The organism is Mesorhizobium sophorae, assembly GCF_002270415.1.
Lineage (GTDB): Bacteria > Pseudomonadota > Alphaproteobacteria > Rhizobiales > Rhizobiaceae > Mesorhizobium > Mesorhizobium sophorae.
Genome location: NZ_NNRI01000007.1, coordinates 1,187,294 through 1,302,636 on the forward strand (window position 1 = coordinate 1,187,294; position 115,343 = coordinate 1,302,636).

92 protein-coding genes, 1 tRNA gene and 11 pseudogenes (1 of these 104 cut by a window edge) are annotated in these 115,343 nt (G+C 63.1%); 57 read left to right on the forward strand and 47 right to left on the reverse strand.

Annotated features, from left to right (window positions below):
• Positions 1-136 precede the first annotated feature (136 nt).
• On the reverse strand, positions 137-394 hold the full coding sequence (locus tag CGZ66_RS10175) for a hypothetical protein (protein WP_095083906.1): 258 nt from the start codon (positions 392-394) through the stop codon (positions 137-139).
• Between the two features lie 270 nt (positions 395-664).
• Here CGZ66_RS10175 and CGZ66_RS10180 point away from each other — a divergent pair, with 270 nt between their 5' ends.
• Positions 665-1,300, forward strand: a complete 636-nt coding sequence (locus tag CGZ66_RS10180) for a methyltransferase family protein (protein WP_095083907.1) — start codon at positions 665-667, stop codon at positions 1,298-1,300.
• A 28-nt stretch (positions 1,301-1,328) separates the two neighbouring features.
• On the opposite strand, the gene CGZ66_RS10185 is transcribed toward CGZ66_RS10180, so the two are convergent.
• On the reverse strand, positions 1,329-1,817 hold the full coding sequence (locus CGZ66_RS10185; protein WP_095083908.1) for a hypothetical protein: 489 nt from the start codon (positions 1,815-1,817) through the stop codon (positions 1,329-1,331).
• 185 nt (positions 1,818-2,002) lie between these two features.
• Between CGZ66_RS10185 and CGZ66_RS10190 the strand changes: the two genes are divergently transcribed.
• Entirely contained in the window at positions 2,003-2,404 is a 402-nt protein-coding gene (locus tag CGZ66_RS10190) for a RidA family protein (RefSeq protein ID WP_206073695.1), read from the forward strand.
• A gap of 40 nt (positions 2,405-2,444) precedes the next feature.
• Positions 2,445-3,680, forward strand: a complete 1,236-nt coding sequence (locus CGZ66_RS10195) for an amidohydrolase/deacetylase family metallohydrolase (RefSeq protein WP_095083910.1) — start codon at positions 2,445-2,447, stop codon at positions 3,678-3,680.
• A 37-nt stretch (positions 3,681-3,717) separates the two neighbouring features.
• Here CGZ66_RS10195 and CGZ66_RS10200 read toward each other — a convergent pair whose 3' ends face one another.
• The 3 genes from CGZ66_RS10200 to CGZ66_RS10210 all read right to left on the reverse strand — a co-directional run bounded on the left by CGZ66_RS10200 (position 3,718) and on the right by CGZ66_RS10210 (position 7,527).
• Positions 3,718-5,508, reverse strand: a complete 1,791-nt coding sequence (locus CGZ66_RS10200) for a flavin-containing monooxygenase (RefSeq protein ID WP_095083911.1) — start codon at positions 5,506-5,508, stop codon at positions 3,718-3,720.
• Positions 5,509-5,630: 122 nt separating this feature from the next.
• Positions 5,631-6,875 (reverse strand): M24 family metallopeptidase, encoded by a 1,245-nt coding sequence (locus CGZ66_RS10205; RefSeq protein WP_095083912.1) that lies wholly within the window; start codon positions 6,873-6,875, stop codon positions 5,631-5,633.
• A gap of 118 nt (positions 6,876-6,993) precedes the next feature.
• Positions 6,994-7,527, reverse strand: a complete 534-nt coding sequence (locus tag CGZ66_RS10210; RefSeq protein ID WP_245331051.1) for an invasion associated locus B family protein — start codon at positions 7,525-7,527, stop codon at positions 6,994-6,996.
• Positions 7,528-7,845: 318 nt separating this feature from the next.
• On the opposite strand from CGZ66_RS10210, the gene CGZ66_RS10215 reads away from it, so the two are divergent.
• From CGZ66_RS10215 to CGZ66_RS10235, 5 genes are all read left to right on the forward strand, one after another.
• Positions 7,846-22,728 (forward strand): beta strand repeat-containing protein, encoded by a 14,883-nt coding sequence (locus CGZ66_RS10215; RefSeq protein WP_095083914.1) that lies wholly within the window; start codon positions 7,846-7,848, stop codon positions 22,726-22,728.
• Between the two features lie 135 nt (positions 22,729-22,863).
• Entirely contained in the window at positions 22,864-23,367 is a 504-nt protein-coding gene (locus CGZ66_RS10220; RefSeq protein ID WP_095083915.1) for a phage tail protein, read from the forward strand.
• A gap of 12 nt (positions 23,368-23,379) precedes the next feature.
• Positions 23,380-23,883: a phage tail protein gene (locus tag CGZ66_RS10225; RefSeq protein ID WP_095083916.1), complete on the forward strand. Its 504-nt coding sequence runs from the start codon at positions 23,380-23,382 to the stop codon at positions 23,881-23,883.
• A gap of 11 nt (positions 23,884-23,894) precedes the next feature.
• A complete protein-coding gene (locus tag CGZ66_RS10230; RefSeq protein WP_095083917.1) occupies positions 23,895-24,419 on the forward strand; it encodes a phage tail protein in 525 nt (174 codons plus the stop codon).
• Between the two features lie 7 nt (positions 24,420-24,426).
• On the forward strand, positions 24,427-24,942 hold the full coding sequence (locus CGZ66_RS10235; protein WP_095083918.1) for a GNAT family N-acetyltransferase: 516 nt from the start codon (positions 24,427-24,429) through the stop codon (positions 24,940-24,942).
• A gap of 402 nt (positions 24,943-25,344) precedes the next feature.
• Here CGZ66_RS10235 and CGZ66_RS10245 read toward each other — a convergent pair whose 3' ends face one another.
• Together CGZ66_RS10245 and CGZ66_RS10250 are read right to left on the reverse strand one after the other, a co-directional pair.
• A complete protein-coding gene (locus tag CGZ66_RS10245) occupies positions 25,345-25,923 on the reverse strand; it encodes a 2OG-Fe(II) oxygenase (protein ID WP_095083919.1) in 579 nt (192 codons plus the stop codon).
• A 71-nt stretch (positions 25,924-25,994) separates the two neighbouring features.
• Entirely contained in the window at positions 25,995-26,270 is a 276-nt protein-coding gene (locus CGZ66_RS10250; RefSeq protein WP_095084381.1) for a DUF6916 family protein, read from the reverse strand.
• A 280-nt stretch (positions 26,271-26,550) separates the two neighbouring features.
• Here CGZ66_RS10250 and CGZ66_RS10255 point away from each other — a divergent pair, with 280 nt between their 5' ends.
• Positions 26,551-27,339, forward strand: a complete 789-nt coding sequence (locus tag CGZ66_RS10255; RefSeq protein ID WP_095084382.1) for a SapC family protein — start codon at positions 26,551-26,553, stop codon at positions 27,337-27,339.
• Positions 27,340-27,592: 253 nt separating this feature from the next.
• Here the strand turns inward: CGZ66_RS10255 and CGZ66_RS10260 are convergent, their stop codons facing one another.
• The 4 genes from CGZ66_RS10260 to CGZ66_RS10280 form a co-directional block, all read right to left on the reverse strand.
• Positions 27,593-27,937, reverse strand: a complete 345-nt coding sequence (locus CGZ66_RS10260) for a hypothetical protein (protein WP_143748704.1) — start codon at positions 27,935-27,937, stop codon at positions 27,593-27,595.
• Between the two features lie 145 nt (positions 27,938-28,082).
• On the reverse strand, positions 28,083-28,679 hold the full coding sequence (locus tag CGZ66_RS10270; protein ID WP_095083921.1) for a hypothetical protein: 597 nt from the start codon (positions 28,677-28,679) through the stop codon (positions 28,083-28,085).
• A gap of 26 nt (positions 28,680-28,705) precedes the next feature.
• Positions 28,706-30,037 (reverse strand): gluzincin family metallopeptidase, encoded by a 1,332-nt coding sequence (locus CGZ66_RS10275; RefSeq protein WP_095083922.1) that lies wholly within the window; start codon positions 30,035-30,037, stop codon positions 28,706-28,708.
• A gap of 137 nt (positions 30,038-30,174) precedes the next feature.
• Complete coding sequence (locus CGZ66_RS10280; RefSeq protein WP_095083923.1) at positions 30,175-32,052, reverse strand: adenylate/guanylate cyclase domain-containing protein; 1,878 nt, start codon at positions 32,050-32,052, stop codon at positions 30,175-30,177.
• Positions 32,053-32,301: 249 nt separating this feature from the next.
• Between CGZ66_RS10280 and CGZ66_RS10285 the strand changes: the two genes are divergently transcribed.
• From CGZ66_RS10285 to CGZ66_RS10300, 4 genes are all read left to right on the forward strand, one after another.
• The gene (locus CGZ66_RS10285) at positions 32,302-33,924 is read left to right on the forward strand and encodes a DUF1963 domain-containing protein (protein ID WP_095083924.1); all 1,623 of its coding nucleotides are present in this window, start codon (positions 32,302-32,304) and stop codon (positions 33,922-33,924) included.
• Positions 33,925-34,459: 535 nt separating this feature from the next.
• Positions 34,460-35,674, forward strand: coding sequence for a glycosyltransferase family protein (locus CGZ66_RS10290; RefSeq protein WP_095083925.1), 1,215 nt, complete (start codon positions 34,460-34,462; stop codon positions 35,672-35,674).
• Position 35,675: 1 nt separating this feature from the next.
• Entirely contained in the window at positions 35,676-36,920 is a 1,245-nt protein-coding gene (locus tag CGZ66_RS10295) for a glycosyltransferase family 4 protein (RefSeq protein WP_095083926.1), read from the forward strand.
• A complete protein-coding gene (locus CGZ66_RS10300) occupies positions 36,917-38,113 on the forward strand; it encodes a glycosyltransferase family protein (protein ID WP_095084383.1) in 1,197 nt (398 codons plus the stop codon). The genes CGZ66_RS10295 and CGZ66_RS10300 overlap by 4 nt, the downstream gene beginning before the upstream one ends.
• A gap of 90 nt (positions 38,114-38,203) precedes the next feature.
• Here CGZ66_RS10300 and CGZ66_RS10305 read toward each other — a convergent pair whose 3' ends face one another.
• The gene (locus CGZ66_RS10305; protein ID WP_425352273.1) at positions 38,204-38,878 is read right to left on the reverse strand and encodes a class I SAM-dependent methyltransferase; all 675 of its coding nucleotides are present in this window, start codon (positions 38,876-38,878) and stop codon (positions 38,204-38,206) included.
• Positions 38,879-38,958: 80 nt separating this feature from the next.
• Between CGZ66_RS10305 and CGZ66_RS10310 the strand changes: the two genes are divergently transcribed.
• The 4 genes from CGZ66_RS10310 to CGZ66_RS10325 all read left to right on the forward strand — a co-directional run bounded on the left by CGZ66_RS10310 (position 38,959) and on the right by CGZ66_RS10325 (position 43,562).
• Entirely contained in the window at positions 38,959-39,216 is a 258-nt protein-coding gene (locus tag CGZ66_RS10310) for a hypothetical protein (protein WP_095083927.1), read from the forward strand.
• A 16-nt stretch (positions 39,217-39,232) separates the two neighbouring features.
• The gene (locus CGZ66_RS10315; RefSeq protein WP_095083928.1) at positions 39,233-41,947 is read left to right on the forward strand and encodes an ABC transporter transmembrane domain-containing protein; all 2,715 of its coding nucleotides are present in this window, start codon (positions 39,233-39,235) and stop codon (positions 41,945-41,947) included.
• A gap of 182 nt (positions 41,948-42,129) precedes the next feature.
• The gene (locus CGZ66_RS10320; RefSeq protein ID WP_095083929.1) at positions 42,130-42,579 is read left to right on the forward strand and encodes a cyclic nucleotide-binding domain-containing protein; all 450 of its coding nucleotides are present in this window, start codon (positions 42,130-42,132) and stop codon (positions 42,577-42,579) included.
• Between the two features lie 128 nt (positions 42,580-42,707).
• Entirely contained in the window at positions 42,708-43,562 is an 855-nt protein-coding gene (locus CGZ66_RS10325) for an MBL fold metallo-hydrolase (RefSeq protein WP_095083930.1), read from the forward strand.
• Position 43,563: 1 nt separating this feature from the next.
• Here CGZ66_RS10325 and CGZ66_RS10330 read toward each other — a convergent pair whose 3' ends face one another.
• Positions 43,564-44,328, reverse strand: coding sequence for a polysaccharide deacetylase family protein (locus tag CGZ66_RS10330; RefSeq protein WP_095083931.1), 765 nt, complete (start codon positions 44,326-44,328; stop codon positions 43,564-43,566).
• Positions 44,325-45,413: a glycosyltransferase family 4 protein gene (locus tag CGZ66_RS10335; RefSeq protein WP_095083932.1), complete on the reverse strand. Its 1,089-nt coding sequence runs from the start codon at positions 45,411-45,413 to the stop codon at positions 44,325-44,327. Before CGZ66_RS10335 ends, CGZ66_RS10330 begins: the two co-directional genes overlap by 4 nt.
• Positions 45,414-45,487: 74 nt before the next feature.
• Between CGZ66_RS10335 and CGZ66_RS10340 the strand changes: the two genes are divergently transcribed.
• The 8 genes from CGZ66_RS10340 to CGZ66_RS10375 all read left to right on the forward strand — a co-directional run bounded on the left by CGZ66_RS10340 (position 45,488) and on the right by CGZ66_RS10375 (position 56,512).
• Positions 45,488-46,666 (forward strand): DUF3095 domain-containing protein, encoded by a 1,179-nt coding sequence (locus tag CGZ66_RS10340; protein WP_095083933.1) that lies wholly within the window; start codon positions 45,488-45,490, stop codon positions 46,664-46,666.
• An 85-nt stretch (positions 46,667-46,751) separates the two neighbouring features.
• A complete protein-coding gene (locus CGZ66_RS10345) occupies positions 46,752-48,095 on the forward strand; it encodes a nucleotide sugar dehydrogenase (protein ID WP_095083934.1) in 1,344 nt (447 codons plus the stop codon).
• Positions 48,096-48,358: 263 nt separating this feature from the next.
• Complete coding sequence (locus CGZ66_RS10350; RefSeq protein ID WP_095083935.1) at positions 48,359-49,687, forward strand: adenylate/guanylate cyclase domain-containing protein; 1,329 nt, start codon at positions 48,359-48,361, stop codon at positions 49,685-49,687.
• Between the two features lie 164 nt (positions 49,688-49,851).
• Positions 49,852-51,747 (forward strand): ABC transporter ATP-binding protein, encoded by a 1,896-nt coding sequence (locus CGZ66_RS10355; protein ID WP_095083936.1) that lies wholly within the window; start codon positions 49,852-49,854, stop codon positions 51,745-51,747.
• Positions 51,744-53,642: an ABC transporter substrate-binding protein gene (locus tag CGZ66_RS10360; protein ID WP_095083937.1), complete on the forward strand. Its 1,899-nt coding sequence runs from the start codon at positions 51,744-51,746 to the stop codon at positions 53,640-53,642. The genes CGZ66_RS10355 and CGZ66_RS10360 overlap by 4 nt, the downstream gene beginning before the upstream one ends.
• Positions 53,643-53,644: 2 nt before the next feature.
• Positions 53,645-54,643 carry an ABC transporter permease gene (locus CGZ66_RS10365; RefSeq protein ID WP_095083938.1) on the forward strand — a complete coding sequence of 333 codons (999 nt, stop codon included), beginning with the start codon at positions 53,645-53,647 and terminating at the stop codon, positions 54,641-54,643.
• A complete protein-coding gene (locus CGZ66_RS10370) occupies positions 54,640-55,821 on the forward strand; it encodes an ABC transporter permease (RefSeq protein WP_095083939.1) in 1,182 nt (393 codons plus the stop codon). The genes CGZ66_RS10365 and CGZ66_RS10370 overlap by 4 nt, the downstream gene beginning before the upstream one ends.
• A 211-nt stretch (positions 55,822-56,032) precedes the next feature.
• Entirely contained in the window at positions 56,033-56,512 is a 480-nt protein-coding gene (locus CGZ66_RS10375) for a class I SAM-dependent methyltransferase (RefSeq protein ID WP_095083940.1), read from the forward strand.
• A 246-nt stretch (positions 56,513-56,758) separates the two neighbouring features.
• On the opposite strand, the gene CGZ66_RS10385 is transcribed toward CGZ66_RS10375, so the two are convergent.
• A complete protein-coding gene (locus CGZ66_RS10385; protein WP_095083941.1) occupies positions 56,759-58,174 on the reverse strand; it encodes an adenylate/guanylate cyclase domain-containing protein in 1,416 nt (471 codons plus the stop codon).
• 204 nt (positions 58,175-58,378) lie between these two features.
• Between CGZ66_RS10385 and CGZ66_RS10390 the strand changes: the two genes are divergently transcribed.
• The 3 genes from CGZ66_RS10390 to CGZ66_RS10400 all read left to right on the forward strand — a co-directional run bounded on the left by CGZ66_RS10390 (position 58,379) and on the right by CGZ66_RS10400 (position 61,307).
• Positions 58,379-59,203 carry a hypothetical protein gene (locus CGZ66_RS10390; protein WP_095083942.1) on the forward strand — a complete coding sequence of 275 codons (825 nt, stop codon included), beginning with the start codon at positions 58,379-58,381 and terminating at the stop codon, positions 59,201-59,203.
• A 74-nt stretch (positions 59,204-59,277) separates the two neighbouring features.
• On the forward strand, positions 59,278-59,802 hold the full coding sequence (locus CGZ66_RS10395) for a GNAT family N-acetyltransferase (protein ID WP_095084386.1): 525 nt from the start codon (positions 59,278-59,280) through the stop codon (positions 59,800-59,802).
• A 119-nt stretch (positions 59,803-59,921) separates the two neighbouring features.
• Entirely contained in the window at positions 59,922-61,307 is a 1,386-nt protein-coding gene (locus tag CGZ66_RS10400; RefSeq protein ID WP_095083943.1) for a hypothetical protein, read from the forward strand.
• Positions 61,308-61,321: 14 nt separating this feature from the next.
• On the opposite strand, the gene CGZ66_RS10405 is transcribed toward CGZ66_RS10400, so the two are convergent.
• Complete coding sequence (locus CGZ66_RS10405; protein ID WP_095083944.1) at positions 61,322-63,091, reverse strand: adenylate/guanylate cyclase domain-containing protein; 1,770 nt, start codon at positions 63,089-63,091, stop codon at positions 61,322-61,324.
• Positions 63,092-63,395: 304 nt separating this feature from the next.
• Here CGZ66_RS10405 and CGZ66_RS10415 point away from each other — a divergent pair, with 304 nt between their 5' ends.
• Complete coding sequence (locus CGZ66_RS10415; protein ID WP_143748715.1) at positions 63,396-66,695, forward strand: ATP-binding protein; 3,300 nt, start codon at positions 63,396-63,398, stop codon at positions 66,693-66,695.
• Positions 66,696-66,712: 17 nt separating this feature from the next.
• Complete coding sequence (locus CGZ66_RS10420; protein WP_095083946.1) at positions 66,713-67,393, forward strand: redoxin domain-containing protein; 681 nt, start codon at positions 66,713-66,715, stop codon at positions 67,391-67,393.
• A 91-nt stretch (positions 67,394-67,484) separates the two neighbouring features.
• Here CGZ66_RS10420 and CGZ66_RS10425 read toward each other — a convergent pair.
• Positions 67,485-67,559, reverse strand: a tRNA-Gly gene (locus tag CGZ66_RS10425).
• Between the two features lie 184 nt (positions 67,560-67,743).
• On the opposite strand from CGZ66_RS10425, the gene CGZ66_RS10430 reads away from it, so the two are divergent.
• The 4 genes from CGZ66_RS10430 (at position 67,744) to CGZ66_RS10445 (ending at position 70,512) form a co-directional block, all read left to right on the forward strand.
• Positions 67,744-68,241: a prolyl-tRNA synthetase associated domain-containing protein gene (locus CGZ66_RS10430; RefSeq protein ID WP_095083947.1), complete on the forward strand. Its 498-nt coding sequence runs from the start codon at positions 67,744-67,746 to the stop codon at positions 68,239-68,241.
• 77 nt (positions 68,242-68,318) lie between these two features.
• Complete coding sequence (gene trxA, locus CGZ66_RS10435; protein WP_095083948.1) at positions 68,319-69,320, forward strand: thioredoxin; 1,002 nt, start codon at positions 68,319-68,321, stop codon at positions 69,318-69,320.
• Positions 69,321-69,482: 162 nt separating this feature from the next.
• Positions 69,483-70,154: an LON peptidase substrate-binding domain-containing protein gene (locus CGZ66_RS10440; protein ID WP_095083949.1), complete on the forward strand. Its 672-nt coding sequence runs from the start codon at positions 69,483-69,485 to the stop codon at positions 70,152-70,154.
• Between the two features lie 115 nt (positions 70,155-70,269).
• Positions 70,270-70,512: a Trm112 family protein gene (locus CGZ66_RS10445; protein WP_095083950.1), complete on the forward strand. Its 243-nt coding sequence runs from the start codon at positions 70,270-70,272 to the stop codon at positions 70,510-70,512.
• A gap of 40 nt (positions 70,513-70,552) precedes the next feature.
• On the opposite strand, the gene CGZ66_RS41710 is transcribed toward CGZ66_RS10445, so the two are convergent.
• The 6 genes and pseudogenes from CGZ66_RS41710 to CGZ66_RS40695 all read right to left on the reverse strand — a co-directional run bounded on the left by CGZ66_RS41710 (position 70,553) and on the right by CGZ66_RS40695 (position 76,316).
• The gene (locus CGZ66_RS41710; protein ID WP_425352283.1) at positions 70,553-72,367 is read right to left on the reverse strand and encodes a helix-hairpin-helix domain-containing protein; all 1,815 of its coding nucleotides are present in this window, start codon (positions 72,365-72,367) and stop codon (positions 70,553-70,555) included.
• A pseudogene (locus CGZ66_RS41715) lies at positions 72,350-72,927 on the reverse strand (error-prone DNA polymerase); the annotation flags it as partial. The pseudogene CGZ66_RS41715 and the gene CGZ66_RS41710, both read right to left, overlap by 18 nt.
• A 58-nt stretch (positions 72,928-72,985) precedes the next feature.
• A complete protein-coding gene (locus CGZ66_RS41720; protein WP_425352274.1) occupies positions 72,986-73,192 on the reverse strand; it encodes a hypothetical protein in 207 nt (68 codons plus the stop codon).
• 79 nt (positions 73,193-73,271) lie between these two features.
• Complete coding sequence (locus CGZ66_RS41725; RefSeq protein ID WP_425352275.1) at positions 73,272-73,889, reverse strand: PHP domain-containing protein; 618 nt, start codon at positions 73,887-73,889, stop codon at positions 73,272-73,274.
• Positions 73,886-75,355, reverse strand: a pseudogene (locus CGZ66_RS10455) (DUF6504 family protein). The gene CGZ66_RS41725 and the pseudogene CGZ66_RS10455 overlap by 4 nt, the downstream one beginning before the upstream one ends.
• Positions 75,297-76,316, reverse strand: coding sequence for an ImuA family protein (locus CGZ66_RS40695; RefSeq protein WP_095083951.1), 1,020 nt, complete (start codon positions 76,314-76,316; stop codon positions 75,297-75,299). The pseudogene CGZ66_RS10455 and the gene CGZ66_RS40695 overlap by 59 nt, the downstream one beginning before the upstream one ends.
• A gap of 184 nt (positions 76,317-76,500) precedes the next feature.
• Between CGZ66_RS40695 and CGZ66_RS10465 the strand changes: the two genes are divergently transcribed.
• Positions 76,501-76,923, forward strand: coding sequence for a metallopeptidase family protein (locus CGZ66_RS10465; RefSeq protein WP_095084388.1), 423 nt, complete (start codon positions 76,501-76,503; stop codon positions 76,921-76,923).
• A 146-nt stretch (positions 76,924-77,069) separates the two neighbouring features.
• On the opposite strand, the gene CGZ66_RS10470 is transcribed toward CGZ66_RS10465, so the two are convergent.
• Positions 77,070-77,276, reverse strand: coding sequence for a DUF1737 domain-containing protein (locus CGZ66_RS10470; protein WP_095083952.1), 207 nt, complete (start codon positions 77,274-77,276; stop codon positions 77,070-77,072).
• 50 nt (positions 77,277-77,326) lie between these two features.
• The gene (locus CGZ66_RS10475; protein WP_095083953.1) at positions 77,327-78,217 is read right to left on the reverse strand and encodes an HpcH/HpaI aldolase/citrate lyase family protein; all 891 of its coding nucleotides are present in this window, start codon (positions 78,215-78,217) and stop codon (positions 77,327-77,329) included.
• Between the two features lie 294 nt (positions 78,218-78,511).
• Between CGZ66_RS10475 and CGZ66_RS10480 the strand changes: the two genes are divergently transcribed.
• Genes CGZ66_RS10480 through CGZ66_RS10495 form a run of 4 tightly spaced genes read left to right on the forward strand, consistent with a single transcriptional unit; the run spans position 78,512 to position 83,541 of the window.
• Positions 78,512-80,050 (forward strand): DUF4153 domain-containing protein, encoded by a 1,539-nt coding sequence (locus CGZ66_RS10480; RefSeq protein ID WP_095083954.1) that lies wholly within the window; start codon positions 78,512-78,514, stop codon positions 80,048-80,050.
• Between the two features lie 3 nt (positions 80,051-80,053).
• Positions 80,054-80,746, forward strand: coding sequence for a response regulator transcription factor (locus CGZ66_RS10485; RefSeq protein ID WP_095083955.1), 693 nt, complete (start codon positions 80,054-80,056; stop codon positions 80,744-80,746).
• Positions 80,737-82,335, forward strand: a complete 1,599-nt coding sequence (locus CGZ66_RS10490) for an ATP-binding protein (RefSeq protein ID WP_095083956.1) — start codon at positions 80,737-80,739, stop codon at positions 82,333-82,335. The genes CGZ66_RS10485 and CGZ66_RS10490 overlap by 10 nt, the downstream gene beginning before the upstream one ends.
• 39 nt (positions 82,336-82,374) lie before the next feature.
• Positions 82,375-83,541, forward strand: coding sequence for an NAD(P)/FAD-dependent oxidoreductase (locus CGZ66_RS10495; RefSeq protein WP_095083957.1), 1,167 nt, complete (start codon positions 82,375-82,377; stop codon positions 83,539-83,541).
• A 237-nt stretch (positions 83,542-83,778) separates the two neighbouring features.
• On the opposite strand, the gene CGZ66_RS10500 is transcribed toward CGZ66_RS10495, so the two are convergent.
• The 4 genes from CGZ66_RS10500 to CGZ66_RS10515 all read right to left on the reverse strand — a co-directional run bounded on the left by CGZ66_RS10500 (position 83,779) and on the right by CGZ66_RS10515 (position 85,587).
• Positions 83,779-84,270 (reverse strand): SRPBCC family protein, encoded by a 492-nt coding sequence (locus CGZ66_RS10500; protein ID WP_095083958.1) that lies wholly within the window; start codon positions 84,268-84,270, stop codon positions 83,779-83,781.
• Between the two features lie 40 nt (positions 84,271-84,310).
• Positions 84,311-84,757 (reverse strand): SRPBCC family protein, encoded by a 447-nt coding sequence (locus CGZ66_RS10505; protein WP_095083959.1) that lies wholly within the window; start codon positions 84,755-84,757, stop codon positions 84,311-84,313.
• A complete protein-coding gene (locus CGZ66_RS10510; RefSeq protein WP_064987727.1) occupies positions 84,757-85,068 on the reverse strand; it encodes an ArsR/SmtB family transcription factor in 312 nt (103 codons plus the stop codon). The genes CGZ66_RS10505 and CGZ66_RS10510 overlap by 1 nt, the downstream gene beginning before the upstream one ends.
• Positions 85,069-85,161: 93 nt before the next feature.
• Positions 85,162-85,587 carry a GNAT family N-acetyltransferase gene (locus CGZ66_RS10515; RefSeq protein ID WP_095083960.1) on the reverse strand — a complete coding sequence of 142 codons (426 nt, stop codon included), beginning with the start codon at positions 85,585-85,587 and terminating at the stop codon, positions 85,162-85,164.
• 148 nt (positions 85,588-85,735) lie between these two features.
• Between CGZ66_RS10515 and leuD the strand changes: the two genes are divergently transcribed.
• The 7 genes from leuD to CGZ66_RS10550 all read left to right on the forward strand — a co-directional run bounded on the left by leuD (position 85,736) and on the right by CGZ66_RS10550 (position 91,164).
• Positions 85,736-86,341: a 3-isopropylmalate dehydratase small subunit gene (gene leuD, locus CGZ66_RS10520; RefSeq protein WP_095083961.1), complete on the forward strand. Its 606-nt coding sequence runs from the start codon at positions 85,736-85,738 to the stop codon at positions 86,339-86,341.
• Positions 86,342-86,404: 63 nt separating this feature from the next.
• Complete coding sequence (locus tag CGZ66_RS10525) at positions 86,405-87,265, forward strand: hypothetical protein (RefSeq protein WP_095083962.1); 861 nt, start codon at positions 86,405-86,407, stop codon at positions 87,263-87,265.
• A 310-nt stretch (positions 87,266-87,575) separates the two neighbouring features.
• On the forward strand, positions 87,576-88,505 hold the full coding sequence (locus CGZ66_RS10530) for a hypothetical protein (protein ID WP_095083963.1): 930 nt from the start codon (positions 87,576-87,578) through the stop codon (positions 88,503-88,505).
• Positions 88,506-88,740: 235 nt separating this feature from the next.
• Positions 88,741-89,124, forward strand: a complete 384-nt coding sequence (locus tag CGZ66_RS10535; RefSeq protein WP_095083964.1) for a RidA family protein — start codon at positions 88,741-88,743, stop codon at positions 89,122-89,124.
• Between the two features lie 14 nt (positions 89,125-89,138).
• Positions 89,139-89,489, forward strand: coding sequence for a VOC family protein (locus CGZ66_RS10540; RefSeq protein ID WP_095084389.1), 351 nt, complete (start codon positions 89,139-89,141; stop codon positions 89,487-89,489).
• Between the two features lie 84 nt (positions 89,490-89,573).
• The gene (gene leuB / locus CGZ66_RS10545; protein WP_095083965.1) at positions 89,574-90,677 is read left to right on the forward strand and encodes a 3-isopropylmalate dehydrogenase; all 1,104 of its coding nucleotides are present in this window, start codon (positions 89,574-89,576) and stop codon (positions 90,675-90,677) included.
• A 4-nt stretch (positions 90,678-90,681) separates the two neighbouring features.
• Positions 90,682-91,164 carry a GNAT family N-acetyltransferase gene (locus CGZ66_RS10550; RefSeq protein WP_095083966.1) on the forward strand — a complete coding sequence of 161 codons (483 nt, stop codon included), beginning with the start codon at positions 90,682-90,684 and terminating at the stop codon, positions 91,162-91,164.
• Here the strand turns inward: CGZ66_RS10550 and CGZ66_RS40700 are convergent.
• The 4 genes and pseudogenes from CGZ66_RS40700 to CGZ66_RS10565 form a co-directional block, all read right to left on the reverse strand.
• A complete protein-coding gene (locus tag CGZ66_RS40700; protein ID WP_245331052.1) occupies positions 91,154-91,540 on the reverse strand; it encodes a DUF805 domain-containing protein in 387 nt (128 codons plus the stop codon). The two genes, CGZ66_RS10550 and CGZ66_RS40700, sit on opposite strands and share 11 nt — an antisense overlap.
• Complete coding sequence (locus CGZ66_RS40705; protein ID WP_245331053.1) at positions 91,530-91,823, reverse strand: hypothetical protein; 294 nt, start codon at positions 91,821-91,823, stop codon at positions 91,530-91,532. Before CGZ66_RS40705 ends, CGZ66_RS40700 begins: the two co-directional genes overlap by 11 nt.
• Positions 91,824-91,896: 73 nt before the next feature.
• Positions 91,897-92,607: a DUF805 domain-containing protein gene (locus tag CGZ66_RS10560; protein WP_095083967.1), complete on the reverse strand. Its 711-nt coding sequence runs from the start codon at positions 92,605-92,607 to the stop codon at positions 91,897-91,899.
• A gap of 117 nt (positions 92,608-92,724) precedes the next feature.
• Positions 92,725-94,599 (reverse strand): annotated as a pseudogene (locus CGZ66_RS10565) (DEAD/DEAH box helicase).
• A gap of 444 nt (positions 94,600-95,043) precedes the next feature.
• Between CGZ66_RS10565 and CGZ66_RS10570 the strand changes: the two are divergent.
• Entirely contained in the window at positions 95,044-96,078 is a 1,035-nt protein-coding gene (locus CGZ66_RS10570) for an aspartate-semialdehyde dehydrogenase (protein WP_095083968.1), read from the forward strand.
• Between the two features lie 198 nt (positions 96,079-96,276).
• Positions 96,277-96,735 carry a GNAT family N-acetyltransferase gene (locus CGZ66_RS10575; RefSeq protein WP_095083969.1) on the forward strand — a complete coding sequence of 153 codons (459 nt, stop codon included), beginning with the start codon at positions 96,277-96,279 and terminating at the stop codon, positions 96,733-96,735.
• 1 nt (position 96,736) lies between these two features.
• Here the strand turns inward: CGZ66_RS10575 and CGZ66_RS10580 are convergent, their stop codons facing one another.
• Positions 96,737-97,144, reverse strand: coding sequence for an ACT domain-containing protein (locus CGZ66_RS10580; protein ID WP_095083970.1), 408 nt, complete (start codon positions 97,142-97,144; stop codon positions 96,737-96,739).
• A 222-nt stretch (positions 97,145-97,366) separates the two neighbouring features.
• Between CGZ66_RS10580 and CGZ66_RS10585 the strand changes: the two are divergent.
• The 5 genes and pseudogenes from CGZ66_RS10585 to CGZ66_RS10605 all read left to right on the forward strand — a co-directional run bounded on the left by CGZ66_RS10585 (position 97,367) and on the right by CGZ66_RS10605 (position 100,345).
• Positions 97,367-98,226: pseudogene (locus CGZ66_RS10585) on the forward strand (bestrophin family protein).
• Positions 98,227-98,366: 140 nt separating this feature from the next.
• Positions 98,367-98,714 carry an ArsR/SmtB family transcription factor gene (locus CGZ66_RS10590; protein WP_095083971.1) on the forward strand — a complete coding sequence of 116 codons (348 nt, stop codon included), beginning with the start codon at positions 98,367-98,369 and terminating at the stop codon, positions 98,712-98,714.
• A 32-nt stretch (positions 98,715-98,746) separates the two neighbouring features.
• On the forward strand, positions 98,747-99,202 hold the full coding sequence (locus tag CGZ66_RS10595) for an SRPBCC domain-containing protein (protein WP_143748706.1): 456 nt from the start codon (positions 98,747-98,749) through the stop codon (positions 99,200-99,202).
• 187 nt (positions 99,203-99,389) lie between these two features.
• A complete protein-coding gene (locus CGZ66_RS10600) occupies positions 99,390-99,800 on the forward strand; it encodes a DoxX family protein (RefSeq protein WP_095083973.1) in 411 nt (136 codons plus the stop codon).
• 17 nt (positions 99,801-99,817) lie between these two features.
• A complete protein-coding gene (locus CGZ66_RS10605) occupies positions 99,818-100,345 on the forward strand; it encodes an SRPBCC family protein (protein WP_095083974.1) in 528 nt (175 codons plus the stop codon).
• A gap of 64 nt (positions 100,346-100,409) precedes the next feature.
• Here the strand turns inward: CGZ66_RS10605 and rpsP are convergent, their stop codons facing one another.
• From rpsP to CGZ66_RS10645, 8 genes and pseudogenes are all read right to left on the reverse strand, one after another.
• A complete protein-coding gene (gene rpsP / locus CGZ66_RS10610; protein ID WP_095083975.1) occupies positions 100,410-100,808 on the reverse strand; it encodes a 30S ribosomal protein S16 in 399 nt (132 codons plus the stop codon).
• A 97-nt stretch (positions 100,809-100,905) separates the two neighbouring features.
• Complete coding sequence (locus CGZ66_RS10615) at positions 100,906-101,232, reverse strand: chorismate mutase (RefSeq protein ID WP_095083976.1); 327 nt, start codon at positions 101,230-101,232, stop codon at positions 100,906-100,908.
• 7 nt (positions 101,233-101,239) lie between these two features.
• A pseudogene (gene ffh / locus CGZ66_RS10620) lies at positions 101,240-102,837 on the reverse strand (signal recognition particle protein).
• A gap of 262 nt (positions 102,838-103,099) precedes the next feature.
• Positions 103,100-103,360: a hypothetical protein gene (locus tag CGZ66_RS10625; protein ID WP_095083977.1), complete on the reverse strand. Its 261-nt coding sequence runs from the start codon at positions 103,358-103,360 to the stop codon at positions 103,100-103,102.
• A 48-nt stretch (positions 103,361-103,408) separates the two neighbouring features.
• The gene (locus CGZ66_RS10630) at positions 103,409-104,344 is read right to left on the reverse strand and encodes a CPBP family glutamic-type intramembrane protease (protein WP_245331054.1); all 936 of its coding nucleotides are present in this window, start codon (positions 104,342-104,344) and stop codon (positions 103,409-103,411) included.
• 178 nt (positions 104,345-104,522) lie between these two features.
• Positions 104,523-105,119 (reverse strand): DUF1236 domain-containing protein, encoded by a 597-nt coding sequence (locus tag CGZ66_RS10635; RefSeq protein WP_095083978.1) that lies wholly within the window; start codon positions 105,117-105,119, stop codon positions 104,523-104,525.
• Between the two features lie 64 nt (positions 105,120-105,183).
• Positions 105,184-106,281: a zinc-binding metallopeptidase family protein gene (locus CGZ66_RS10640; RefSeq protein WP_095083979.1), complete on the reverse strand. Its 1,098-nt coding sequence runs from the start codon at positions 106,279-106,281 to the stop codon at positions 105,184-105,186.
• An 85-nt stretch (positions 106,282-106,366) separates the two neighbouring features.
• The gene (locus CGZ66_RS10645) at positions 106,367-107,614 is read right to left on the reverse strand and encodes a flavin monoamine oxidase family protein (protein WP_095083980.1); all 1,248 of its coding nucleotides are present in this window, start codon (positions 107,612-107,614) and stop codon (positions 106,367-106,369) included.
• 147 nt (positions 107,615-107,761) lie between these two features.
• On the opposite strand from CGZ66_RS10645, the pseudogene CGZ66_RS10650 reads away from it, so the two are divergent.
• Positions 107,762-108,558, forward strand: a pseudogene (locus CGZ66_RS10650) (lytic murein transglycosylase).
• A 57-nt stretch (positions 108,559-108,615) separates the two neighbouring features.
• On the opposite strand, the gene CGZ66_RS10655 reads toward CGZ66_RS10650, so the two are convergent.
• Both CGZ66_RS10655 and CGZ66_RS10660 read right to left on the reverse strand, forming a co-directional pair.
• Entirely contained in the window at positions 108,616-109,155 is a 540-nt protein-coding gene (locus tag CGZ66_RS10655) for a hypothetical protein (RefSeq protein ID WP_245331056.1), read from the reverse strand.
• A 47-nt stretch (positions 109,156-109,202) separates the two neighbouring features.
• Positions 109,203-110,424, reverse strand: a pseudogene (locus tag CGZ66_RS10660) (argininosuccinate synthase).
• 201 nt (positions 110,425-110,625) lie between these two features.
• On the opposite strand from CGZ66_RS10660, the pseudogene CGZ66_RS10665 reads away from it, so the two are divergent.
• A pseudogene (locus tag CGZ66_RS10665) lies at positions 110,626-111,264 on the forward strand (LysE family translocator).
• On the opposite strand, the pseudogene CGZ66_RS10670 reads toward CGZ66_RS10665, so the two are convergent.
• The 3 genes and pseudogenes from CGZ66_RS10670 to rlmN all read right to left on the reverse strand — a co-directional run bounded on the left by CGZ66_RS10670 (position 111,236) and on the right by rlmN (position 113,394).
• Positions 111,236-111,717 (reverse strand): annotated as a pseudogene (locus CGZ66_RS10670) (hypothetical protein). The pseudogenes CGZ66_RS10665 and CGZ66_RS10670 overlap by 29 nt on opposite strands.
• Positions 111,714-112,163: a hypothetical protein gene (locus CGZ66_RS10675; RefSeq protein WP_095083981.1), complete on the reverse strand. Its 450-nt coding sequence runs from the start codon at positions 112,161-112,163 to the stop codon at positions 111,714-111,716. Before CGZ66_RS10675 ends, CGZ66_RS10670 begins: the two are co-directional and overlap by 4 nt.
• A pseudogene (gene rlmN, locus CGZ66_RS10680) lies at positions 112,160-113,394 on the reverse strand (dual-specificity RNA methyltransferase RlmN). Before rlmN ends, CGZ66_RS10675 begins: the two are co-directional and overlap by 4 nt.
• An 89-nt stretch (positions 113,395-113,483) precedes the next feature.
• Here rlmN and CGZ66_RS40710 point away from each other — a divergent pair.
• Both CGZ66_RS40710 and CGZ66_RS10690 read left to right on the forward strand, forming a co-directional pair.
• A complete protein-coding gene (locus tag CGZ66_RS40710) occupies positions 113,484-113,903 on the forward strand; it encodes a hypothetical protein (protein ID WP_245331057.1) in 420 nt (139 codons plus the stop codon).
• A gap of 471 nt (positions 113,904-114,374) precedes the next feature.
• Positions 114,375-115,343, forward strand: a pseudogene (locus CGZ66_RS10690) (chloride channel protein) (it continues 215 nt past the right edge of the window).

Here is a 115,343-nt window from a genome sequence, read left to right on the forward strand (position 1 = left end):
TGAAGTCCTGAGGTTGATGATTATGGCGGAATGAAGCGCATCGCGAGGGGGTTCATGCGATCCGCTGGTGCATGTCATGTCCCAGTCGGTGCACAGCCTCGAATCAGGCCCGAGGCCATGCCTTGGGCGACACGGATTATTTGCCCATGACCTTCATGGCCTGAGCGAAGAACTCGTCGGCGCGCTTGTCGTCATCGGCGTTGCAGCGTTCGATGCCCTTGGTTTCCAGTTCCGAGATCTTCGCCTTGTCCGCTGCGCTGAGCGTGGCCGCGGCCTCCGCCGCACGAAGGGTCTTCAACGTATCCTCGCAGGGCGCGGTTGCCGCCAGGACAGAGGAAACCGTACTGGACACGGCAAGGGTGCCCAATGCGATGGCTAGCGCAAATCGTCTCATGAGATGTTTCCCTGTTTGATGCCGGTTGCGGCTATTGAATCCGGCCCGGTGGTGGCCGATCCGGCACCAGCACAGTAGGGAAGCGAGTTCACGCTCGCCTGTCCGGCGGCTTACAAATTCGTAAGAATGGGCTGGGGCCGCGCGAAAAGCCTTTACGAACGCCTCGCGGTGCGCTGATAGAAGGCCGGGCGCCTTGCATCCGCCATCCATGGGGTGGCCCAGTGCCCCCAGGTTGCCGGACGCCCGGTTGCCAGCGCTCCAGGAAACACGATGACCTACGCTACCCTAAAGCCGGTTTCTCGGGCCTTCAACCAACGCAAGCGGCTGATCTTCGTGCGGGTGGCGGCGGTACTGGCTGTGCTGCTTCTGTTTCTCACCAAACCGGCGCTCAGCGAGGGCTCGAACGGGCACGAGACGCTCGAACTGTTCGGCTTCTGCCTGGTACTGGTCTGCGTCGTAGGACGGCTGTGGAGCATCCTCTATGTCGGCGGCAAGAAGAACGAGGAACTGGTCTCGACCGGACCATTTTCGATGACTCAGAACCCGCTTTACTTCTTCTCGACGGTCGGGGCGGTCGGCATCGGATTGCTCTACGGCTCGTTGCTGGCGGCCGTCGCGCTTGGCCTTGCCAGCTTTTTCATCTTTCGCGTCACGGCGCGCAAGGAAGCCGGATTTTTGCTCGGCAAGTTCGGCCCGACCTACCTTGCCTATGTCAAGAACACGCCCCGGTTCTGGCCAAATCCGCTTCTGTATCATGACCATGACCAAATGCAGTTCTCGACGCTGGCGCTGAAGCGCACGTTCTATGACGGGCTCTATTTCCTCGCCATCTTCCCGGCCATCGAACTGGTCGAGCATTTCCGGGCGACCGGCCTGCTGTTCCCGGCCCTCGTCACGATCTATTGATCAGCGGCGCAGCGCCGCTCAACCAGCGCTACGAGCTGCCAAGCGGATACGGCATGTAGCCGACGAAGCCGGCGATCTTCCAGCTGCCGGCGACCTTGGTGCAGAAATACAGCGTCTGCCATTTCAGCCTGTCGACGCTGCCGTCCACCTTGGCGACGGAGCCGTCGAATTTCTTGTGCAGCACGGCGCGGTCGCCGTCGACATCGATGTCACGCATGTTGGTGACGCGAAACAGCGCCTCGCGAAGCGGCTCGGCGAATTTCGTAGCCGCGGTCTCCTTCGCTTGGCGCAGCCACTCGTCGCGGTAGACCTCCAGCCGCGGGAACTGCAGCCTCCAGGCGTCGGCATTGCTGAGGAAATGCGCATGCATGCCGAAGAAGCTCGAGGCCACGAAATCATCCTCGACCATCGACCAGTCCTGGCCGATGAAGGCGTCGATGTCGCGCCGCACCAACATTTCCCAGAGCGCGTGGCGATCGGCATCGCCGGCCGGAAACGGATTCTTGTCGTAGGGCATTTTCTCACTCTCTCCGGGTCACAAATGCGTCTATCGTCGCGGCTTCAAAGCAGCCTGACGGCGCGCACGATGCAAGCGCTTCTGTAATAAAGCAACATGGACTCTGTGAAAATGTTGCTTTCCAACAGAACCCCTATGAGGATCGCCCCGATCGCTGTAGATGTCGATCGAGGCGGGGAGCCGCCATGGCATCCCGTCACGTCATCAGAGGAGGTGATCCCTTGCCGAAGCAGTGTTTTGGAACGTCGCATGTGCCGCTGTCGCCGGCAGTGCGCGCCGGCGATTTCGTCTATGTCTCGGGCCAGGTTCCCGTCGGCAGCGACGGCATCGTGGCCAAGGGCGGCATAACGGAACAGACCGAACAGGTGCTCGCCAATGTGAAGGCCGCGCTGGCGCTGGCCGGCTGCACCCTGGACGATGTTGTCAAGACCACGGTCTGGCTTGAGGACGCGCGCGATTTCGGCGCCTTCAACGCGGTCTATGCCAGGCATTTCCCGAAGAACCCGCCGGCCCGCACCACAGTCGAGTCGCGGCTGATGATCGACATCAAGATCGAAGTCGAGGCGGTGGCCTACCGGCCGGTCTAAGTCTCCGAGGCGGCAAAACAACGAAACGGAGGTTACCTCAATGCAATTCGACCTCCTGCTGAAGGGCGGACGGCTGATCGACCCGGCATCCAGGCTCGATGCGCCGCGCGATGTCGCCATCGCCAATGGCCGCATTGCCGCGGTCGATGTCGATATCCCGGCCGACCGCGCCGCGCAGATCGTCGATGCCGCCGGCTGCATCGTCACTCCCGGCCTCGTCGACCTGCACAGCCACGTCTATTGGGGCGGCACGTCGCTCGGCGTCGATGCCGACCGACTGGCCGCCAAAAGCGGAACCACCACCTTCATCGATGCGGGCAGTGCGGGCGCGGGCAATTTCCTCGGCTTCCGCCGCCATGTCATGGAGCGCTCGAAGATTCGCATCCTGGCCTATGTCAACATTTCCTTTGCCGGCATCTTCGGCTTCTCGCAGACGGTGTCGGTCGGCGAGTGCAGCGATCTCAGGCTGTGCGAACCGCGCGAAGTCGTGGCCGCGGCGCGCGAACACCGCGATGTCGTGGTCGGCGTCAAAGTTCGGTCCGGCCGCCATGCCGGCGGCACCAGCGGCATCGCCCCGGTCGATCTGGCGCTGGAAGCCGCCGACCAGGCCGGCCTGCCGCTGATGGCGCATATCGACGAGCCGCCGCCCGGCCGCTCGGAAGTGCTGCCGCGCCTGCGCAAGGGCGACATCCTCACCCACTGCTTCCGGCCGTTCCCCAACGCGCCGGTGTTCGCCTCCGGCGCGGTGCGGCCGGACATGCGGCTGGCGCGCGAGCGCGGTGTCATCTTCGACCTCGGCCATGGCATGGGTTCGTTCGATTTCGCGGTGGCGCGGGCCATGCTCGAGGAGGGGCTGGCGCCCGACGTGATCAGCAGCGACGTCCATCTCTACTGCGTCGACGGGCCGGCCTTCGACATCCTGGTCTGCATGTCGAAGCTTTTGGCGCTCGGTATGCCGCTGGTCGAGGTTCTACGCGCGGCGACACAAGCCCCGGCGCAGGCGATTGCCAGGCCCGACCTCGGCACGCTGGCGGTCGGCACCGTCGGCGACGTCGCCGTGCTGCGGCAGCGCCCAGGTCGCTTTACCTTTGTCGACGCGGTCGGCGCCTCGCTGGTCGCCGACCAGCGGCTGGTCTGCGAAGGCATCGCCATCGGCGGCACCTGGTGGCCGAACGAGGCGGTCAACGATGCCAGCGAGACCGAGCGTTTCGAGGCGCATCCCACGCATACGCATGTCGAGGTGGCGTCGCGGCACTTTGGGCATCGGCACGAGTGATGAGAGCCAATCTCCCCCACGTGGGGGAGATCGGGCGTCACCGTCCGGCGTTGCTGAAAGCCCCATAGACGGTCGTCTCAATCCCCTCCATGCGCGCCTTGATCTGCAGCGCCACATATTTCGAATAGAAGCGAGACAGTGCCAGATTGCCGCCGTGGAACCACAGCGCTTGCTGAGCAGTCGGCTTCCACATGTTGCGCAACTCGCCTTGCCAGGGTCCGGGATCGCCCTTCACGCCGGAGCCAAGCCCCCAGCACGGGCCGACCTTGTCGGCGACCTCGCGCGAGACGATCGCGGCCACCGTCTCGTTCATCGACTGAAAACCGGTGCAGGCGACGATCGCGTCGGCGGCAAGCTCGCTGCCGTCCTCGAAAAGGATGCCGGTCGGCGTCAGCGATTTGATGGCGACGCCGCTGCGCACGCCGATCTCGCCGTCGATGATCAGGTCGGAGGCACCGACATCGATGTAATAGCCGGAGCCGGTGCGGTAGGCCTTCATCAGCAGGCCGGTCTCGTCATCGCCGAAATCGATGGCGAAGCCGGCGGCGCGCAGGCGGTCGTAGAAGGCCGCGTCGCGTTCCTTGATCACCTCGTAGAGCGCCTGCTGGCCCTTCGGCACCAGCGCGAAGGGCGTCGAGGCGACGATCATGTCGGCCTTCTCGGTGGTGATGCCGCGCGCCAGCGCGTTCTCCGAAAAGATCTCGAAGCCAACTTCCATCAGCGTGTCCGACTTGACCACTGTGGTCGGCGAGCGCTGGATCATGGTGACCTCCGCGCCGCTCTCCCAGAGGTCGACACTGACATCATGCCCGGAGCTTGCCGCGCCGATGACGGCAACCTTCCTGCCGCGGAATTTCTCGCCGCTGGAGTACTGGCTGGAGTGCAGCAACTCGCCTTTGAATTGATCGGCGCCTGGCAGGTCGATCCGCCGCGGCGGACCATAGGCACCGGTGGCGAAAACAATATGCTTCGGCTTCAGCGTGATGTGGCGGCCGACGCGATCCACCACGACGGTCCAGACCTTTTCGGCCTCGTCATAGGACGCGCTGAGGCACTTCGTGGCGACCCAGTAGTTGAGCTCCATGACGCGCGTGTACATTTCCAGCCAGTCGCCCATCTTGTCCTTGGGCGTGAACACCGGCCAGTTTTCCGGGAACGGAATGTAGGGCAGATGATCGTACCAGACCGGATCGTGCAGCACGAGTGTGCGGTAGCGGTTGCGCCAGGAATCGCCGGGGCGCGCGTTCTTCTCGATGACGATGGTGGGCACGCCGAGCTGCCTGAGCCGCGCGCCCAGCATGATGCCGCCCTGGCCGCCGCCTATGACCAGGCAGTAGGGTTGTTCGCCGGCGCCGAGGTCGCGCGTCTCGCGCGCCCGCGCCTCAGCCCAGGTCTCGCGGTCGGGGTCGGCCTTGTGGCGCACACCCAGCGGCCGCGCCGGTCCCTTGCGCTCCTCGAACCCCTTGAGGTCGGTCATCCCGGTGAACAGCGTCCGGCAGCGGCCATCGCGCAGGCGCATGACGCCCTGGCCTGAAGCATCGGCGGTTTCGAAGCTGAACCAGGCCTCGACAGTGCCCTCGTCCGAGGTCGCCTCGCCGGTCAACTGCCATGCGGCCGGCTTCGTCGCCGCCAGCGTCGAGGCGAGCATGTCGGCGATCGCCTCGCGGCCTTCCAGGGTCGTGATGTTCCAGGTGAAGGTCAGGAGATCGCGCCAGTAGCAGTCGTCGACGAACAGGTTGCTTGCCGCCGCCACGTCACCCGCTGCGAGCGCCTTGCCAAAGGAGCCGAGCCATGCGGCCGCCTGTTTCGATGGTGCCATGTCGAGCATTTCTTCCCTCTTGCCGCAAAGGCGCCGAACACGGCGCGAAAACTCAATTGTCGACCTTGGCGCATCGCGCTGTGGAGCGCTACTCCCGAAGTGAGCAACGGCCAGGACCAAACCCGCCCCCGCTACCCGATCGCCTCCAGCCGCCTTGGCAGGCGGTTCATGGCAACCGGCCCGTCCGGCGTGATCAGGAATTGGTCCTCGAGATTGAAGCTGGCGAGGCCATCGATGTAGAGCGGGATCTCGAAGGCCAGCACCATGCCGGCTTCGATCACGACATCGCTGTCGGCCGCAATGAACGGCCATTGTTCGGAAAAGACCGACTGGCCGACGCCATGGCCGAAATGACCGCGGCGGTAGGAGCGCAGCCCTTGCCGCGCCAGGCTGTCGCTGGCGACGCGGTGCACATGGCCCAGCGAGGCTCCCGGAACAAGGGCTGCCAGCCCATCCTCGAAGGCCTGCTCGGCGACGGCATGCAGCTCGGCCTGTTCGGCGGATGGCGACCCGAAAATGAAGTTGCGCGACATGTCGGAGGCGTAGCCGCCGACGGTGCAGACCATGTCGCACTTCAGCGGGTCGCCGGGCATTGCCCTGGCATCGGCGCCTTTGGCCCGGGCGCCCAGCGTCATGTATTCGGCGGTAGCAACCGGAAGCGACAGGCCGGCCGCGGCCGAGGCAACGCCGTCCCGGTAGAGCGCGACGAGATCGGCCTGGCGCATGCCGGCCATTGCATCCACCTGCAGCCGGTCCAGCCCGGCTTCCGACAGGATGATGCCTTGCTGGAGAAGCTCGATCTCGCGTTGCGACTTCACTGCCCGCAACCGATCGAGAACCTCCGAACCGTCGACCATCGAACAGTACGGTAGCATCGCCTGCAGGACCGAGAAATCTGCGACGGCAATGAAATCGAGGTCAACGCCGATGGTCGCGCGGTCAAGCCCGAAGCCTGTCAAGACCTGCTTCAGCTCGCGGGCGGAACTGGCCAGGTCGAATGTTGCTGGCCGGGAAAAGTCGGGCGACCGGCCAGAGGATGCGAGGCCGGCCTCGACGCGTTGCGCCAGCGTATCGCCAGTGGTCGAGACGTTGAGCGTGGCGGTTTCGATCCAGATCGGGTGGCTGCGGACCACGGCGTCCGGCAATGCCGCCTGCAGCTGAGCCGCGTTGAAATCCGCCACCACGACACCGATCGGCAGGTCTTGCCGGGCCGGGATGATAACGAAGCCGGCGCCGGCTCGCCGGAACAGTCCCGCCGGGCCGATCCAGGCACCGGTCGCATAGTGGAATGCCTCGGGCGCGCAGAGCACCAGCGCCTGCAGGCCGGCGCGTTCCATCAGTTGCGTCGCGCGCAGGCGGTCGACAAACCCCGTCATGAATTCTTCTCCGGATGTCCGAAGCGGCAACGGAGCATTCCGGGTAGAGACAATCAAGCCCGGTTTCATGGGGCAGAGGTGTGCGGACTTGCGCGATGTTGGCGCGACAGCACCCCCGCTACTTGATGGATTCCAGCTTGGCGACGGCAGCCGTGAAGCCAGCCAGTGACACCGGAATGGTGACCGGCTTGCGGGTGACCGATTCCATGCCGATGTTCAGGTTGGTTCCCGACTTCATGGCCTTGATGATATCCGCTGACAGCGGCGTGGCGGCATAGGCGCCGTTCTGGTCGCTGGTCTGGATGGCGAGCACTGTCTTCTGGCCCTGGTCGATCTGGAACGAGGCGCCGGACGGCAGGAACAGCCCATGTGGCAGCGCGAGCAGCATGGCCAGGCCGCCATTGCCGTTGTCGCGGCGCACGGTCACGGTCAGCACGCGCTGTCCGGACTTGGCTTCGGTGAGGTTCTGCGACACCTGGCACTGAAGCTCGGCGGTTGCCGAGCCGCTCGAGCAGTTCACCGCCCACGGATTGGCATCGGCAGGTTTTGCATTGGAATCAATCGGTTTGGGCTGGGCCGGCTTGACGTCTTCGGCAAGGGCTGGTTCCGCCGCCGACAGGACCAGCCACAGGGCGGCTAAACTTGCGATCATTAGATTAGCACGAGCTAAAATTGATGACATTTTCTTTGGGCCCTGCATTCTTTCTTTCCCTGCCAGGTATTTTCATCGGTGGCGTTTGATACAACACTCGCGACTGTTTCGGAAGCTAGGCCGGCGCCAAGAAAGCCGGCAAAAGTACTGTGGCCTTTCGGACACACGAAAGAAAATTGGAGGAAACCCCTAGAAATCGAAGGAGCCGAGACTCGCTATACAATACAATCTGCGTAAAACTTAAACACGCGGGACGTGCAGTCCCAGAAGGACTCGCCTGGGATGGGAACTACCGAGAAATCTCGGCAAGTTGGTGAGATGGCGGCGCGTGGGGAGGACTTCCGCGTGCGCGCCGGCTATCGCCGTTCGCAAATTGCCAGGCATCTGTGGAAGACGACGGCGCTTACGACGCTGGCGCTTGGCCTTTCGGGCATGTCGGCTTATGCCGACCCGAACGGGTTGTGGCAGCCGCAGGTGCGCGCCATCGTCGGCGCCGACAACAATGGCGGCATCGCCGCGCTCGAAGGCTTCATTCCGCTGAAGCAGACGGCCGAATCGGTGCTGTTCCTGGATGTCCGGGCCAAGCACGATTTCAAGGACGGTTTCGGCCAGGATGTCGGTCTCGGCGTCCGCCGCATCGTCAATCCGGACCTGATGATCGGCGGCTACGCCTATCTCAACGTCGAGAACTTCAACAGCAACCAGTTCACCGCCGCGACGCTCGGCGCCGAAGCGATCACGCCGCATTTCGACGCGCATGTGAACGTCTATCTGCCGATCAAGGGCGACTACAAAGACCGCTCCACCGACTCGACCCTGTCGATGGTCGGAAACCAGCTGCTCGAGCAGATATCGGTGATCGATCATCGCCAATACGCGGCCTGGGGCATCGAGGGCGAGGTCGGCGCACAGGTGCCGATCAACCTGCCCGACAAGCATTCGCTGCGGCTGGATATCGGCGGCTACCACTTCGAGGATCCGCACGGCGACGACCACAGCGTCACCGGTGCCAAGGCCGGGTTCGAGTATACGATCGGCGATGTCTTCGGCAGCAACACCTCGCTGGTGTTCGCCGGCGAGGTCCGCAACGACAATCGCGACGACACCCAGTTCGCCGGCAGCGTCCGGCTGAACATCCCGTTCAACCCCGGCCACGGCTCTGACAATGCCGACAATGGGGCCGACAGCGGGCCGGAGCCTGTCTACCCGGTCAGCGAAGGCCTGCGCAAACGCGTCAACGAGCGCGTGCGCGGCGATATCGGCGTCAGGATCCAGTCGCAGGACGTGAACGGCGGCACGACGACGCGCCTCGCTATCAATGCCGCCACGGGCGCTGCTTTCGGCAAGTTCTTCTTCGCCGATGGCGGCAACTCGCTCGGCCTCGGCACCATTGGCGATCCGACGACGCTGGACGATGCGGTGACCAAGGCCGGCAACGGCTTCGTCGTGGCGCTTGGCGGCAGCGGCAATATCACCACCGGCGGCGTGACGCTGACCAATGGCCAGACCGTCATCGGCGGTGGCAGCAGCGTCACCGCCCTGCTTTTCGGCGGCGGCACCAGCAGCTTCAACCTGGGCGGCAGCAACGGCACGATCCAGGGCACCAATCCGGCCAACAGCGTCATTACGCTGGGCAATGGCAACACGCTGAACGGCATCACCATCACCGGCGGCGCCGACGGCATCTTCGGCAACAACATCACCGGCGCCACGCTGACCAACGTCACGGTGACCGGGGCCGGTGGCAATGGCGCCGACTTCACGGGCACCTCGACCGGCATCAAGGGCTCGGACTTCACGGCGAAGAACAACGGCCTCGACGGGCTGCATATCGAGGGCGACGGCACCTACAATTTCACCGGCACGACGCTGCTGCAGGGCAATGGCGACGACGGGCTCGATGCCACCGGCAAGGGCACCTATACGTTCGCGACGCTCAATGCGAAGGACAATGCCGACCGCGGCATTACCGTGCAGGGCACCGCGACATCAGGCAGCTTCACCACCACCGGCGGCACCGTGTCGGGCAATGGCGGCACCGCCGTCTTCATCGATCCGATCACCGCGCATGTGGTGCTGGATTCGATCACCCAGTCCGGCGGCACGTCGGGCGTCGTGCTCGATCAGGTCTCGGGCCGCTTCACCGTCAACGGCGCGACGACGATCTCGAATACGACCGGACCGGCGATCGCCATTTCGAATTCGCAGGCGGCGATCCGCTTTGGCGATGTCGCGATCATGGCCCCCGGCGGCGACGGCATTTCGTTTGCCGGCGTCAATGCGGCGGTGGTCGCCGGCAACATCGTCATTTCCGGCCTCGGCGTCGGCACCGGCCTCGACTTCTCCGGCAGCCGTACGAATTTCACCGCACAGTCGCTCAACGTCACCGGCACCGGTGCCGCCGGGTCGATCGGCATCGATCTCTCGTCGCCGACCTCGGGCGGGGCAACGATCGCCATCACTAATGGCGGTACGATCGCCGGGGTCGACACCGGCGTGCGCTTCGGCATTGCCGGCTCGCCGGCCAATTCGGCCAATGCCGAGTTCAGCTTCGGCGGCGGCTCCATTGCCGGCATCACCGCTTCGCTCGACACGCGCGGCCTCAACCAGACGCTCGGCCACTACGCGTTCGGCTCGACCACGTTCAGCGGCCCGCAACTGTTCGACGTCCAGAATCTGATCTTCGTCGGCGCTTCCGCGACCGGCTCGGGCAACGGCTCCTCGCTGCTGGACCTGGCCACGATCGCGACGGCCGATGCCAACACCGACGCAGATGCGATCTTCGTGCTGGTCAATCGCGGCACGGCCATCGACGATGTCAACGGCTTCTCGCTCAGCGCCGGGCAGACGCTGGCTTCGTTCGGCAACGGGCGGACCTTCTCGCTCGGCGGTATCCCGGTCAACATTACCGGTGACAACATCACACACAGCGGCGTCGTCTCGGATGCAGGGGGTGCTGCGACGCTGACCGATTCCGGCAGCGGCGATGTCGTCACCCTGGCCAACAATAGCTCGCTGCGCGATTTCAACATCGCCGGCGGCAGCGCCAACGGCGTCCATGGCAGCAATGTCAGCAATGTCACGATCTCCGGCCTGAACGTCTCGGGCGCCAGTCTCAACGGCCTGCTGTTCGATGGCACGAAAAGCGTCACCGCCAACAATGTGAATTCGAGCAGCAATACCGGTGCCGGCCTGTCGATCCAGGGCGACGGGACTTACAATTTCACCGGCACAACGCGGCTCTCGAGCAATTCCGGCGACGGACTGTCCATTAGTGGTGACGGGACATACGCGTTCCAGACGCTGAACGCATCCGACAATTTCGGCTTCGGCCTTCACATTCTTTCCACCACCGGTACACTCCGCACCACCAGCGGTGCGATCTCCGGCAATGGCGCAGTCGGAGTCTCTGTGGCCGGCGCCAATCTCGACGTGACGCTGACCAGCTTGACGCATGATGGCGGCCTGGATGGCCTGTTGCTTAGCGGCATTTCAGGGAATTTTGCTATTTCCGGCGCAACGACGGTCAGTAACGTGGTGTCCCTCGGCGTGGGGATCGTCGACAGCACCGCCGATATCAGTTTCGGCGCCGTCGACATCTCGAACGTCGGTAGTCCTGGCGGCGACGGCATACTCGTCCAGAATTCCGCAGGCGCGGTCACGTTCGGTGGGGCGATCACCATGGCCAATATCCATGGTCCCGGCATCCGCGCTATCGACAATGCCGGCGGACTCACCTTTAGCGGGCCGGTCGACATGACCAATCCCGACGTCGGCATCGACGTCCAGGGCGTCAACGGCGCGATCACCTTCGGAAACATCGACATCACCGGCCTGCCCACCGGCCAGACCGGGCTCGACCTGTCGGGCAGCCAGTCGACCTTCACCGCCACCTCGCTCGACATCACCGGCGCCGGCAGTTCGACCGGCATCGATCTTTCCGGCACCACCGGCGGCTCGGTGACGATCGGCACCGGCACCATTTCGGCCGGCACCGGCGTGCAGATGGGCACGCATGGCGCGGCTGGAACCACCGCCGACACGACCTTCTCGTTCGGCGGCGGATCGATCACCGGCACGACGGCTTCGCTCGACATGCGCGGCCTGAACCCGGGCAGCGGCACCTATGCCTTCCACGACACGGCCCTGAACGGGCCGCAGCTGTTCGACGCCGCCAATGTTATCTACGTTGGCTCTGCCAGCACCGGCCTTGGCGATGGCTCCAGCGCCAGCAATTTGATCAATGCCGCCGCCGCCGATGATCTGACGACCAGCGCCAGCACGATCTTCGTGCTGGTCAAGACGGCGGCTGTCCAGACCACCGACACCGACGCCGATGGCTTCACGCTGGCCAGTGGCCAGTCGATCGTTTCCTTTGCCAATGGCGGTACCGTCACCCTGGGTGGCCCACCCGCCAATGTCACCGGCACCCATGTCGTTACCGGCGCGACGCAGGCCGATCCATTCGGCTTCGGCGGGGCGACGCTCAACAACGCCGCCAACAGCACCATCGACCTCGCCAACGGCAACCTCGTCAAGAACCTCAGCGTCAGCAACGGCATAGGCATTGCCATCGATGGAACCGGGGTCAACGGCCTGACCGTCGGTGGCGTGACGATCGCGGGCGCTATCACCGGCCTCGTCCTCGACGGCGCATCGGGCATCGTCACAATCGACAATCTGGATATCCAGGCCCCGAACTGGACCGGCGTCGCGCTCCTCAATTCGGCCGCGACCGTCAACTTCACCGGCAACACGAAGATCGCCGGTAGCAGCGTTATGGCCGTGCTGGCCAACAATTTCGATGGTACCGCCACCTTCGACGATCTCGACATCAACGGCGGCGGCTTTGGCGTCTTCGTCTTCACCGGATCGAGCGGAACCTTGACCTTCGGGGCTGCGAGTTCCATCACCAACACCGGTAACAGCGCCGTCTCCGTCACCAATTCATCGGCGAACGTCACCTACAACGGCACCATCAACCAGACCAGCGCGGCAAGCGCAGTGGAGATCAACGCCTTGACCGGCGGCAGCGCCAGCTTCACAGGCAAGATCACCGCCAGCACCGGCGCAGTCAATGCGATCGACCTGACCGGCAACACCGGCAGCACGATCAACTTCAGCGGCGGGCTCGACCTGACCACCGATGGCGGCTACGGGCTCAGCGCTATCAATGGCGGCACGCTGACGGTGACCGGCTCCGGCAACACCGTGGCGACTGGCGCGGGGCTGGATGAGAAGGGCATTCTCATCGGCGGCACCGGAATGACCATCGGCGCTGCCGGCGTGACCTTCGCAAGCGTCACCGTGGATGGCTCGGGCGGCATCGTTTCCAGCGGCATCGTCATCCAGAACACCAGCGGCGGCAATGTCACCTTCGGGGCCGTCGACATCAGCCGCGTCAATGGCGATGCCATCCGTCTGACCAATGTCGCCAGCGGCATCTACACGTTCAACGGCACGACGAGCATCGCGACAGTTGTCGGCAACGGCCCGGGTTTCGTGGTGCAGGGCAGCGGCGCGACCGTCAATGTCGGCAACCTGGTGACGACGCTGGTTTCGGGCGCCGACGTCAGCCTGACCAACAACACCGGCACGATCGGCATCGGCGGCACCATCACCAATTCCGGCAGCGGCGATGGCGTCGTCGTTTCCGGCGGCAGCGCGGCGATCACGGTTTCGGCCGGCATATCCAGTTCGGCAGGCGCACCAGGCACGGCGGTCAAGATCGACGGTACCACCGGCGGCTCGGTCACCTTCAGCGGCAGCGTCACCTCGACCGGCACGGGCAATCTGTTTGGCATCGGCACCACGACGGCGCCGACCAACAGCGCGATCAGCTTCACCGGGCCGGCGCTGACAGCGACCGGCGGCGGCGGCGCCGTGATTGGCGGGCTTGGCGCTGGCGCGAGCTTCAGCGCTACAACTCCGCTCTCCGTCACCAATTCAACCGGAACCGGGCTTGCCGTTTCGAATGTCGCCGGTACGGCGACGTTCGGCGCGGTCACGACCAGCGGCAGCGCGACCGGCATCGGCCTGTCGGGCAATTCGGGCACCATCACCTTCGGCGTGACCAATGTAACCAATGTCGGGCTGAACCAGACCGGCGTCAGCGTTGCCGGCACCAATTCGGGCACGTTGTCCTTCGCCAGCCTCGGCATCGCCATGACTGGCAATGGCGCGACCGGCATCACCTTTGCCAATGCCGTGGTCAACGGCACCATTACCGCGCGCGATTTCGACCTGACCAGCGCGAGTTCGACCGGCACGACGGCGGTCAACCTCACCAACACCACCGGCACCGGCACGATCCAGCTCGGCGATCCCGGCGCGCCCGCCAACACGACCGCTTCCACCATCGGCGGGCCCGGCAATGGCCCGGGCATCGGCTTCCAGTTCAGCAACACGACCGCAGCCAACTTCATCTATGGCGACGGCGAGGGTGCCGCCGACAAGCTGTCGACGGTCAAGGCGGTCGACATCCTGAATTCGACCGGCGGCTTCCCGGCCGCCGGCACCTACAATTTCAAGGATGTCAACGGCGCCACGGGCGGCTTCATCGGCGATATCTCCGAAGCGCAGGGCTCGACCATCTATTATGTCGACCCGAACGGCACCGGCGACGGCACCGCCGACAATCCAGGCTCGATCGCCGGCGCCGAAGCGTCAGGCGCCAAGATCATTGCGCTGATCGACAGGTCGCAGAACGGCACCAGCAATTTGATCAACATGATGCTGGCCCAGCAGACTGGCGCCGGCAACAAGACGCTCGACCTCGCCGACGGCCAGATCCTGATCGGCCTCAAGGCCGGCGACTCCATCGACACCGCGCCCTATGGTGGTGTCGGCGGCACGCTCGGCGGCAACTTCAAATTCAGCAACATCAATTCGTCGAGCATCATCGATGCGCCTGCCGGCGTCGACACCGTGCTGCCGACGCTGACGACGGCGAGCGGCAACACGGTCGATTTCACCGGCCGCGCCAGCATCGACAACGTCATCATCAGCAACACCGGCACCGGCATTGGCGTGCATGGCACCGCCATCACCGAGTTTGTGCTCAACCGGGCGACGATCGCCGGTGGCGACGGTGGCGCACTGTCGATCGTCGACGGCGCGGCCAACAGCGAGGTCGCGCTGTCGAACCTCACCCTATCGGCCACGGGCGGCAACATCGCTTCGGTCGACGGCACGGCTGGCGCCGGCACCATGAAGGTCAGCGCCTTCTCCGACATCACGCTTCTCGGCAACAAGGGCGAAGCCGGCGGCTTCCTGTTGACGACCGCCATTTTCGACGCCAATGCGGCCACCCCCGGCATCGACCAGGTCGATGGCGGCGCCTTTGTCGCCGGCACCACGACGAACCGCGTCGGCGGCTATGGCCTGGTGCTGGTCGGTGTGGCTGGCGATCTCAAATTCGATACCACCAATGTCGCGGTCAAGACGGCGACCAGCACAACGTTCCCCGGTCCGAGCGCCTTCGGTGTCGTTGCGAACGGCGCGGCGGCAAGCGGCACCAGCATCGACCTCGGCACGGCCACTCTCAATATCGACGGTACCGGCGCCAGCGCCGGGCTCAACAGTGCCTTGTGGGCGCAGATCATCCCGGGCAACCGTGTTGGCTTCTCGGGCGTGGTCACTGTCAACACCGTCGAGGCGGCCGGCCTGGTGTCCGATCTCGGCGGCACGCTGTTCTTCGGCGCGGCCGGCAACACGGTGACGACCACCGGCCAGCCGGCGATCTCGTTCAGCAACGGCACAAGGGTCGAAAACGGCTCCGGCGGCTCGGCGCAGTTCGGCGCCATCAATTCGAGCGGTGGCGGCCAGAACGGTATCTTGCTGTCCGATCTCGCCGCGTCGCCGACTCTGCTGTTCAACGGCCCGATGACTATCGACGGCACGACGTCCAACGCCATCCAGATCCAGAACACCACACTTGCCGCGACGTCGGTGACCTTCGCCGGCGCGGTCTCGATCACCAACGCCACCGGCGGCGGCGTCAAGTGGCAGCGCCTGGCCGGCAGCACCGACACGCTGACCTTCTCGGGTGGCCTCGCCATCCAGAACAGCGGCGGCGTCGGCTTCTCTGCCGACCATGGCGCGGTGGCGCTGTCCGGCACAAACACGGTTTCCACTACCAACGGCACCGGCGTCAGCATCAGCAACGCCAGTGTCAGCGGCGGTTTCACCTCGGTCAGCGCCAGCTTCGCCGCCGGCAACGGCATCAATTTGCAGAACCTGACCGGCTCGCTCAATCTCGGCACCGGCACGCTGACCAACACCGGTGCGGGCGCGGCCTTCAACGTCGGCTCGGCCACCAATGCGAGCGGCGGCAATGCGGTCATCTCCTATGGCGGCACCATCGCCAGCAACGGGTCCGGTGCGGCGGTTTCGATCCGGGAACTCACCGGCGGCTCGGTGACGCTGTCGGGCAACCTGACCGACGGCAACGCCGCGGCCGGTGGCAACATCGTCGTTGGCAACATCGACAACGGCACGGCGGCAACCGTCACCTTCTCCGGCGCCAGCAAGCAGATCAGTTCGGGCACCACCGACGCCGTCAGCCTCGGCATCCTCGGCGCGTTCCCGGCGGGTACTCCGGCCCCCAACACGAACGGCACGATCAATTTCACCAATGGCGGTCTCGACATAACGACGACAGGCGGGGCGGGCTTCGTCGCGTTCGGCAGCAGCGTCAGCGTAACCGGCACTAACAACACCATCGCTTCCGGCGGTGACGGGCTGCTGGTGGGCTCTACCAATGTCGGCAGTGGCGGTATCACCTTCGACGACATTTCGTCGGTCGCCACCACTACCGGTGGCGTGCTGTTGAACAACGTCGACCTCGCCGGCAATGTGAACATCGGCGGGCTGACCAATACGGGTGTCATCGGCGTCACCGTGTCCGGAGTGACGACCGGCTCCGGGAAGTCCGTCAACTTCACCGGAACGACCAACATCGACGTCGACACTTCCGGCTTCCAGTTCAGTGGCCAGGTTGCAACGGTCAACATCGCCAATGTCGCCGGGTCCAGCCTGACCATCGACGGCGGCACGCGCGGCATTGATTTCAACGGCGTGATGGGCGGCACCGTCAACATCGGCGGCAATGGCGGCACCGCCAGCATCGGCGCGACGACAAGCACCAGCGACTTTGCCATCGCTGTCGGCGGCAATACCGGTGGCACGCTGAACTACAACGGCTCGGTCAAGGTCAATGCGGGCAGCGTGGTGAGCGCCGGCGGAGGCGACCTCGCCACCCTCAACCTCAGCGGTTCGGTGCTTTCGACCACGGCGTCGACGGCCTTCGTCTTCAGCGGCAACGCCGACGGCGTTTACAACATTTCGAGCACCATCAATCACACAGGCGGCACCGGTGTCCTGGTCGATGGTTCGTCGGAAGGCACGATCACCTTCTCCGGGGCGACGAAGACCTTCAACACCGGCGCCAACGACGCTGTCGTCAAGCAACCCAGCATCGGCCCGGGACAGGGCACGGCAACGCTCGCCTTCACCGGCGGCGGCCTCGGCATCACCACCACCAGCGGCGCCGGCTTCACCGCCAGCACCTTCGGCGCCGGCACGGTCACCGTCAACGGCTCCAACAACACCATCACCACGACGACCGGCACCGCGCTCAAGCTCGACAACGCGACGGTCGGCGCGGGCAGCGTCAACTTCAGCTCCATCTCCACCAATGGCGCCGCCACCGGCGTCTCGCTCAACAATGTCGGCGGCGGCGGCATCATCCTTGGCACGGTCAACCTGCAAGGCATCACCTCGCGTGGCTTCGATGTCGCAGGCACGCTCGGCTCGGCGCTGAGCATCACCAGCCTCAACATCGGGCTCGGTGGCGCAAACGCCATCGGCCTCGATCTCAACGGCGCGGTCATCAGCACCGGCATCAACGCCGGCGATTTCGACGTCGCCGGCGGCGGCTTTGCCGGCACGCTCGGCATCGACATGGCCGGCACCACCGGCGCGGCCACCATCCAGCTCGGCGACACCGTCAACCCCGGCGGCACCCAGACGTCGACCATCACCAATGTCGCGCAGGGCATCCAGTTCTCCAGCACGACCAATGCGACGCTGGTGTTCGGTGACGGCGCGGGACCGGCCGAATCGCTGATCTCGACCACCGGCGGCCAGGTCATCCACGCCACCGACACCTTGCCGCTCAGCGGCAATTACGATTTCGATGACGTCACGTTCGTCGGCGACATCTCGAACCTGTCAGCGATCAGCGTCTACTACATCGACGCAGCCGGCGAGATTTCGGGCACCGGTGACGGCAGCTTCCTCAATCCGGGCAGCGTCGCCCAGGCGGAGGCTTCCAGCGCCAATGTCTTCGTGCTGATCGACAAGACTGTCGACACGAACCAGGCGACCATCAACATCGGCAACAGTTCGCTCGACCTCAAGGACGGGCAAGCGGTGATCTCATTCATGTCCGGCGATGCGGACATCGACGTGGGGCCGCTCGGCGTTGGCGGCGGCCTTGGCGCGCCGTCCTCCTTCCACTTCACCACCATCCAGGCTTCGACGGTGGTCACGAACCCCGGCGGCCTCGACAATTCACACCCGATCCTGGCCAGCAGCGGCGCGGCCGCGACGATCAACCTGCCATTCAGCGGCACAGGCGTCATCACCGCTGGCGTCCAGAACGTCACGGCCATCAACAGCGGCAGCGGCGCCGGCATTTTCGTCAATGCCACGCTTGCCTCCAATTTCGTGCTCAAGAACAACATCATCACCGCCGGCGGCAACGCACTCGAATTCTCGACGAGCGGCGCGGCGACAGCCGACAAGCTTCTCCTCTCGATCGACGGCAACACGCTGAGGTCGACCGCGTCCGGACTGGCGGCGTCCTTCGTCGGCCAGAACATCAATGCGACGGACAATTCGATCGCGATCAGGTCGTTTGCCGGCAACAAAGTGACCGGCGGCGCCGGCAGCGGCGGCATCGTGTTCAACAATGTCCGCTTCGATTCCAACGGCGCCGGCGGCACCGTCAGTGCCGGCACGCTCGGCATGGGCACTCCCGGCACGCGGATCCAGGGCAATGGCCTCAGCTTCACCAACACCAGCGGCACCTTTGATCTGGGCACGCTCAGCCTCGCCAACACTGGTGGCACCGGTGTCATCGCCAACACCAAGACCACCACCTTCACGCTGAACAGCAGCGCCGGCGTGGTCACCACCATCAACGGCGCGGCCTTCGATCTCGATCCGCTGACCGTCAACATGACGTTCTCCAGCGTCAGCGCCGTCGTCAACGGCGTCGCCAGCGGCATCACCTTCGACGGCGTTGCCGGCACCTTCACCGTCACCGGCACGACAAGCGTTTCCAACACGACGGGCTTCGGCATCGATGCCATCAACACCAACACCGGCACCTTCAATTTCAACACGGTGACGGTGAACAACGCCTCGACAACCGGCGGCGGCATCCATGTTGCATCCGGCACGCTCAATGTCACCGGCCTCGCCAATATCGACACGACCAGCGGCATCGGTCTCTCGCAGGGCGGCGGCACGACCAGCTTCACCGGCGGCCTGACCATCGACACCACCACCGGTACCGGTATCGCCGGCACGGGCGGCACGATGGGCATCACCGCTTCCGCGGCCGCCGAGACCGTGAATGCCACCGGTGGCCAGGCGATCAACCTCTCCGGGGTCGTCGCCACCATCGCGCTGGACTCGACCTCGTCGGCCGGCGGCGTCAACAATGTGAGCCTGACCAGTGTCGGCGGCACCATCGGCCTCGGCTCCGGCGCGCTGAGCGGTGCTTCGGGCGCTTCGTTCAATGTCGTCGGCGGCACGGCCGCTGTCACTTATGGCGGCAACATCACCCAGGCGAACAATGCCGCCCTGGTCAGCGTTTCGGGCGGGCACACCGGCTCGCTGACCTTCAACACCGGCACGCTTTCGGCGACCAACGGCACCGGCCTGCAGTTCACCAATGCGGACGGCACCTACAATTTCAACGGCACCACGACGCTCAATGGCGGCGATGCCGGCGTCGATATCATCACCGGGTCGAGCGGCACCTTCACCTTCGGCAGCGGCACCTCGATCACCAGCCCGAGCGGCACGGCGTTCAATGTCGACACAAGCTCGGCGAGCGTCACCTACAATGGCAACATCACCCAGGCCAACAACGCCGCGCTGGTCGCGGTCACAGGTCACACCACCGGAACGATCACCTTCCAGACGGGCACGCTGTCGGCGACTAACGGCACCGGCCTGCAGTTCAACAATGCCGACGGCACCTATCTGTTCAACGGCACGACGACGCTGAATGGCGGCGACGCCGGCGTGGACATCCTCACCGGATCGGGCGGCAGTTTCGGCTTCGGCAGCGGGACCTCGATCACCAGCCCGACCGGAACCGCGTTCAACGTCGTCGGCGGCACCGCCGCCGTCACCTACGGCGGCAACATCACCCAGGCGAACAACGCCGCCATGGTCAGCATTTCGGGCGGCCACGCAACCGGCGCGATTACCTTCCAGACCGGCACATTGTCGGCGACCAACGGCACAGGCCTGCAATTCGACAATGCCGACGGCACCTACAATTTCAACGGGACCACGACGCTGAATGGCGGCGATGCCGGCGTCGACATCCTCAACGGCTCGGGCGGCACGTTCAGCTTCTCCAGCGGCACTTCGATCACCAATCCGAGCGGTGTCGGTTTCCTTGTCGCCGGTGGGACGTCAACCGTCACCTACAACGGCACGATCAGCAAAACCGCCGCCGCAGGCAAGATCGTCGACATCTCCGGCGTCACCGCCGGCACCATTACGCTGGCCGGCAATCTCACCGCCACGGGCGGATTCGACAACGGCATCTTTGTCCATGGCAACACCGGCGGCACCTTCAATTTCAGCGGCGGCACCAAGACGCTGACCACCGGCGTCAATACGGCGGTAGACCTGGCGACGAACGCTGGCGCAACGATCAACTTCAGCAATGGTGGGCTGGCGATCAACACCACCTCCGGCACAGGGTTCAATGCCACGGGCGGTGGTACGGTCTCGGTGACGGGCGCCGGCAATTCCATCACAACGACGAGCGGCATCGCCGTCAATCTCGACACGGTCATCGTCGCTGCCGCCGGCGTGAATTTCGCCACGACCACCAAGGGCGCCGGCGGCGGCAGCGCCGTCATCATGGATACGGTCACCGGCACCGGGACGGTCAACCTCGGCGGCGGCTCGCTGGTCGGCGGCAATGCTGCCGTGATCCGCATCGGCGACGGCGCCGGCGGCGCCAACACCGGCGGCACCGCGGGTCTCACCTATGCCGGCACCATCACCAGCGGCACCGGGCGGGGCATCGACATCCAGGATAGGGCGCTGACCGCGCAAAACATCACCCTGTCGGGCAACATCAGCCACAGTGTGGCAGGCCAAACCGGCGTCTTCCTCGACGGCAATGCCGCCGGCACCATCACCTTCTCCGGCGCGTCGAAGTCGATAAGCTCGGGGGCGGCTGCCGGCGTCAGCCTGACCAACAACACCGGCGCGACGATCGACTTTACCGGCGGCGGCCTGGTCATCAATAGTACCAGCGGCATCGGTTTCAACGCCACTGGTGGCGGCACGGTGACGGTGCAGGGCACCGGCAACACGATTACGTCGACCACCGGTACGGCACTCAACGTCGTCAGCACGACGATCGGCGGCTCGGGCCTGACGTTCCAAAGCATTTCGGCGAACGGCGGCACCAACGGCATCGTGCTCAACACCACCGGTCTCGCCGCCGGCAACGGTGGACTGACGGTGACCGGCGTGAGCACGACAGCGGGTACCGGCGGCACCATCCAGAACACTGCGCAAGGCGCACTGTTCACGTCGACGAAGAACCTTTCTCTTTCGAACATGAACTTCACCAATGCCAACACCGGCAACGGTACGTTGAACAATATCGACGGCCCAACATTCAACAGCGCTGCCCAGGCGGCGATCAACATGAGCGGCGTGGCGACGGCAACGTTCACCAACCTGAATCTGAACGGCGGCGTCCAGGTTGGCATCAACGGCCAGAACGTCTCGAACCTGACCATCGCCAACAGCACGGTGACCGGCTTCGGCGACGCCGTCTTCGAAGGCGATATGCGGTTCTACAACCTCACTGGCACGGCATCGATCACCAACACCACGTTCAGCTTCGCGGCAGGCGACGCCACAGCCGGTGACAATCTGGTCGACATCCGCAACGACAATGGCACGAGCCTGACGCTGAACATCGCCGGCAGCACGTTCAGCAACACCAAGGATTCCAGCAACGGCGCGCAAGGTCTCAACTTCGAAGCCTTCGGCACCGCCAACGCGACGCTCAACATCTCGAACAGCAGCTTCCTGAGTCTCAAGACCTCCGGTGTCGAAGCCTTCGCGCGCGACACCTCTACGCTGAATGTCAACATCACCGACGGCGGCACGGGCGGCAACGGCAATACGTTCGATCCGCAAGGCGGCCTCGGTCGCGCCATCGGCCTCAATGCCGAGGACACCGCGCATCTGAACTTCAAGATCCTCAACAACAAGAAGATCTACGGCAATGGCGGTCCGGTCATCAACGTGTTCGGCATCAACAATGCCGTCATCATGGGCCGCATCAACAACAATGCCGACATCCAGGGTGGCGGCGTCGGCTCAACGGGCTCGCCGATCTTCATCCATCCCGAAGATGCCTCGACCGGTATCGTCGAGATCATCGGCAACACGATCACCAAGTCCGGCAACGACCCGGCGATCCTTGCTACGCCACATGGCGATGGCGCTGGTCCGAGCGCCGACAACGGCTCTCTGGACCTGACGATCAAGAACAACAACATCACGCTTTCGGGCACCGGTTCGGCCGGCAACGGCGCGGTCGGCATCGATGTGCGTGCGGGGTCCAATGCCGGCGACCTCACGATCACCTATCTGAACATCAGCGGCAATACCGTGACCCTTGCCCAACCTGCCGACGACATTGCCTTCCTGACGCGCGAAGGCAGCAGCACGTCGCATCTGTATTTCCAGAATTTTGTGGCCGGCGCCAACAACCAGGCGATCGCAACCGCCATCTGGAATGCCGGCGGCAACACGCCGGCAGGTTCGGTGTTCTCGTTCGACGCTGGCGGCGCGCAGGCTTACGCAGCGGTGCCGGGCGCGCACAATGGCGGACTGGTTCTTGTGCCGACTAACTGATGAAGAGAAGCCGCGGCTGGCGGCAAGGATTCGTTAACCATTCGAAGTAATACGCTGGCCGTTTTCTATGAGATTATTGTCGACTTGCTAATGTAATCGGTCTAGAGTCAGTCTAGGTTGTTTCGGAGGGGGCATATGGCTGAGCCGTTTTTGTCGGAAATCAGAATCATGTCGTTCGTGTTCGCGCCAAAGGGGTGGGCACTCTGTAACGGCCAGCTTCTGCCCATCAATCAGAACCAGGCGCTGTTTTCGCTGCTCGGTACCACTTTTGGCGGCGATGGGAGGGTGAATTTCGCGCTTCCTGACTATCGAGGACGCACGCCAATTCATGTCGGCGGCTCTCATACGCTTGGCGAGGGTGGCGGCGAGCAGTCACACACGCTGTCGATCGGCGAAATACCCACGCATGTCCACGCCGCCAATGCATCGACGGTGACCGGCGCAACCAATCTCCCGGCCAATGACATGCTTGGCAACAGCACGCCGAACACACTCTATGGTCCGGTGCAAAACCTTGGTGCCATGATTGCCGGCACGATCAGCAATGTCGGCGGAAGCCAGGCGCATCTCAACATGCAGCCTTTTCTGACACTGAGCTTCTGTATCGCCCTGCAGGGCATCTTTCCGTCGCCGAATTGAGGGAGCGCAACCATGGGACAACCCTACGTTGGCGAGATTCGCATGTTTGCCGGAAATTTCGCGCCGGCCGGCTGGATGTTCTGCAGCGGACAACTTCTGCCGATCTCGGAGTACGAGACGCTGTTCCAACTGATCGGCACGAGCTATGGCGGCGACGGTGAGAGCACCTTCGCGCTGCCGGACCTGCAAGGCCGCCTTCCGATCCATCAGGGCAACGGCTTCGTCATGGCCGAGACCGGCGGCGCGGAGGAGATCACGCTGACAACACAGCAGATCCCGGCACACGCTCACCTTTTGCTCGCGTCCAATGACGTCGCCAACCAGCCCAATCCGGCCCAAAGCGTCATCGCCAGGTCTGGCCAGGTCAACGCGTTCATCAACGGCAGTCCATCGGTGGCAATGGCGCCCCAGTTTCTCGGTCCGGTCGGTGGCAGCCAGCCACATACCAATTTCCAGCCGTATCTGTGCGTCGACTTCATCATCTCGCTGTTCGGAATCTTTCCGTCGCCGACTTAAAGAGGACCGTCATGGCCAATCCGTTCGTTGCCGAAATCCGCATCTTTCCATTCAATTTCGCGCCCACGGGATGGGCCTGGTGCGATGGGCAACTGCTGCCGCTGTCGCAGAACACTGCGCTGTTCTCGCTGCTCGGCACCACCTATGGCGGCAACGGCAAGTCCAATTTCGCGCTGCCGGACCTCCAGGGCCGGGCGCCGATGCATCCAGGCCAAGGCCCTGGTCTTTCGCTGCATGATCTCGGCGAGACGGGTGGCTCGGACACCGTGACGCTGCTGCAGTCCGAAATTCCAAGTCACACCCACCAGGTCAATGCCGCACCATCGATCGTTGCTGGAGACAGCAACATCGCCCCCGGCAACGCGTTCGCCAAGTCGAGCCAGGGAAATGTGTATATCGCGCCAGGCAGTCTGGTGCCGCTGTCGGACCAGACGATAACGCCTGCCGGCGCCGGCCAGCCGCACAACAATTTGCAACCCTATCTCACCTGCTATTTCTGCATCGCGCTGCAGGGCGTGTACCCGTCGCGCCCCTGATTTTTCGATGAACGACTTTCGCGTGGCGGTTTCGGCCGGTTGGGCGCGGGCGGCTGGCGCCGGGCTGACGTTTCGTCCAGTGACGGATGCCGATATGCCGTTCCTGGCGCGGGTCTATGCGTCGACCCGTGCCGAGGAACTGGCCGTAACATCGTGGACCGAGGCGCAGAAGACCGCCTTCCTCGACATGCAGTTTCGGGCGCAGCACACACATTACATCAAGCATTATTCGCAAGCCGACTGGCTGGTGGTGATGCATGGCGCGGAAGACATCGGCCGCCTCTATCTCGAGCGTTGGCAGAACCAGTATTGCATCATCGACATCTCCTTGCTGCCGGCGTTTCGCCGCAAGGGATTCGGCGCGGCGCTGCTCAGCGACCTCATCGACGAAGCAAGTGCCGCCGGCAAGGCGGTGTCGATCCATGTCGAGAAGAACAATCCGGCCAGGCGGCTCTATACGCGGCTGGGGTTCGTCGTCACCGAGGACAAGGGCGTCTACGACCTGATGGAGTGTTCGCCGTAAGGCGAGTTGAGATTCAGGCGATGCCGGCCTGCGAATGGCGACTTCCTCCGCCTCCGATGCTCACGTACTTTTACGATCTATGGAGTGACCGCCGCGCTAGCTAAAGCGCGTCGCGTGAAACCTAGCGCAAACGCGTTGAACAAGGGATCGTTGGTGCGCGCCGCCCCTCATTGTCCTGCCGGACATTTCTCCCCGTATAGGGACGGGGAGAAAGAGGCTGGCCGCAACGCTGTCGCTTTTTCTGCAACGCTGGCGGTTGGCGAACCGTCGATGACAGCGCCCCTCTCCCCGTCCCTATACGGAGAGGATGCCGGCAGGCAGGTGAGGGGCAGCGCCTACGCCTGTCCTGAGTTCGGGTCAACGCGACGTGCATTCGAGCAGCCATGACGGCGACGCCGATGGTCACGCTCCGCGATACCACGACACGATGGTGAAACGCTCGTTGCGGGTGACTGGCGTGACTTCGTGCGTTGTTTCCGAACGAAACGCGACGAGGGAGCCTGGCAATGCCGGCATGGCGACGCGCAGGTCCGGACCGCTGTAGGGACCATGCAGGACCAGCGAGCCGCCGGCATAGTTAGCCGGCGAAGGATCGTCAGACTGGCGGTTGAGAAGGATCACCGCCGAGATCCTTCTGAACCGCGACTCGTCGTGGATCAGCGGCGTGTTGCCGTCCTGGTGCGGTACGAAGAAGTCGCCTTCCCGATAGTGAAGAAACTGCGGTTTTTCAGCATTGCCGAGCGCGAGACCGAAATGCCGTTCCAGGGCCACCCTCTGCTCCGCCAACAGGGCATTCACCAGCGCCTCGGTAGCCGGCGAGACCTCGGCGCGCGTGGTGCGGCGAACTTCAGGCCATGCAGGGTTCTGGTCGTCACGCCCCAACAGGCCGGCCGGACGGCCGCTGGCCGCCCGGATTTCCGCGCACAGCGCGCTGCATGCGGCTTCGTCAAGCACGCCCGCGATCTCGATATGGTCGATCATCTGTCCAGCTGTCCCCACCTTCGGAGTGCTCCGATCGTTGCCTCGACCGGCCGATCGCCGAAAATCAAAAATCAGTTGAAGACAGCCTCATAGACATAGCCGGTCGCGTCGCCCGAAACCGGGACGATGAAGATGTCGTCGGTGATGGCATCGCTGGTAAGGTGGTAGATGGCCTGCGGCAGCCCGATGTCGCGCGGCCCCTTGAACAAAAGCGTGAAACCGCCGCCGGTACGCGGGCTGGCGGCAATCTGGCGGACCGCGGTCAGCTCGAGGGAAACCATCCTGCCGCCAATCTCGGCAGTGAAAACCGACCCGACCGCCTGTTCGAAATCCGATGCCGACGCCATGCAATTCGCCTCACTCTGCCTGCTGCCGGCGGCACTGTCGCCGCTTCGCCGCAAGCTGTCCAGAGGGTCCCGGCCGGCACCGGCGGCGCGCCAAGTCAATTCGTCGGCACAAACCCCAAAATACAGCACCGCCTGTCCTTTTATGCGCGCAAGAGACGCTGTAGTACTTTGTCCCTGCGCGGGATTGTTTCCAAACCAAGGTCAGCGCAACAAGAACAGATCCCGGCTTTCGGGGTCTGATGGTCGCGGCCTGATCGGCCTGCGGGAGAAGGGACGGACGATGGCAGATACAAAGACGGAAGTGGCAAGCGATACGATGCCGTTGTTCTACTCGACGCCGGAGGCGCTCAACCCGGTGCGGCATGGCTCGCTCGGCCTGACGGCGCGCAGCGACTTCGGCTTCGCCCGCTCGGCGCACGCCATTCCGGTGGTGGCCTCGGAGATGCCGGCAGCGATGCGCTCCTACCCGATCGTCTTCATCGGCCCGGCCAAGGCTCCGGTGATCATCACCGGCGTCCGCAAGGACGAGAACCTGTTCGTCGATGCCGACGGCAAATGGATCGGGCCGCACTACATCCCGGCCTATGTCCGCCGCTATCCCTTCATCCTGGCCGAGGACCCGAGGTCGCCCGGCCGGCTGACGCTGTGCGTCGACCGGGCAAGCGACCGCGTCGTCGACCAGTTGCTGGCGCCGTTCCGCGACGAAAAGATCTTGCCGTTCTTCAACGGCACCGAGCCGACGGAAGCGACCAGGCAGGCCCTCGCCTTCTGCAACCAGTTCCAGCTCGATTTCAACGCCACCCGCGTGATGATCGAAAGGATCGACGCGCACGGCCTGTTCGCGCCGCGCCAGAGCAAGGTGACACTCGAAGGCGGCGAGGTGCTCAACCTCACCGACTTCCAGGTGATCGACGAGCCGGCTTTCAACAAGCTGAGCGACGAGGCGTTTCTCGACCTGCGCAAATCAGGCGCGCTCGGGCTGCTCTACTGCCACCTCGCCTCGACCAACAGCTGGACGTCGCTGGTCCATCAGGCATCGCTGCGGAAGGCGGGGCTGCCGGCGGGCTGATCCCGCGCTCATGGTTGTGGGCTCTCACGTATGCCCCGCAGTCGAACGGCCTTCCGGGAGGCGAAGTCGTAACAAGGAGCGAGATGAAAGACTCGAGGGGGCAGCTAAGCCGCATGCATGATCAAGCAGGCGCCCGACCCGCAAAATATCCTGAACCCCAGCGAGATTTTGCCGGCATGAAAGCAGAGTCGCTGATACCGTGTGACTTGTGACCTTGCGGGGGGTCACAGCGTTTTTTTGGAAGGGGTCAGTTCTATGACACCGTAATAGTTCCATCCCCAGAGTCACTTATGACAATTTCCTTGAAGTGCGTATTCTTGATTTGAACATAGTACTCTCCGGCTGAAGCGTCAACTTTTGCGTAAACCTTGAAGTCGATTTTTGTAGCGTTATCAATGTTTATATAGTTTTTGTATACTGCTAGATTCGGTGTAATGGCTAAGGTGTCAACATAAACAAAGCCAACTACCAAGTATTTTTTGTCGTCGAACCAACCAGTGTCTGAGGGATCTATCGTCACGCTGACCATAACCGGATCTCCGCCTCTTACAGCAGCTCCTTCAGGTGTATCGACACGTACTATATCTACTCTTGCCATGGCCCATCTCCCTTCGGCATCCTCAATTAACGATCGGAAATGCTAAAGCGCTTCGCGTCGAAACGGATTCATGCGACGCGCTTTAAGCCTTTGTTTCTATGCATGTCGTTGTCTCAAAACCGAGGCCACTTTTGAGCGACATGCATTAGTCGAAATCGCCGCGCCCGTTGCGGTTCATGGCACCACCGGAGCGTCCCATCGCACCGCCAGACCTGCCCATCGCGCCGCCTGATCGCCCCATCGCACCGCCGGATCTGCCCATTGCTCCACCCGATCGACCAAACGAACGCGGGTCGAGCTCTGCACTCAACAGGACGTCTTCGAGCGTTCCGGTGTCGAGTTCCAGCCGCATTGTCAGGTCGCTCTTGTCGTAGACCCAGACCTGCATTCCGCGAGCGAATGAGCCTATCTGCGATGACAGTCCGGTATAGGCAGGGTCGCTTGGACCGCGGCTCATGACCTTGAGATCGGTGTCCCCCGGGGCTGGATAATCAACGACAGTGCCGGGCCCATGGACAAGAAGTATGGTCGGTCGGGCCAGCTCGTAGAACTGCGCCTCGAAGGTGAACGCATAAATCCGTGCCAGCAGGCTACCGGAGGCGTCGATCTGGCTCTGCAGGAATCTATTGTTGCCAGGCCTTGGAGGCCGCCCCCCATCGATCCTCTTCTTAAGCTTCAAGTCTTCAAGAACTCTACCGAACAAATGTATGGCCGAGGTATTTAGAATGGTTTCAGTTGTCATGGATCACCCCATCATCTGCATGTCGATCAAAGCTCGGCGCCACTTCTGGACATCCAGTATTTCTCGAAATAGCTCATGTCCGGCAGACGCGCCTGGTCCCGTGGACGAACGATTCGGCCCTCATGGACATGGCTCTTTCGGCCCGACTTTGTCAGACGAGGCCCGGCACGGTAGCGAAAAATCCCTCTCCGGTCGAAGTCCCGGAAGATGATCCTTGATAGTTCTCCTCCGGTCACACTGTCGTCGACCGCGAGCATCGTTCTCGCCACGTCACCGTAGTCCAGGAAATCCGGCGCGAGAGCCCACAGCGTCTCGGCGAGATAGGTACCCACGATATCCCGCGCGTCGAGCAGCGCTTCGACGAAACCTTCTGGATTGCGAGCGAAATCGCGGTCAAAGACTTCCTGGACCGGCAGCTCGGCAGCTGGGTCGATCTCGGCGAGGTCGGCAAGATTTTCGGCCTCCGGCGATATCAGTCCTCGCGCCACCAAGCTCTCGTGAAAGACATCGACCAGAATGTCGAAGACGGCGCCCGTGAGAGGTTGCGACAGTGTATGCTCGTCGGTCCAGCCGTCCGCAAAGTCGGCCATCGTCAGTTTGTTGTTAGCCTCGCGTATCTGGCGGTGCGGCGAGAATTCCGAGAAGCGAGAGAGTTGGTTGGCGATGTAGAGATTCCCGCGTGTCTCCGTCAGAACATTTTCGATTACTGAGGGAAAATGCATGGCCGCAATCAACGAAACGCAGTCGGAAAAGGCCTCCTGAAAGCCCAGATATTCGGGGAACTCAGCTCCCGGGTCAGGTATGCCGAGGACGCTGTAGACGAATGCATGGCCAACCTCGTGCGCGATGATATCGAAGTCGAGGCTGAAGGGGAGCGCACGACCGTCTTGCACCAATTGGCTGCCGAGCTCGAGGAAGCCATAGCCGTATTGGGCGTTATCCCAACCCGGCAGGATCGAAATTTCCAGACGGTCGTAGTGATCGCGGAAATGCCAGATGAGCGGCTGGCCGATGTAACGCTCCCAAACGTCGAGCGTGAAGCGCACGCAACCGAACGCGTGCGCTGCTTCGAAGCCGGGCGTCGAGGGCTGATAGTGATCGAAATTGCCTTCCTCGTCGGGAACGGCCGGATCGAGGATCGCTCGCGTCCAGGGCGGCAGGGAGATGAAGGGCGTGCCCAACGGGCCGTGGTTGACGCCATAAGGCCGCGTCTTGTCGACCGGCTCGACGACATACATAAGATCGTCGGACGGGCCAGGTCCGACGCTGCCTCGCGGGGAAGAAACCGTAATGATCTCAGGGCTTGACGTAGGGTCTTCGAACGGAGGCTGAACGAACAACCTGAACCGGGTACCCATTCCCCACCTCTCGGTTATATTAGTAAGATATCACAATATCCGTGGAATGGCGAGGGCGTTGGTTTGTCAGGTAAATCTTCCTGAAGGCCGGTTCTTGATTGTCGGCAATGAAATTGCCTCAAGAACAATGCGTATTGCTATTGCAGGAGCTGGAGCAACTTCTGGTAGCGAGGATGACTGCGAACAGAGGCGAAATCGGAATCGTTCTTGAACCAGAGTCTCATCTCGGCGCCAGCCTGCGGCAGCCACGCTTCCAAAAGGTCGATCGAGCGTTCGAACTCCCCCAACAACGCATAGGTGCAAGCGGCGTTGTATTGGACGTTGATATCGCTAGGGTCGATCGCCAGAGACCGTTCAAGCCACTTCGCTGCCCTGTCGCGTTCACCAAGGAAGGCCAGCACGATAGCGCCCAGGCAGGCACAATTGGCGTTCTCAGGATGCAGGCGGAGTTCCTCTTCAGCTCTCTCCAATGCGATCCGCGCATAAAGCTCCGCGTCGTTCTGTTGGCCGAGAGTGCTAAAGACGTTCACCAGCATGACCGGTGCGCCGTAGTCGGTCGGTTTGATCTCCATCGCGCGCATGAAGTACGTCGCGGCGAGCTCGAACTCGCCGCCGGTTACGCAGAACTCGGCATAGTAGCGGTTGGCCTCGTGGCAATTGGCGTCGAGCGCGAGAGCCTGTTCGAACGCCGCCGCGGCCTCGGAACGGCGGTCGGCAAGGGACAGGCCAAAGCCCCTGGCAGAATGCGCCTCGGCCAAATTCGGGTCCAGAGCCAGGGCCTTATCGGCGGTCGCGAGAATGTCGTCCACTTGGATCGGTGAGCCGTAGATCGACTGAAGGCGTACGTCGCAGACCGCCAAGCCTGCATAGGCGCGGGCATATCCCGGATCAAGCTCGATGGCCCTGAAATAACTTTGTCTGGCCATCAGGTGGTTCGCTCTGGTCGCGATGTGGCTGTAATCGCGGCCTCGAAGATAGTGCGTATAGGCCTCCACATTGTCCGTCGGCGCCGTCTCAATAGCCTTCTTCTCCGCGGGCAGGAGCCTGACCCTGAGCTGCGCCACGACCGCCTTGGCGATTTCGTCCTGCACGGCGAAGATGTCGGTGAGGTCGCGGTCGTAGCGGGCAGCCCAGACGTGTCCGTCTGTGGCGCCCTCGATCAGCTCGGCATTTATCCTGACCCGGTTTCCCGCCTTGCGGACGCTGCCCTCGACAATGTAGCTGACGCCAAGTTCCCTGGCGATGCGTTCCATCTTGTCGGTCCTGCCCTTGAAGGCGAAGACCGTATTGCGGCTCAGCACGAACAGGCCGGAGACGTTCGAGAGGTCGGTTATGATATCTTCTGTGATGCCGTCACTGAAATACTGCTGGTCTGGATCATTGCTCAGATTGGCGAAAGGTAGGATGGCCACCGACGGCTTGTCGGACCGCACCAGCGTCTGGCCCCTCCTGGCCGCGATATGCGTCTCGGCATGCGGGACGCCCTGGTCCCAGTTGGCGAAATAGACGTGCACCGGCTGAGCAATATTCTTGACAGTCCTGGCGCCCTGATCGGCGAAGTCGACGCCCAGCTTGTTGCCGACCTCATGGCGCACCGCTTCCGAGCAGGCAATGCCGCCGGGTATCGCGAGGCCCTGCAGCCGCACCGCAAGATTGACGCCGTCGCCATGGAAATCATCACCGTCGACGATGATGTCGCCAAGGTTGATGCCCATGCGAAACTTGAAATGCCGGTCCTCGGGGATGCCGGCATTCCGCGCGGACATGCCGCGTTGGATCTCGACCGCGCAGCGCGCCGCATTGATTACGCTGCCGAACTCCACCAGGAAGCCGTCACCCATCACCTTAAAGATGCGCCCACCGTACTTGGTGACGGTCGGATCGAAGAACTCCCGTCGATGCTGCCGGAGGAGATTGAGCGTGTGCTCTTCGTCGACCTCCATAAGACGGCTATAGCCGACCACATCTGCGGCCAGGATCGCCGCCAGCCGACGCTCAACATGCTCCTCAGACATGTCGTCTCCTGAAATCGCAGACAATCGTTCTGCCTGATTTAGTTCTATCTGATTTACCTTCCCAGCGCCAACGTCGCAGCCGATCGACGCCCGGAATTAGCGAAAGCCGCTCGGGAACGTCACGATCCGACAGCGGTAGGCGGACGGATTGAGGATCGGCATGGCCCCTTGCTTGCGCAAGGCCTCACATAACGGCAATAATTCGGCTGCCTGAGGAGGCGACGTCGCCGGCGATGGGGGGTAAGCGTCATGGCGAATCTGATGCCGCTGCTTGTGGTCGAGGCGATGCTCCTGATCGTTGGCAGCCTGATGTATCGCGGCATTGGCAGGCTGTTTTCCGGTTCGGCTTCGAGAGGCAAACCACAGGATCGTTCGGCCTTGCCGGTCGGCAAGGCTCGCCTGCGCACGCCGGCATCATCTGAAGCGGCCCACGCCGCGTCGCCCCGGCCCAACACTGCGGCAGAAAAGCTGATCGCCGACTTGCAGCAGCAAGCCAAGGACAGCGACGACCAGCGCAAGGCGAAGTTCAAAGCGCATGTCGAGCGCAAGATCCCGCCGATTTCCGCCGATGGCCGCGAAGCGATCGAACGGGGGCAAGCCGCGCGCATTGCGATCAGGCACGTCTTTCCGCCGCGTCTTCCGCAACGCAGCATGAGCTATTTTGGCGGGCTGCCGATCGTCCCCGATGAATTCGACTGGCCGACGGTTCACAATCGGCAGGGATTGCTCGAGCGCCTCAATTTCATGGTGCAAATCGACTGTTCGGACCTGCCACCGGGACCCGGCCGCGATCTGCTGCCCGACAAGGGCTACCTCTATTTCTTCGCGCCGATGTCCGACACGTTTGGGCCGGACGCGCTGCACTTCGTGAGCCGGTATGAACCGCGCCGGGTGACGCAGAAGTGGCAGCCGCTCGACATGCCCTTCACCGCCAAGATTCTGGGATCGGATCCGACGGACGAAATCCTGCGGGGCAAGCGAACCCACTATGATCGGGTCGAGGTCGAATTTGCCTGGATCGAGGAGCCGACCGACGCCGAAGTCGCGGCGCGTGCGGACGAAGGTCATGCCTTCGAGGTCGCGGACAAGATTCGCGCCGAAAGGGTTGAGGCCTTCTACGGTTCGCCTGTTACCCCCGATCCGCTGCTTTCCGCTCATCAGGCGCCGAAGGACACGCTTTGGACGCCATATCCGGGTTTTCCGGCCAATTGGCATACTGCGCGGATCGTTCGAAAGCTCGTGGAAGCATATCACCGCGAAGAGACGGCCGACGTCACGGCACAGCTGAAGGCGCTTGGTGATGCTGTCGAAGACGATCCGGAGGCCAAGCGACTACGGCTGGTGCAGCGCGAACTGTCGGCATTCGGTTCGAAGATGTTCAACGCTTTCTTTCCGACGGTCAATGCCGGACTGAAGGAATATGACGCACCTCCAGCCGAGGTGAAGCAGCAGATTCTTGCCTTCCTGGAAGACTTGCGCGCCAACGGCATGCCGTCATCTTCTCCGGCGCGGCGGCCGCATCATCGCCAACTTCCGCAGGTGATGAACCATTGGCTTTCAATCGCGGCGATCCGGGGCGCCGAGGGTGGACTGACAGATCCGGACGGTGCGGCGTTGATAGGCCGGGAAGTCGTAGCCGCCCTGTCTCACCGCCACTCACCCCGTGGCCATCAGATGCTTGGCAAGGGTGAAGTCATCCAGGTCGCAGCCGACGAGATGAAGGACCGCTACCTGCTGTTGCTCCAGATCGGGCCGGATATGGCGGTCGATTGGACCGTTGGCGAGATGGGGCCGCTTCAATATTGGATCACGCCCGAGGACCTTGCGGCCAAGCGGTTCGAGAACGCACTTCTGACAGTCGAAGCCTACTGACCGGTGTTTGGTCAGTGGCGCTCTGGCCACTTTGCCACACGCTCTCGCCGGCTATCGAATGGCAGGATCGGATCACGGCCCGGAAACGTGCTCCCCGGCACCAGACAGCAAAAGAGGCTGGGTTGCCCCGCCCCTGGTGCTTTTCAAATTTGAGGAAGAATTGGAGCGGGTGAAGCGATTCGAACGCTCGACCCCAACCCTGGCAACACCATTTTCTGCCGAAGCCGCCCTATCCTAATCTCCGCTATGATGCGATAAATCGTTGAGTTTGCTATAAATCGACCGATCTTGGCTTCGCCCTGATATCCGACTGGCACCCCGTTTGCTATTCCGACTGCTTCCATTGCGCTTGGACATGTGGCAAGCGGGCAGCTGAGCAGACGCAGCTTCCTGGCTTCAGCAGATGGACCCTCTTTAGTAATTCAAATTGAAAATTGCGCCCTCATGTTTCAAAACAGGTCGGTAGCCCCGCAAGTTTCGAAGCCTGCGAGGTCGCCACGGTCCTCAAGGCGAGAATTCTAGAAGACGTTCAACAATGACCCAGCACGTACAAAACGCTCGAATTCTCATGTACAGCCACGACACGTTCGGGCTCGGCCATTTGCAGCGCTGCCGGACGATCGCGCATTCGCTGGTCGAGGATTTCCGCGGACTTCAGGTGCTTATCATTTCGGGCGCGACCATCGCTGGCGCCTTCGACTACCGCGCCCGTGTCGACTTCGTGAAGATCCCCAGCGTCATCAAGTTGCGCAACGGCGAATACACCTCGCTGGAAAAGCATATCGATCTGCATGAGACGCTAAGGATGCGCCAGTCGATCATCCGCCACACAGCCGAGACCTACCGGCCGGATATCTTCATCGTCGACAAGGAACCGCTCGGCCTGCGCGGTGAGATCGAGGACACGCTGTCCTACCTCAAGACGCGGGGCACCACGCTCGTGCTGGGCTTGCGAGAGGTGATGGACGCGCCGAATCTGCTCGAAGCAGAGTGGGCACGCAGGGATGTAATGCGCAAGATAGGCCTGTTCTACGACAAGGTCTGGGTCTATGGTCCGCCGGATTTCTACGATCCGTTGACGGGCCTGGATGTGCCGCCATCTGTCGGGGCAAAGATGAAGTTCGTCGGTTTCCTGCAACGGAGCCTGCAGCGGAACGAGTTGCCCGGCCACCGGCCCGAGGGCGACTATATTCTCGTTACCACCGGTGGCGGCGGTGACGGCGCCGAACTGATCCACGACGTCTTCGATGCCTATCAGCAGGATCCGCAATTGCAGCATAGGGCGCTGATCGTGCTTGGGCCTTACATGCCGGCGCGCAAGCGCAACAAGCTGGTCAGGAAGGGGTCCAAGATCCCCTATATCAAGATCATCGAGTTCGACAACCGCATGGAAGACCTGATTGCCGGCGCCAAGGCGGTCGTGGCGATGGGCGGCTACAACACCTATTGCGAGATCCTGTCTTTCGACAAGCCGGCGCTGATCGTGCCGCGCGTCAAGCCCCGCGAGGAACAGCTGATCCGCGCACGGCGCGCAGCTGAACTCGGCCTCATCGAGATGCTCTTGCCGGAAGAAGCCAAGGATTCCCAGCGGTTTGCCGATGCACTGAAGGTGCTGCCGGACCGGCCCCGCCCTTCGCAGAGCAATCCGCATCTGACGCTGGAAGGACTGCCTCATATTTCCGAAATCGTCGCGGAACTGCTCGAGCGGCGTGCCGGCCATCACCTTTCGGTCATTGAAGGCATGAACTGAGTTGCAACATCGCAAGATCGTCGTGGTTCTGAAAGGCTATCCGCGGCTGTCGGAAACCTTCATCGCGCAGGAACTGCTCGGTCTGGAGCGTGCGGGGTTCGACCTGATACTGTTCGCGCTCAGGCGGCCGACCGATGCAAAACGCCACCCCGTGCATGACGAAATCAAAGCGCCGGTCCACTATCTGCCGGAATATCTGCATGAAGAGCCGCTGCGCGTGGTTCGCTCGCTGTTTGCTCATCTGCTGCGGCCGGGCTTCTGGCGCGCGCTCGGATCGCTGGCGACCGATATCCCCCGCGACTTTACTCGCAATCGCGCACGCCGTTTCGGGCAAGCGCTCGTGCTGGCGGCCGAATGGCCGGAAGACGCGGGCTGGCTGCACGCACATTTCGCGCACACGCCGGCATCGGTGACGCGCTATGCCAGCCTGCTTCGCGGCCTGCCCTGGAGTTGCTCGGCCCATGCCAAGGACATCTGGACTTCGGCGGACTGGGATCTGGCCGGCAAGCTTTCCTCAGCGCGCTGGACGGTCACTTGCACGAAAACCGGCTTTGACCGTCTGACAAAACTCGCCAACGGCAATTCGTCCGTGCATCTGAGCTATCATGGGCTCGACCTTGATCGCTTCGGCAGTTTCGGCGAGGCGCGAAAACAGCATGACGGCTCGGTGCCGGACGAACCGGTTGTCGTCCTGAGTGTCGGGCGCGCCGTCGAAAAGAAAGGTTACGATACCTTGCTGGAGGCCCTTGCCCTCTTGCCTGGTGATCTGGCGTGGCGTTTCGAGCATATCGGCGGCGGCGAGGAACTGGGACGGCTCAAGGCGCTGGCGCAAAAGCTCGGACTGGATGGTCGCGTCTCCTGGAAAGGCGCGCTTGCGCAGGAGGAGGTGCTTGAGCACTACCGCTGCGCCGACATCTTCGCCCTGGCCTGCAGGATCACCGCTAATGGCGACCGGGACGGTCTGCCGAATGTCCTGGTGGAGGCGGCCAGCCAGCGGCTTGCCTGCGTGTCGACCGATATTTCCGGCGTGCCGGAGCTGCTATCGCCTGAAGATACCGGGCTGCTGGTTCCGACGGAAAACCCAATCGCCCTGGCACAGGCGCTGGAGCGCCTGATCCGTGATCCCGAGCTGCGCGCCCGCCTCGGCGATGCCGCGGAGCGGCGCGTGCGCGGCGATTTCGATCATACGGCAAGCATTGGACAGCTCAAGGAACTGTTCGAGCGGGAGTGGCGGGCCGCCGAATGAAGCGGCTGCGCGCTTTCTTCTACGTCCAACACCTGCTCGGCATCGGCCATCTCGCGCGCGTCAGCCGCATTGCGGCGGCTCTGGCCGATGACATGTTTGACGTAACCGTCGTAACGGGCGGAGCGCCGATTGCCGGGTTTCCGGGACCGGGTGTAAAATCTGTCACCCTGCCACCTGTCACCTCCGGCGATGAAGGATTTTCCGGACTTGTCGACCTGCAGGGCAAACCCATCGACGATGATTTCAAGAAACGGCGTTCGGAGATGCTGCTGCAGGCATTCCGGGAGTGCAGGCCTGATATCGTCATTGTCGAGGCGTTTCCATTTGGACGCCGGCAGATGCGTTTCGAACTCCTGCCGCTGATCGAGGCCATCGACGCGACGTCGCCCAGACCGCTGCTGGCGACGTCCGTGCGTGATATCCTTCAGGAGCGTGTCAAACCGGGCCGAAACGAAGAAACGGTCGATCTCATCAACAGGCATTTCGACCTTGTCATGGTCCACGGCGATCCGGCTTTCGCAACCATCGACAAGACATTTCCACAGGCTGGGGCGATCAGGGCCGAGATCACTTACACAGGGCTCGTTGCCGCGCCGCGGTCGCCGGCGGCCTCGGAGCGCTTCGACGTTCTGGTGTCGGTTGGCGGCGGGGCTGCCGGAAAGAGCCTTGTCAGGTCCACCATCGCAGCGGCGCGCAATGCCAACCAAGGCTGGAAATGGTGTTTGATCACCGGCCCAAACCTGCCGAAAGACGAGTTTGACGCGATCGCACGCGAAGCCACGCCAGGCCTGTCCATCTTCCGGTTCCGCGAGGATTTCGCCAGCCTGCTGACCGGCGCCCGCCTGTCAGTCTCGCAGGCGGGTTACAACACGGTCTGCGATGTGCTGCGCGCGGGTTGTCGCTCTCTGCTCGTTCCATTTGCAGCTGGCGGCGAAACCGAACAGACGGTTCGCGCCCTGATGCTCGAAGACCTCGGTCTTGCAACAGTGCTGACGGAAAAGGACCTAACGCCTGAAGGTCTGGCGCAAGCGATCGAACAGGCGCTTGTGGGACCGACGCCATCCGCGCATCGTCTCGACCTGGAAGGTGCGCGCCACGCGGCGCAAATCCTGCGCGAGCGGTATCGAATCTGGTCCCTGAAACCGGGGACCGGTTTCCGAAAAGTTCATCATCAAACAGACGATGGATCCTAGAGCGTTTCATCTTTGCACGGAAACGCAGAACCGCCCTATCTCTTTGTTTTGACGCAAATTCCCTGGGGGAAAGCGCTACGCGCTATGCCATCAAACAGTTCCAATCAGCATGAAGCGCGTATAATTTTTTGTCGGCAGTTCGCCCGAGAACCGCACCTCCCGCAGCGCCGCCATTGCTTCGAAGGCTGCAAGTGAAGCTACGCAGTTGATGTGCGTCGGCTCGCTGAAATAATCGTTCGATTGCAGCAGTACATTCGTGCCCCGCGGAAGCAGGGCAAGCCAGGCGCCCAGATCGGCTATGTGCTCGCAGCTCGTATTGACCGTCAGATCGGGCCGCCCGGCCGCATAGTCGAGTGCGTACATATCCGCTGTGACCGCCCGGAAACGGTCGCCGGCTTCCCGGTTGAGGGTCCGGGCGACCGGCGCGACGTCGGGATCGATGTCGATGCTATCGACCGCCGCGATGTCGAAGCGGGCGTCGTTGAGAAGCATCGCCGGCAAGACGCCGTACCATCCACCCAGAACCCATATGCGGCCGAACCGGCCGCCGAAGCTTTCGAACAGCCTGTCGCGCGCCCACATCTTGCAGGCGACCTGCTTGTGGTTGAAGGCATTGGCGATATCGGCCTCCGGATGCTTGGCGACGACACGCGCCAGCCCTGCCACGAGAGGGCTGTTTACATAGGCCGCAATTCCCCGCGTGAGGTCCAGGGCTTGCTCGTGCCAGTCCATGCCGGCATTGCGCGGTTGCGTAACATCCATCATATTCGTCTTGTATGTTGGGATTTCGGGCGACACAACGCAATCTTGCCTCCCGCAAGGCCGTTTGATTCGCGGACGTGATTATGCTGCAAGCCGCTTCGCCATTGCCCGGTGCCGGAGAGAGCCTGTTGCGTCTGTCCGGACCATCGGCGCCGATCCGCCAGCGCCTGCCGCGCAACTGGGGCCTCGTGCTGGAACGCGCCGCCTCACAGGTTCCTTACGGAGTCGAGCGCAGGACAATCGCCGTCCACTGCAGCTTCGAGCTTGTCGCTGGCGACGAAGAAATCGCCGATCCGCCATTCGCCAGCAGGTGCTCTTGCATCCTGCATCCTTCCAACTGAAGGTCCACAGTCGCATATGGAACCCAGCCTAGCCCGCTATATCTGGACGCACACCAAGAAGCAGCAGGTCTGGATATTGATCATCGTCTTGCTTTCGATGATCCCGTATTTCATGTCCTTCGACCTGCCGAAGCTGATCGTCAACGGCCCGATCCAAGGAAGCGGCTTCGAGCAACCCGGCGCGACCCGGCCATTCATGAAGCTACACTACAACCTGCCGTTCATTGGAGAGGTCCAGTTCTTCTCCGGTTTTCAGCTCGACCGCAAGGAGACGCTGTTTGCCCTGAGCCTTGTGTTCCTCTTGCTGGTCGTCATCAACGGCCTGTTCAAACTCTACATCAACACCTACAAGGGTCGCCTCGGCGAACGCATGCTGCGGCGTATCCGCTTCGATCTGGTCGATCGTGTGCTGCGGTTTCCGCCGGTTTACTTCAAGCGGGTGAAATCCGCCGAAGTGGCGACCATGGTGAAGGACGAGGTGGAGCCGCTGGGCGGCTTCATCGGCGATGCCTTCCTGCAGCCGGTACTGCTCGGAGGCCAGGCGCTGACGGCCATGCTGTTCATCATGGTCCAGAACGTCTGGCTCGGAATGATAGCGGTCGTGATCGTGGTGATCCAGATCGTGCTCATCCCGCGAATGCGGCGGCGGCTGATCGTGCTCGGGCGCGAGCGGCAGTTGACGGCGCGGGCGCTTTCGGGCCGGGTTGGCGAAATTGTCGACGGCATCGGCGCGGTCCACGTCCACGATACATCAAACTACGAGCGCGCCGACATAGCTGCCCGGCTCGGGCTCATCTTCAAGATCCGCTTCGACCTTTACCAATGGAAATTCATGGTAAAGTTCCTCAACAATTTTCTCGCGCAGCTCACGCCCTTTCTGTTCTACATGATCGGCGGGTATCTGGTCATTCAGGGGCGGCTGGACGTCGGCCAGCTCGTGGCCGTGATCAGCGCCTACAAGGACCTGCCCGGCCCGATGAAGGAACTGATCGACTGGGATCAGGCGCGGCAGGATGTCCAGGTCAAATATCAGCAGGTCGTTGAGCAGTTCACCGTCGACGGTCTCATTGAGCCGAAAATCGGGGCATTGACGATCGACGATCCCGGTCCGATGACCAACCCCCTGTCGGCGATCGGTCTGTCCATAGCGGACGATGGCGGTGCCATGCTCCTCGACCGCATCTCCCTGCAGGTCAAGCCGGGTGAGACGGTGGCGTTGGTCAGTACCGCAACAGGTGGAGCTGAGGCGCTTGCAGAAGCTTTCGCCCGGCTGAACTGGCCGGACAGCGGAAGGGTCATGTCGGGCGCCGATGACCTGCTTGAACTCCCCGAAGCAGTGACCGGCCGGCGCATGTCCTATGCCTCGTCGGATGTTTTCCTGTTCCAGGCCAGCCTTCGCGATAACCTGCTCTACGGGTTGAAGCATGCGCCGCTGACATCGGTGACGTATGACGGCGCTGCGGCAGACCAGCACCGCTGGAACATGCACGAAGCGCGCCGGTCGGGTAATCCGGATCTCGATATCCAGAGCGACTGGATCAACTATGCTTCCGCCGGGGCTACCGGCCCGCACGACCTCTTTGAAGCCGTGCGCAGGGTGCTCGACGCGGTTGTCCTGTCGCGCGACATTCTTGATCTTGGCTTGCGCTCTTCGGCCGACCTCACGCGTCACACGGAGCTTGCCAGGCGGATCGTCGAACTGCGTGCGGCGCTGCGAACCCGGCTGGAGCAGGAAGGGCTGAGCGGACTGGTGGTTCCTTTCGAACCGGGCGCCTACAACAAGGAAGCAACGATCGGCGAAAACCTGCTCTTCGGCGCTGCCGCCGGCCCCAAGCTGGCCGACAGGGCTCTGGCTGCCAATCCCTATTTTGCTTCCGTGCTGAAAGAAGCCGGCCTCGACCGCACGCTCTACGAAATGGGCATGGAGATCGCCGGACAGGCGATCGAGCTGTTTGCCGACCTGCCGGCCGACCACCAGTTCTTCCAGCAGCTCGCCTTCATGAGCGCCGAGGAGATACCCGCCTACGAAACCTTGCTGCAACGGCTCAAGAACCGTCCCCACGAGGCGGTTTCCGAGAACGACCGCGCCATGATCGTCACCTTGAGCTTTGCCTATATCGAGCCCCGGCACCGCTTCGGCCTGCTGAGCGACGAGCTGATGAGCAAGATCGTCGCCGCGCGCAACCATTTCTATGAAAACCTGCCGCCCGAGCTGCAAGATGCGATCGAACGGTATGATCCCGCCAAATACATTGCCGCAGCCACCGTCATGGACAATGTCCTGTTCGGGCGTGTGGGCAACAGCCATCCCGACGCGCCGGACCGCATACGCTCCATCGTCTATGACATTCTTGACGAACTTGGGCTCTATGCCGAACTGCTGGATGTCGGCCTCGACTTCAACGTCGGCTCCGGCGGCAGGCGGCTGACCGGTGGACAGCGACAGAAGCTCGATGTTGCCCGGGCCCTGCTCAAGCGTCCCGATTTTCTCATTCTAAACCGGCCGCTGTCGGCGCTCGACCATCGCATGCAGGAGAAGGTGCTGCGAAATGTGCTCGAGGCAGCCAGGTGCGACGGCCATTCGCCGGCAATAGTGTGGGTCGTGACGAGTCCGGCAATGGCGGCGATGTTCGATCGCGTTGTCGTCTTCGACTCGGGTCAATTGGTGGAAGACGGAACGCACGAGACACTTTTGGCAGGCAACGGTATCTTCAAGGAACTGCTGTCATAGAGGGATGGACATTCAGATGGGATCATTCTGCCGGTGGGAATTTGTCAGGCGGCATCGCTCGACCAAACAACATCGGGCTCGCCATCGCGTGGTTCGCTTCGCCATCCCGGAAACAGAATTGATTCCATCCGGGCGTTCGTTGCTCTAGTCTGGCAAACGCGAATTTTGGGAGGTTTGCGACAATGCTGCTCAAGGATGAAGTTGGAATGCTGCAACGCATTCCCCTGTTTTCCGGCATCGAGTCGACAAAGCTCAAGCTGCTTGCGTTCACATCCGACCGGGTAAGCTACAGCGCCGGCCAGATCCTTTTCCGGCAGGGCGACGAGGGAGACGCCGCCTATGTCATCCTTTCAGGCAGCGCGGATATTCTGGTCGATTCCGACAGCGGACCGATAAAAATTGCCGAAATGGTGCCAAATTCGATTGTTGGCGAGATCGCCATACTGTGCAACAGCTCGCGCACAGCCACCGTCAGAGCGGCCAGTCCGGTGGAAGCCCTGAGAATCCGCAAGGACCATTTCCTGAGGCTTATGCGGGAGTACCCGGAAATGACCATCGAGATATTGCGGGTTCTTGCCGACCGCCTAAGCCATACGACCGCGGATCTGATCGACGCACGAAGCGCCAAATAACGATGACGTGCGTTCAATCCTCGCCGTCGTGACGGCACGGCCTCTGAGAGGGCCACCCGGAGAAAACCTGTCTCGCCTAGTAGCCGTTGTTTGGCTACGATGGGTGACGGGGAGTACGAAGGGCTAGCATGGACGACGATGTTTTCCTGGTCAGGTTTTGGGGGGTGCGCGGCAGCATTTCGGTATCGGGGCCAGAATTCTCCCGTTATGGCGGCAACACTATCTGCATCGAGATGCGATGCGGCAGGCATACGCTTCTGTTCGACGCGGGCTCTGGCCTACGGCCTGCCGGCGCGGCGCTTCGGGCGTCGGGCGCGACCGATTTCGACCTGTTTTTCACCCATTGTCATTACGATCACATCATCGGGCTGCCAGTGTTTGCGCCGATCTATGACCGGAGCGTCAAGATTGCGCTTTGGTCCGGGCATCTTGCAGGACGCATGACGACCAGGCAGATGGTCGATGAGTTCATACGGCCGCCGTGGTTTCCGGTGACACTGGATATCTGCAAGGCAAGCCTCGACTACCACGATTTCGTATCCGGAGACGTGCTTCGGCCGCGCAAAGGGGTGGTGGTCCGAACCGGCAGCCTTGTCCATCCGGGCGGCTGCGTAGGCTACCGGGTCGAATGGGGCGGCCGCGTCGTGGCGGTGATCACAGACACCGAGCACGAGCCGGACAAACTCGATCAGGCGGTGCTCAGCCTGATCACAGATGCCGACCTCGTCATTTACGATTGCACCTACACCGAGGAGGAAATGGAACGCCGCCGCGGTCATGGGCACTCGACATGGCAACAGGGAGTCAAACTCTGTGAGGCGGCCGGTGCGCGGGGGCTCGCCCTGTTTCACCACGATCCGACACGCACCGACGAGCAACTGGACGAGATCGAGAAACTGGCAAAGGACAGGTTTGCCGGCGCTTTTGCCGCGCGCGATGGCCAGACGCTCAAGTTCCCAGTCTCATTGCACAAGAAGCGCTAAGCTATTTTCCTCTACTGGCGCTGCGCCCGATCAATGTCCTGATCGGAAGCCATGCGCAGGCTTCAGTCCGTGCGGTGAGCGTGAACAGCCGTTCGAGGAAAAGCCAGGCCGATTCATCATGGACGAGATGGTGGGTGAGCAGGCCGACCGGTTCGCCGCCGTCGAATGCATGCTGCAATTGCGCGACGATCGCCTGAACCAACAGGCCATGATCGTGGCAGCCGCGCGTGCCATGCCAATCCATGATGTCGACATTGCTGTTGATGACCGCCAGTGAAGCCGGCTTTGGCGGCCCATAGACCGACAGTGCCGCAAATCCCATTGATCCAAGGTCGGATACCAGGCCGGCGTCGATCCTGTTCCAGGGTGGCACCAGCATCGGAACGGCACGTGCGCCGTGCAGGCTGGTTACGTGCGAAAGCCCGCGAGCCAGATCATCCAGCACCGCCTCGCGTGGCCGATGCGCGCCGAGCTCCTGCTTTTTCTGGTCCCCGGGCGCATGATTTCGATGCGCCCAGCCATGGATGGCGACGGTGGCGTGCGGCGCCTCGTCGAGCCGGATGACAAGCTTCTCATCCGTCAGGGCCGGAATGACGGCCAGAGTGACCGGAACCGCGAATTCACCTGTGAGGGCGAGCAGCCGATCAAGCTCAGGCGTCGGCTCCACGGTGTCATCGTCGCGCAGCCAGAACTCCCCCTTGTGGCCCGCCCGTTGCCAGCGCGCCAGTTCTTCCACCAAGGGTTGCCAGATCCGATCGGGTGTCATGAAACGGGGATCCTCGAAAGAAGTTCGGCCAGACGCGCGGCAGCAGCACCGAGGGAGCGTTCTTCGAGGATGAAACGTCTGGCTTTTTCGGCCATGATGGTTCTTTCGTCGTTACGGGCCAGAAGCCTTTCGATGGCGGAAGCGAACGCCGCCACATCGCCCGGCGGGGTGAGAAACCCGGTCTGGCCATCCCGCACGACCTCCGGCACGCCGGCGATGTCCTGAGCCACCACCGGAAGGCCGGCGGCCTGTGCTTCAAGATAGGCAACGCCATAGGCCTCGCCGTAGCCCGGCCAGACGTAAATTCCCCCCCTGTAGAGCACATCAGGCAGGGCGGCCGGCTCGATCGCGCCAAGCCATTCGATACGGTTGGCCGGCAAGCCGGCGAATTGCGCTTTGACCTCGTCACGGGCAGGCCCGTCCCCGACGACCGACATGGTCCAGGGCAGGTGGCGGATCGGACCGAGCGCTTGCGCCAGCATGCGATAGCTTTCGACCTTGTCGCCCGGGCGCATCATGGCGACGGTAACCAGGCGCGTCGGACAACCCCGTGCCGGCTTTTCCCGGAATGCCGACGTGTCGATGAAGGGCGAAAGCATACCGAGAGCGGCGTCGGGAATCGCATCGGCCAGTCCTTGGCGATCCCTTTGCGTGAAGCAGATGTTCAGCGCTGCCTGTTCGACGGCTCGCGCCACGAACGCTTGCGTGTCGGCCCACAAGCCGGCGTTGCGCCGCCTCGAATAGGAGGCTTCCGCCGTCACATAGGGGACGGTAAAGGCCGATGTCAGCTCGGGCCCGATCAGGTCGGGCGCCTTGTAATAGGGATGATAGGAGAACCAGAGATCGGGCTTGCCGTGACGATCCCAAAGCTTTGTCAGCCGTGCGGCTTCCTCTCGGGCTTCGATCTTGAGCGCATCGAAACTTTTCGGCTCCGGCTCGCGTAAATAGAAGCGCAGTTCGGATGCCAGTTCGACGCTATGCCCTCCATGCTCCAGCGCCTTGACCAGCATCCGTGCCATCTGGCGGTCGCCGGAGGCAACCGGATGATTGGGCGACTTCAGCGGCGCGTAGAAGGCAATTCGCATCGCGTGACCCTATCATCGGAAAACCTGCGCAAGTCAATTTCGTAGCATGATCGACTTCACCTTCAAGCAGTGGAATGTGCTATCTGATGGTTATGGAAACAGCTGCCGCGCCCGACCCGTTTGTCGCGTCCTTGCCGGTCTTCGCAAAGTTCGAAAGCGTTGCCGATATCGACAATTATCGGCCTTTGCCCGATGGCTGGGCGCTGGCCACCGCCGACATCGTCGGCTCGACCAAGGCGATCGAGGCTGGGCGCTATAAGACCGTCAATATGGCCGGCGCCAGCGTCATCTCGGCACTGCTCAATGCGCTGGGCCGGCAAGATCTTCCCTTTGTCTTCGGCGGCGACGGCGCGCTCGTGGCGTTTCCCGGCTCGGCGCTGGAGATCACCCGCAACGCGCTGGCGGCTGTCCAGAGATGGGTGGCGGACGAACTGGACCTGACCTTGCGTGCCGCGATCGTGCCGATAAAGGATGTAAGAGCGCATGGCTTCGACGTTCGCGTGGCGCGGTTCCAGGCCTCCGAAGCGGTCTTCTATGCCATGTTCGCCGGCGGTGGCGGCAGTTGGGCGGAAGCCGAGATGAAAGCCGGGCGCTACCGCATCGATCCTGCGCCGGCCGGCGCGCGGCCGGATCTGACCGGCCTCTCCTGCCGCTGGAACCCAATCGAAGCCCGACATGGCGAAATCGTCTCGATCATAGCCATACCGGGGGCGTCGCGCGACTTGCGCGGTTTTCAGTTCCTGGCTTCCGACATCATCGCCCTTGCCGGCAGGCAGGAACGCGATGGCCACCCGGTGCCGGCGGACGGGCCGGGCTACAGTTTGCTGCCCGCCGGTCTCGATATCGAGGCGCGGGCCACGGCGCCGGCAGGATGGCGGTGGCTGTCGAAGCTGTGGATAGTGTTCCTGATGACGCTTACGGCGGTCACCGATCGATATGGCTGGACGATCGGCCGTTTCGATCCGAAGGTCTACAAACGCGAGGTAGCCAGCAATTCGGATTTCCGCAAGTTCGACGACGGCTTGAAGATGACCATCGACGTTGACGCGGATGTGTTGCAACGGATCGAGAACCGGCTGAAACAGGCGGAAGAGGCAGGCATCTGCAACTATGGCCTGCACCGCCAGAAATCGGCCTTGATGACATGCCTCGTCGCCTCGCCGCTGCAGCGCGATCACCTTCATTTCATCGATGGCGCCGCCGGCGGCTATGCGATGGCTGCCGCAAGCCTGAAGGCGAAGGTGCCGGTCTGACGACGGCTTGCGGAAATCGTTTTTCCGCAATATGCCTCGGCCATGGGAGCGGACAGCCTGTCCGAATTGACGGGAAAGCAGATTCTTGGACGCCTCACAATCGACATATGACCGTCTTCTGAGCCGTATCTCGACGCGCACCGCGCAAGTCGGCGTGATCGGACTGGGCTATGTCGGTTTGCCGCTGGCGGTTGCGATCGCACGCGCCGGCTTCCCGGTTTCCGGCTTCGACATCGAAGCCCGGAAGGTCGAGAGCCTGAACGCCGGCCAATCCTACATCGAGGCGGTGACGTCGACAGCCCTTGCCGGCCAGGTGGCAAGCGGACGGTTCCGGGCCACTTCGGATTTTGCCGAACTGGCGGTCTGCGATGTCATCATCATCTGCGTCCCGACACCGCTGACGAAACACCGCGAGCCGGACCTCTCCTTCGTCAGGGACACGGCAGCCACCATCGCCAAGCACCTGCGTCTCGGCCAGATGATCGTGCTGGAATCGACCACCTATCCCGGCACGACCGACGACGTGATCAAGCCGATATTGGAAGAAACCGGGTTGCTGTCGAAGACAGACTTCTTCCTCGGCTTCTCGCCCGAACGAGAGGATCCCGGCAACCGCAGCTTTGAGGTGGCGACGATCCCCAAGGTCGTGGCAGGCGACGGCATTGAAGCGGCGACGCTCGTGCAGGCTTTCTACCAGGGCGTGGTCAAGACCGTCGTTCCGGTTTCCACCACGGCGACCGCCGAGGCGGTCAAGCTGACGGAAAACATCTTCCGCTCGGTTAACATAGCCCTCGTCAACGAGTTGAAGGTCGTGTTCGATGCGATGGGCATCGACATATGGGAGGTGATCGAGGCGGCAAAGAGCAAGCCCTTCGGTTACATGCCTTTCTATCCTGGCCCCGGACTTGGCGGGCACTGCGTTCCGATCGATCCCTTCTACCTGACGTGGAAGGCGCGCGAATACGAACTGCCGACCCGCTTCATCGAACTGGCGGCGGAGATCAACACGGCCATGCCGCGTCATGTTGTCGATGAACTGGCGAAGGCGCTGGACCGGCGCTGCGGCAAGGCGCTTAGCCGCTCGCGCATCCTCATCATCGGGCTCGCTTATAAGAAGAATGTCCCCGACATCCGCGAAAGCCCCTCATTGCGGCTCATTGAACTCATCGAGGAATGGGGCGGCAAGGCGGAATTCCACGATCCGCATGTGGCCGAGATTCCCAGCACACGGGAGCATATGGCGATCAAGGGGCGTCGCTCGGTCGAATTGACCGAGGCGGCCTTGAAGGATTTCGACGCTGTGGTCGTTGCAACCGACCACGATGCGATCGACTATCAGGCGATCGCCGATCACGCTCTGCTGATCGTCGACACGCGCAATGTTTTTGGCCGCCTCGGGCTAGCCCGGGAAACGGTGGTGAAGGCCTGACGGCGTCTTGCCGGCGAATTTTTTCGACCGATGCCAGGATCGTGGTTGCACTCCGCCGGCAGCCTCGCCACATGATGGCGCAACAGATAGATGCAGTTACGCCCGCTCCTTGCCTGCAACGACAGTCATTCGGGAAATTGTTCGCCGGCTTTTTCCGCCGAAGCCGGCTTCATTGACTTCGAGGGCCTTATCCTTGGATCGTTGGCGGACTGTGTTGTGGCGGATCAAAGGAGTGGCCCATCTTGGACGGGTTTGGAGATAGCATGAGCACAGAAATTTCCACCATTCTCGTGGATAAGGTTGCCGATTGGCTGACCCAATCCGCGCTCGAGGGCAACGACCTGGAAACGTTGGTAAAAGGCTTTTGTGAGCGGCTGGCTGCCGCCGGCCTGCCACTGAAGCGGGTGCATCTGAGCTTTTCGATGCTTCATCCGCTTTGTGACGCGCTTGGCTTCACCTGGTTTCGCGGCCAGGGCCTCGAAGTAGAAGGCTTCCGCAACGAGGGCGGCGTGCCGTCCGACAGGTTCGTGACCAGCCCATATTACCATCTGCTCAGCAACAAGCTCGACCATCTGCGGCGCCGGTTCGACCCGTCGGTGCCGTCGGAGTTTCCTGTTTTCGATGAACTCAGGCTTATGGGCGTCACCGATTACATGGCTTTCGTCCATCCCTTCAGCGGCAACACCACGCAGGGCATGATGGGGTCTTGGTCGACCGACAGTGCCGCAGGCTTCAGCGACAGCATGATTTCGGCGCTGCTGCGCATCCAGAACCATCTCGCTATCGCAACCAAGATGGCGGTCCTCACCAAGCTCGCCGACAACATGATGACTACTTATCTCGGCGGCGACGCCGGCAGGCGCGTGCTGGACGGCCAGATCAAGCGCGGCGAGGGTGATACAATCCGGGCCGCCCTGGTGATGGCCGATATGCGCGGGTCGTCAAGGCTTGCCGAAACCTCCGGCCGCGAAATCTATATCGATACCCTGAACCAGTTTTTCGACGCCGTTGCCGCACCTTTCAATCGCAAAGGCGGGCAGATCATGAGTTTCATTGGAGATGGCTTCATTGCCGTCTACCCTTGCGAAAGGCACCGCTCGCAGTCCGAGATCGCCTGCCAGGCTGCTCTTGCGGCGGCGCACAAGGCCAGCGCGCGCATGATGGATCTCAATCTGCGCAGGAAGCAGCAAGGGTTGAGCGACATAGGCTTTGGTATCGGCCTGCATGTCGGCAACGTGATGTTTGGCAATGTCGGCCTTACCGACCGGCTGACATTCTCTGTCTTCGGCTCTGCTGTAAACGAGGTCCAGCGCCTCCAGACGCTGACCAAGAAATATCCGCACAGCGTTCTCGCCAGCAAAGATTTCGCCAGCTATTGCGGCACCAACAGCTGGCTGACGCTCGGTAACGAGGAACTGGCGGGCATCAAGAAGCTGACGGTGCTTTCACCCGATCTGTCGGGCGCTCTCGCGCTTGATGAAGACGGTGCGATGGAGCCGATTCACGATCGGATATCGGACGCCGAGCAGGTCATGCTGCTTCATCGCGATGCCGCCCGGCTGTCGGCGGGCGACCGGCGGAAGCTCCAGTAACCGCCACGATCCGATCCGAACGCTTTTGGTCTGCAGTCCGGTCGCCGGTTCCGTCAGGGAACTGACGACCGTTTAGAATCCAAGTTGCTCTGGGCTGGTAATGCGCTAGTCTCGCTTTCTGGGCCTGTCGCCAGGCAGGCCGCCAGAGTGGGGCTGGTGTGAGAATGAATTCGGGTGTTGACCTGCTGCGGATCGAAGATGTTGGCATCTCTTTTGCCATTGTCGGGGGACCGTTGCATGCCGTCAGGCGTGCGAATCTCCGCGTCCTACCAGGCAAGGTTACAGCGCTTGTGGGCGAGTCCGGTTCGGGAAAATCGGTTCTCAGCCAGGCCGTGATGGGCATCTTGCCGAAGACTGCCCATGTTCGCGGACGTATCCTGTTTTCGGATCCTGAAAAGCCCGGCACGACGCAGGATATCCTGCAGATGCCGCGTGACGGACCTGAAATCCGGGCATTGAGAGGCAGCCGCATCGGCAAGATATTCCAGGAGCCGATGACGTCGCTGTCGCCGCTGCACACGATCGGCAACCAGGTCAGCGAATCCCTGCAGATTCATACGCCCATGGCTCGGGCGGAGCGCAAGGCGCGGACCGAGGACATGCTCGGCCTTGTCGGTTTTCCCAATCCCAAGCGCGCCTATGACATGTATCCGTTTGAACTTTCGGGAGGACTGCGTCAGCGCGCCATGATCGCCATGGCGCTTATCTGCCGGCCGGCCTTGCTGATCGCCGACGAGCCGACGACTGCGTTGGACGTCACCATCCAGGCGCAAATCCTGCAGTTGCTGCGCGAGCTTCAGACCAAGCTGAACATGGCGATGCTGCTGATCACGCACGACCTCGGCGTGGTCGCCAATGTCGCCGACGAGGTGGTGGTCATCTACCATGGCGAGATCATGGAAGCGGGACCTGTCGAGGCGATATTCCGCCGGCCAGGTCACCCTTACCTGAAGGGCCTGATGGCAGCCGTTCCGCATTTCGACCTGAAGCCTGGCGAAAGGCTAAAGGCGCTCCGCGAGGTGCCGGTGAATGTCGAGAACCTGCTTGGCAAGCAGACGGCGCCGGCATCGAAGGGGCCGGACGACATCCTGCTGTCGGTCAGGGATCTCGCGAAGACTTTCACCACCCGTAAGTCCGGATGGTTCAGCGGGGGTCATCAAACCTCCGTTCGCGCCGTGGACGGCGTGAGCTTCGATATCAGGCGCGGTGAGTGCCTGGGTCTGGTCGGCGAAAGCGGCTCCGGCAAAACCACCGTCAGCAAGATCCTCATGCGGGCTGTCACCCCCAGTGGCGGCTCCGTGATCTTCAACGGCCGCGATGGACCGATCGAGGTCCTGGAAGCCGAGGGAAACGCCCTGCGCATGCTGCGCGCGAAAATCCAAATGGTCTTCCAGGATCCGGTTTCGTCCCTTTCACCGCGCATGACGGTGGAGAACATCTTGAGCGAGCCGCTGGAAATCCATCAACGTGGCAATGCCGCGTCCCGACTCGCCACGGTCAAGAGCCTGATGCAGGCAATCGGGCTCGATCCGCGCTTCATCAAGCGTTATCCGCACAGTTTCTCCGGCGGGCAGCGCCAGCGTATCGGCATCGCGCGGGCGTTGGCGCTGGGGCCTGAACTCCTTATCTGCGACGAGCCGGTTTCGGCGCTCGATGTCTCTGTCCAGGCGCAGATCCTGAACCTTCTGAAGGACCTGCAGAAGGAACTGGGCCTGACCTACCTGTTCATATCCCACAATCTGGCGGTGGTGGACTACATGGCGGACCGCATCGCGGTGATGTGCGGCGGACGTATCGTCGAGCTTGCGCCACGCGAAATTCTGCTTCGGAAACCGGTCCACCCCTACACGCGCTCACTGGTCGCCGCAGTCCCTTTCCCCGATCTCGACAGGCCCATGGATTTCAAGACGCTGAAGCTCAGCGGCGCTTCCGACACCAGCGCATGGGGACCGCAATTCCGCGACGAGGGCGAGGAGGATGTGCTGTCGCCGCTCGATCTCGGCGGCGGCCACCTCGTGCTGGCCCGACGTTCGGCCGATGTCAGCGAGCTACGCCATTGATCAGCCGGCGCACCATCCTTGGCCTCATGGCTTCGGCATTTCTGCCGGGCACGTCGCGCGCCGGCGATCTGGAGCCGGAATTCCTTCAGCCGGAGCTGAAGGCCAAGGCGCTGCCGGCACTCGCCGAACGCCTGCCCAAGAGCCCGCGCGCGGTGAATGTCGCTGCGATGGGCCGGCAGCCTGGCCAGTATGGCGGCACGCTGCGTACGATCATCGGCAGCCAGAAAGATATCCGGTTGATGACGATCTATGGATATGCTCGCCTGGTCGGCTATGACGAAAAGCTCAACATGCAAGCCGACATTCTCGAAAGTTTCGACGTGGCGGATGATTGTGTCTTCACTTTCAAGATACGGGAAGGGCACAAATGGTCTGACGGTAGCCTGCTGACGCCGGAGGATTTTCGCTATTGCTGGGAAGATGTCTGGCTGAACGATGAGCTTTCGCAGGGCGGGCTCGCCCCGGCCCTGCTGGCGGACGGCAAGCCGCCACGCTTCGAGATCGTCGATCCGTTGACGGTCCGCTATAGTTGGGATGCGCCCAATCCCGACTTCCTGCCCAAGCTCGCCGCTGCTGCGCCGCTATCGCTTCTCCTGCCGGCCGCCTACCTCAAGCAGTTCCACAAGAAATACCAGGATCCGTTCCGGCTCGCCGGCCTAATGAAGGAGAACCGGGCCCGGAAATGGACGCTCCTGCATATCCGCATGTCGCGGCAGTATCGCCCGGAGAACCCGGACCTGCCGACGCTCGATCCCTGGCAGAACCGGACCAAGCCGCCGGCTGAGCAGTTCGTCTTCGAGCGCAACCCGTTCTTTCATCGAATAGACGAGAATGGCCGGCAACTGCCCTATGTCGACCGGATTGTCATGAACGTCAGCTCGTCGACGATCATTTCCGCCAAGACCGGTGCGGGCGAGAGCGACCTGCAAAGCCTGGGAATTGACTTCACCGATTACTCCTTCCTGAAGGATGCGGAGAAGCGCTACCCGGTGAAGATGCATCTGTGGAAACGCACACAGGGTTCGCGGCTGGCGCTGCTGCCCAATCTGAATTGTGCTGACCTGGTGTGGCGTGGCATTTTCCGTGACGTGCGCGTGCGCCGCGCACTTTCGCTGGCTGTGGACAGGCGCGAGATCAATTTGGCTGTGTTCTACGGGTTGGCGCAGGAAAGTGCCGATACGGTGCTGCCGGAGAGCCCGCTCTTCCGGCCGGAATTCGCGAAAGCCTGGGTCGCCCATGATCCCGACCAGGCCAATGCCCTGCTCGACGAGGCCGGGCTTCAGAAGCGTGGCGATGACGGGGTGCGGATACTTCCCGATGGACGCCCGGCGCAAATCATCGTGGAAACGGCCGGCGAAAGCACGCTGGAAACCGACGCGCTCGAACTCATCACCGATCACTGGCGCAAGATCGGCATCGCCCTGTTCATCCGGACTTCGCAGCGCGACATCTTCCGTAGCCGCGCGGTTGGCGGCCAGATCATGATGTCGATGTGGTCGGGCATCGACAATGGCGTGCCGACCCCCGATATGAACCCGTACCAGCTGGCCCCCACCATGGATGACCAGCTGCAATGGCCGCTCTGGGGTGCTCACTATTTGTCTCATGGCAAGATGGGTGAGGCGCCCGATCTTCCGCCTGTGGTCGAGTTGATGGCTTTACTCGCGCGCTGGAACGCATCGACTGAAAGCACGGAGCGCGCCGAAATCTGGACTTCAATGCTGTCAATCTATACCGATCAGGTGTTTTCGATCGGCACGGTGAACGGAACGCATCAGCCGGTTCTGGCATCCTCGCGGCTGCGCAATCTGCCTGACAAGGCGCTCTACGGCTACGACCCGACTTCCTATTTCGGTGTCTATATGCCGGATACATTCTGGCTTGGAGAGTCCTGAGCGTGTTTCGATATCTTGTCTGGCGTATCGCTGTGATGGTTCCAACGCTGCTGATCATATCGGCGCTGGTGTTCACGATCATCGAACTTCCCCCAGGCGACTATTTCGACAGCTATGTTGCCGAACTTCGGGCTCAGGGCGAAGCGGTAGATTCCGACCGCATAGAGATGATGCGCAAGGAATATGGTTTCGACAAACCGATCGTCGTTCGCTACTTCTACTGGGTCGGCGGGATGCTGCAGGGCGATTTCGGCTATTCCTTCGAATATGAGCTGCCGGTTCGCGACGTCGTCGGGGACCGAATGTGGCTGACCGTGCTGGTTTCCTTCGTCACGATCATCTTCACCTGGCTCATCGCCTTTCCGATCGGCATGTACTCCGCCACGCATCAATATAGCTGGGGCGACTACGGCCTGACTTTCTTCGGCCTTCTCGGCCTTGCCATTCCGAACTTCATGCTGGCGCTGATCCTGATGTATTTCGCCAACATCTGGTTCGGCACGTCCATCGGCCATCTCATGGACCAGCAATATCTCGGCGAGGCGATGAGCTGGGCCAAGGCGAAGTCGATCCTCGCCCATCTCTGGATCCCGGTCCTGATCATCGGCACCGGGGGCACGGCAAGCATGATCCGGCGGCTGCGCGCCAATCTGCTCGATGAGCTACACAAGCAATATGTCGTCACCGCGCGCGCCAAAGGCCTTCATCCCTTCAAGGCGCTGGTCAAATATCCGCTGCGCATGGCGCTTAATTTCTTCATTTCCGACATCGGCTCTATCCTGCCGGCCATCATCTCCGGCGCCGAAATCACGGCGATCGTGCTGTCTTTGGAAACGACCGGGCCGATGCTGATCAAGGCGCTGCAAAGCCAGGACATGTACCTGGCAGGGTCGTTCCTGATGTTCCTGGCCTTCCTGACGGTCATCGGCGTCCTGATTTCCGACCTGGCGCTGGCGCTGCTTGATCCACGAATTCGTTTGCAGGGCGGTAGCACCAAATGAACACGCATTCGCCGCTGCCCGCTCCGGGTGCTCCACTGCAACACTACGTTTCCACCGCGCCCCTTGACCTGCAGTCGGTCGAGGCGATGACGCCGGAGCAGTCGAAGGTCTTCCAGGCGTCGCAGTTGCGGTTGATGTGGTGGAAATTCCGAAAACACCGGCTTGCCCTTGTATCCGGCATATTCCTGGCAGTGCTTTATTCCGGGATACTGATCTGCGAGTTCCTGGCGCCCTACAATCTGCACACGCGCAACATGGACTACATCTATGCGCCGCCGCAGCGGGTGCGCCTGTTCCACAACGGCGAGTTCGTCGGGCCGTTCGTCTATGGCCGCCAGATGACGCTGGATATGGACACGCTGAAGCGGAACTACGTCGAGAACCGGGATGATGTTCAGCGGCTCCGTTTCTTCTGCAGGGGCGACAGTTACCTGTTCTGGGGCCTGATCGAAGGTGACAGGCATCTTGTCTGCCCTGCCGAAAACGGCCAGCTCTTTCTGGCCGGCACCGACAGGCTGGGGCGCGATGTGCTCTCGCGCATCATCTATGGCGCACGCATTTCGCTGACGATTGGCCTCGTCGGCATCAGTTTCAGCTTCCTGCTCGGCATCGTCATCGGCGGACTGGCCGGCTATCACGGCGGTATCTTCGACCTGATCGTTCAACGCATCATCGAAGTTCTGCAATCGATCCCCAGCATTCCGCTATGGCTGGCTCTGGCGGCGATCATGCCGATCACCTGGAGTCCGGCGGTGATCTATTTCGGCATCACCGTCATCCTCGGGCTGCTCGACTGGACCGGACTGGCGCGGGCAGTGCGTTCGAAACTTCTGGCCTTGCGCGAGGAGGATTACGTTCTGGCCGCGCAATTGATGGGCGCCAACAGCAGCCGCATCATCGGGCGGCACCTCATTCCCGGCTTCATGTCGCATCTGATCGCGACGGCGACGCTCTCCATACCCAGCATGATCCTGGGCGAGACGGCACTGAGCTTCCTTGGGCTTGGCCTGAGGGCGCCGATAACCAGCTGGGGCATCCTGCTCACCGAGGCGCGCAGCGTCAACGTGATCGCGTTCTATCCATGGCTGCTTTTGCCGATGCTCCCCGTCGTTCTCGTCATCATGGCGTTCAACTTCCTCGGCGATGGCTTGCGGGACGCCGCGGACCCCTACAAGTGAGATCGCTATTCCGCCGCGCGCCGTGCCGCCTGCTCCACCCCGGTGTGACCCTTGCCGGCGGCCTGTCCGGTTGTTGCAATGTTTGCCGTTCGCCTCTATACGCGGCGAAATTCGATCGGGGTTTAACAAGTGCCCTCGGGTTTCAGCCGCGAACCGCCCTGTTCGCGGGCGTCGCCGATTTCTTGGGCTGGTTAAGGACATACAACCGTATATGAGTCGCCTCGAGAGTTTCATCCGTAGGATGACCGCACAGCGCGACATTCTCGATCAAGTCTGTGTCGAGGTGGCGAAGATCGAGGGCCCCGTGCTCGAACTCGGCCTCGGCAATGGCCGGACGTTCCACCACCTACGCGAGCGCCTGCCCGGACGCCGGATCGTGGCGTTCGACCGCGCACTTGCCGCACACGACAGCTCAATTCCCGAGGCTGAAAACCTCGTGCTCGGCGAGATAAGCGAGACGGCGCCCAGGTTCATTGGCATCGACGCCGCTCTTGTCAATGCCGACCTCGGAACCGGCCATGAAGATCGCGATGTGGTGACCCTTAGCTGGCTTCCCGATCTGATCGCGCGCCTGCTTCGCGTCGGTGGCTTCGCGGTCAGCGGCATACCGCTTCATCACCCGCAGTTGCAACGCCTTCCGCCGCCGCCTTCGGTGCCCACCGATCGTCTATTTGTCTATAGGCGTGTGTGAGGGGCCGAGACGCCCGCGTCCCGTTGAAACGAATTCAGGCGACGCGCTTTAAGTCTTTGTTTGTATGCATGTCGTTGCCCCAAAACCGGGGCCACTTTTGGGCGACATGCAGTGCAGCGGTTCACCGTTTCACGGAAACGCCGAACCCGCTCCATCTCTATGTTTTAACGCAATTCCCCAGGGAAAGCGCCACGCGCCTCTCCCGGGAAAACCGTTTCACACTTTTCCTGGAATTGCTGCAAGTATTCAGGGGATCGTATAGACTGCTATCTCCCGCTCAATGCCGCGCAGCGAGACCTCGTGGGGCACGGGCGTCAGCGCTTTCCTGTGCAACAGATCGGCTGTGAGATTGTCGTCGACCACCGCACGAGTGGCGAAGATCGCCTGTGCGGTGGCAAGGTTCTGGACCCGCGAAGCAATGTTGACCGTCTGGCCGAAATAGTCCTGGCGCTCGTTCATGGACACGGCGATGCAGGGGCCCGCATGGACCCCGATCTTGAGCAGCAAATCCTCGCGCCCGCTCTTGTCGTTGAGCGCACGCATGGCATCGCGCATCCTGAGGGCCGCGGCAATCGCACGATCGGGCGTCGCGAAGGTCGCCATCACCGCATCACCGATCGTCTTCACCACCGCGCCTGCCTCCGCCGCGACGATCTCGTGCAGAACCTGGAAATGCTCGCGCACGAGATCGAAGGCTGAAAGGTCGCCCACCCGCTCGTAGAGCGCGGTCGATCCGCGCAGGTCGGTGAACAGGAAGGTCAGGCTGGTGATCTTCAGGCGCTGGTCGATGTCGAGCGTGTCCGCGCGATAGAGATTGCGGAACGTCTGGTTGGTGAGCAGGCGCTTGGCCGTCAGGAAGGGCCGGCGTTTGCTCAGCAAATCATGCAATGCCGGTCCGGCAATGAACACCGTCGGCAGCACGCGGGTGTCGGTCCTGTTTTCCAGCGAAATGCGCATCGGGCCGGGTTGCATCTCCAGCGTCTGGCTCTGGACATGGTCGCGGTCGAAGACCAAGGAGAGGCTTCGGCGCTCCTTTGTTGGTTCGCCCTTTGCGTCGATGAACTGCGCTGAATGGGTGACTGGCTCGAAGACGATAATGAACTCGGGCGGAAGCCGTATGGGCAGAACCGCCTTTTCACCGGGCGCAAGCTCGATACCTTCCAGCAAGAACGCTTCCATCTTTTTGGCGAAATCTTCTTCCGGCAGATCGACGCCGGACGCCCAGTAGATTTGGCGGAAATATTCCAGCAACGGCAGTTCGTGTGGATTGTGGGCAGCAATCCTGCGCACGCGGGGACTGACGGTGAATGTCACCTCGACCATCTCGTCGAGGGTCGGCGGATAGCCCTCGGCGCACAACGCGCATGTGTATTCGTCCTTCTGCAGGGTTTTCAGCGTGGCATTGGTGTCGAGCACGCCGCCACAGCCGGGGCACAGAACATTCCAGGAAATGTCGAAGATGCCCACCCGTGCCGCGTGGAGAAAGGCGCCTATGGTGCGTTCCTCGTCGAGGCCATGTTTGCCGGCGAAGGCTGGCGCATTGATGCGGCAAAGTTCGCGGTCCTGGCCCTCCGCGATAGTTTGCTTGATCGCGTCGATTGCCTGCGGATCGACATCGGTCGATTGCCGCAGAGGCGAGAACAGATCCTGAGGTTCGTTCATCGTGCAGGCTCCGGAAAATGCGCCCCCGAGGCGTGTTGATCCGGACCGCTCTTTGGTCCGAGTCGCCATTTTACTGCGAAACTGACGGTACGGCCATTCGAATAGACAAACCTGGTGACAGTCCAATTTCCATTCAGCAGATTTTCACCGGCCGCAAGCGGCACTATGATGGTACATTGGGCATTCATTTTTGGGGCTTCTCCCGTGCCGACATCCGACAATCCGCCATTTCCCGCGGCTCTGCGCCTTTTCTCCGCAGGGGTTATCATCGTCCTGATCGTAGGCGCCGGCCTGTTTTTCGCACCGGCACTGGTCAAGCCGCGCTGGCCCTGGCCCGTCACGCCATTCAGTGCCCGCTTCCTCGGCGGCTTCTACACCGCCGAAATGGCGGTGATGGCGGCGCTCTTGTTCTGGAATCGCTGGTCGCCCGGCAGGCTGGTGCTCGTCATGGCCTTCATCTTCACCGTCATCGTGTCGGCGGTTTCGTTGATCAATCTTGGCTATTTCAATTTCGAGCGCAAAGCGGCCTGGCTCTGGTTCCTGGTCTATCTTGCCTCGGCCGCGGTATCCGGGCTGTTCCTGTGGCGGGCCAGGGCCCGTCCTTCAGCAAGAGGCGTGACCCTAAACCCCGCATGGCGCGGCTACATGTTGGCGGAAACGGTGATCCTTGGGCTCTATGGCGTCGGCATGTTGCTGTTTCCCGTGGTGGTCAGCAGCACCTGGCCATGGCCGGTCGATCCTTTCCACGCCCAGGTCTACAGCGCCATCTTCCTCGCTGGCGCTGGCGGCGCATATCTGGTCTGGAAAAGCGCGCCGCGCGAGGAACTGCTGGTGCTTGGCCTGGCGCAGTTTCTGGTTGGCCTGCTTGCCATCCTTGGTCTCGTCATCACCGACGCTGCGGTGCATCGGATCGACTGGACGGCGCCCAAGACATTGTGCTGGCTTGCCCTTTTCGGCTGGATCGGCATCAGCGGCGTCTTCAAACTCTCCGCCGCCTCCCGCTATTTCAACGCGCAATCGGCAGCATAGCTTGCAGAGATAGCTGGATTTTCAGGTGACGTCCGGTGCATCGTGCCGGGCCTATTGCCTTCGCCGGGAACGCCATGACCAGCACGACCTCGCCATCCTCCGAGAAAATCCAGCCGCAGCTCCGCGCCATCAGGCCAAGCGATGCGGAAGCGCTTTGCGCTATCTTCAACATGCCGGGCTTCCGCTGGGGCACGCTCAGGATGCCCTTCGAGATGGTGGAGCAGGTGGAGCGGCGCATCGCCAAGGCCGGCCAGGAAACCACCTGGATCGTCGCGGAGCTGGACGGCAAGGTCGTCGGCCATGGCAGCCTGATCGTGCAGGGGTCGCCACGCCGGTCGCATATCGGCGAGATCAATATCGGCCTTGACGATGGCTTTGTCGGCAAGGGCATCGGCTCTGCCATACTTGGCGCGCTGCTTGACGTGGCCGATAACTGGCGCGCCCTGAAGCGGGTCGAATTGACCGTCTATGCCGACAACGAACCGGCCGTCCGTCTCTACACAAGCCATGGCTTCGAGGTCGAAGGTCGGCATGTGAAGGCGGGTTTTACCGACGGGCAGTACCACGACCTGCTGAGCATGGCCCGACTGCGGTTTTGAGATCCGCTGTTTGGAGACTTATCCGTTTTGATCGAGTTGACGATCTATGTGTGGGCCGGCCGGGTCCAGCAAGTCTGGTCTCCCTTGGCGTTTGCACCGCGAGCGGCTAGACGGGACCAATGACCGCCATCTCTGACCCAACCGCTGCGCCTCCGGCGGAAATTCTGGCTGTGCTGTCGCTGCTCTGCCCGGAAGTCGTGCGTGACATCGAGCAGAGCTGGAATGCGCCGGTTTCCGATTACGCCCGCCATCTGTGGCGGCCGGTGGCAAGGCCTGCGTCGGGCCCGGCGATCGCTGCTCGCTCGATCCTGCGCGACGTCCTGCATCAGCGCCTTGGTGCGATCATGCAGCCTGAAGAGATCGGCAAGGCCCTCGAAGAGTTCGAGCGCAGACCGGTGATCCAGTCCGGCCTGCACTGCCTGCTGCTGATGGACCGGATCACCTTCGATGCCCTCCTGCTTGCCTGGCTCGGCGCGGTCGAAAACGGGCTGTCGGCCTTCGTCGGCTTCATGGGAACGACAATGACCATGGAGACGAATGGCCGGGAGGGGCCGGGGTGGCTCGATGTCGGCGACGACAAGGTCAATTTGTTTGGCATGGGGCGCCACAAACTGTGCCGCAAGAGCGCCTGCGTGGCCGGTCCCGTCTCCCTCAACAAGCGCGCCCTCGAAGCGGTGGGCGATGAAACGGATGCCAGCCGCTGGCTGGGCACGCTGCTTGCCAGCCACGACAAGGTGTTTGGGACCGCCGCCGATGCGCTGACGGCCCTCAACGAGGATCTGGTCGCCGATTGGGATCGTTCCGGCATGGCCCGGCCGGTCTTCATCGATGATCGGCTCGCCGCGGCCGCCATGGCGCGGCATCTGGAACATGACGGCAGCCTTCTTTCCAGGCTGCTCATCGATCCGGCAAGGCGCCAGCGTCTCGAACGTGCCTTGCAAGAGGCGGCATCGGGCCCATTTGGCAGATTCCTGCCCAATAGCACGGCCTATTTCTGGGGCATCCGCGAGGAACGCGTGCGCAAGCTCGTGCTCGAGAACGGGTACCTGATCGAGCCTGACAGGCCGCATGGTCTCTCCATCCCGTTCGAGCGGCCGCATCTCAGGCAGGCGCTGCTGGACGGCGTGCTGCTGCCGAACTTGTTCCTGATGTTCCTCGTCCTTGCCATCTTGCCGCGCGTGCGGGTCGTGGGCGGCCTGAGGCAGATCGGCTATGTAGCGCTTTTCCACTCGATCCTGCTGGCAGCGCTAGACGAAAACGCGCCGGAAGAGCGCGATCTGGCTGAGGAGCTGCAGGTTCGGGAAAATGCTTGGGGCATGCGGGTCATCGATGAAAAGATCTCGGTCCGCGAGCAACTCGCCGGCCTACCGGAAGGGGCGCTTTTCCCGGACCTGCTGCGGCAATACCGCTTTCGGAGCTTTGCCGAGACGACCGACGACCTGAAACTGGTTCGCGAAAACGCCCGATGGCGCAAGATCGGCCAGGCAGGCATCAGGGCGACCTGACATCGCCGCAACTGTCATTGCACGACCCCGGCCTTGCGGAGCCCATCCACCACGAGTTCGAAATCGGCAGGATTCTTGTAGGGCAAGACCTTGCGACGGTATTCCAGCGAATAGTCGGGATTGAGGCGAAGCACCTCCTGCCATGCCGCGCGGGCCTCGGCGAAACGGCTGAGATGGCCGTAGCAGGCGGCCAGAAGCGCACGCGAGACGTCGGTGGTAGCGTTGCGAGCCAGCCGTTGCTGCAAGAGGTCGACGGCCTCTTCGTACCTTCCCAGATGAAACGCGGCCAAAGCCTGGAAGTGCAGAAGTACATCGGGAAAGTACGGATTCAAGGTCTTCCCCCGGGCGAAACTCTCAAGGGCCTCCTCGGGTCTGCCCGAATAGTACAGCGCCTCGCCGAGGATGACGTGCCCTTCGGCGAAGTTCGGATTGAGGGCGATCGCGTGCTCGGCTTCGTCGATGGCCCCATCGTGCCGTCGTGTGTACAGCTTGGCTATAGCCAACGCCCAGTGCGCCCAGGGATCGCTGCCATCCAGCGTTACCGCTCGCGTTGCGACCTCTTCCGCTTGCGCCATCGATTCCGGCGGCGAGGCACTCCACCTGTTCAGGTAATCGAGTCCGTGCGTAAGGGCGAGGAAAGCGTGGGCAGAGGCAAAGTTCGGGTCCAGGTCGATGGCACGTTGCAAGACGTCGCGGGCTGCGACGTTGGTCTCCTTCGTCAGCCGGTGCCACAGCTCCCGGCCCCGCAGAAAACAGTCATACGCCTCCGCGTTGCGTGGGTGCTCAGGCGCCAGCCGCTGACGGTCACCCTCAGTCAGATTGAGCGCCAGCGCACCGACGATCTGCTGTGTCACGTCGTCCTGCACGGCGAATATGTCGGTCAGCTCGCGATCGAACCGCTCCGCCCAAAGATGGCCGCCCGAGGTTGCATCGATGAGCTGCGCGGTGATGCGCACCCTGTTCCCCGACTTGCGTACGCTGCCCTCAAGTACATGCCGCACGCCGAGCTTCGTGCCCACCTCCTGCACCTGGACGTTCTGGCCCTTGAAGGTGAACGACGAATTGCGCGCGATGACGAAGAGCTGCGACAGTTTGGACAGCGCCGTGATGATGTCCTCGGAGATGCCGTCGGCGAAATAGTCCTGTTCGGCGTCGCCGCTCATGTTGGCGAACGGCAGGACGGCGATCGACAGCTTCGGCGGCGCTGCCGTCGCGGGTCGGCTTGCGATTTCCGAGGTCGCGGCCGCCCTGGTCCCGGCGCTGCCGACTTGCAGCGAATAGACCCGGATCGGCTCGGCGATGTTCTTGAGCTGCGTGCTGCCCAGATCGCTGACCGAGAGGTCGAGCCTCGCCTTGACCTGGCGGTAGGCATCCTCGGACAGGCAGATGGCGCCGGGCGCCGCGACGCCCTCCAAACGCGAGGCGATGTTGACGCCGTCGCCCATCAGGTCGCCGTCGCTTTCCTCGACCACATCCCCCAGATGGATGCCGATCCTGAACTCGATGCGGCGGTCCTGCGGCACGCCGGCATTGCGCTCGACCATGCCATTCTGAACCTCAACGGCGCAGCGCACGGCATCGACCACGCTGCGGAACTCGACCAGCGCTCCATCTCCGGTGCGCTTGATCACCCGCCCGTTGTGCACGGCGATGATCGGGTCGATCAGGTCGCTGCGCAGGGCCCGCAACCTCGCCAAAGTACGATCTTCGTCCGCGCTTGCGAGCCGGCTGTATCCGACGACATCTGCGGCCAGGATTGCGGCCAGCTTGCGATTCTCGCTCATCGGTCCGTCTCCTCGTCCCCACAATAGCAGGAAGACGGAGGGTACGAGGGAACTTTCGCAAACGACGGCTATGCAGCCGCCCGAATCGCCAGCGCTCCGCCCGGGATCCACACGGATCGCTCGATGCCGATTTGCGCTGCCGCTTGCTGGTCGACGCCTAACGGTTCATCCTTGTGAGAACCCTGGCCGTGACGTGCGTGGGGAATCACGCCGCCGCGGCCGCTTTAGGTCTTTGTTTTTATGCATGTCGTTGTCCCAAAACCGGGTCCACTTTTGGGCGACATGCATTGGTGAGGTCTTGTCGATGGACTGCTCGGGCTGCGGTTTCGAGGTTGAGAGCGGATTCGCTTTCTGTCCGAGGTGTGGCAAGCGCCAGCCCGTGCCATGCGCCAGTTGCGGCTACCCCTGCGCACCTGATTTCGAGTTCTGTCCGAAATGCGGGGCAAGCGTCGGTGCGGCCGCAAAAGCTGTCGAACGGCCTGCTCCGACACAGAGCCGGACCATCGTGCCGCCTTCTCGAACGCCGTCGCTGCTTGCGAACATCGAGAGCGACGATGGGCTGCATCCCGTCTCCGACGCCGATCGCCGGACGGTGACGGTCCTCTTCGCCGACCTTTGCGGCTTCACGACACTCAGCGAGCAGCTCGACCCCGAGGTGATGCAAGCACTGCAGAACGAACTGTTCAAGGAATTGACGGCGGCCGTGCAAAACTTTGGCGGTTTCGTCGACAAATTCATCGGCGACGCACTGCTCGCTCTGTTCGGTGCGCCGGTCGCGCATGAGGACGATCCGGAACGTGCGCTTCGCGCCGCTCTCGACATGATCGCCCGGACGGCGCGGCTGGGCGAAAGCGCCCCCCACTCCGGCTCGCCCCTGTTGCTCCACATCGGCATAAACACCGGCCCGGTCGTCACTGGCGGATTGGGCATCGGCACCGCCAAATCCTATTCGGTGACCGGCGACACCGTGAATACGGCGCAACGCCTGCAATCACTGGCCGCACCGGGTGAGGTGCTGGTGGGCGAGCTCACTCACAGGCTGACCCGGCATGCCTTCTCTTACCAGCCGCTGGGTGATGTCGTGCTTCGCGGCAAGGCTGGCAGTGTGCTCGTCCATCGTCTGGATGCACCGCTCGCGGCGCCGCGTGCGGCACGTGGGCTTGAGGCGCTCGGCCTCAGCGCACCGATGATAGGCCGTGATGCGGAGCTGCATAGAATGCTGGCGAGCCTTGACCAGGCGTGCGGCGGCTCGGCCCAACTCGTCCGCCTCGTTGGAGAAGCCGGTATCGGGAAATCGCGGCTGGTGAAGGAGTTCGTCGCCCGCGTCGGCGACGAGGATCGTTTTCGCAACGTCGCCGTGCGGCAGGCCACGTGCTCACCGCTGGGCGAACGATCGTTTGGCGCCTTGGGCGCGGTGGTGCGCAGCGCTGCCGGGATGATGAAGAACGACACCGGGGACGGAATGCGGGGGAAGCTCGCAGGCTTGTTGACCGATCTCGGCCTGCAGGGCGAGGAGGCGAAGCGGCTGATGCCCTTGCTCTACCATGTGCTTGGCCTTGGCGACCCCGATGCCACCTTGCAGCATGTCGAGCCCGAGCAGCTGCGGCGGCAAATTCTCTACGCAGTCCGCACGATCATCGAACGGCGGCTTGCGTTGTCGCCGCTGTTGATCGTCGTCGAAGATCTGCATTGGGCCGACGCCGTGTCGCTCGAAGCACTGCGTTTCGTGATGGACAGGTTGGAACGCACGCGGCTGATGCTGCTGGTCACGCATCGTCCGGAGCCGGACCACGGCCAGCTCGACTCAAGTCGGGTCAGTCACACAGCGCTCAGGCTTTCGCCGCTCAGCCGCGATGACGGACGCAGCCTGCTGGCGGCGCTTTTCGGCGAGAGCTGGGTAAACTCCGCAGGAACGCTTCTTGACCAGATCCTCGAGCGCGCGGGCGGCAACCCCCTTTTTATCGAGGAGATCGTTCGCGGCCTTATCGATCGCGGTGTCCTGGTGCGCGAGGGCCAGCAATGGCGCACTGTGGCAGGCGAAGCCGCAACCGGCATTCCCGCCACGATCCAGGCAATGTTGCTTGCCCGTGTCGACCGGCTGCCCCAGGAGGTGCGCCGGTTGGCCCAGGAAGCCGCGGTGATCGGCCCGCGCTTCGATGCCATACTTCTGAAAGCCGTGACAGCCGACCCCGGCCGGCTGGAATCCGGCTGCGAACTGCTTTGCGATGCGGAAATCATCGAGGAAGTTGCCGGATCAGGCTCGGTCTCGTCGCAAAGCTACCGTTTTACGCAAACTTTGCTGCAGGACGTGATCTACCAGAATCTGCTTCTGCAGCGCCGGACCGACATCCACGGGCGGGTCGGTGCTGCCTTGGAGCAACTGTGCGGCGACAGACCGGAACGGCTCGAGGATTTGACCGTGCTCGGCCATCATTTCGCACAGAGCGCTGAGCGGGAGAAGGGCGCGCACTATCTGCAGGCGGCGGGCGATCGCGCTCGCATGATCTACGCCAACGACGACGCCCTTCGTTTCTACGAGCGGGCACTGACTGCGTTGGGTGTGACCGGGCAAACACCGCTCAAACTGGCGATTGCAGAGCGCATTGCCGATTTGAGCGGCCCGGCAGGCCGCCGCGAGATCGCGCACCACCATTACGAGACGGTGTTGCAGGCCTACCGCGAGTCAGCCGATCGTGTCGCTTCGGCGCGCGTTTTGCGCAAGATCGGTCGGCTGCTCTGGGACGTCGGCAAGCGCGACAACGCAGAATCCCGCTATGCCGAAGCGGCAGCGTTCCTCGATGGAGCGGATGCCCCGATCGAGCAGGCGCATCTGTGGCAAGAGCGTGGCCGACAGGCGTTCCGCAGCGGGGATCACGCGCTCGCGGCAAAATGGGCGGATGCGGCGCTGGATTGCGTGCGCACCCTGACAACGGAGCATGTCTCCGAGGCCGGGCGTGATGCCACTCTTGTGACCGCCGAGGCCCTCAATACCAAGGCAGTCGCGCTGGCTCGCCTTGGGCGAAACCGGGAAGCCGTGGGTCAGGTCGAGCGTAGCATCGAATTGGCCGAAGCCGCCGGTCTGCTGGGGGCGGCCTGCCGCGGCTACACCAATCTCGGCGTGCTTTACACGACCATCGATCCGACACAGGCGATGGCGGTCTGTCGGCGCGGTCTCGAAGTGGCGCGCCATATTGGTGACCTGGGTTTCCAGGCGCGCCTCCTCGCCAATCTGGCGGTCGCTTGTTGTACCTTCACGGATCGCTGTCCGACGGAGGGCGTCCCTGCTGCCGAGAAGGCCATCGAGATCGACCGGGCGCTCGACCAGCGCGAGCACCTGCCGGTGCCGTTGATCGTGCTTGGGCAGATCCACCAGTGCAACGGCCGTCCGGAACTGGCGGTCGGCTTGTTCCACGAAGCCCTGGACGTAGCCCGCGAAACGGGCGAACCCCAACTGCTGTTTCCGTGCTATGATGGTCTCGCAACGCTTAATCTCGACATCGACAATCTGGCCGAGGCCGAACGCTACTTTTCCTTGGCGCAGGGTATATGCGCCCAGCACGGGCTCGACCCGGAAGCGCTTGTGGTGCTGCCTTTTCTCGACTAGCCGGGTGGGAGGTTGAAATGTCCGCGCCTCGTGACTTGGTACCGCTTCAACCGGGTGACCGCGCGCCGAACGTGGTACTCGACGCCATTACCCAGGAAGGCAAGATCGCGCTAGACGACTTCCGCGGACAAAAACCGGTGCTGGTCGGCTTGTTTCGAGGTCTGCATTGTGCGTTTTGTCGGCGCCATATCGCCGCCCAGGCGCGGCTTGATCCGGAGCTGCGCGAGAAGGGCGTGGAGAGCCTGACGGTGGTCAACACGCCGATCGAACGGGCGCGCCTCTACTTCCGCTACCACCCGATGCCGAATCTGCTTGCGGCCTCAGACCCTGAACGTGCTTCACATCGTGCTTTTGGACTGCCCAATCTCGAATTCACCCAAAACGAGACGAACTGGCCGTACAAGGTCTCGATGGCAGCGGTAAAGGATATGCGGATTGAGATGCCAGGCGAGTTGCCTGGTCCTTTGGATCCTTTGGCGGCCGGCGAAATCCTCGACAAGAGGGACCATTACGAACTGACCGAAGCCGACGAGCAGATGTTGGCAACCGGGCACGGACAACTGGTCGGTCAGTTCCTTTTGGACCGGCAGGGGATCGTGCGCTGGAGCTTCACGGAGGTTCCAGAGGGTGGGCGATACATGTTTGGGGCGCCAAGCCCGCAGGAGCTGATGTCAGCCGTGTACCAAGTCGCCCAATAGGTTTGCGCCTCCACATTGCCGGCTGCAAGGCCATGTAAGCAAAAGGCGCCCCGAAGGGCGCCTCTTAGTCGCTTGATTTCCTGAAGGAAACTGGAGCGGGTGAAGCGATTCGAACGCTCGACCCCAACCTTGGCAAGGTTGTGCTCTACCCCTGAGCTACACCCGCTCACACGGCGTCTTGGCCGCAAGCCGGGCCTATATGGCTGAAGAGCGCGGCGATTGCAACAGGGAAATGTCAGGCATTTTGCTATGCGGCGGGCGCACTCGCCGCGATGTCGCATGACGGTCTTGTGTCGGCTGCCCCATTGGCCGTAAACGGCTTGGCAGGAAGCGGGACGAAGACAAAACCGATGCCGAAGACCGAAGCTGAGCTGATGGAATTTCTTGCCGAACTCGGGATCGCTGCCTCGACGCGGCGCCATCCGCCGCTGTTCACGGTTGCCGATTCGCAGGCGCTGCGCGGCGAAATCGCCGGTGGCCACACCAAAAACCTGTTCCTGAAGGACAAGAAGGACAATTTCTTCCTGGTCAGCGTCGGCGAGGACGCGGTCGTCGACCTGAAGCAGATCCACCAGGTGATCGGCGCTGCCGGCCGCGTGTCCTTCGGTAAGCCGGAGATGCTGATGGAGCTGCTCGGCGTGACGCCGGGGGCGGTCACGGTGTTCGGCCTGATCAACGACGCTGTGGGCCGGGTCAAGGTGGTTCTCGACAAGGCGCTGATGGACCATGCGGTGATCAACGCGCATCCGCTGACCAATGAGGCGACGACGTCGGTCGCAGCGGCGGACCTGATCAGATTCGTCGAGGCAACCGGCCACGATGCTGCTATCTTGAAAGTCTCCGCGTGATCGCCACATGGATGGCCTAAGTCAGATTGTCTGAAAGCGCCTGGCCGCCGGCGGCCGCGCCACGGAAGGGTAAAGAGATGAGCGACAACAATCCGTTTGGAAGCCATGGCGGCCAATATTCCACCACCGTGCAATATGGTGGAACCGAGGCTCCGCGCGCGAAGGCCGCGCTTGGCGAGGCGCCGCTGGCCGCCGCCCCAGGGGCCACCGATGTGATCAAGGACACGACGACCGCCGCCTTTGCCGCCGACGTCATCCAGGAATCGCGCCGTCAACCGGTGCTGGTCGATTTCTGGGCACCCTGGTGCGGGCCTTGCAAGCAGCTGACGCCGCAACTGGAGAAGGCCGTCAAGGCCGCCGGCGGCAGGGTCAAGCTGGTCAAGATGAACATCGACGACCATCCCTCGATCGCCGGCCAGCTCGGCATCCAGTCGATCCCGGCGGTCATCGCCTTCAAGGACGGCCAGCCGGTCGACGGCTTCATGGGCGCGATCCCTGAGAGCCAGATCGCCGAATTCATCACCAAGGTCGGCGGCAAGGGCAATGGTGCGCCGCCGGTGGCCGAGGCCCTGGCCGCCGCAGCCGAGGCGCGCGAGGCCGGCGACATGCAGACCGCGGCCGACAACTACGACGCCATCCTGGCGCAGGCGCCGGAGACGGTCGAGGCGATTGGCGGGCTGGGCGACCTGTTGTTCGAGGCTGGTGACATCGAGGGCGCCGAGTCCTTGCTGGCAACGGCGCCCGAGGCCAAGAAGGATGCGCCACCGCTGGCCGCCCTGCGCGCCAAGATCGCGTTGGCGGCGCAAGCGGCAGCGCTTGGCAACCCGGCCGAGTTCGAGCGGCGCCTGGCCGAGAACCCCGGCGATCATCAGGCGCGTTTCGACCTGGCCATGATCCAGAACGCCAATGGCGATCGCACGGCGGCGGCCGACAACCTGTTGGCCATCATCAAGGCCGACCGCGCCTGGAACGAGGACGGCGCCAAGACGCAATTGCTGCAACTGTTCGAGGCCTGGGGCATGACCGACGAGGCGACGCTTGCGGCGCGCCGCAAATTGTCGTCGCTGCTGTTTTCCTGAGCCGGTTACTGATTTTTTTGGTCGCGCAGGCTTGCGGCCGGCGGCCATCGCGCCAGATTACCAGTGACCAATGCATGTCGCGCAAAAGTGGCCCCGGCTCTGCGAAAGGGATATGCATAGAAGCAACACCCGCTTCCCTATGGAAGCGATCGGAGGATTGAGGTGCAAGCGGGAAACGCGCATTACCGGCTCGCCAAGAATTTGCCGTCGACGATCCCGATCTTTCCGCTCGAGGGTGCGCTTTTGCTGCCGGGAGGCCGGATGCCGCTCAACGTCTTCGAGCCGCGCTACCTGCAGATGGTGGACGAGGCCATTGCCGGCTCGCGGCTCATCGGCATCATCCAGCCCAGCCTCGATGGCGCCTTGCGCGACGACGGTGAGCCGGAGCTCTGCAATGTCGGCTGCGCCGGGCGCATCATCGCCTTTTCCGAAACCGGCGACGGCCGCTATCTGATTTCGCTGCAGGGCGTTTGCCGGTTCCGCATCGCCCACGAGCTGACGGTCAAGACGCCGTTTCGCCAGTGCAAGCTGGCGCCCTTCCTGGCCGATCTCGACGAGGACCAGGCGGCGAACGAGATCGACCGGCCATCGCTGCTCAAGGCGTTTCGCGCCTATCTGCAGGCCAATGACCTCGAAGCCGATTGGGAAAGCGTCAGCCGGGCCGAAAACGCCATGCTGGTCAACGCGCTGTCGATGATGGCGCCCTATGGGCCGGCCGAGAAACAGGCGCTGCTCGAGGCGGCGGATCTGAAGACACGGGCCGAAACGCTTATCGCCATCACCGAAATGGCGCTGGCGCGCGAGAATGAGGATTTTGGTTCGAGCCTGCAATGAGATGTGTCGATGTTTAGCTGGCCTGCAAACGACAAATTACCTGCGTTGGCGGCCTGACCTTGCTCTCGACACATCTTGGGTCCGACACGGACCCGACACTTGAGAAGAGGACACGATGGCGGCGGATGGGCGTGACGGGAAGAAGGTCAATGTCGACCCCAAGCTGCTGGAGCTGCTGGCCTGCCCGCTGACCAAGGGGCCGCTGACCTGGGATCCGGAGCGTGGCGAACTGGTCTCCCGGGTCGCCAAGCTCGCCTATCCGGTGCGCGACGGCATCCCGATCATGCTGCCTTCGGAAGCGCGGACGCTCTCCGTGGAGGATGTGTTGTCGCCGCCGCGTTTGAGTGGGCCGTCTTGAGGGGTGGCTAGATTGGCAGCGGCTGGCGCGCCCCCCTCTGCTACTGAAAATTGCGTCCCTTGGGCATGACACTTTCCGCCTCTTCCGACAGCGTTGCGAGGTCCGGTCGGATCGCCGCGTTGCGTGGCGCAGGGTCGCGATCCGTACCGCTGAAGGGGTGTTCCGCAGGGCCGGCGACTGTCAGGCTGGCCTGGCTGACCTTTTCCAGGAGCACGGTCAGCCAGGGGGTCAAATCCTCGATCTTCTCGGCGACGATATGGATGACATCCGATTCCGACTGCAATTTGCCGGTGACGCGGACGAACCTGGCGCCCATGATGACGGGCCGGTAGCGGTCGAAGGTTCTCTGCCAGATGATGATGTTGGCGACGGCCTTGTCGTCCTCCAGCGTCAGGAAGATCGCGTTGCCCTTGCCGGGGCGCTGCCGCACCAGCACGAGGCCGGCGACCGAGACACGCCTGCCATCGCGCACGGATGGCAATCCGGCATTGGGCGTGACGCCGGCCCGGTCGAGCCGCTCGCGCAGGAAGGCGACCGGATGCGCCTTCAGCGACAGGCCGAGCGAACGGTAGTCATGGATGACATGCTCGCCGAGCGGCATTTTGGGCAGCTTCGTCTCCGGCTCCAGCTCGCGCAGGCGGATCGCCGGCTGGTCGAACAGCGGCAGCTTTTCGGCAGCACTCCTGCCGTCGAGCGCGCGCACCGCCCACAGTGCTTCACGACGATCAAGGCCAAGCGAACGGAAGGCGTCGGCCTGCGCCAGCTTTTCGATCTCGTCGACATCGAGGCCGGAGCGCAGCCAGACATCCCTGACCGACTCGTAGCCTGAACCGCGCCGCTTGACGAAAGCCTCCATGCGCTCCTCCGACAGGCCCTTGATCTGGCGGAAGCCGAGCCGCAGCGCATCATTTGTCTCGATGACACCACGCATTTCGGCATGGCGTGGGAGGATGCGGTCCGGATCGAAAGATGCTTTCTCCAGAGTGGAGTCCCAGACCGAGAAATTGACGTCGACGTCGCGGATGTCGACGCCATGGTCGCGCGCGTCGCGGACGAGCTGGGCCGGCTGGTAAAACCCCATCGGCTGCGAATTCAGGATCGCGGCGCAGAACACGTCGGGGTAGAAAGTCTTGAACCAGCAGGAGGCATAGACGAGCAAGGCGAAGGACGCGGCGTGGCTTTCGGGAAAGCCGTATTCGCCAAAACCCTCGATCTGCTTGAAACAGCGCTCGGCGAAGTCCTTCGTGTAGCCCTTACCAATCATGCCGTCGATCATGCGCTGGCGGTAATTGCCGATGGTGCCGGTGCGCTTGAAGGTGGCCATGGCGCGGCGCAGTTCGTCGGCCTCCCCCGGCTTGAAACCGCCCGCGACGATGGCGATCTTCATGGCCTGTTCCTGAAACAGGGGCACACCAAGTGTCTTGCTGAGGATCGCCTCCAGCTCCGGCTTTTGATACTCGGCCTTTTCCTTGCCTTGCCGTCGGCGCAGGTAAGGATGAACCATGTCGCCCTGGATCGGACCCGGCCGGACGATCGCCACCTCGATGACAAGGTCATAGAAATCCCTTGGCTTGAGACGCGGCAGCATCGACATCTGGGCGCGGGATTCGATCTGGAAAACGCCGAGCGTGTCGGCGCGGCAGATCATGTCGTAGACCTGCTTATCCTCCGGCGGCAGGGTGGCCAGCACATAGGGTTGGCCATATTTATCCCGTGCGTTTGGATAGTGATCCTTAAGCAGGGCGAAGGCACGCTGCAGGCAGGTCAGCATGCCGAGCGCCAGCACATCCACTTTCAGGATCTTCACCGCGTCGAGATCGTCCTTGTCCCATTCGACCATCTTGCGCTCGTCCATCGCCGTCTTGACGATGGGGACGATCTCGTCCAGCCGGTCCCTGGTGATGACGAAGCCGCCGACATGCTGCGACAAATGGCGGGGAAAGCCCATGATCTCGTTGGAGCGCTCAATCACCAGTCTTGCCAGCGGGTCGGCGCGGTTGATGCCGCCAGCGTGCGCCTCCTTCTCGCCAAGTTCGGAGGTCGACCAGCCCCAGATCGTGCTCGACAATGCGCTTCGGACATCCTCGGAGAGGCCCATGGCCTTCGCCACTTCGCGCAAGGCCGAGCGGCCGCGATAGCTGATGACGCGGCGGCGAGTGCGGTGCGCTTGGCGCTGTATTTCGTATAGATGTACTGGATGACGGTCTCGCGTTTCTCATGCTCGAAGTCGACGTCGATGTCGGGCGGCTCGTTCCTCTCCTCGGAAATGAAGCGCTCGAACAGCGTGTCGATCCTGTCCGGCCCGACTTCGGTGATGCCGATGCAGAAACAGACGATCGAATTGGCGGCCGAACCGCGCCCCTGGCAGAGGATGTCCTGGCCGCGCGCGAACTTGACGATGTCGTAGACCGTCAGGAAATAGCGGGCGTAGTTAGGCGCTCTATCAGAGCGAGCTCTTCCCCGATGCGCCTGGTCACGGACGCAGGCACCCCCGCCGGATAACGATTGGCTGCCCCTCCCGCGCCAGCCGTTCCAGCTCGGCCTGCGGCCCGAGACCGGACTCCGTCGGCTCGTCGGGGTAGTTGTACTGGAGGTCGCTGAGCGAGAAGGTCAGCTCCTGCGCAAAGCGCAGGTCTCGGCCAGCGCCTGCGGATGCCTGCGGAACAGGCGCCATCTCCATCGGCGGCTTCAGATGGCGCTCGGCATTGGCGGCCAGCTGCAGCCGACCTCGGCGACGGGCGTGTTGAGGCGGATCGCGGTCAGCACGTCCTGCAGCGGCGCCGTTCGGCCGTGTGATAGAGAACGTCGTTGGTCGCCATCAGCGGGATGCCGGCATTCTCGGCAAACGCCGCTGCCTGCTCGATCCGGAAACGGTCATTGCCCGCATAGTCGGCGAAACGGCCAGACGGAGATTTCTTCCGAAACGATCCTTGAGCTGGCGAAGCAAGGCGAGACTGTCTTCCGCCCCTGCCGTCAGATCGGGCAGGACCGCCAGACATCAGATCCCCCCATTCAAGCAAGTCGCTGCGTTGGAGAAGGGTGGCGCCCTTTTCGTTTTCGTCGCGCAGATTGGCTTGCGTCAGCATGCGGCAGAGATGCCCCCAGCCCTTGCGGTCCTGCGGATAGGCGAGAATGTCAGGGGTGCCGTCACCGAAAACCAGCCGGCAGCCGGGATGGTAGGAGAGCGTCTCGACCTTGGCCTGCTGCCAGGCGCGCACCACGCCGGCCACCGTGTTGCGGTCGGCAAGTCCGATCGCGGAAAAGCCGAAAAGCTTGGCGGCGACCACCAGTTCCTCCGGCTTGGAGGCACCGCGCAGGAAGGAGAAATTCGACTGGATGCCGAACTCGGCATAGGGAATGACGGTCAGCGCATTCATGCGAAGACCCCATGCAGGAACCAGCGCGGCGGCACCTGGGAGCCGCCATAGAGGCCTTGCCGGTAGAGCCAGTAGCGGCGTCCGTCGGCATCCTCGATGCGAAAATAGTCGCGTGTCGATGCCACCTCGTCGCTCGCGGCCTCGCGCCACCATTCCGCCGCGATGCGTTCCGGTCCCTCGGCACGCGTCACCCTGTAGAGCGCACGCCGCCAGCGGAAGTTCAGCGGCGGGCCCTCCGGCATTTCGGTGGCCGGCACCTCGATGGGCTCGGGCGAGCGGAACAGCCGGATCGGCCGTTCCGGCGGGAAGATGGTCATCGGCGCCTGCATCCGGTCGGCTTCTTCGGCGGCGTGGTCCGGCGCGGGGCCTCGGTGAAGGGGATCGTGACGACGGCGCGCTCCGGCAGATGGCTTTCCACAGTGACCGGTTGCAGGACCGCGCCCTCGCCGAGCCGGGCGCGGATACGGTCGGCGAACAGCGCGATATCGGCGCCGTCATCGGTCACTTCGCCAGCAAGGTCGGCCTGCTGCATGTCGAAGGCGGCGGCCGACAGCACCGAGAGCCGCACGAGATCGAAGCCATAGCCGGCATCGATATCCTGCTCGAGCGCGGCCAGCCTTTCATGGAACAATTTCTGGATCAGCGGGGGTTCGCGCATCGGCCGCGAGGTGCCGATGGCGATGCGGCTGACGGCGCCGTCGACGCGAAACAAAAGCAGCGCCAGCATCCTGGCGCCCTCGCCACGCGCTCGAGGTCGGTCTTCAATGCCGCCGCCAGCATGCCCACCAGCCGCTCGATGTCCTCGGTCAGGGTGACGGGCTCGCTGAGGTGACGTTCGACCGAAAGCGGCGCGACGGGAAGGCGCGGCGACACCGCTTCGTCGAGGCCAAGCGCCTGGTCGAGGCGCAAAAGCAGCGAGGCGCCGAAGCGGCGGGCAAGCGGCGCGCGTGGTGCCGCCATGACGGCGCCCGCCGTGCGCAGGCCGACGCTTTCCAGGCTGGTGCGGGTCGCCGGCTCGATGCGCAGGGCCGCCAGCGGCAGGGGGCGAGCAAGGCTTCCTCCTCGCCGCCTGCGACAATGCGGTCGCCGGCAAAGCGTGCCGCCGCCCAGGCCGCCCCTGGTGTCGCGGCAAGCCCGGCGCGGACATCGAAACCCTGATGGAAGAAGCGCGACAGGATGTCGTCCAGCATGGCGCGTTCGCCGCCGAAAAGATGGGTGCAGCCGGTGACGTCGAGAAACAGGCCGTCCGTTGCGTCTAGCGCCACCAGTGGGGTGTAGCGGTCGCACCAGTCGGCAAGGCCTTCGAGCAGGCGGCGGTCGGCCTGCGGATCGGCCTCGACGATGTCGATCGACGGATGCATGGCGCGCGCATCGGCGATGCCCATGTCGCGCTTCAGGTGCAGCGCCTCAGCCCGCTCGTCGAGGGCCGAGATACGCTGCGCGTTGCCCTTGCGGTGGCTGATCACCAGCGGCAGGTGATCCGACGGCCGGGAACGCCAGGACCGCCCCAGACGCTGCCGCAGGATCCTTTCGGCCGCGAGATAGGGAAACCACAGCGACAGGATTCTTTGCTCTTTCCTCGCCCCATCTTTCATCGAATGCGCGTTCATCGGGGTTCCACTCCAGTGTGAATTGTCCAGGCAGGGCCGTGCGGCTCTTGCCGATGGTGAGGGTGAAGGCCGGGCGGCCGATCGAGCCGGCGAGCGGCCCGACGATGGTGTCGCGCGGCACCGCCGGTGCCGACGCGACGATGAGACGAACGGGTGCGGCCGTCGGTTCGGGCTCGGCAGCCTGCCGCAGCAGGAACACCGGGCGGCCAGCACTCTGTGCCCGGGCATGCAGCCGGCGCGTCGCGGTCAGGTCGAGCCGCTGCGGATTGCCGCGGATCTCGAGGATGACGGCGGCGAGCGCCGTCATCCGGGCGGCCTCCTCGGCGACCCACAGCGCATCGACAAGTTTTGGCGCCTCAGAAAACAGCAATTGCTCGGCTTCGATGCCGAACGAGGCATGAAGCCCCCTGGCATAGGGAAAGCCGGCCTCGCGAAAAATCTCCGATGTGCCGATCCACAGCACCGGCAACCCTTGCGTCTGCTTGAGGATCAGGCTTGCGAGTGACAAAGCGAAGCCGGAGACGGCTCCGGCATCGCGGGTTTCAACGCCATGGATTTCGCTCAAGGCGGCTTTCGGCAGGCCGCCGCTCAGGGCGGCATCGAGCCGCTCGACGCCGGTGGGCAGGAACGCATCCGGCAGCGCCGCGGCAATGCCACGGCGGACAATTGTCACATCGATGCTGGGGCCGGCGTCGACGCGAACATCGGGAGCCGCGGCGGCCGGCGCCTGCAGGCGCTCGGGCAGCGTTCCCTCGATCTTCGCGATCTGGCGGCGCAGGGCAAAAACAGTCTCCCGCGCCACGGCGGTCATCGCCATGACGGTCAGCTTTCACTCACAATTGTTCCTGTTATGTTCCTATAGATTCCAGAGGGTGCTGGAAGAGTCAAGCGGAGTCATGGGGAATTTATTCCTGCCCCGGGGCTTGTCGGAGGCGTGGGCCGCCCCCGCCATTTGCCGATTGCGGCGCGAAAGCCTATATGCCGGGATCAAAGGACACAGCATGGCCCGCATCTACAAGACCCGCAGCTGGCACGACGAACTTTCGCCGTCGATGGAGGAAATGGAGTTCCTTGCGCTGGAGGCTTACGCCCATCTGCCGGAGGATTTTCGCAAGCTGACCGGCGAGATCGTCATCCAGATCGCCGAGTTCCCGACCGACGAGATCATGGACGATTTGTCGCTGGAAACGCCCTTCGACCTGCTCGGTCTGTTCGAGGGACGCGGCATCGCCGAGCGCTGGAATCCGCAGACCGGCGAAGGCCCGAATCGTATCACGCTCTACCGCCGCGCCATCCTCGACTACTGGGCCGAAAACGAGGAAACGCTGGGCGACATCGTCACCCACGTGCTGATCCACGAGATCGGCCACCATTTCGGCCTCTCGGACGATGATATGGAGAAGATCGAAGAGGCGGCTGAGTAGAACGTCAGAGGCTTGCGCACAGCGGTAAGGAACTGGCGTCTCATTCCCTTTGTCCTGCCGGCCATCTCCCCCCTTGGGGGGGAAGATGGCCGGCAGGACAAAGGGGGCGCTGTCCCGCCAGCGTGGGGCTATACCAATCGCCAAGCCTACCAATCACTCAGCTTGGTATCCGGCCCATATTCCTGACCGTCGATATCCTTGACCACGGCCTGGCCGCAGCGCATCGTCTTGGCCTTCTTGTCGAAGGCATAGGTCGGCGAGCCGAACAGGTGCCAGCCCTTGTTCAGCGCCGCAGTCACCTTGTGGCAGAAGCTGGCATCGTCAGGGCCAGTGAGAAAGCGGTAGAGTTTCATCCGTCAATTCCTGTCGTGAGTGCCCAAAGCCCGCGAGCATCAGGCCGATATCATGCGCCGATGGCCGCCGCCTTCGCCAGCAGTTTTTCAGCTTGCGCCAGGTGCAGCCTCTCGACCATTTTTCCATTCAGCGCAATCACGCCCTTGCCGGCATTTTCCGGAAGCGCAAAGGCGTCCTTCACCAGGCGTGCCTCGGCCACGGCTTCAGCGGACGGCGCGAAGGCCAGGTTCGCCGCTTCGATCTGGGCCGGATGGATGAGGCTCTTGCCGTCGAACCCCATGGCCGCCGCTTCCGTGCATTCATGGGCGAAGGCGTCGAGGTCGCGAAAATCGTTGGAGACGCCGTCGAGAATGTCGAGGCGGCCGGCGCGCGCGGCCAGCACCATCTGCATCAGCCACGGCACGAGGTAGCGCCGGTCAGGCGTCGCCGACACGCCGGTGCCGTTGAGCAGGTCGTTCGTTCCGGCAACGAAACAAGCCAAACGCGAAGCCGGATCGCGGCCAAGTTCGGCAATGGCGCCGATGTTGAGCAGCGCCTTGGGCGTCTCGATCATCGCCCACAGTTTCACGCTGTCGGGAGCAAAATTGTCGTCGAGCACATCGCCGGCCTCAAGCAGGTCGCGCGGCGTGTCGACCTTGGGCAACAGGATGCCGTCGGGCTCGCAGCTAGCGACAGCCAGCAGGTCGTCGGCGCCCCATTCGCTGGCCAGCGCATTGACGCGCACCACCATCTCGCAGCGGCGGCCAAGGTGGTTGGCAACTGGGCGGTTGGCGAAGATGCCGGCCAGTTTTTCACGCACGGCGATCTTGTCGGCCGGGGCGACGCCATCTTCGAGGTCGATGATGACGGCATCGCAGGCAAGCTGCGCGATCTTGGCCAGCGCCTTGTCGTTGGAGGCCGGGATGTAGAGCACCGAGCGGCGTGGGTGATAGGTTTCCATGGCTGATCTATGCCGTCTGTGGATGGTCGAGGCAAGTCGTCTCCAGCCCTGCACGAAAACTGCACACGCCTGCGGAAAACCTCCTCCGATCCGCCCCGCCGTCTCCCTGCCAGCCTGCGAGACAGGCGGCATGCAAAACCGAGCAAAACCCCGTTGGTCCCTTCCTTACCGGCTGCGCAGCGAAGGCTGGTGGCTGGTCGATCCGCCGCGCGCGAATCCGGTGGCGATCCTCATCCCTTTCGCCCGCAAGTGCCCGCCGACCATCCGGCTGGAAGCCGTCAGGAGGGCCAGGTCATGACAGCATTCTTCTCCGCGGCGCCGAGCTATTGCGCCCGCTTCGGTGTTGCCGTGCTGCTGGTCGCGCTGGCGGATTTTCTCTTTTACGGCCAGCCTGCCGGCATCACGGTTTTCCTGTTCGCCATCCTGATTGCCGCCGCCGTGGTGGCCGTGCATCCCGCCGCCTTCAGCGACGGCAGGCTGTGGATCAAGCCCATCGCGCTGCTCGTCGCGCTGCTGCCGCTCGCTGAAAATGTCAGCACGCTGTCGGTATCGATCGCGCTTGCGGCCCTGGTCGTCTTTGCGCTTTCGCTGATCGGTCGGTTGCGCCATCGCATCGCTCGCATTGCCGGCCAGATCGCACTGTTCGGGCTGGCGGCGCCGTTCCGGTTCGCCAACGACTTCATCCGCTGGCGCAGGACGGCGCGTCGCTTCGGCCGGCGCCGCGTCCGGCTGGCAGCGATCGCCGTCTGGGTCATGCCGCTGACGCTGGGCGCCGTCTTCCTGGCGCTGTTCGGCGCCGCCAATCCGGTCATCGACTACTGGCTGTCGCTGGTCGACCTTCTTAAGCTGCTCGATCTCATCCAGCTCACGAGGATTGCCTTCTGGCTGTTCGTGCTGGTCTGTGTCTGGGCCTTTCTGCGGCCACGCCTGCCGCGTCTGGTTCGTCGCATCCCTCGCGCGACGCCGGCGGTGGTCAGCACTCAAGCTGAGAGAATCACCACCATCGAGGATATCCTGTTCGGCAAACCCGCCATCCTGCGCGCGCTTGTTGTCTTCAACATCCTGTTTGCGCTGCAGACCGGGCTCGACGCCACCTATCTGTGGGGCGGGGTGGCGCTGCCCGATGGGCTGAGCTATGCGGCTTACGCGCATCGCGGCGCGTATCCCTTGATCGTCACCGCGCTGCTTGCCGCCGGCTTCGTGCTGGCGGCGCTGCGGCCCGGAAGTGCTGCATCGGCCGATCCGCTCATCCGCCGGCTGGTCTATGCCTGGGTGGCGCAGAATATCATGCTGGTCATCTCGTCGATCCTGCGGCTCGATCTCTATGTCGGCATCTACGCGCTGACCTACTGGCGCATCGCGGCTTTCGTCTGGATGGGGCTGGTGGCATCAGGTCTTGCGCTGATCATAGCCCGCATCGCGCTCGGAAAATCCAATGAATGGCTGTTGTCCGCCAATCTTCTGACGTTATCTCTGACGCTTTATGCCGGCTGTTTCATCAATTTCCCCGCGCTGATCGCCAATTACAATGTCGACCACTCCCTCGAAATGACCGGCCAGGGCATTTCCCTCGACGCCTGGTATCTGCGCTCGCTCGGCCCGGGTGCGTTTCCGGCAATGGATCGCTTCCTCGATCATCAGAGTCGAACCGCCAACAATTCGGTCTTCCGCGAACTGGCAGGGCGGCGCGGCAGCGACGAAGACTGGTACCGCACCATTCAGGAAAACTGGCGGGCCTGGAGCTTTCGCGACTGGCGCCTGCTTCGCTATCTCGACAGCAAGGGGTCGCTCGTGCTTCCTCAGCCTTCGCAACCTTCCTTGCCGGGCCGCTGACCGATGCCGCATCACATCCTCGTCGCCGACGATGACCCGCATATCCGCGAGGTGATCTGCTTCGCGCTGGAAAAGGCCGGCATGAAAACGCTTGGGGTGGCCGACGGCGCCGCCGCCTTGCAGGAGATTGGACGCCGCGCGCCGGATCTCGTCGTGCTCGACATTGGCATGCCGGAGATGGACGGGTTGGAGGTCTGCCGGCGGCTGCGGCACACATCCGACGTGCCGGTGCTGTTCCTGTCCGCGCGCGACGAGGAGATCGACCGCATCCTCGGGCTCGAAATGGGCGGCGACGACTATGTGACAAAACCGTTCAGCCCGCGCGAGCTGGTCGCCCGCGTCAACGTCATCCTGCGGCGCGCGCGCCCGGTGCCGCCCGAACCGGCCGACGACAGGCAGTTCGCGCATGGCAAGCTTGCTCTGGCGCCGGCCAGCCACGCCGCCAGCTTCGATGGCAAACCGCTTGCCCTGACCGGGATCGAGTTCTCGATCCTGAAAGGATTTTTGGCGCGACCGACGCATGTGCTCGACCGCGACGCGGTGATGGCAAACGCCTATGCCGCCAACATCCATGTCGCCGGCCGCACCGTCGACAGCCATATCCGCAACATCCGCGCCAAGCTGGCGGCGGCGGGTTGCCTGGATGCCATAGAGACTGTGCACGGCGTCGGCTTCCGGCTCGGCCGATGCGGTTGACGGCCTCTCGCAAATGGATCGGCCGCAAATGGCGGCCGCGCCTTGCCACGGTCGTCGTTGCCATCCTGATCCTGGTGATGGCCTTGCCGCTGGTGGGCCTGTTCTTCTTTCGGCTCTACGAGAACCAACTGATCCGCCAGACCGAAGCCGAGTTGATCGCGCAAGGTGCCGCCATCGCCGCCATCTATGCGCAGGACGTGCGCGACGCCGGCATCCCGCCGGAAAAGCTCGGCGCGCCGATGGCGCGGGCAAACGGGGATGCGAGCCGAAGCGTCCCTGACCCGCTATACAGGCCGATCGAGCCGCAGCTCGATCTCGCTTCCGACACCGTGCTGCCGACGCGGCCGGCGGCGATGCCTGCCACTATCGATCCCGCCTTCGCCGCCATCGGCGCGCGCCTGTCCGGTGTTCTCGATGCCACGCAGAAAACCACGCTGGCCGGCTTCCGGCTGCTCGACCCAACCGGCGTCGTCATTGCCGGACGTGGCGAGGTCGGGCAATCGCTTGACAGGGTTGAAGAGGTGCGCGAGGCCCTTGCCGGCCGCTATGCCAGTGCGCTGCGGCTGCGCATTCCCAACCAGCCGGCGCCACCGCTCTATTCGGTCAGCCGAGGCACCAAGGTGCGTGTCTTTGTCGCCCTGCCAGTAGCCATAGACGGTAAGGTCGCCGGCGTGGTCTATGTGTCGCGGACGCCCAACAACATCGTCAAGCATCTCTATGGCGAGCGCGGCAAGGTGACCCTGGCGGCAATCGCCATCCTCGGCGGCACGCTGCTCATCGGCCTGGTCTTCCTGCGCACCGTCAGTCGGCCGATCTATGCGCTGATCGACCGCACCCAGCGCATCGCCGCCGGCGACCGCCAGGCCATCAAGCCGCTCGACCACCACGGCACCTATGAAATGGCGGAGCTCTCCGCCGCCTTCCTCGACATGGCGGAAAAGCTGCAGGCGCGATCGGACTCGATCCAGACCTTTGCCACCCATGTCTCGCATGAGCTCAAATCGCCGCTGACGGCGATCCAGGGTGCGGCCGAGCTGCTGCGCGATTCCGGTTCGGCGATGGACCAGGCCGAGCGGCAGCGCTTCTCCAACAACATCGTCACCGATGCGGGGCGGCTCAATCTGCTGGTGCGCCGGCTGCTCGAGCTGGCGCGGGCCGAGAATCTGGCGCCGAGCGGTGAAAGTACCTCGATCGGCGCAGCGCTGGCACTGCTTCCTGTAGACAACAGGCTGGCGGTTCGTGTCGGGGCCGGCGGCGAGATCGGTTTGCGCATATCGGCTGAGAACGCGGCAATCGTGCTTGCCAATCTCATCGACAATTCGGCAAGGCATGGCGCGACGCAGGTTTTGGTCACCGCGGCGAGCACCGGCGGCAAGGCGTCCATCCTGGTCAGCGATGACGGCGCCGGCATTTCGCCGAGCAACCGGGCGCGCATCTTCGAGCCATTCTTCACCACACGGCGCGATTCCGGCGGCACCGGCATGGGGCTCGGCATCGTGCTGGCCCTCCTGAAAGCGCATGATGGTATGATCCGGCTGGTTGACTCCGAACGCGGCACGCGCTTCGAGATTATCTTGCCAACCGCGTGACTCTCGATCAGCGGCTCGAACCGGAAAGGGCATAAAAGCGTGCGCTACGACATCGTCATCATCGGCGGGGCCATCGTTGGATCCTCGATCGCTTATTATCTGCGCGAAGAAGGATTTTCCGGTTCGATCGCGCTGATCGAGCGCGATCCGCAATTTGCGCATGCGGCGACGACGCTGTCCTGCGCCTCGATTCGCCAGCAATTCTCGATCCCGGAAAACATCCGGCTGTCGCAGTTCACGCTGAAACTGTTCCGGCGGCTGAAGGACGAATTCGGCGCGGATGCCGATATCGGCTTCCACGAAGGCGGCTATCTCATCCTTGCCGGCGAGAACGGGCTGCCGATCCTGAAGGCCAATCACCAGGCGCAGATCGCCGAGGGCGCCGACATCCTGCTTGAGGATGCCGACGCCTTGGTGCGTCGCTTCCCCTGGCTGTCGGCCGAAGGCATCACCGCCGGCGCCTATGGCCGGACCGGCGAGGGCTGGTTCGACGCGCATGCGATGCTGATGCTGTTCCGCAAGGCGCTGCGCGAGAAGAAGATCGATTTCATCACAGCTGACGTCACCGGCATCGAGCGGCAGGGCCAGAGCGTGACCAGTGTCAGCCTCGACAATGGGGAAAAACTCAAGGCCGGCATCGTCATCAATGCCGCCGGACCGAATGCCGGCATGGTGGCTGATATGGCCGGGTTGGCGCTGCCGGTGGAGCCGCGCAAGCGCAACGTCTTCGTCTTCGAGGCGCGCGAGAAATATGCCGACATGCCGCTGCTGGTCGACCCGAGCGGCATCTGGCTCAGGCCGGAAGGCTCGGTCTACATCACCGCTGGTGCCGAGCCGGAAGAGTGCGACGGGCCCGCCGATCCCCAGGATTTCGATGTCGACTGGCCGCTGTTCGAAGAGGTGATCTGGCCGGTGCTGGCCACCCGCATCCCGGCCTTCGAGGCGATCAAGCCGACTCGCGCTTGGGTTGGCCACTACGACTACAACACGCTCGACCAGAACGCGGTGATCGGCCCGCATCCGCAGGTGACGAATTTCCTGTTCGCCAACGGCTTTTCCGGCCACGGCCTGCAGCAGGCGCCGGCCGTCGGCAAGGCGCTGGCCGAACTGATCGTGCATGGCGGCTACCGCACGGTGGACTGCTCGGCGTTTGGCTATGGCCGGGTTGCGGAAGGGCGGGCGTTTAGGGAATTGAATGTGATTTGAGGTGTAGGCGTTGGGAACATGCCGTTCCCGCCGAGTTCCCGCCCACCCCCCCCTCTGGCCTGCCGGCCATCTCCCCCGCAAGGAGGGAGATTACACGCTCAATCGCTTTCGCCAATCTCGAAACGTGACAGGGGTGACGCGGCGTCGAAGCTGTCGATTCCCCACTTGCGGGGGAGATGGCCGGCAGGGCCGAGGGGGTGCTGTCCCGCCGACATCAAATGCACCGCCACGAGTCGGCTAAGCCGCGGCCAATCTCCCAGCGTCAAAATACACCTGCAGCCAGGCCAGCACCCTGCCCCAGCCCTCGGCGTGTTCAGCCGCCGCGTCGCTCAAGCCAGTAAAGCCGCCATGACAGATGGTGACGCGCGTGCCATCGGCGATCGGCTGCAGCAGCCAGGCGACCGTCGTTTGCCGCCGGCCAAGAGTGGGATGGTCCCACTCATAGGCCCGCGTCTGCACGATCCGGCGCGGCGCCTCGATGTCGAGTAAGTCGCCGCTCGCTGGCAGGTCCCTGCCGTCTGCCGTTCGAACGGTGACCTTCCAACGGCCGCTGATGCGAAGATCGGCCGACCAATCGACCATCCGGTAGGTGTCGGCGGACCCCCACCAGCGCTCGACCTCGTCCGTGACCAGGGCCTGGAAAATCCGCTCGGCGGGTGCGCCGATGTCGGCGCTTGCCATGACGGTCTCGCCATTGGTCATGCTGTGGACGACAGGGACATGCAGCATAGGTGCCTCCAAAAGTTTGTTTCGCAGCCGAAACCAAGCTTCAACCCTTCGATGGCGGGCGCTCGAAACCCTTGCCGGTCTCGAGCAGGCTCTTGAGGCTCGCCAGCACCAGCGGCCAGCCCTTGGAGACATTCGGGATCAGCCGGTGCGCGCCGTCGGCCTCGTGGGTGACGGCAAGCTTCATCAACTCGCCGTCCTGTTCGATGGCGAAGGTGCAGCGCGTGTAGCCGTCTTCCTTGACCTCCGGCATCCATTCATTGCGCCATTTGATGACCAGGCGTCGCGGCGGGTCGATTTCGAGGATCTCGCCGCTGTCGGCGACGCTCCCGTCGGGGAAGATCAGTTTCCAGCTGGAGCCGACCTTCCACTCGCTCTCCTGATAGGAGCAGAGGAAGAACTGCCGGTTGAACTCCGGATCGGTTAGCGCCTCCCAGAGTTTTTCGGGCGTGGTGCGGATGTAGGTCACGTAAACGAAGCTGTTGCTCATCAGTCTTCCCTTTCGAGGCGTTTCTTCAGGTCACTCAATGCATCCAGCCGATGGCGCTCGAACTTGCCGATCCAGCGTTCGGCGATCTCGTTGATCGGAACCGGGTTGAGGTAGTGCTGCTTCTCGCGTCCCTTGCGGAGCGTGGTGACGAGGTTGGCTTCCTCCAGGATCGCCAGGTGCTTGGTCACCGCCTGGCGTGTCATGTCCATCTCCGCGCACAGCGCGTTCAGCGTCTGCCCGTTCCGGGCATGGAGGTTGTCCAGCAATTGCCGGCGTGTCGGGTCGGCCAAGGCGCGAAAGACGGCATCCATGCTCATGATCTTAATATGCAACCATTTGGTTGCATGTCAAGCGGCAAGATTTCGCGCCGTTGGCCGCTGGATGCGATCACAGGGGAAAAAATGTCAGCGCTTGCGGGAGAACCAGAAGGCGTCAGGCATGCGCGTCATGCCGATGCGCTCATAGAAGCCGACGGCGTCGGGCATGGAGATCAGGCTGATGGCGACGGACGGTCCGAGCTGCCGACGCGCCTCGTCCATCAGGCCATTGCCGATGCCGAGCCGTTGCGCCGATTGGGAAACGGCGAGCTCGGAGATGTAGCAGACCCAGGAGAAGTCGGTGATGGCGCGGGCAACGCCGATCAGCGGCTTGCCCTCCACATTGAGACGCGCCGTCAGCACCAGGTTGGCGCCTGACAGCATCGCCTGCAGGCGAGTACCGTCATCGACAGGCCGTGTTTCGCCGAGGCCGGATTCCACCAGCACACGACGGAATTCGGCGATGTCGAGCGCGGGCTCGCGGGCATAGAGGACATGGGAGTTTTCTGCCATGTCAACCAGACTGCACCATCGGGCGGTGAATTCGAAGCCGTTTTGCGCTGCTGGCCATCCTGCACAAACAGTTGCCTTTTATTTGCCCGCGGCTTTGTGTAAACCGTGCCTCAGCAATCCCCCGAAACAAGAACACTGGGCAAAAGCCATGGAAAAATTCACCAAGCTCACCGGCGTCGCCGCTCCCATGCCGATCGTCAATGTCGACACCGACATGATCATCCCCAAGGATTATCTCAAGACGATCAAGCGCACCGGGCTTGGCACCGGCCTGTTCGCCGAAATGCGCTACAATGACGACGGTTCGGAAAATCCGGATTTCGTGCTCAACAAGCCGGCCTACCGCAAGGCGCAGATCCTGGTTGCCGGCGACAATTTCGGCTGCGGTTCGAGCCGCGAGCACGCGCCTTGGGCGCTGCTCGATTTCGGCATTCGCTGCGTCATCTCGACCTCGTTCGCCGACATCTTTTACAATAACTGTTTCAAGAACGGCGTGCTGCCGATCACCGTCAGCCCCGAGGATCTCGAAAAGCTGATGGATGACGCCTCGCGCGGCTCCAACGCCACCTTGTCGATCGACCTCGAGGCCAAGGAAATCCGCGGTCCCGATGGCGGCGTGGTCGCGTTCGACCTCGACGATTTCAAGCGGCACTGCTTGCTCAACGGGCTCGACGATATCGGCCTGACCATGGAAAAGGCCGGCGCCATCGCTTCGTTCGAGAAGAAAAACGCCGAACAGCGCCCCTGGGCCTGAAATACGCGGCCTGACCGCAAAGCCGCGCCGACGGCGAGTCTTCGGATAAGACGAGGACTTGTCATGACACGTTCGCTTGTTGCCGGTGCCTGCGGGCTGATGATGTCGATCCTGCTGCCGGCAACGAGCCTGTTCGCCCAGGCGCCTGTCATCGACCAGCAGGCGCCCATCCCGTTCGAGGGCGGTCAATTTACCATCACCCAGCAGGAGCCGGACGGCGAAAAGGTGCTCGCCTACGACGGCCAGAAGCTGGCGAGCAATTATGACGTCTTCTTCGACAGGATCGTCAACATCGCCGGCGTTGAAGTGGCGTTGGTCGATGTCGGCGACGGCAATATCGACCATCTCTGCGGTCCTCCCGTGATGATCGCGTGGAAGCCGAAAGGCGGCACGATCCAGGGTATCACGGTCGAGCAGGATGGATGCGGCGCACCGGCGTCGGTGACCGACGATGTCATCTATTTCGTCCCCTATCTGTTGCCGGGCGCCTCCAAGCGGGCGATGCAATGGTTGCCCACCGACGGGCTGACGATTGCGGGCAATCTCACCTACATGCCGGATCCCGGCACGGGCTGGAAAGATGTCGACGTGTCGAAATACGAGGACATGATCGACGCTTTCCACAACGAGGCGGTCTACAGGGACGCTGCGGCCTTGCTTGGCAACGACATGACCGTTCTGGCAGCCAGTTTCCTGGCCGCAGGCGGGACGAAAACAACTGCGTCCGGCATCGTCTATTTCGACGGCTGCGCGCCGCACAATTGCGGCGGCAATCACGGTTTCATGGCGGTCGACGCGGCCAACCAAAAGCTCTATTTCGCCCGCAGCAGCGGCAAGCCCGTGATGGATGCATGGCCGCCGGTGCAGAGCTGGCCGGCCGAGGTCAAGGCGGCGCTGGACGAGGCGTTTGGATCTGCAAATTAGAGCGGTATGAGGGCGTTTTGGTCTGTCGCGATCCTTCCCACCCCCCTCTGCCCTACGGGCATCTCCCCCGCAAGGGGGAGATTGGCAGCGTCGGCGTCCCGCCCGTCTCTGCAACGTTGGTAATTGGCAAAGGCATCCGTGACATCCGATCTCCCCCCTTGCGGGGGAGATGGCCGGCAGGCCAGAGGGGGGTGCTGTCCCGCGATGCAAAAGGCTATCCGCCCTTGAAATCTCGCCGCCCAGTCGCCCAGTGGTGTGGACTGGCGTTTCATTCCCGGCTGGATATGATCTGACGAAACGGAGGATCATCATGACTCGTTCGCTTCTTGCCGGCGCTTGCGGGCTGGCCCTTTTCCTGCTGCCTGTGACGAGCGCTTATGCCCAGACGCAGACGCCCGCGGCGCAGCTGGCGCCCTCCGCCGACAAACCGGCCACCGACCAAGGTACAGGCGCCGCCGATGCTTCCGACGACGACAAGCAGGCGCCTGTGCCATTCGAAGGCGGCCAGCTGACCATCACCCAGCCGGAACAGGACGGCGAGAAAGTGCTTGCCTATGACGGCCAACAGCTGGCGAGCAATTATGACGTCTTCTTCGACAAAATCGTCGAGGTCGGCGGTGTCAAGGTGGCGCTGTTCGATGTCGGCGATGGCGGCAATCAATGTGGCCCTGCCACGGTGATCGTCTGGAAGCCGGAAGGCGGCACCATCCAGAGCACGACGGTCGAGCAGGACGAGTGCGGCGCGCCGCCATCGGCGGTGTCCGACAACGCCATCTATTTCGTGCCCTATCTGTTGCCGGGGGATGAGAAGCCGGCTTTGCAATGGTCGCCGACCGAGGGGCTGACGACTTCAGGCAACCTGACCTACATGCCGGAACCTGGCACCGACTGGAAAGACATCAATCCGGAAAAGTACCAGAACATCATCGACGCCTTCCACAATGAGGCCGTCTACAAGGAAGCGCAAAAGCTGCTCGGCAAGGACATGCCCGACATGGCGACCAGCCTGCTGGTCGGCGGCGGCACGGAAAAGACCGCTTCGGGCGCCTTCTACGCCAGCGGCTGCGTGCCGCATGACTGCGGCGGCAATGACGGCTTCATGGCGGTCGACCCGGCCCAGCACAAGCTCTATTTCGCCCGCCGCGGCGACAATGGCCAGCCAAACGCCTGGCCGGCGGTAACGACATGGCCGGCCGATGTGAAGGAGGCGCTCGACAAGGCGTTCGGGTCGGCGAATTAGGATATATTGATACTCAGGTGATGCCAGCCGGCAAACGGCTGATACCTGCGCTTCCGGTGCTCACGTACCCAAAAGTACGCTCCGCTCCGGTTCTCGGAGCCCACCATTCTCGGCGCGGCCTGACCTGAATCTCAACATATCCTCCATCGTCGCGACAACAGCCAATCCCGTCTGGCCTATGGCAGGCCCGACCTGTTCCCGGCAAAATGATCGCCACAATGCTGCGAGGCACCCCATGCGAAAACTGATTTCCACCGGCTCGCCGTTCGAAAAGACCGCCGGCTATTCGCGCGCGGTGGTGCAGGGCGACTGGTGTTTCGTGTCCGGAACGACCGGCTATGACTATGCGACGATGACGATGCCGGAGACGGTCGAGGCGCAGACGCGCAATTGCCTGGCGACCATCGGCAAGGCCTTGCAGGACGGCGGCTTCGAGATGGCCGACGTGGTGCGGGCGCATTACTACATCACCGATGCCGCCTTCGTGGACATCGTCTTCCCGATTCTGGGCGAGACGTTCGGCGACGTCAGGCCAGCGGCGACGATGATCGTTTGCCAGCTTAACAAGCCGGAAATGAAGATCGAGATCGAAGTGACGGCGCTGCGGCGCACGGCATGAAGGGCCGGCAGGCGATGAAAGTCCTGCGTATCGTTGCCAACATCGAGACATCCGACATCGCGGCGGCGAAGCGCTTCTACCAGGACGTGCTCGGCCTCGACGTGGTCATGGACCATGGCTGGATCAGGACCTTGGGCTCGCAAGACAAAATGAACGTTCAGATCAGCTTCGCCGCCGAAGGCGGCTCCGGTTCCCCGGTGCCGGATCTCTCGATCGAGGTCGACGATGTCGATGCGGCGCTCGACGCCATGAAGGCGGCCGGCCTTGCCATCGAATACGGCCCGGCCGACGAGCCCTGGGGTGTGCGGCGCTTTTATGCGCGCGATCCGTTCGGCCGGCTGGTCAACATTCTCTCGCATCGGTGATCGCCGTTGTAACGCGCAGGCTTGCGCGCCGGGCGCTTGGCGTTTAGCAAGGCCGCGGTTCAATTCTTTCCAGGACGGTTCTCCATGGCAACGAAGCATCTTTTCCTGCTCGCCGGCGACGGCATCGGTCCGGAGGCGATGGCCGAGGTCAAGAAGCTGATCGCCGTCATGAACGACAAGCTCGGCAGCGGCTTTGCCACCGAGGATGGTCTGGTCGGCGGCTGCGCCTACGATGCGCATGGCGCGGCGATTTCCGATGCCGACATGGAAAAGGCTATGGCGGCCGACGCAGTGCTGTTCGGCGCCGTCGGCGGGCCGAAATGGGATGCGGTGCCTTACGAGGTCCGCCCCGAAGCGGGCCTGCTGCGGCTGCGCAAGGACATGGAGCTGTTCGCCAATCTGCGCCCCGCCATCTGCTATCCGGCGCTCGCCGCATCCTCGTCGCTCAAGCAGGAGGTGGTCGAAGGCCTCGACATATTGATCGTGCGCGAGCTGACCGGCGGCGTCTATTTCGGCGAACCCAAGCAAATCATCGATCTCGGCAACGGCCAGAAGCGCGGCATCGACACGCAGGTCTACGATACGTTCGAGATCGAGCGCATTTCGGGCGTCGCGTTCGAGCTGGCGCGCACGCGCAAGAACCATGTCACCTCGATGGAAAAGCGCAACGTCATGAAGTCGGGCGTGTTGTGGAACGAGGTCGTCACCCAGACCCACAAGGCGCGCTACTCCGACGTCAAGCTCGACCACATGCTTGCCGATGCCGGCGGCATGCAGCTGGTGCGCTGGCCCAAGCAATTCGACGTCATCGTCACCGACAATCTGTTCGGCGACATGCTGTCCGACATCGCCGCCATGCTGACCGGCTCGATCGGCATGCTGCCGTCGGCCTCGCTCGGCGCGCCGGACGTGAAGACCAAGAAGCGCAAGGCGCTGTACGAGCCGGTGCACGGTTCGGCGCCGGACATTGCCGGCAAGGGCATCGCCAACCCGATCGCCATGATCGCCTCCTTCGCCATGTGCCTGCGCTATTCTTTCGGCATGGTCGACGAAGCCGACCGTGTCGAAGCCGCGATCGCCGCCGTGCTCGACCAGGGCTTGCGCACCAAGGACATCCTGTCGGCGGGCATGACCGAGGTCAGCACCGTAGAGATGGGCGACGCGATCATCGCCAAATTCCTCGGCTGATCGCGTGACGGTCGACGTCCGCTGGGCGACGATCGAGGATGCGACCGCGCTCGCCACCATGCTGTGCGAGATGGCCGTGCATTACCGGCAGCCGCCGCTCGACCACGAGCGGGCCTTGTTAGCGGCGCGGAAATGGCTCGGCGAGGAAAGCCCGGCCTATCCGCATTTCGCGCTGGCTTTCGTCGAGGGCGAGGTCAGCGGCCTGGTGTCGGTGGCGATCGCGCATCCCGGCATCGATCTCGAGCGGTTGCTGTTCCTCAAGGACCTGTTCGTGCGCGACAAGGCTCGCAACGCCGGCGTCGGCCGGGCGCTGATCGGCTTTCTCGCCGGCCATTGCCGGCGCCATGGCATCGGCCGTATCGACTTGACTACCGAGGACTGGAACGAGGGCGCGCTGCGGTTCTACGACAGGCTCGGCGCCGAGCGCCACGGCCAAAAGGTCTTTCTCAGGCTTTCGAGCGAGGCACTTAAGGTGGCTAAACCCTGACGCCCGCTGGCATCCGCCCCCAGGGATTGTCGCCCACCTGAGACGGCATAAATCCGAAGACCAGCAAGGCAATGCTGCTAATGGGCGGCATGAAGCAGAGCAGAGCAAACCAGCCGCTCAGACCGGCGTCATGCACGCGCCGCACGATGAGCGCAATCGATGGCAGGATCAATCCCGAAATGAAAACCGGGAGGGGTATGAACCCGATGAACCCTATCGGCATCCTGTCTGCGTTGGCTTCGAAGCCGTTGATCGCCAGGTCAACGAGTATTCCGAAGCCTAAGAGTGCGAACATCCCAAGGGTGTAGAATAGCCAGAAGGCCCAGAATTCCTTGCGACGGGCGCGTCCGTTGAAATTGCCGTAGTCAGCAATCACCGCGCCAGAAGTAAGCCCACAGTCCGACCGACGCTATAGGCCGGTTTTCGGCACGACGGCCAGGTTGCCGTGGCCGACCGGTGCTTGGCGACGGCGCGGTTGCGGCGACGGCGACTATGTCGTGCGCGGTACCGTCGTCTGGCTGGAACTCGACGAGAGTGCCCCTGGCGAGGGTCACATCCTGGCGCAGATCGCTGCGGGCAAAGATATATCGCTTGCCGTCGACCCCGTTGATGTAACCGTAGTCCTGACCGTCGTCGTAGTGGAACACCGTGCCGCGCATACTCTGCCCCCGCCATATTGCGTCGCGCAAATACTACTCAGGGTTGCTCATGATTGCAATACACGCGCAATAGCTACGTCCTGATACCCGCCGGCACTGGTCCCCACTGGTTTTCCCTGGCCTGTGTGGGGATCAGCGCGAAGACCAGGATGATCAGGCTGCCGATGGTGGGGATGAGGATCAGCAGACAGAGCCAGCCCGACAGGCCGATGTCGTGCAGCCGGCGGACGATCATGCCGAGGCTGGGCAGAAATGTCGCGAGCAGGAAGGTGCCGCACAGGCCAACGGTCACCGCCGCCGATACATCACTGTCGAAATGGCCCATATCCGTATCGGTGAACAGGCCGATGCCGCCGATGATCAGCAGGCAAACAGTCCAGAACAGGCAGTAGCCCCAATATTCCTTGCGCCGGGCGCGGCCGGCGAAGTTGAAGTAGTTCCGCGTCACGCCGCGCCAGAAATAGCCCCACAAATCGGTGGGCTCGGCAGGCTCTGAGGCGCGACCGAAATGCTGGGCCTGGGGTGCAGCGGCGGCAGACGGTTTGTTGGCTTGAGGCTGCGCGGCGCTCGTGCCGGCGTCGACGACCGGGGCTGCGGTCTGGGCGGCGATCGAAAAGACGTCGCGCGCCTGCCCACCACCCGGCTGGAACTCGACGGCCGTGCCCTTGGGCATGGCGGTTTCCGCGCGCAGGTTCTCGCGGGTGAAGGTGTAACGGTTGCCGTCCGCTCCGGTGATGAAGCCGAAGCCCTGCTCCTCGTCATAATGAAGCACTTCGCCGCGCATATCCTGCCCCCCTCTCGCCACGTCCCGGCCAAGATGTGGCACAGGCCGCGCCTATGGGCAAGGCCGCGTTGGGATGCGGCCCGACGTCTTGCGGGCAGGTGAAGCCGCCCCCAGGCCCTACGAGGGCCGCTTCTTCGCCTTCTTGTGTTTCGGGCGCCCCGTGTTTTCGAACTTCGGCTTGCCCGGCTTTTTGGCCCACGGCTTTGCCTCGAATGCGGCTGGGCGCTGATCGGCCGATGCCGGTGCCGCTGCACGCTCTCGAATTTGCGCTTCGGCGCGTTCGGGTCGAACGGCGCCTTGCCGCGATGCGGTTTCTTGTCTGGGCCTGGCGGCTGATAGCCGGCCCGCGACAGGTCGGGCGTGCCGTCCAGCCGCTTCACCACGATGTTGTTCTGCAATTTGCGGTCGGGACCGATCGCTGCCAGGAAACGGTCGGCCCAGTCGGCCGCTATCTGCACGAAGGTCTCTTCCGGCTGCATCTTGATGGCGCCGATCTCGCGCTTGCTGATGCTGCCGGCGCGGCACAGCATCGGGATCAGCCAGCGTGGCTCGGCATTCTGCCGGCGTCCGATCGACAGCGAGAACCAGACGCTGGCGCCGAAATCGTCGCGGCGGCTGGGCGCCTCATCGCGGCGTGCGAAGTTTTCGCCCGCCGGTCTTTCACGAGACGGCGTGAACGGCGCGATTTCCAGGAGATCTTCCGGCGCCGAGCGGCTTGAACGGCACAGGCGCACGAAGGCCGCCGCCACCTGTTCGGCGCCATGCTTTTCGAGAAGCTCACCGATGAAGCCGCGTTCCTCATCCTTCACAGGCTCGCTGAAGGCGGGGTCGGCAAGTATGCGCTCATCGTCACGGCGCAGCACGTCGTCGGCCGAGGGCGGGCTGGCCCATGTCGCCTTGAGGCCGGCGTTCTGCAACAGCCGTTCGGTGCGCTTGCGGGCGCTGTTGGGGACGATCAGCGCGCTGACGCCCTTGCGGCCGGCGCGTCCGGTTCGGCCGCTGCGGTGCAGCAGCGTCTCCGGGTTGGTCGGCAGGTCGGCGTGGATCACCAGCTCGAGATTGGGCAGGTCGATGCCGCGCGCCGCAACGTCGGTGGCGATGCAGACCTTGGCGCGGCCGTCGCGCATTGCCTGCAGCGCATGGCTGCGCTCGTTCTGGCTGAGTTCGCCCGACAGCGCGACGACGGAAAAGTTGCGGTTGTTGAAGCGCGCGGTGAGATGGTTGACGGCGGCACGCGTGTTGCAGAACACCAGCGCGTTCTTGGCCTCATAAAAGCGCAGCACGTTGATGATGGCGTTCTCGCGGTCGGCCTGGGCAACGCTCAGCGCCCGGTATTCGATGTCGAGATGCTGCTTTTCCTCGCCGGCGGCCGAGATGCGCACGGCATCGCGCTGATAGCCCTGGGCGAGCGTGGCGATGGAGCGCGGCACGGTGGCCGAGAACATCAGCGTCCGGCGCTCGGCTGGTGCGGCGTCGAGGATGAATTCGAGGTCCTCGCGAAAGCCGAGATCGAGCATTTCGTCGGCTTCGTCCAGCACCACGGCCTTGAGCGCCGACATGTCGAGCGAGTGCCGCGTGATGTGGTCGCGCAGGCGGCCGGGCGTGCCGACGACGATGTGGGCGCCGCGCTCCAGCGCGCGCCGCTCGGTGCGCATGTCCATTCCGCCGACGCAGGACGCCACCGTGGCGCCGGTGAGCTCGTAGAGCCATTCCAGCTCGCGCGTCACCTGCAAGGCCAGCTCGCGCGTCGGCGCCACCGCCAGCGCCAGCGGCCGCGGCCTGGGAAAAGCGCTCCGCGTCGCCCAGCAGGGTCGGCGCCAGGGCGAGGCCGAAGGCCACGGTCTTGCCGGAGCCGGTCTGCGCCGACACCAGCGCATCGGCCTGCCCCAGTTCGGGCGCCAGGACCGCCTTTTGCACCGGCGTCAGTTCGGTATAGCCGCGCTTTTCCAGCGCCCTGGCCAGCGCTGGGACAATAGCTTCGAAGTTGGACATCTCACTCTTTCGGAATTCGGGGTCTGCGCTCGTCATCGAGCACGTGCCGGGGCTGACGCAGCGCCAGCCAAACAATCTTGGCTGTTCGTACTTCTTGCCGCCACCATTGTACAGGGCAAGTGGCCGGACGGCAGGGCAATTGACTCTTGACGCAAACCGCGTAAAAGCCGGCACCGAACAGGACGGTTTCGATGCGCGGCCTTTTGATGGCTCCTCTTGCATTCGATTTCCATGGCCACAATGCAAATCATTGGGCCGGGCGCGTTGTCGCGTCTTCTCGTTCCAGCAAAACCGTGTTCTTGGCCAAAACTGGCAAAACCACCACCAAAACGGTGTGATTCCCTTGGCCTAACCACCCTCTCCCGGGTCCGGCCCGGGGGACGGAACCCGCTTCGGCCGGCGGGTTTTCTCCAAAAACCGAGCGGAGAGGGACAGGAGATCTTTATGAGTTTCAAGGTTGCGATCGTCGGTGCCACGGGCAATGTGGGCCGGGAAATGCTCAACATACTGGAAGAGCGCGGCTTTCCAGTGAGCGAAGTTGTGGCGCTGGCCTCGCGGCGCAGCCAGGGCACCGAAGTGTCGTTCGGCGACCGCACGCTGAAGGTCAGGGCGCTCGACCAGTATGATTTTTCCGACACCGACATCTGCATCATGTCGGCCGGCGGCAATGTCTCCAAGGAATGGTCGCCGAAGATCGGCAAGCAGGGCTGCGTCGTCATCGATAATTCGTCAGCCTTCCGCTACGACCAGGACGTACCGCTGATCGTGCCGGAAGTGAACCCGGACGCGATCTCGCTGTTCACGCGCAAGAACATCATCGCCAACCCGAACTGCTCGACGGCGCAGCTGGTGGTGGCGCTGAAGCCGCTGCATGATTTCGCCACCATCAAGCGCGTCGTTGTCGCCACCTACCAGTCGGTGTCGGGCGCCGGCAAGGAAGGCATGGACGAGCTGTTCACGCAGACCCGCGCCGTGTTCGTCGCCGACCAGGTCGACGTCAAGAAGTTCACCAAGCGCATCGCCTTCAACGTCATCCCGCATATCGACGTCTTCCTCGACGACGGCTTCACCAAGGAAGAGTGGAAGATGGTGGCCGAGACCAAGAAGATGCTCGACCCCAAGATCAAGCTGACGGCGACCTGCGTGCGCGTGCCGGTGTTCATCGGCCATTCGGAAGCGGTCAACATCGAGTTCGAAAAGCCGATCACCGCCGATGAGGCGCGCGATATCCTGCGCGAGGCGCCAGGCTGCCAGGTCTTGGACAAGCGCGAGGACGGCGGCTACATCACGCCGCTGGAATCGGCCGGCGAGGACGCCACCTTCATCTCGCGCATCCGCGAGGATTCGACCATCGACAACGGGCTGTCGATGTGGATCGTCGCCGATAATCTGCGCAAGGGTGCGGCGCTCAACGCGGTGCAGATCGCCGAGCTGCTGGTCGAGCGCGGCCTGATCCAGCCGAAGAAGAAGGCGGCTTAGGTTTCGCTCACGGGCCGTATCGCCGCTGCCGCGGCGGGCCCCCGCGTGGGCGCCGGAAAGCCGGCGGCCCGCGGTCGCGGGCTCGGCCTTTGGCCGGGGCGTTTCTTCCTTCTCCCCTTGTGGGAGAAGGTGGATCGGCGCGTAGCGCCGAGACGGATGAGGGGTGTTCCAGCGGAGTGAGACGTTGGCGTTCCCTTCATGACTAACACTCAGCCCGTAGATATCATCCTGCGTCCGGCCATCGGTTCGGACGCAGCCGCCATCGCGAAGATCATGCGGGCCGCGCTTCGGTCGTTCGACTGGATGCTGGTCATCCATACGCCGGACGAGGACCTTGGCTTCATCCGCGATGTCGTGCTGCCACGGCAGCAGGTGACGGTCGCTGGGGCCGGCATGGCCATTGTCGGCTTCATTGCCATCGGCGGTGAATGGGTGGAGCAGCTCTATCTCGATCCGGCCTGCACGGGACAAGGCATTGGCAGCCGGTTGCTGATCAACACGACCGCCGCCTTGCCGGTGGTCAAGCTGCATTGCTTCCAAGCCAACACCGGCGCCCGGCGCTTCTATGAGCGCCAGGGCTTCATTGCCGAGGGTCTTGGCGACGGCACCAACAACGAGGAAGGTCTGCCTGACATCCTCTATGTCCGCAGGCGTTGATTCAGCCGGCGCTGTCCTTGGCCAGCTGGCGCAGCAAATCCAGTGCCTCCTCCGCCCGGTCGGCAGAGACGAACAGATGATCGTGATAGAAAGCCGAGACCGGGTTGACGCCCATGCCAGCGGCGGCCAGCCGTGTGGTGATGGCGGCGAGGAAGCCGACGGCTTCCAGCGACGAATGGATGTTCAGCGTCACCATCCGGCAGCGGAAGGAAGCGGCAAGTCCCGCAGCGCTGGCCGCGCCCTCAGTTACGATCAGCGTCACGCCCTCGCGTTCGCGGAAGATCATCACTGGGTCTAGGCCTTCCGGCTGAGCAACGCCGGGCGCCAGCGTGGCGAAGACATAGGTGCCGGCCAGCAGTTCCGGCGTCATCGATGCCAACAGTGTCTTCAGATTGGTCTCGCCGGCCATTTTTTCCTCTCGACTGATGCAGGGCGCAGGCTCTTCAATAACTGCCGCCGAAGCATACCGATAGTCCGCACACTGCACGCACGACATGGCGATGTCGCTGACGGCTGAGCTTGCCCGCCTGTTGCCTCGCACAATAGCGAAGCTCAGGGCCGATGCCGGTCCGTGAAAGGTCTTTCGATGATCGTTCGCCCGCGCCCCACCTTCCTGCAGTTGTTCTTCGTCATGCGCGGCTCGGTGGTGCCACGCATCCTGCCGCAGATCCTGGGTTTCGCGCTTTATTCCGCGGTCATCCTTGCCGCGGCGCGCCAGTTCCATCTCGATTTCAGCGTCTTCAACATCACGCCTTTTGGGTTGGTCGGCGTCACGTTGTCGATCTATCTGTCGTTTCGCAACAACGCCGCCTACGACCGCTGGTGGGAGGCGCGCAAATTGTGGGCACGCTGGTCTTCGAAATCCGCAATCTGGCGCGCGCCACCACCAGTCTCATCGCCGATCCGGCCGAACAGCGCGCGCTGCTGATGGAGGCGCTCGCCTTCTGTCATTTCCTGCGCGGCCAGTTGCGCAAGATCGACAGCATGAAGGACGCCCGCGCCTTCATCGCCGCCGAGGCGGATACGGCCGCGAACTTCGCCAACCCGGCGGACGAGATGGTCAGGCGCATGGGCCGGCGCGCCAACGTGCAGCGCCGGGCAGGTCAGCTCGATCCGATCGGGTTCCGCATCCTCGATGAAAGGCTGGCATCGATCACCGCCATCCAGGCCGGCTGCGAGCGCATCGCCGGCACGCCCTTGCCCTTCGCCTATACGCTTTTGGTGCATCGCACGGCTTACATCGTCTGCCTGCTTCTGCCCATCGGCCTGATCTCGACCACCGGCTGGGCAACGCCGCTGTTCACGGCGCTGATCGCCTACACCTTCTTCGGCCTCGACGCGCTCTCGGAAGAACTCGAGGATCCGTTCGGCACCGAGCCCAACGACCTCGCCCTCGACGGTCTCTGCCGCGTCTGCGAGATCTCGGTGTTCGAAGCGCTGGGCGAGACGCCGCCGAAGATGCTGCCGGCCGAGAAGTTCTATTTTTCATAGGCAGTCCCTGGTCCGGTCGGCGTTCAATCGTCCTGGGGAGAGGCGCAGGGATATTTCAGCCTTCTCGGTGTAGGCCCTTGACGCGTGGCTTGATGCCACTTATAGAACCAAAAGGTTACATAACCATTTGGTTTGATACGATGACAACCGACAGCCTCAGCATGACCCTCGCGGCGCTTGCCGACCCGACGCGTCGCGCCATCCTGGCACGGCTGTCGCGTGGCGAGGCCTCGGTGACGGAGCTGGCGGAGCCCTTCGCCATGAGCTTTCCGGCGGTGTCGAAGCATCTCAAGGTGCTGGAGCGCGCGGGTCTGGTCGCGCGCGGTCGCGACGCGCAGTTCCGGCCGCGCCGCCTGCAGCCAGAACCATTGCGTGAGATCGACAAGTGGCTGGAATCCTATCGCGCGCTGTGGGACGCCCGGTTCGACCGGCTCGAAACCTATCTGCAGGTTCTGCAGAAGGGCGATCCCGACGGCAGCCACAACTGAAGCCGGCAGGCTGATCAAAGAGGGGCAGAAAAGTGACAGACCAGTCGATAGAACTTCCATCCGACCACCCGGTGATCATCATCACCAGGACGTTCGATGCGCCGCGCGCGTTGATGTTCAAGCTGTTCACCGATCCATACCACCTGGTGCGATTCTGGGGGCCGGAAGGATCGAGTTATCCGGTCTGCGAGATGGATGTGCGGCCGGGCGGCGAATGGCGCCTGACCATGCGTTTTGCCGACGGCAGCGAATATCCCACCAACAGCGTCTACCTGGAGATTGCGCCGCCGGAACTGATCGTTTATCGCGACGCGCCGCTCGATCGCGGCCAATGGCAGGACAGCCTGCCTCCGCCCAACATGGTGACGACGATCCTGTTCGAGGATATCGGCGGGCAAGACGCGGATCATCGCCAACATCCGCGCCAACTCGATCGTCGCCCGAGACATGGCGGTGAAGATGGGCTTCGGCCAGATGGTCATGGCTAGCTATGCGCGCCTGGAGGCCTATCTCAAGACGCTTTGAACGAGGCGCGGTCTCGGCTCCGGCGAAGGTCGCTGTGCCGGATAGCAAAAGAATCCCGTTGCGTGTCGAGTCATCGTCCCGCCGCGCGTCCTTGGATCGACCTTCACGAAGAAGGCCGGCGCTTTGAACCCGAAACACCGGAGGAAGACAATGACCATTTCTCATACCGCGCCCGTCTCGGCGGGCGCCCTGTGGACCGGCCGCGCCCTTAGCGGCGTCATCGTGCTGTTCATGATCTTCGACGGCGCCATCAAATTGCCGCCGCTCGACATCGTCACCCAGACGATGGTGCCGCTTGGCTGGCCGGCAGATCCGAATGTCGCGCGCATGCTCGGCATCATCGGACTGATCGCGACGGCGCTCTACGCCTTGCCGCGCACCTCGGTGCTCGGCGCTATCCTGCTCACTGCCTATATGGGCGGCGCCATCGCCACCAAGGTGCGCGTCGACAGCCCGCTGTTCTCGCACACGCTGTTCGGCGTCTATCTCGGCCTCATCCTGTGGGGTGGCCTGTTCCTGCGCGATCCCAGAGTGCGCGGGCTGATCCCGTTCAGCCGATAGACACGAAGGAAAGAAAAATGTTCAGCGCCATCCTCATCATCCTGGTCGTCATCATCGCCGCCGTGCTTATCTATGCGGCAACACGGCCAAACGATTTCGTCACCACCCGCACGGCCAGCATCAAGGCCCCGCCGGAAGCGATCTTTCCGCTGATCAACGATTTCAGCCGCTGGCCGACATGGTCGCCTTACGAAAAACTCGACCCTCAGATGAAGCGCACGCTCTCCGGACCGACAAGTGGCAAGGGCGCGGGCTATGCCTGGGAAGGCAATGCCAAGGCCGGCAAGGGACGCATGGAGATCACGAATTCGGTGCCGTCCTCGCTGGTGTCGCTCAAGCTCGACTTCGAGAAGCCGTTCAGGGCCAACAACAGCGTCGACTTCACCTTGAAGCCTTCGGGCGACAACACCGCCGTCACCTGGGCGATGCGTGGCAGCCGGCCCTTCATCGCCAAACTGATGGGCCTGTTCATGAACTTCGACACGCTGATCGGAAAGGATTTCGAGGCCGGCCTCGCCAATCTGAAGCGCCTCGGCGAAGAGTAGGCTTGGGCGGCGTTCAAACAAAAACGGCGGGCACAGGCCCGCCGTTTTCGTGAATACGGCATACTTATTCGGCGGTGGCGGCTTCCGCCTCGGCCGGTGCGGCTGCAGCGGCCGCGACAGCGGCGGCGGCGTCTTCCTGCGCCTTCTTCAGCAGAGCAGCGCGTTCCTGCGCCTTCTTGCCCGGCTCGGCCTTCTTCGGGTTGGAGCGGGCGTCGCGCTTGGCAAGGCCGGCCTCGTCGAGGAAGCGCAGCACGCGGTCGGTCGGCTGGGCGCCATGCGACAGCCAATGCTTGACGCGGTCGGCGTCGACCTTGACGCGCTCGCCGTCCTTGGGCAGCGGGTTCCACGAGCCGAGCGACTCGATGAAACGGCCATCGCGTGGCGAACGGGCGTCGGCGACGACGACGTGGTAGTAAGGACGCTTCTTCGAGCCCGCACGGGCCAGTCGGATCTTCAAGGGCATTTCTTTTCTCCTAAAAACTCTGATTTCGTTAGTTGGTTTGTGGTTTTTCGCTATCCCAAAAACCGCTGCGCAGTTTTGGGCGATATGCACTGGTTTCTCAGCCGGCTTTCGTCACGCCGTTGGAAGCGGCGATCTGTTCGTGGTGGCGGATCACTTCGCGGACGACGAAGTTGAGGAATTTTTCCGCGAAATCCGGGTCGAGATGCGCATCCTTCGCCAACTGGCGAAGGCGGGCGATCTGCTGCTGCTCGCGTGCCGGGTCGGCCGGCGGCAAGCCATGCGTCGCCTTCAGCACGCCGACCGCCTTGGTGCAGCGGAAGCGCTCGGCCAGCATATGGATGAGTGCCGCATCGATGTTGTCGATCGAGGCGCGATAGTCGGCCAGGATCGTGCGTGCGTCGGCCATGTCCTTTTCTTCGTTCATCGCGTCCTCACTTCTTCTTGCCAAGCCCGGGCAGTCCGCCGCCGCCCATGCCGGGAAGTCCCGGAAGCTTCATACCGCCGGGCAGACCTGGCAGGCCACCGCCGCCGGGAAGACCGCCGGGCAGGCCCTTCATGCCGCCGAGGCCTGCCGCCTGCGCCTGCTTCTGCAAGGCTTCGAGCTGCTTGGGATCCATCTTCGACAGGTCTGGCATGCCGCCGCCCATGCCGACCATGCCCGGCATCATGCCGCCGAGGCCCATCTTGGAGGCAAGGCCGCCCATCATGCCGCGCATCAGGCCGCCGCCTTTGCCCTTGCCGCCCATCGCCTTCATCATGTCGGCCATGCCGCGATGCATCTTTAGGAGCTTGTTGATCTCGCGGCGTCGGTGCCGGAACCGGCGGCGATGCGCTTCTTGCGCGAGTGCTTGAGGATATCGGGGTTGGCGCGCTCGGCCTTGGTCATCGACGAGATGATGGCGAGCTGGCGGCCGAACATCTTGTCGTCGAGACCGGCAGCGGCCATCTGGTCCTTCATCTTGCCCATGCCGGGCATCATGCCCATGATGCCACCCATGCCGCCCATCTTCGACATCTGCTGAAGCTGGCCGGCCAGGTCGTTCAGGTCGAACTTGCCCGACTGCATCTTCTTGGCCATAGCGCCGCCTGCTCGGCGTCGATGTTCTCGGCGGCTTTTTCAACAAGGCTGACAATGTCGCCCATGCCGAGAATGCGGTCGGCGATGCGCTTGGGGTGGAATTCCTCCAGCCCGTCCATCTTTTCGCCGGTGCCGATCAGCTTGATCGGCTTGCCGGTGACGGCGCGCATGGAAAGGGCAGCACCGCCACGGCCGTCGCCGTCCATGCGGGTCAGCACCAGGCCGGTGATGCCGACGCGTTCGTCGAAGCTCTTGGCCAGATTGACGGCGTCCTGGCCGGTCAGCGAGTCGGCGACCAGCAGGATTTCGTGCGGGTTCGACACCTTCTTGATGTCGGCCATCTCGACCATCAGTGGCTCGTCGATATGGGTGCGGCCGGCGGTGTCGAGAATGACGATGTCATGGCCGCCGAGCTTGGCCGCCTGGCGCCTGGAGTGGGCGATGTCGACCGGCGACTGGCCCTCGATGATCGGCAGCGTCGCGACCTTCACCTGCTCGCCGAGCTGGCGGAGCTGCTCCTGCGCGGCCGGGCGCCGCGTGTCGAGCGAGGCCATCAGGACCTTCTTGTTCTGACGCTCGGACAGGCGCTTGGCGATCTTGGCCGAAGTGGTCGTCTTGCCGGAGCCTTGCAGGCCGACCATCATGATGACGACCGGGGCCGGCGCATTGAGGTCGATGGCGACGCCCTCGGCCGAGCATCTCGACCAGCTCGTCATGGACGATCTTGACGACCATCTGGCCGGGCTTGATCGACTTGACCACGGCGGCGCCGACGGCCTTCTCGCGCACCTTGTCGGTGAAGGAGCGCACCACTTCCAGCGCCACGTCGGCTTCGAGCAACGCACGGCGCACCTCGCGCAGCGCGGCCGAGACATCAGCCTCCGACAGCGCGCCGCGGCCTGTCAGGCCGTTCAGGATGGAGCCAAGGCGCTCCTGAAGCGATTCAAACATCTTGCGTCCTCTGATCTCGGTTCATTCGACCCGAGAGGTAATGCATTCGCGCAAGGTGTCCAAGCAAAAGCCAAAACCAAAAAGCACCCGGGGGCGCTCAGCGCTGCCGGGTGTTGGCCTCCAGGATCGATTTACAGCACTTCACCTCAAAGAGGCTTCGGCGTCCTGGTCGGCTTGCTCGGAGGGATACTCGTCGCGGAATTCGTGGGTGTAGACAGGAAATCTGCGGCAGAGTCAAGACAAGGGCCGTGCCGGTGGGGTCTCAGTGCAAAATGTGACGCGATTGGACATGGCTCAGCAGCGAATTGACATAGGGCTCCATCTCCAGCCTTCGCGCAGTGGACAAGACGCTTGCCCAGATATCTTTCGGGTCGTGGCCGGATGCAATCATGCCCGGCGCATTATGAAACGCGTCCGCAAGCATACGGGCCTTTTCCAGCTTATCGGTCGCGCGAATTTCGATGAGAACAAGGTGCAAAATCCTCAGGATAGTTTCGCTGGTGACGGGCCGAGGATCAATCAATTGAAGTAGCTTCCTTTTTTGCAAAATTCGGGCTTTTCAAACAACCGTCTAGCCTTCGGGGCTAGCTGCAGCGGCGAGCGTGGATGCAGCAGCAACGCAGCCGTCAGCAGGCTGCAGGCGATGCCGATCAGGGCAATCAGAATTGCATCCGACACCATCCAGCCCGGCCCTTCGAGCGGCTTGGCGACGAACAAGGCGAAGGAATTGTAGCTCTGCTGGTGCGAGATCAGCAGGAATCCGCTCAGATTGTTGCCGAGATGGGCGCCGAACGCAGCCCCGAGATTGCCGGTGGCATAGACCACAAGCGTCAAAAGCAGCGCGAAAGCGGCGACCGAGGCCAGCACGCAGGCGTTGATGGCGGCCGACGCGCTGTTGCTCCAATGCAGCGAGGTGAAGCAGGGCCGGCAGCAACGCCCAGATGAACGGGCTCTTGAACCGGCTGGCGAGACCGCGCAGCAGGTAGCCGCGAAACAGGACTTCTTCCGAAGATGTCTGCAGCAAGGTGAGCGCGACGATCGGGATCAGGAACAGCAGCCAGGACGACAGGCTGATCGGGCCGCGCGCAATCTCGGGCTGCAGCAGATAAAGCAGGATTTCGGACAGAAACGAGGTGATCAGCACCGCGATCAGCCCCTTGAGGAAGCCCGAACGCGAAACACGACGGCTGACGCTGAAGAGTGCCGACAGCTTCTCGCCATGAAGCCAGCGCATGGCGATCCACAGGCCGATCCAGATGCCGGCAAAAGAGGTGAGCGCGGTGAGGATGCCGATCGGCGAGGCGAGGAAATCCTGCATCGCTCCATCGGCTGACGGAGCCGCCGATGCCTGCCAGGTGAAGAAGAGGTAGGCGCCGCCGAACAGCACGGCCACGGTCGTTGCGGCCCAGAACAGGACGACGATCGCCGTTCCCACGAACAGGCGCGGCAAGGTCGTCCTGGCGTTCGGTGAATGCCGGTAGCGTTCGAAGGCGGCAGGGTCGATCACGCGCATTCCTTGGGCAAGTGCTTCAGGTCGCATGATCTAGGAGATCGCCGTCTCGCGCGCAATCATGTCCGTTCGGCGGGCGGTGGCGCCGACTTCGACGACTCACTCGAGCCGATCCGACGTGGCGACGCCAGAAGGGCGGCCGCCGCTGCACCTCGCAGCGGTCACCCCGTTAACGTCAACGCACCACGTACATAATGCGCCGTGTCGACGGATCGACCAGTGCCGGCTGACCGTTCACGTAGACATAGCGATAGCTGTAGTCCGGAATTTCGCGCAGCTCGACCGTGTCGGGCAAGGTCGCGCCGGTCACCACCTCGCCGTCGAGATAGACGGGGTCGAGGCGATGCGCGCCGACATAAGTTCTGACCTCGGTCGGAGGCGGGGGAAAGGCATCGTTGAGTGGATCGCTGGCGATGATCGCTCCGGTGTAGTCGGTCGAGTAGCCCTCCGGCGGTGAGACGATCGCGACTCTGGAACCGTGCGGCCGCTGCGTCAGCACCACCCGGCTGCCGCCGAAATCAGCCGTCACATAGTCGGAATAGACCCAGCCCTGGCCGCCGGCTTCGGCGATTGTGCACCACTTGCTGTTTTCGATGCAGCCATTGAGTGTCGCGGACTGGCCGGCGGCGAGCACGCCGATCACCGGATACTGCGGACCGGGGCCGGCGCGCACATTGAGGTCGGTGACGGCGGAGACGGCGGTGTCGGCAAACGCGGCGCCCGACATGATCGTCAGCATTCCAGCGACTGCGGGAAACAATACGGATCTCATGGTTTTCTCTCCGTTTTCATGGTCCCTCGCCAGCGAAAACGGGGCAGCGGCGCATGCGTTCCCGCTAAAACGCCTGCGCCAACTCACGATTTGTTCCGGCTTCCTTTGGCAAATCAGTCAGAAGTTCGTGAACGAAGGCCAATTTCCGCGCTGTGGCGTCTGAAATGACGAAGGGGTAGAGGTCGGGCAGGCCCATGCAGCGGTTGATCGAATTGGAGGCTTCCGACAGCACCAGCCAGCGGGCGAGGATCCTTTCGAAAGGCTCAGGTGCTGCGGCAGGCTCCGAGGGCGCCGCCTGCAGTCCACCGCCGGTGTCGCCTTGCGGCAAGTCGTTGGCCTCCACCGTCTCAAGCCGGCCGAGCGGGAAGTTCAGCGCATGGACCATTTCCAGCGTGTCGGTGATGTGCAGGTGGTGGGCCCAGGTTTCCGCCCAGTCCTCCCACGGATGCGAGGTGGCATAGGCCGAGATGTGGCTTTGCTGCCAGTCGGGTAGCGCGCCGTTCGCATAATAGGTCTTCAGCGCCTGTTCGTAATCGGCGCGTTCGTCGCCGAACAGCGTGCGAAAGGCCTGCAGCCTCTGCGGATCGTCGCGGATCAGGCGGTCCCAGTAGTAATGGCCGAGTTCGTGGCGGAAATGGCCAAGCAAGGTGCGATAAATCTCGCCCATCTCGATGCGCCGCCTTTCGCGCTCGGCCGAGTCGGCTTCGGCGACGTTGAGCGTGATCAGGCCATTGTCGTGGCCGGTCAGGATGCGCTCGCCGCCGGGACCGCCGCCGATCGGATCGGCCAGCAAGTCGAAGGCAAGGCCGACCTCGTCGGCAGGGTTCTGCTTGGGCGCGACCGGCAGTCCGACGGCGAGCAGCGAATAGATGGCACGCTTCTTCGCCGCCTCGACGCGGATCCAGCGGCGGCGATTGCCGTCGACCGACAGATCCGGGATCAGCTGGTTCAGCACGCAAGCGCGGCAGAAAGCCTGTCCCGGCTCGGCCATCCAGTTGCAGGCGCATTCATCCGCATTGGTGCACTGGAAGATGCCGTCGACACCCGACAGCGCAAAACGCGCATGCTCGGGATCGTAGAGCACGAAGCTCGAGCAGTTCAGGCACTGGGCGTTCTCGAAATAGAGGCGGTGGCCGCAATGCGGGCAGTTGAAGAGTTTCATGTTGGTCTCAAACCTTCAGAGCCAGCATATAGGTGCACGGCGGCCCGTGCCCAACGCGAACCGCCGGCCGGTGTTCCGATCGAGGCTATTTTGCCGCAAGCTGGGCGACGACCTGTCTTGCCACCGCTTCGCCCGACAGCCTTGCCCCGCCGCAGGTCTGGATCAGCGGACCGGCGAGGTGCTCGCCGGCGAAGAAGATTTTTTCCGCGACCGGCTGCATCAGCGTCGCACGGGCCAGCGAGCGGCCGGGGCGGGCCGCAGCATAGGCGCCGCGCACGAAGCGCTCGCCGCCCCAATTGGTCATCATGGCGCGCGCCACGTGCTTGCGGGTGTCGCTGCCGAAAATGCCGCACAGCCGGTCGACGACGAAGTCGATGCCCGCCGCCTCGCCCGCTGCCGACATCTCCCAGGCGAAGTCGCCGCCGACGAAACCGACCATCAGGTCGAGGTCGAACGGGAAGCACAGGAAATAGATGTCGTGCCGGGCCATGCGCTCGATCAAAAGGTCGTCGAAAGGCTGCAGGCCGAGCCTGGTGCCCCGGATCTCGACCGGCAATTTGGTCAGCATGCCCATCGGCAGGTCGAAAAAGGCGCCAAAATGCGTGTCTGGAAGTGCCGGCGAGAATTCGATCTCCTCAAAGGCGAGCACCGCCGGCGAGGCCGTGACGATGACCGCTTTGGCGCGGATGGTGCCCCGATCGGTGACGCAGGCGACATCAGGCCCGTCCCAGAGAATCCTGCGCACCGGCGTCGACAATTCGACCGGCAGGTCGGCGCCGAAACGGGCGACCAGCGCGCCAAAGCCTTCCTTGCTGAAATAATTGGGATCGAGATCGGCGGCGGCCTGAAAGTCGAGGATGGAAATCTCGTCCTCGTCGGCGCCGAAATCCATCGGTCCGGCAAAGGTTGCCGCGGCGCGCGGCGCATGGCCCTTGGCGAGCAGCGCCGAAAGCCGGTCGTCGTCGCCCTCCTTCACCTCATGCTTGGCCAGCAGTTCGAACAGCCGCGCGTCGGCTGCCTTCATCTCGGCTTCCTCGGCCTCGCTTGCCTTGCGCTTGCGATAATAGAGATGGTCGACATTCATGTCGTGGTGATGCAGCGTCCAGCCGGCCGCCTGGGCTTCTGGATAATAGGGGTTGCGGTCAGCGGCGTGCAGCCAGGCGCAGCCGATGTCGAAGGGAATGCCGAAATGCTGGTCGCTGGTCCATGCGCGGCCGCCGATGCGGCCCATCGCTTCGAGCAGCTTGAAGGAGAGGCCGGCTGACTGCAAGGTCCTGGCCGCGGCCAGACCCGCCGAGCCGGCGCCGATGATCAGGACATCAACGTCTTCCATGGCTATTTCGCCCCCGCCACAATATTCACTTGATCGTAGGCAAATTCCCCGGCATTCGCCAGCACTGCAGCAGAGACAGTGACAAGTGCGGGTTTCGCTGGCAAATTCGCAAACGGGACGTGATTCAGGCAATCAGGAGAGAAAAGCATGGCATTACTTGCCAAGGGTAGGATTTTGTGACCGCGGTGGTGGCGGTGCTTGCGCTGGCGACGGGCGCGCAGGCTGCGGCCAGCTGCGGCAAGACTGGCGCCGGCTTCGAAGCCTGGAAGCCGGAGTTCGCCGCCGAAGCCAGGGCCGAAGGTGTGGGCCCCAAGGGTCTGGCCGCTCTGGCCGGCGCGACCTACGCAACAAGGACCATCTCCGTCGACCGCGGCATTCACAAGGCTTTCAGCGGCTCGGTGGAAGATTTCATGAAGCGCCGTGGCGGCGCTGCGATCATTTCCAAAGGCCGTGCGCTGAAGAAGTCGAACGCGGCGCTGTTCAGCAAAATCGAAAGCAACTATGGCGTGTCGCCAGGCGTGCTGCTCGCCATCTGGGGAATGGAGACTGGCTTCGGTTCGGCCATGGGCAACCAGAATACGGTCTCTGCCATTTTGACGCTTGCCTACGATTGCCGCCGCCCGGAATTCTTTTACCCACATGCCATTGCTGCCCTGAAGCTGGTTGATCGCGGTGCGTTGACCTCCTCGTCGGTCGGCGCTGCACATGGCGAGATCGGCCACACGCAGTTCCTGCCCGGAAATGTCTTGAAGTATGGCGTCGGCAGCGGAAACCTGCGCGACAAGGCCACTGCATTGGCTTCCACCGCCAACTTCCTCAAGGGTCATGGCTGGCGGGCCGGCGCGAGCGCGCAGTCGAATATCGGCGCCATTGCCGGCTGGAATTCCGCCAGCGTCTATCAACAGGCCATCGCCCGCATCGCCACAGCGATCGATGGCGATTGATAGACGTCTCTGTTCGAAATCTTCGTTTGACAGAAGCCCGGCCGTGCGCCGGGCTTTTTATTTCACGTCGAGCGCGTAGGAGCAGCCGGCCGCCGTCTTGCCCGGGTGTGACTCGACCGTCGAGACGTTGAGCGTGATGCGCGTGGCGAGGCTCACGCCACCGGCGTCCTCGGTGGTTTCGGTAACGACCGCCTCGCCAAGGAATTTGTCCGGCGTCGAGATTGTCGGCGTGACATTGAACTCCTTGGCAAGGTCCGGCGCGGCAATACCGTCGAGCACCGCCATCGGCCCGGTCGCGGTAAAGACGATGGATCCCGTTTCGCGCCCGGAGACGCGAATTTTGCCCGGCAGCTCATACTGAACAAGGAATGGGTTGCTGGTCGCAACCTCCTTCCAGCCGAGTTTCCCCGCGGCGCCGGGCTCGCCGGCCAGCCACAGGGCAAAACCGTTATAGGCCGGCACGTCCGCCCGGCACTCGATCAACGCCGTAAGGTCCAGCGAGGCTGGATCGAAATCCTCGGCCATGGCCGGCGCCGCCAGAAGGAGTAGCGGCGCCAGGTATCTGCCGAGGCCGTGCACATCCTTGTTTTTGATCATGTCGTTGTCCCAAAACCGCTGGACACTTTTGGGCGACATGCACCGGCTTATTTATTGCGGCTGCGTGCTGCCAGCGTGCGCAGCCTCAGTGCATTCAGGCGGATGAAGCCGGCGGCGTCCTTCTGGTCGTAGGCGCCGCGGTCGTCCTCGAAGGTGACCAGTGCATCGGAATAAAGCGTCTTCTTCGACTTGCGGCCGGTGACCATGACGTTGCCCTTGTAGAGCTTGAGGCGCACCGTGCCCTCGACGTCTTCCTGGCTCTTGTCGATCATCGCCTGCAACATCAGCCGTTCGGGCGCGAACCAGAAGCCGTTGTAGATCAGCTCGGAGTAGCGCGGCATGAACTCGTCCTTCAGGTGCGCGGCACCACGGTCGAGCGTGATCGATTCGATGGCGCGGTGGGCCGATATCAGGATGGTGCCGCCGGGCGTCTCGTAGACGCCGCGCGATTTCATGCCGACGAAGCGGTTCTCGACCAGGTCGAGCCGGCCGATGCCGTTGTCGCGGCCGAGATCGTTGAGTGCTGCCAGCATGGTGGCCGGCGACAGTTTCTTGCCGTTGAGCGCGATCGGGTCGCCCTTAAGGAATTCGATCTCGATCTCGGTGACCTTGTCCGGCGCATCCATTGGCGAAACGGTGCGCTGGTGGACGAATTCCGGCGGCTCGCTCCACGGGTCTTCCAGCACCTTGCCCTCGGAAGACGAATGCAGAAGGTTGGCGTCGACCGAGAACGGCGCGTCGCCCTTCTTGTCCTTCGGCACCGGAATCTGATGCTGCTCGGCGAAATTGATCAGGTCGGTGCGCGACTTGAACGACCAGTCGCGCCATGGCGCGATGACCTTGATGTCGGGTTCAGCGCGTAGGCCGAAAGCTCGAAGCGAACCTGGTCGTTGCCCTTGCCGGTGGCGCCATGCGCAATCGCGTCGGCGCCGGTCTCCCTGGCGATCTCGACCAGATGCTTGGAGATCAGCGGCGAGCGATCGAGGTGCCAAGCAGGTAGGTGCCTTCATAGACGGCGTTGGCGCGGAACATCGGGAAGACGAAATCGGAGACGAATTCCTCGCGCACGTCGACGACGCGGATGTCCTTGATGCCCATCATCTCGGCCTTGCGGCGAGCCGGCTCGAGTTCGCCGCCCTGGCCGAGATCGGCGGTGAAGGTGACGACTTCGGCGCCGAGTTCGGTCTGCAGCCATTTCAGGATGATCGATGTGTCGAGGCCGCCGGAATAGGCGAGCACGACTTTCTTGACGTCTTTTGCTTTTGACATTTGGCGGTTCCGCGATCACGAGTTCTCGGCGGGCGAGGTATCACGCCGTTTCCGGGCTGCGCAAGAGACGAACGCCGCGGACCGTTGGGTCAACGGGATACGATTCGGGGCGCTGGATCAGCCTTTCAGCCGTCCAGTTGCTGGCAGCGATGGTTCGTATCCATTATAGGCTTGCGTGTTCCCGAGCCAAAGGGCCCGTCCATGTCGTTCATCCCAGACACCGCCACGCTGATCCAGTTCGCCATCGCCACCGTGATCCTGGCGATCACGCCCGGACCGGACATGACCTTGTTCGTCTCGCGCACGCTGAGCCAGGGCCGCGCCACCGGCTTTGCCTCGATGGCGGGCGCGCTGTGCGGCACGCTGATCCACACCACGCTGGTGGTGGTCGGTGTCTCGGCGCTGATCGTCGCCTCGCCGATGGCCTTCTTCGTGCTGAAGATCTTTGGCGCCGGTTATCTGGTCTTCCTCGCCTGGCAGGCGATCACCAGGGGCTCGGCGTTTTCGCGGAAAAGAAGACGGGGCCTCAGATTTCGCTGTTGCGCAGCTGGGCGGCGGGGCTCGGAGTCAATCTGCTCAACCCGAAGATCATCCTGTTCTTCATGACCTTCCTGCCGCAGTTCGTCTCCGCGCATGATCCTAATGCGCCGGGAAAGCTGTTTTTCCTCGGCGCGATGTTCATCGTGCTCGATCCCGGTGACCGCGCCGATGGTGCTGGCGGTGGAAAAATTCTCGGCGGCGATGAAGGCCAGCCCGCGCGTCACGCGGGTGGTCGACTATCTCTTTGCCGGCGCGTTTTCCGCCTTCGCTCTCAAGATCCTGACGGCCCAGGCGAAGTAGGCGCCTTCTCATCCTTCAACCACCAGCTTCCGGCCCAGCGCCCGGCGCTAAGCCAGTAGAAGATCCCGCCGACCATGCCGCCGCGACCACTGCCATGGCGCTGGTCTCCCTGACCGCGAAAGCCGAGTCACGGGCATTGTCGACCAGGCCGAGGAAAACGGCCGCGACCACCGCGCCGGCCAGCGCATAGAACAACCAGTCGCGCCGGCCGAGGATCTCGGCAAGCAGGATGACGATTGCTGCCGGCATGAAGGCGAAATAGGCGACGAACAGGGCGACGAAGGGAATTGAAAAATACAGGGAGGCGGTTGCCGTCGGGTGCGCGTGCTCCGGCATGTAGCCGAGCGAAGCCAGGAACAGGATGTTTAGGAAGGCGCTCGCCGCCAGCGAGGCCACCGCATAGCCGAACAGGATGACGGCGAAACGGACGAGGTAAGCAATGAGGCGGCTCATCCCGGATCCCGGCGTGTGAGGTGACCGGACTTACGCCCGGCTAGAAGCCAGTAGACCGAACCGGCAGCAATGCCGGCCGTGGCCAGAAAACCGAGATAGCCCGGATTGAAGACAAAGCTTCCGGCCGAGCGCGGGATGGAAACACCAAAGGCGGTGGAGGTCACCGCACCCGTGGCCGCAAAGTAGAACCATCCTCGAAGCGACAGCCGTTCAGCGACAAGGATCGCGGGGCCGACAATCAGCAGCGCGCCGACCATCACGGTCAACACGGCGAGCGGGAAGGAGCCCAGCCAGTCGAATGCGAAGATGATCGACCAGTTGCCGTCTTCAATCCCTTCCAGAAGAGCGATCAGCAGCACGGGCACTAAGATCGAGGTCAACACAGCGAAGAGATAGCCGACTGCTATCGTGGTGAGGCGTTTCAGCCAGGCGAAGCGGCGGCTCACGCCTCGCCGTGCCCCGCGATCATCATTGCTTCCAGGGCCAGCCGGTCGACCTTGCGCATCCGCTCGGAGTCGGACTTCAGCTGGCCGCAGGCGGCCAGAATGTCGCGGCCGCGCGGCGTGCGGATCGGCGAGGCATAGCCGGCATTGTTGATGTAGTCGGCGAATTTCTCGATCGTCTCCCAGTCCGAGCACTGGTAGTTGGTGCCCGGCCACGGGTTGAACGGGATCAAATTGATCTTGGCCGGGATGCCCTTGAGCAGCTTGATCAGGCCCTTGGCGTCCTCGATGGAGTCGTTGACGTCCTTCAGCATCACATATTCGAAGGTGATGCGCTTGGCGTTCGACAGGCCGGGATAGGCGCGGCAGGCGGTGATCAACTCCTTCAGCGGATACTTCTTGTTGATCGGCACCAACAGGTCGCGCAGGTCGTCATTGGTGGCGTGCAGCGAGATCGCCAGCATGACGCCGATCTCCTCGCCGGTGCGCAAGATTTCCGGCACGACACCGGAGGTCGAGAGCGTGATGCGGCGCTTCGACAAGGACAGGCCGTCGCCGTCGGAGGCGATCAGCAGCGCCTTCTTCACCGCCTCGAAATTATAGAGCGGCTCGCCCATGCCCATCATGACGATGTTGGACACTTTGCGGCCCTCGGCCGGCACGATGGCGCCGTCTGGCGTGTCACGGTCGGGGAAATCGCCGAGCCGGTCGCGGGCGGTGAGCAACTGGGCGAGGATCTCCTCCGCCGTCAGATTGCGCACCAGCTTCTGGGTGCCGGTATGGCAGAACGAGCAGGTCAGCGTGCAGCCGACCTGCGAGGAGATGCAGAGCGTGCCGCGGCCTTCCTCGGGGATATAGACGGTCTCGATCTCGACCGGCCGGCCGGCGCCTCGCGGCGGAAAGCGGAACAGCCATTTGCGGGTGCCGTCGGAAGAAATCTGCTCCTCGACGATCTCCGGCCTGGCAACCGTAAAATGCTTGTCGAGTTCGGCGCGCAGATCTTGGAGATGTTGAACATGCCGGCAAAGTCGGAAACGCCGCGCACATACATCCAGTGCCAGAGCTGCTGGGCGCGCATCTTCGCCTGGCGCTCCGGCACGGCGCCGGATGCCACCAGGGCCTCGCCGAGCTCGGCACGCGTCAGGCCGATCAGCGACTGCTTTTCCGGCTGTGCGGCGCGGGCGCGCAAGGCGTCACGGGCGCCCTCGGTGGTAAGATCGAATGAAAGGGTCATGGTTGCACTTGACATAAGCGGTTTGCGGCCGATTTCACCATCGTGCCGGAAATGAAGCGCGGCGCATAGCACAGGTTGGGGGCGGAGTCATGCGGGGCGGCGATCCGGGTCGGTCCGTCGCCGCGGTTTTGGTTCAGTCGCAGTCAGATCAGAGCATGGATCCGGCCGGCATATCGCTTCATCCGCGGGCGCGCCTGCAGGACAAACCGATCACATATTCGTGTTGGCGTAATGGTCCGCAATGCGCCAGCGAACCTGAAAAGGGGCACCTTTGCCCCTGCAAAATGGGAGTACGCAGAATGCACTCGATCAAGCTCGTTTTGATTGCCGGTCTCATTGGCCTTTCCGCCCCGCAGGCATTTGCCGAGGATGCGATGGGCACGATGACCATGATGAAGGGCGGGGAAGTGATGGCGATCATGCCGGATGGGCACATGGGCACCATGATGCCGGACGCAAAGATGGGCGCCGAGATGATGAAGATGGCGAAACCATCAAGCACTGCATGATGATGATGACCGACGCCAAGGGCAAAGCCTTCATGATCGATACGTCGACCAAGAAAGCTCAGGCCGAATGTGAAAAAATGGCCATGTAAATCGGCCATGCGAACAAGCCGATAGGTAGACCGTCCCGTCGGCACAGGCCGGCGGGATACCCCAACAGGCCGCATATCTGCCGCCAGTGTGACGGATGGAGGCTCTGAGTCAGACCCCGGCGGCAAACTCTTGCCGTCGGGGTCTGAACGCACAGGGTTGATCGACCTCACGCCTGTGCTAGGGCTGGGCATCCCCCGCACGAGGACTGACATGGCCGGCGCATCGCGAAAATATCCCATGCTGCGGCGTTCGCGCGCGATGTTGGGCTCACGGCGTGTCTGGCAGCCGCGCCTGGTGTTCTGGGCCGGCGCCATCTCGATCGGCGTCATCAGCGCTTTGTTCGCAATGCTGGCCGACAGGGCGCAAGGCCTGTTCCATGCGATGACAGGCAATGGTGACGGCTGGCGCTTCGATCTGCCGCTCATCGTCACGCCGCTCGGCTTCGTGCTGTGCGCGTGGCTGGCTCATGCCTTCTTCCCGGGCTCGCAAGGCAGCGGCATTCCGCAGGCGATCGCCGCCCGCCACCTGCGCGACGATGACGACCGCAGCCACATCCTGTCGCTGCGGCTGGCGGCGGGCAAGATCGCGCTTACCGTCGTTGGCCTGTTCTGCGGCGCCTCGATCGGCCGCGAAGGACCGACCGTGCAGGTCGGCGCGTCGCTGATGCTGCAGGTGGCGCGCTGGGGCGGCATGGCGCAGGCGCGCGGCCTGATCCTGGCCGGTTCGGCGGCCGGCATCGCGGCCGCCTTCAATACGCCGCTCGCCGGCATCGTCTTCGCCATCGAGGAGATGGGTCGCACCTACGAGGCGCGCACCAACGGGCTGGTGCTGACGGCGGTGATCCTGGCTGGCCTTGCCTCGCTCGGCCTGCTCGGCAACTACACCTATTTCGGCGTCGCCAGGGAGACGATCGCGTTTGCCGCCGAATGGCCGCTGGTGCTTTCCTGCGGCGTCATCGGCGGCGGTCTTGGCGCGCTGTTCTCGCTGCTGGCGTTGAAGGCGACGCGGCGGATCCGGCGCTGGCACACCGGGCAGCCCTTGCTGCGCGCGCTGGTCGTGGCGGCCGTCTGCGGCTTGTTGGTGGCGGTGATCGGCATCGCGTCGGGCGGGTTGACCTTCGGCACTGGCTACGCGCAGGCGCGGGGCGCCGTCGAAGGCACGCCGCTGCCCTGGTTCTTCTTTGCCGAAAAGTTCCTGGCGGGACTGCTGTCGATGATCTCCGGCATTCCGGGCGGCATCTTCGCGCCATCGCTGGCGGTCGGCGCCGGCATCGGCAGTTCGCTTGGCCTGCTGTTCGGCGCCGGCACGGGGCGGCGGCCCTGCTCGGCATGGCCGGCTATTTCGCCGGCG

Bases quoted from the DNA above. Each gene is read 5' to 3' on its own strand.
- CGZ66_RS10560 (WP_095083967.1), bottom strand. From the start codon at position 92,607: ATGCGCGGCGAAGTGCTTCATTATGACGAGGAGCAGGGCTTCGGCTTC.
- CGZ66_RS10315 (WP_095083928.1), top strand. From the start codon at position 39,233: ATGGAACCCAGCCTAGCCCGCTATATCTGGACGCACACCAAGAAGCAG.
- CGZ66_RS10475 (WP_095083953.1), bottom strand. From the start codon at position 78,217: ATGGAAACCTATCACCCACGCCGCTCGGTGCTCTACATCCCGGCCTCC.
- CGZ66_RS10355 (WP_095083936.1), top strand. From the start codon at position 49,852: ATGAATTCGGGTGTTGACCTGCTGCGGATCGAAGATGTTGGCATCTCT.
- CGZ66_RS10575 (WP_095083969.1), top strand. From the start codon at position 96,277: ATGACTAACACTCAGCCCGTAGATATCATCCTGCGTCCGGCCATCGGT.
- CGZ66_RS10325 (WP_095083930.1), top strand. From the start codon at position 42,708: ATGGACGACGATGTTTTCCTGGTCAGGTTTTGGGGGGTGCGCGGCAGC.
- CGZ66_RS41725 (WP_425352275.1), bottom strand. From the start codon at position 73,889: ATGAATGCGCTGACCGTCATTCCCTATGCCGAGTTCGGCATCCAGTCG.
- CGZ66_RS40695 (WP_095083951.1), bottom strand. From the start codon at position 76,316: ATGGCGATGACCGCCGTGGCGCGGGAGACTGTTTTTGCCCTGCGCCGC.
- CGZ66_RS10590 (WP_095083971.1), top strand. From the start codon at position 98,367: ATGACAACCGACAGCCTCAGCATGACCCTCGCGGCGCTTGCCGACCCG.
- CGZ66_RS10640 (WP_095083979.1), bottom strand. From the start codon at position 106,281: ATGAAACTCTTCAACTGCCCGCATTGCGGCCACCGCCTCTATTTCGAG.
- leuD (WP_095083961.1), top strand. From the start codon at position 85,736: ATGGAAAAATTCACCAAGCTCACCGGCGTCGCCGCTCCCATGCCGATC.
- CGZ66_RS10290 (WP_095083925.1), top strand. From the start codon at position 34,460: ATGACCCAGCACGTACAAAACGCTCGAATTCTCATGTACAGCCACGAC.
- CGZ66_RS10195 (WP_095083910.1), top strand. From the start codon at position 2,445: ATGCAATTCGACCTCCTGCTGAAGGGCGGACGGCTGATCGACCCGGCA.
- CGZ66_RS10375 (WP_095083940.1), top strand. From the start codon at position 56,033: ATGAGTCGCCTCGAGAGTTTCATCCGTAGGATGACCGCACAGCGCGAC.
- CGZ66_RS10540 (WP_095084389.1), top strand. From the start codon at position 89,139: ATGAAAGTCCTGCGTATCGTTGCCAACATCGAGACATCCGACATCGCG.
- CGZ66_RS10280 (WP_095083923.1), bottom strand. From the start codon at position 32,052: ATGTCTGAGGAGCATGTTGAGCGTCGGCTGGCGGCGATCCTGGCCGCA.
- CGZ66_RS10190 (WP_206073695.1), top strand. From the start codon at position 2,003: ATGGCATCCCGTCACGTCATCAGAGGAGGTGATCCCTTGCCGAAGCAG.
- CGZ66_RS10370 (WP_095083939.1), top strand. From the start codon at position 54,640: ATGAACACGCATTCGCCGCTGCCCGCTCCGGGTGCTCCACTGCAACAC.
- CGZ66_RS10445 (WP_095083950.1), top strand. From the start codon at position 70,270: ATGGCGGCGGATGGGCGTGACGGGAAGAAGGTCAATGTCGACCCCAAG.
- CGZ66_RS10185 (WP_095083908.1), bottom strand. From the start codon at position 1,817: ATGCCCTACGACAAGAATCCGTTTCCGGCCGGCGATGCCGATCGCCAC.
- CGZ66_RS10305 (WP_425352273.1), bottom strand. From the start codon at position 38,878: ATGATGGATGTTACGCAACCGCGCAATGCCGGCATGGACTGGCACGAG.
- CGZ66_RS10580 (WP_095083970.1), bottom strand. From the start codon at position 97,144: ATGGCCGGCGAGACCAATCTGAAGACACTGTTGGCATCGATGACGCCG.
- CGZ66_RS10245 (WP_095083919.1), bottom strand. From the start codon at position 25,923: ATGATCGACCATATCGAGATCGCGGGCGTGCTTGACGAAGCCGCATGC.
- CGZ66_RS10230 (WP_095083917.1), top strand. From the start codon at position 23,895: ATGGCCAATCCGTTCGTTGCCGAAATCCGCATCTTTCCATTCAATTTC.
- CGZ66_RS10400 (WP_095083943.1), top strand. From the start codon at position 59,922: ATGACCGCCATCTCTGACCCAACCGCTGCGCCTCCGGCGGAAATTCTG.
- CGZ66_RS10415 (WP_143748715.1), top strand. From the start codon at position 63,396: ATGGACTGCTCGGGCTGCGGTTTCGAGGTTGAGAGCGGATTCGCTTTC.
- CGZ66_RS10465 (WP_095084388.1), top strand. From the start codon at position 76,501: ATGGCCCGCATCTACAAGACCCGCAGCTGGCACGACGAACTTTCGCCG.
- CGZ66_RS10500 (WP_095083958.1), bottom strand. From the start codon at position 84,270: ATGCTGCATGTCCCTGTCGTCCACAGCATGACCAATGGCGAGACCGTC.
- CGZ66_RS10320 (WP_095083929.1), top strand. From the start codon at position 42,130: ATGCTGCTCAAGGATGAAGTTGGAATGCTGCAACGCATTCCCCTGTTT.
- CGZ66_RS10310 (WP_095083927.1), top strand. From the start codon at position 38,959: ATGCTGCAAGCCGCTTCGCCATTGCCCGGTGCCGGAGAGAGCCTGTTG.
- CGZ66_RS10635 (WP_095083978.1), bottom strand. From the start codon at position 105,119: ATGAGATCCGTATTGTTTCCCGCAGTCGCTGGAATGCTGACGATCATG.
- CGZ66_RS10300 (WP_095084383.1), top strand. From the start codon at position 36,917: ATGAAGCGGCTGCGCGCTTTCTTCTACGTCCAACACCTGCTCGGCATC.
- CGZ66_RS10180 (WP_095083907.1), top strand. From the start codon at position 665: ATGACCTACGCTACCCTAAAGCCGGTTTCTCGGGCCTTCAACCAACGC.
- CGZ66_RS10570 (WP_095083968.1), top strand. From the start codon at position 95,044: ATGAGTTTCAAGGTTGCGATCGTCGGTGCCACGGGCAATGTGGGCCGG.
- CGZ66_RS10535 (WP_095083964.1), top strand. From the start codon at position 88,741: ATGCGAAAACTGATTTCCACCGGCTCGCCGTTCGAAAAGACCGCCGGC.
- CGZ66_RS10480 (WP_095083954.1), top strand. From the start codon at position 78,512: ATGACAGCATTCTTCTCCGCGGCGCCGAGCTATTGCGCCCGCTTCGGT.
- CGZ66_RS10515 (WP_095083960.1), bottom strand. From the start codon at position 85,587: ATGGCAGAAAACTCCCATGTCCTCTATGCCCGCGAGCCCGCGCTCGAC.
- CGZ66_RS10350 (WP_095083935.1), top strand. From the start codon at position 48,359: ATGAGCACAGAAATTTCCACCATTCTCGTGGATAAGGTTGCCGATTGG.
- CGZ66_RS10510 (WP_064987727.1), bottom strand. From the start codon at position 85,068: ATGGATGCCGTCTTTCGCGCCTTGGCCGACCCGACACGCCGGCAATTG.
- CGZ66_RS41720 (WP_425352274.1), bottom strand. From the start codon at position 73,192: ATGGAGATGGCGCCTGTTCCGCAGGCATCCGCAGGCGCTGGCCGAGAC.
- CGZ66_RS10470 (WP_095083952.1), bottom strand. From the start codon at position 77,276: ATGAAACTCTACCGCTTTCTCACTGGCCCTGACGATGCCAGCTTCTGC.
- CGZ66_RS10255 (WP_095084382.1), top strand. From the start codon at position 26,551: ATGGCAGATACAAAGACGGAAGTGGCAAGCGATACGATGCCGTTGTTC.
- CGZ66_RS10270 (WP_095083921.1), bottom strand. From the start codon at position 28,679: ATGACAACTGAAACCATTCTAAATACCTCGGCCATACATTTGTTCGGT.
- CGZ66_RS10405 (WP_095083944.1), bottom strand. From the start codon at position 63,091: ATGAGCGAGAATCGCAAGCTGGCCGCAATCCTGGCCGCAGATGTCGTC.
- CGZ66_RS10205 (WP_095083912.1), bottom strand. From the start codon at position 6,875: ATGACGGGGTTTGTCGACCGCCTGCGCGCGACGCAACTGATGGAACGC.
- CGZ66_RS10490 (WP_095083956.1), top strand. From the start codon at position 80,737: ATGCGGTTGACGGCCTCTCGCAAATGGATCGGCCGCAAATGGCGGCCG.
- CGZ66_RS10385 (WP_095083941.1), bottom strand. From the start codon at position 58,174: ATGAACGAACCTCAGGATCTGTTCTCGCCTCTGCGGCAATCGACCGAT.
- leuB (WP_095083965.1), top strand. From the start codon at position 89,574: ATGGCAACGAAGCATCTTTTCCTGCTCGCCGGCGACGGCATCGGTCCG.
- CGZ66_RS10250 (WP_095084381.1), bottom strand. From the start codon at position 26,270: ATGGCGTCGGCATCGGATTTCGAACAGGCGGTCGGGTCGGTTTTCACT.
- CGZ66_RS10525 (WP_095083962.1), top strand. From the start codon at position 86,405: ATGACACGTTCGCTTGTTGCCGGTGCCTGCGGGCTGATGATGTCGATC.
- CGZ66_RS10225 (WP_095083916.1), top strand. From the start codon at position 23,380: ATGGGACAACCCTACGTTGGCGAGATTCGCATGTTTGCCGGAAATTTC.
- CGZ66_RS40710 (WP_245331057.1), top strand. From the start codon at position 113,484: ATGCGGGGCGGCGATCCGGGTCGGTCCGTCGCCGCGGTTTTGGTTCAG.
- CGZ66_RS10340 (WP_095083933.1), top strand. From the start codon at position 45,488: ATGTGCTATCTGATGGTTATGGAAACAGCTGCCGCGCCCGACCCGTTT.
- CGZ66_RS10260 (WP_143748704.1), bottom strand. From the start codon at position 27,937: ATGGCAAGAGTAGATATAGTACGTGTCGATACACCTGAAGGAGCTGCT.
- rpsP (WP_095083975.1), bottom strand. From the start codon at position 100,808: ATGCCCTTGAAGATCCGACTGGCCCGTGCGGGCTCGAAGAAGCGTCCT.
- CGZ66_RS10175 (WP_095083906.1), bottom strand. From the start codon at position 394: ATGAGACGATTTGCGCTAGCCATCGCATTGGGCACCCTTGCCGTGTCC.
- CGZ66_RS41710 (WP_425352283.1), bottom strand. From the start codon at position 72,367: ATGGACGAGCGCAAGATGGTCGAATGGGACAAGGACGATCTCGACGCG.
- CGZ66_RS10605 (WP_095083974.1), top strand. From the start codon at position 99,818: ATGTTCAGCGCCATCCTCATCATCCTGGTCGTCATCATCGCCGCCGTG.
- CGZ66_RS10235 (WP_095083918.1), top strand. From the start codon at position 24,427: ATGAACGACTTTCGCGTGGCGGTTTCGGCCGGTTGGGCGCGGGCGGCT.
- CGZ66_RS10220 (WP_095083915.1), top strand. From the start codon at position 22,864: ATGGCTGAGCCGTTTTTGTCGGAAATCAGAATCATGTCGTTCGTGTTC.
- CGZ66_RS10215 (WP_095083914.1), top strand. From the start codon at position 7,846: ATGGCGGCGCGTGGGGAGGACTTCCGCGTGCGCGCCGGCTATCGCCGT.
- CGZ66_RS10505 (WP_095083959.1), bottom strand. From the start codon at position 84,757: ATGAGCAACAGCTTCGTTTACGTGACCTACATCCGCACCACGCCCGAA.
- CGZ66_RS10395 (WP_095084386.1), top strand. From the start codon at position 59,278: ATGACCAGCACGACCTCGCCATCCTCCGAGAAAATCCAGCCGCAGCTC.
- CGZ66_RS10200 (WP_095083911.1), bottom strand. From the start codon at position 5,508: ATGCTCGACATGGCACCATCGAAACAGGCGGCCGCATGGCTCGGCTCC.
- CGZ66_RS10645 (WP_095083980.1), bottom strand. From the start codon at position 107,614: ATGGAAGACGTTGATGTCCTGATCATCGGCGCCGGCTCGGCGGGTCTG.
- CGZ66_RS10210 (WP_245331051.1), bottom strand. From the start codon at position 7,527: ATGATCGCAAGTTTAGCCGCCCTGTGGCTGGTCCTGTCGGCGGCGGAA.
- CGZ66_RS10655 (WP_245331056.1), bottom strand. From the start codon at position 109,155: ATGATCAAAAACAAGGATGTGCACGGCCTCGGCAGATACCTGGCGCCG.
- CGZ66_RS40705 (WP_245331053.1), bottom strand. From the start codon at position 91,823: ATGCGCGGCACGGTGTTCCACTACGACGACGGTCAGGACTACGGTTAC.
- CGZ66_RS10530 (WP_095083963.1), top strand. From the start codon at position 87,576: ATGACTCGTTCGCTTCTTGCCGGCGCTTGCGGGCTGGCCCTTTTCCTG.
- CGZ66_RS10615 (WP_095083976.1), bottom strand. From the start codon at position 101,232: ATGAACGAAGAAAAGGACATGGCCGACGCACGCACGATCCTGGCCGAC.
- trxA (WP_095083948.1), top strand. From the start codon at position 68,319: ATGAGCGACAACAATCCGTTTGGAAGCCATGGCGGCCAATATTCCACC.
- CGZ66_RS10600 (WP_095083973.1), top strand. From the start codon at position 99,390: ATGACCATTTCTCATACCGCGCCCGTCTCGGCGGGCGCCCTGTGGACC.
- CGZ66_RS10285 (WP_095083924.1), top strand. From the start codon at position 32,302: ATGGCGAATCTGATGCCGCTGCTTGTGGTCGAGGCGATGCTCCTGATC.
- CGZ66_RS10335 (WP_095083932.1), bottom strand. From the start codon at position 45,413: ATGCGAATTGCCTTCTACGCGCCGCTGAAGTCGCCCAATCATCCGGTT.
- CGZ66_RS10420 (WP_095083946.1), top strand. From the start codon at position 66,713: ATGTCCGCGCCTCGTGACTTGGTACCGCTTCAACCGGGTGACCGCGCG.
- CGZ66_RS10275 (WP_095083922.1), bottom strand. From the start codon at position 30,037: ATGGGTACCCGGTTCAGGTTGTTCGTTCAGCCTCCGTTCGAAGACCCT.
- CGZ66_RS10330 (WP_095083931.1), bottom strand. From the start codon at position 44,328: ATGACACCCGATCGGATCTGGCAACCCTTGGTGGAAGAACTGGCGCGC.
- CGZ66_RS10430 (WP_095083947.1), top strand. From the start codon at position 67,744: ATGCCGAAGACCGAAGCTGAGCTGATGGAATTTCTTGCCGAACTCGGG.
- CGZ66_RS10485 (WP_095083955.1), top strand. From the start codon at position 80,054: ATGCCGCATCACATCCTCGTCGCCGACGATGACCCGCATATCCGCGAG.